Source organism: Lichenifustis flavocetrariae, from assembly GCF_026130545.1.
Lineage (GTDB): Bacteria > Pseudomonadota > Alphaproteobacteria > Rhizobiales > Beijerinckiaceae > Lichenihabitans > Lichenihabitans flavocetrariae.
The window spans coordinates 1-115,343 of record NZ_JAMOIM010000005.1; the positions used below are offsets into that span (position 1 = coordinate 1).

103 protein-coding genes, 1 tRNA gene and 2 pseudogenes (1 of these 106 running past the window's edge) are annotated in these 115,343 nt (G+C 63.6%); 54 read left to right on the forward strand and 52 right to left on the reverse strand.

Translation table 11 applies throughout. The features are described from left to right. Positions 1-575 precede the first annotated feature (575 nt). The 5 genes and pseudogenes from tnpC to M8523_RS09210 form a co-directional block, all read right to left on the reverse strand. Positions 576-1,903, reverse strand: a pseudogene (tnpC, locus tag M8523_RS09190) (IS66 family transposase). 200 nt (positions 1,904-2,103) lie between these two features. After that, positions 2,104-2,583 (reverse strand): hypothetical protein, encoded by a 480-nt coding sequence (locus M8523_RS09195; protein WP_282584565.1) that lies wholly within the window; start codon positions 2,581-2,583, stop codon positions 2,104-2,106. Further along, the gene (locus M8523_RS09200; protein ID WP_282584566.1) at positions 2,580-2,942 is read right to left on the reverse strand and encodes a hypothetical protein; all 363 of its coding nucleotides are present in this window, start codon (positions 2,940-2,942) and stop codon (positions 2,580-2,582) included. Before M8523_RS09200 ends, M8523_RS09195 begins: the two co-directional genes overlap by 4 nt. A 102-nt stretch (positions 2,943-3,044) precedes the next feature. Then, the gene (locus tag M8523_RS09205) at positions 3,045-3,362 is read right to left on the reverse strand and encodes a hypothetical protein (RefSeq protein ID WP_282584567.1); all 318 of its coding nucleotides are present in this window, start codon (positions 3,360-3,362) and stop codon (positions 3,045-3,047) included. 1 nt (position 3,363) lies between these two features. Further along, positions 3,364-4,389, reverse strand: coding sequence for a glycosyl hydrolase 108 family protein (locus M8523_RS09210; RefSeq protein ID WP_282584568.1), 1,026 nt, complete (start codon positions 4,387-4,389; stop codon positions 3,364-3,366). 106 nt (positions 4,390-4,495) lie between these two features. Between M8523_RS09210 and M8523_RS09215 the strand changes: the two genes are divergently transcribed. Further along, on the forward strand, positions 4,496-4,654 hold the full coding sequence (locus M8523_RS09215; protein WP_282584569.1) for a hypothetical protein: 159 nt from the start codon (positions 4,496-4,498) through the stop codon (positions 4,652-4,654). A 95-nt stretch (positions 4,655-4,749) separates the two neighbouring features. On the opposite strand, the gene M8523_RS09220 is transcribed toward M8523_RS09215, so the two are convergent. Then, on the reverse strand, positions 4,750-5,157 hold the full coding sequence (locus M8523_RS09220) for a hypothetical protein (RefSeq protein WP_282584570.1): 408 nt from the start codon (positions 5,155-5,157) through the stop codon (positions 4,750-4,752). A gap of 374 nt (positions 5,158-5,531) precedes the next feature. Here M8523_RS09220 and M8523_RS09225 point away from each other — a divergent pair, with 374 nt between their 5' ends. Then, complete coding sequence (locus tag M8523_RS09225; RefSeq protein ID WP_282584571.1) at positions 5,532-7,079, forward strand: right-handed parallel beta-helix repeat-containing protein; 1,548 nt, start codon at positions 5,532-5,534, stop codon at positions 7,077-7,079. A gap of 107 nt (positions 7,080-7,186) precedes the next feature. Here the strand turns inward: M8523_RS09225 and M8523_RS09230 are convergent, their stop codons facing one another. Then, positions 7,187-7,453 (reverse strand): hypothetical protein, encoded by a 267-nt coding sequence (locus tag M8523_RS09230; RefSeq protein WP_282584572.1) that lies wholly within the window; start codon positions 7,451-7,453, stop codon positions 7,187-7,189. A gap of 159 nt (positions 7,454-7,612) precedes the next feature. Here M8523_RS09230 and M8523_RS09235 point away from each other — a divergent pair, with 159 nt between their 5' ends. Next, complete coding sequence (locus tag M8523_RS09235; protein ID WP_282584573.1) at positions 7,613-8,224, forward strand: hypothetical protein; 612 nt, start codon at positions 7,613-7,615, stop codon at positions 8,222-8,224. 413 nt (positions 8,225-8,637) lie between these two features. Here the strand turns inward: M8523_RS09235 and M8523_RS09240 are convergent, their stop codons facing one another. The 9 genes from M8523_RS09240 to M8523_RS09280 form a co-directional block, all read right to left on the reverse strand. Next, complete coding sequence (locus M8523_RS09240; RefSeq protein WP_282584574.1) at positions 8,638-10,011, reverse strand: DNA methyltransferase; 1,374 nt, start codon at positions 10,009-10,011, stop codon at positions 8,638-8,640. 9 nt (positions 10,012-10,020) lie between these two features. Continuing rightward, complete coding sequence (locus M8523_RS09245) at positions 10,021-10,455, reverse strand: hypothetical protein (RefSeq protein WP_282584575.1); 435 nt, start codon at positions 10,453-10,455, stop codon at positions 10,021-10,023. 31 nt (positions 10,456-10,486) lie between these two features. After that, positions 10,487-11,146: a DEAD/DEAH box helicase family protein gene (locus M8523_RS09250; protein WP_282584576.1), complete on the reverse strand. Its 660-nt coding sequence runs from the start codon at positions 11,144-11,146 to the stop codon at positions 10,487-10,489. Beyond that, positions 11,143-11,763, reverse strand: coding sequence for a TRM11 family methyltransferase (locus M8523_RS09255; protein WP_282584577.1), 621 nt, complete (start codon positions 11,761-11,763; stop codon positions 11,143-11,145). The genes M8523_RS09250 and M8523_RS09255 overlap by 4 nt, the downstream gene beginning before the upstream one ends. Before the next feature lie 238 nt (positions 11,764-12,001). After that, a tRNA-Pro gene (locus M8523_RS09260) sits at positions 12,002-12,078 on the reverse strand. Between the two features lie 92 nt (positions 12,079-12,170). Next, positions 12,171-14,228, reverse strand: coding sequence for an FUSC family protein (locus M8523_RS09265; protein WP_282584578.1), 2,058 nt, complete (start codon positions 14,226-14,228; stop codon positions 12,171-12,173). Then, positions 14,218-14,883, reverse strand: coding sequence for a phosphatase PAP2 family protein (locus M8523_RS09270; protein WP_282584579.1), 666 nt, complete (start codon positions 14,881-14,883; stop codon positions 14,218-14,220). The genes M8523_RS09265 and M8523_RS09270 overlap by 11 nt, the downstream gene beginning before the upstream one ends. 112 nt (positions 14,884-14,995) lie before the next feature. Continuing rightward, entirely contained in the window at positions 14,996-17,167 is a 2,172-nt protein-coding gene (locus tag M8523_RS09275) for an amylo-alpha-1,6-glucosidase (RefSeq protein WP_282584580.1), read from the reverse strand. Between the two features lie 4 nt (positions 17,168-17,171). Next, the gene (locus tag M8523_RS09280; RefSeq protein WP_282584581.1) at positions 17,172-18,335 is read right to left on the reverse strand and encodes a glycosyltransferase family 4 protein; all 1,164 of its coding nucleotides are present in this window, start codon (positions 18,333-18,335) and stop codon (positions 17,172-17,174) included. Positions 18,336-18,515: 180 nt separating this feature from the next. On the opposite strand from M8523_RS09280, the gene otsB reads away from it, so the two are divergent. From otsB to M8523_RS09310, 6 genes are all read left to right on the forward strand, one after another. Beyond that, positions 18,516-19,262, forward strand: a complete 747-nt coding sequence (gene otsB, locus M8523_RS09285) for a trehalose-phosphatase (protein WP_282584582.1) — start codon at positions 18,516-18,518, stop codon at positions 19,260-19,262. Next, the gene (locus M8523_RS09290; protein ID WP_282584583.1) at positions 19,259-21,064 is read left to right on the forward strand and encodes a glycoside hydrolase family 15 protein; all 1,806 of its coding nucleotides are present in this window, start codon (positions 19,259-19,261) and stop codon (positions 21,062-21,064) included. The genes otsB and M8523_RS09290 overlap by 4 nt, the downstream gene beginning before the upstream one ends. Next, on the forward strand, positions 21,049-22,464 hold the full coding sequence (locus M8523_RS09295) for an alpha,alpha-trehalose-phosphate synthase (UDP-forming) (protein WP_282584584.1): 1,416 nt from the start codon (positions 21,049-21,051) through the stop codon (positions 22,462-22,464). The genes M8523_RS09290 and M8523_RS09295 overlap by 16 nt, the downstream gene beginning before the upstream one ends. A 603-nt stretch (positions 22,465-23,067) precedes the next feature. Next, entirely contained in the window at positions 23,068-23,502 is a 435-nt protein-coding gene (locus tag M8523_RS09300) for a rhodanese-like domain-containing protein (RefSeq protein WP_282584585.1), read from the forward strand. Between the two features lie 48 nt (positions 23,503-23,550). After that, complete coding sequence (dnaA, locus tag M8523_RS09305; RefSeq protein WP_428350184.1) at positions 23,551-25,095, forward strand: chromosomal replication initiator protein DnaA; 1,545 nt, start codon at positions 23,551-23,553, stop codon at positions 25,093-25,095. Between the two features lie 100 nt (positions 25,096-25,195). Further along, positions 25,196-25,987, forward strand: a complete 792-nt coding sequence (locus tag M8523_RS09310; protein ID WP_282584587.1) for a lytic murein transglycosylase — start codon at positions 25,196-25,198, stop codon at positions 25,985-25,987. A 70-nt stretch (positions 25,988-26,057) separates the two neighbouring features. On the opposite strand, the gene M8523_RS09315 is transcribed toward M8523_RS09310, so the two are convergent. The 7 genes from M8523_RS09315 to M8523_RS09345 form a co-directional block, all read right to left on the reverse strand. Beyond that, positions 26,058-27,260 (reverse strand): multidrug effflux MFS transporter, encoded by a 1,203-nt coding sequence (locus tag M8523_RS09315; RefSeq protein ID WP_282584588.1) that lies wholly within the window; start codon positions 27,258-27,260, stop codon positions 26,058-26,060. A 110-nt stretch (positions 27,261-27,370) separates the two neighbouring features. Then, positions 27,371-28,339, reverse strand: a complete 969-nt coding sequence (gene cbiB / locus M8523_RS09320; RefSeq protein WP_282584589.1) for an adenosylcobinamide-phosphate synthase CbiB — start codon at positions 28,337-28,339, stop codon at positions 27,371-27,373. A 45-nt stretch (positions 28,340-28,384) separates the two neighbouring features. Then, the gene (locus M8523_RS09325) at positions 28,385-28,714 is read right to left on the reverse strand and encodes an HPr family phosphocarrier protein (RefSeq protein WP_428350187.1); all 330 of its coding nucleotides are present in this window, start codon (positions 28,712-28,714) and stop codon (positions 28,385-28,387) included. Next, positions 28,711-29,112: a PTS sugar transporter subunit IIA gene (locus M8523_RS09330; protein WP_282584590.1), complete on the reverse strand. Its 402-nt coding sequence runs from the start codon at positions 29,110-29,112 to the stop codon at positions 28,711-28,713. Before M8523_RS09330 ends, M8523_RS09325 begins: the two co-directional genes overlap by 4 nt. Before the next feature lie 123 nt (positions 29,113-29,235). Further along, positions 29,236-29,691 carry an HPr kinase/phosphorylase gene (locus M8523_RS09335; protein ID WP_282584591.1) on the reverse strand — a complete coding sequence of 152 codons (456 nt, stop codon included), beginning with the start codon at positions 29,689-29,691 and terminating at the stop codon, positions 29,236-29,238. A gap of 20 nt (positions 29,692-29,711) precedes the next feature. Beyond that, positions 29,712-31,487, reverse strand: a complete 1,776-nt coding sequence (locus M8523_RS09340; protein WP_345894236.1) for a sensor histidine kinase — start codon at positions 31,485-31,487, stop codon at positions 29,712-29,714. Between the two features lie 120 nt (positions 31,488-31,607). Then, positions 31,608-32,303, reverse strand: a complete 696-nt coding sequence (locus tag M8523_RS09345; protein WP_282584592.1) for a response regulator transcription factor — start codon at positions 32,301-32,303, stop codon at positions 31,608-31,610. Positions 32,304-32,593: 290 nt separating this feature from the next. Here M8523_RS09345 and M8523_RS09350 point away from each other — a divergent pair, with 290 nt between their 5' ends. Next, the gene (locus M8523_RS09350; protein WP_282584593.1) at positions 32,594-33,373 is read left to right on the forward strand and encodes an ABC transporter ATP-binding protein; all 780 of its coding nucleotides are present in this window, start codon (positions 32,594-32,596) and stop codon (positions 33,371-33,373) included. A gap of 7 nt (positions 33,374-33,380) precedes the next feature. Then, positions 33,381-34,121 carry a HugZ family pyridoxamine 5'-phosphate oxidase gene (locus tag M8523_RS09355; RefSeq protein WP_282584594.1) on the forward strand — a complete coding sequence of 247 codons (741 nt, stop codon included), beginning with the start codon at positions 33,381-33,383 and terminating at the stop codon, positions 34,119-34,121. A 28-nt stretch (positions 34,122-34,149) separates the two neighbouring features. Here the strand turns inward: M8523_RS09355 and M8523_RS09360 are convergent, their stop codons facing one another. Then, positions 34,150-34,887 carry a GntR family transcriptional regulator gene (locus tag M8523_RS09360; protein ID WP_282584595.1) on the reverse strand — a complete coding sequence of 246 codons (738 nt, stop codon included), beginning with the start codon at positions 34,885-34,887 and terminating at the stop codon, positions 34,150-34,152. 223 nt (positions 34,888-35,110) lie between these two features. On the opposite strand from M8523_RS09360, the gene M8523_RS09365 reads away from it, so the two are divergent. From M8523_RS09365 to M8523_RS09385, 5 genes are all read left to right on the forward strand, one after another. Further along, positions 35,111-36,106: an ABC transporter ATP-binding protein gene (locus M8523_RS09365; RefSeq protein ID WP_282584596.1), complete on the forward strand. Its 996-nt coding sequence runs from the start codon at positions 35,111-35,113 to the stop codon at positions 36,104-36,106. Between the two features lie 35 nt (positions 36,107-36,141). Further along, positions 36,142-37,431, forward strand: coding sequence for an ABC transporter substrate-binding protein (locus M8523_RS09370; RefSeq protein ID WP_282584597.1), 1,290 nt, complete (start codon positions 36,142-36,144; stop codon positions 37,429-37,431). Positions 37,432-37,709: 278 nt separating this feature from the next. Further along, entirely contained in the window at positions 37,710-38,549 is an 840-nt protein-coding gene (locus M8523_RS09375) for an ABC transporter permease (RefSeq protein WP_282584824.1), read from the forward strand. A 1-nt stretch (position 38,550) separates the two neighbouring features. After that, positions 38,551-39,441 carry an ABC transporter permease gene (locus M8523_RS09380; protein ID WP_282584598.1) on the forward strand — a complete coding sequence of 297 codons (891 nt, stop codon included), beginning with the start codon at positions 38,551-38,553 and terminating at the stop codon, positions 39,439-39,441. Between the two features lie 47 nt (positions 39,442-39,488). Beyond that, positions 39,489-39,941, forward strand: a complete 453-nt coding sequence (locus M8523_RS09385; protein WP_282584599.1) for a GNAT family N-acetyltransferase — start codon at positions 39,489-39,491, stop codon at positions 39,939-39,941. On the opposite strand, the gene M8523_RS09390 is transcribed toward M8523_RS09385, so the two are convergent. Together M8523_RS09390 and M8523_RS09395 are read right to left on the reverse strand one after the other, a co-directional pair. Then, a complete protein-coding gene (locus M8523_RS09390) occupies positions 39,938-40,774 on the reverse strand; it encodes a shikimate dehydrogenase (RefSeq protein WP_282584600.1) in 837 nt (278 codons plus the stop codon). The genes M8523_RS09385 and M8523_RS09390 overlap by 4 nt on opposite strands. Then, a complete protein-coding gene (locus M8523_RS09395; RefSeq protein ID WP_282584601.1) occupies positions 40,771-41,355 on the reverse strand; it encodes a Uma2 family endonuclease in 585 nt (194 codons plus the stop codon). The genes M8523_RS09390 and M8523_RS09395 overlap by 4 nt, the downstream gene beginning before the upstream one ends. 106 nt (positions 41,356-41,461) lie before the next feature. Here M8523_RS09395 and ruvB point away from each other — a divergent pair, with 106 nt between their 5' ends. The 11 genes from ruvB to ftsH all read left to right on the forward strand — a co-directional run bounded on the left by ruvB (position 41,462) and on the right by ftsH (position 53,344). Beyond that, on the forward strand, positions 41,462-42,511 hold the full coding sequence (gene ruvB / locus M8523_RS09400; RefSeq protein WP_282584602.1) for a Holliday junction branch migration DNA helicase RuvB: 1,050 nt from the start codon (positions 41,462-41,464) through the stop codon (positions 42,509-42,511). Next, positions 42,504-42,947: a tol-pal system-associated acyl-CoA thioesterase gene (ybgC, locus tag M8523_RS09405; RefSeq protein WP_282584603.1), complete on the forward strand. Its 444-nt coding sequence runs from the start codon at positions 42,504-42,506 to the stop codon at positions 42,945-42,947. The genes ruvB and ybgC overlap by 8 nt, the downstream gene beginning before the upstream one ends. 149 nt (positions 42,948-43,096) lie before the next feature. Next, the gene (tolQ, locus tag M8523_RS09410) at positions 43,097-43,819 is read left to right on the forward strand and encodes a protein TolQ (protein WP_282584604.1); all 723 of its coding nucleotides are present in this window, start codon (positions 43,097-43,099) and stop codon (positions 43,817-43,819) included. Between the two features lie 33 nt (positions 43,820-43,852). After that, a complete protein-coding gene (tolR, locus tag M8523_RS09415; protein ID WP_282584605.1) occupies positions 43,853-44,299 on the forward strand; it encodes a protein TolR in 447 nt (148 codons plus the stop codon). A 13-nt stretch (positions 44,300-44,312) separates the two neighbouring features. Further along, positions 44,313-45,494: a cell envelope integrity protein TolA gene (gene tolA, locus M8523_RS09420; protein WP_282584606.1), complete on the forward strand. Its 1,182-nt coding sequence runs from the start codon at positions 44,313-44,315 to the stop codon at positions 45,492-45,494. Positions 45,495-45,550: 56 nt separating this feature from the next. Continuing rightward, positions 45,551-46,876, forward strand: coding sequence for a Tol-Pal system beta propeller repeat protein TolB (tolB, locus tag M8523_RS09425; RefSeq protein WP_282584607.1), 1,326 nt, complete (start codon positions 45,551-45,553; stop codon positions 46,874-46,876). Positions 46,877-46,992: 116 nt separating this feature from the next. Beyond that, the gene (locus M8523_RS09430) at positions 46,993-48,219 is read left to right on the forward strand and encodes a class I SAM-dependent methyltransferase (protein ID WP_282584608.1); all 1,227 of its coding nucleotides are present in this window, start codon (positions 46,993-46,995) and stop codon (positions 48,217-48,219) included. Between the two features lie 256 nt (positions 48,220-48,475). Then, the gene (gene pal / locus M8523_RS09435) at positions 48,476-48,994 is read left to right on the forward strand and encodes a peptidoglycan-associated lipoprotein Pal (protein WP_282584609.1); all 519 of its coding nucleotides are present in this window, start codon (positions 48,476-48,478) and stop codon (positions 48,992-48,994) included. An 84-nt stretch (positions 48,995-49,078) separates the two neighbouring features. Beyond that, positions 49,079-50,200 carry a tol-pal system protein YbgF gene (gene ybgF / locus M8523_RS09440; protein WP_282584610.1) on the forward strand — a complete coding sequence of 374 codons (1,122 nt, stop codon included), beginning with the start codon at positions 49,079-49,081 and terminating at the stop codon, positions 50,198-50,200. A 3-nt stretch (positions 50,201-50,203) separates the two neighbouring features. Next, positions 50,204-51,226, forward strand: coding sequence for a tRNA lysidine(34) synthetase TilS (gene tilS, locus M8523_RS09445; RefSeq protein ID WP_282584611.1), 1,023 nt, complete (start codon positions 50,204-50,206; stop codon positions 51,224-51,226). 204 nt (positions 51,227-51,430) lie between these two features. Continuing rightward, positions 51,431-53,344 carry an ATP-dependent zinc metalloprotease FtsH gene (ftsH, locus tag M8523_RS09450; RefSeq protein WP_282584612.1) on the forward strand — a complete coding sequence of 638 codons (1,914 nt, stop codon included), beginning with the start codon at positions 51,431-51,433 and terminating at the stop codon, positions 53,342-53,344. A gap of 69 nt (positions 53,345-53,413) precedes the next feature. Here ftsH and M8523_RS09455 read toward each other — a convergent pair whose 3' ends face one another. Beyond that, entirely contained in the window at positions 53,414-57,229 is a 3,816-nt protein-coding gene (locus M8523_RS09455) for a hypothetical protein (protein ID WP_282584613.1), read from the reverse strand. Positions 57,230-57,515: 286 nt separating this feature from the next. Here M8523_RS09455 and M8523_RS09460 point away from each other — a divergent pair, with 286 nt between their 5' ends. Continuing rightward, positions 57,516-57,947 carry a MerR family transcriptional regulator gene (locus M8523_RS09460; RefSeq protein WP_282584614.1) on the forward strand — a complete coding sequence of 144 codons (432 nt, stop codon included), beginning with the start codon at positions 57,516-57,518 and terminating at the stop codon, positions 57,945-57,947. A gap of 307 nt (positions 57,948-58,254) precedes the next feature. Here the strand turns inward: M8523_RS09460 and M8523_RS09465 are convergent, their stop codons facing one another. Continuing rightward, positions 58,255-59,085 carry a universal stress protein gene (locus M8523_RS09465; protein ID WP_282584615.1) on the reverse strand — a complete coding sequence of 277 codons (831 nt, stop codon included), beginning with the start codon at positions 59,083-59,085 and terminating at the stop codon, positions 58,255-58,257. A 127-nt stretch (positions 59,086-59,212) separates the two neighbouring features. Further along, entirely contained in the window at positions 59,213-59,356 is a 144-nt protein-coding gene (locus tag M8523_RS09470) for a hypothetical protein (RefSeq protein WP_282584616.1), read from the reverse strand. Between the two features lie 380 nt (positions 59,357-59,736). Here M8523_RS09470 and M8523_RS09475 point away from each other — a divergent pair, with 380 nt between their 5' ends. The 6 genes from M8523_RS09475 (at position 59,737) to mgtA (ending at position 68,633) form a co-directional block, all read left to right on the forward strand. Continuing rightward, a complete protein-coding gene (locus M8523_RS09475; protein WP_282584617.1) occupies positions 59,737-60,675 on the forward strand; it encodes a LysR family transcriptional regulator in 939 nt (312 codons plus the stop codon). Positions 60,676-60,969: 294 nt separating this feature from the next. Next, positions 60,970-61,203, forward strand: a complete 234-nt coding sequence (locus tag M8523_RS09480) for a hypothetical protein (RefSeq protein WP_282584618.1) — start codon at positions 60,970-60,972, stop codon at positions 61,201-61,203. 195 nt (positions 61,204-61,398) lie between these two features. After that, on the forward strand, positions 61,399-62,049 hold the full coding sequence (locus M8523_RS09485; protein WP_282584619.1) for a BON domain-containing protein: 651 nt from the start codon (positions 61,399-61,401) through the stop codon (positions 62,047-62,049). Between the two features lie 150 nt (positions 62,050-62,199). Then, positions 62,200-64,605 (forward strand): phosphoketolase family protein, encoded by a 2,406-nt coding sequence (locus tag M8523_RS09490; RefSeq protein ID WP_282584620.1) that lies wholly within the window; start codon positions 62,200-62,202, stop codon positions 64,603-64,605. A 222-nt stretch (positions 64,606-64,827) separates the two neighbouring features. Next, the gene (locus M8523_RS09495) at positions 64,828-66,021 is read left to right on the forward strand and encodes an acetate/propionate family kinase (protein ID WP_282584621.1); all 1,194 of its coding nucleotides are present in this window, start codon (positions 64,828-64,830) and stop codon (positions 66,019-66,021) included. Further along, positions 66,018-68,633 (forward strand): magnesium-translocating P-type ATPase, encoded by a 2,616-nt coding sequence (mgtA, locus tag M8523_RS09500; RefSeq protein WP_282584622.1) that lies wholly within the window; start codon positions 66,018-66,020, stop codon positions 68,631-68,633. The genes M8523_RS09495 and mgtA overlap by 4 nt, the downstream gene beginning before the upstream one ends. 88 nt (positions 68,634-68,721) lie before the next feature. Here the strand turns inward: mgtA and pobA are convergent, their stop codons facing one another. After that, positions 68,722-69,897 carry a 4-hydroxybenzoate 3-monooxygenase gene (gene pobA, locus M8523_RS09505; RefSeq protein ID WP_282584623.1) on the reverse strand — a complete coding sequence of 392 codons (1,176 nt, stop codon included), beginning with the start codon at positions 69,895-69,897 and terminating at the stop codon, positions 68,722-68,724. A gap of 503 nt (positions 69,898-70,400) precedes the next feature. Here pobA and M8523_RS09510 point away from each other — a divergent pair. The 11 genes and pseudogenes from M8523_RS09510 to M8523_RS09560 form a co-directional block, all read left to right on the forward strand. Then, a pseudogene (locus M8523_RS09510) lies at positions 70,401-70,541 on the forward strand (ester cyclase); the annotation flags it as partial. A 462-nt stretch (positions 70,542-71,003) separates the two neighbouring features. Then, positions 71,004-71,555, forward strand: coding sequence for a MarR family winged helix-turn-helix transcriptional regulator (locus M8523_RS09515; protein ID WP_282584624.1), 552 nt, complete (start codon positions 71,004-71,006; stop codon positions 71,553-71,555). Positions 71,556-71,583: 28 nt separating this feature from the next. Then, the gene (locus M8523_RS09520; protein ID WP_282584625.1) at positions 71,584-72,291 is read left to right on the forward strand and encodes an SDR family NAD(P)-dependent oxidoreductase; all 708 of its coding nucleotides are present in this window, start codon (positions 71,584-71,586) and stop codon (positions 72,289-72,291) included. Between the two features lie 33 nt (positions 72,292-72,324). Beyond that, positions 72,325-73,653, forward strand: coding sequence for an NAD(P)/FAD-dependent oxidoreductase (locus tag M8523_RS09525; RefSeq protein ID WP_282584626.1), 1,329 nt, complete (start codon positions 72,325-72,327; stop codon positions 73,651-73,653). Between the two features lie 60 nt (positions 73,654-73,713). After that, positions 73,714-75,399 (forward strand): peptide ABC transporter substrate-binding protein, encoded by a 1,686-nt coding sequence (locus tag M8523_RS09530; protein ID WP_282584627.1) that lies wholly within the window; start codon positions 73,714-73,716, stop codon positions 75,397-75,399. A gap of 107 nt (positions 75,400-75,506) precedes the next feature. Next, complete coding sequence (locus M8523_RS09535) at positions 75,507-76,454, forward strand: ABC transporter permease (RefSeq protein WP_282584628.1); 948 nt, start codon at positions 75,507-75,509, stop codon at positions 76,452-76,454. 16 nt (positions 76,455-76,470) lie between these two features. Next, complete coding sequence (locus tag M8523_RS09540; protein ID WP_282584629.1) at positions 76,471-77,370, forward strand: ABC transporter permease; 900 nt, start codon at positions 76,471-76,473, stop codon at positions 77,368-77,370. After that, a complete protein-coding gene (locus tag M8523_RS09545) occupies positions 77,370-78,404 on the forward strand; it encodes an ABC transporter ATP-binding protein (protein WP_282584630.1) in 1,035 nt (344 codons plus the stop codon). Before M8523_RS09540 ends, M8523_RS09545 begins: the two co-directional genes overlap by 1 nt. 92 nt (positions 78,405-78,496) lie before the next feature. Next, positions 78,497-79,423 (forward strand): ABC transporter ATP-binding protein, encoded by a 927-nt coding sequence (locus tag M8523_RS09550; protein WP_282584825.1) that lies wholly within the window; start codon positions 78,497-78,499, stop codon positions 79,421-79,423. A gap of 66 nt (positions 79,424-79,489) precedes the next feature. Beyond that, positions 79,490-80,812 (forward strand): NAD(P)/FAD-dependent oxidoreductase, encoded by a 1,323-nt coding sequence (locus tag M8523_RS09555; protein WP_282584631.1) that lies wholly within the window; start codon positions 79,490-79,492, stop codon positions 80,810-80,812. Positions 80,813-81,057: 245 nt separating this feature from the next. After that, the gene (locus M8523_RS09560; RefSeq protein ID WP_282584632.1) at positions 81,058-81,903 is read left to right on the forward strand and encodes an MBL fold metallo-hydrolase; all 846 of its coding nucleotides are present in this window, start codon (positions 81,058-81,060) and stop codon (positions 81,901-81,903) included. 6 nt (positions 81,904-81,909) lie between these two features. On the opposite strand, the gene M8523_RS09565 is transcribed toward M8523_RS09560, so the two are convergent. From M8523_RS09565 to M8523_RS09600, 8 genes are all read right to left on the reverse strand, one after another. Beyond that, positions 81,910-82,683 (reverse strand): glutamine amidotransferase, encoded by a 774-nt coding sequence (locus M8523_RS09565; RefSeq protein WP_282584633.1) that lies wholly within the window; start codon positions 82,681-82,683, stop codon positions 81,910-81,912. Positions 82,684-82,720: 37 nt separating this feature from the next. Further along, complete coding sequence (locus M8523_RS09570; protein ID WP_282584634.1) at positions 82,721-83,560, reverse strand: BtpA/SgcQ family protein; 840 nt, start codon at positions 83,558-83,560, stop codon at positions 82,721-82,723. Beyond that, positions 83,557-84,483, reverse strand: a complete 927-nt coding sequence (locus tag M8523_RS09575; protein ID WP_282584635.1) for a ribokinase — start codon at positions 84,481-84,483, stop codon at positions 83,557-83,559. The genes M8523_RS09570 and M8523_RS09575 overlap by 4 nt, the downstream gene beginning before the upstream one ends. Then, positions 84,480-85,547 carry a phosphotriesterase family protein gene (locus M8523_RS09580; protein ID WP_282584636.1) on the reverse strand — a complete coding sequence of 356 codons (1,068 nt, stop codon included), beginning with the start codon at positions 85,545-85,547 and terminating at the stop codon, positions 84,480-84,482. Before M8523_RS09580 ends, M8523_RS09575 begins: the two co-directional genes overlap by 4 nt. A 9-nt stretch (positions 85,548-85,556) precedes the next feature. Beyond that, positions 85,557-86,573, reverse strand: a complete 1,017-nt coding sequence (locus tag M8523_RS09585; RefSeq protein WP_282584637.1) for an ABC transporter permease — start codon at positions 86,571-86,573, stop codon at positions 85,557-85,559. Continuing rightward, positions 86,570-87,367: an ATP-binding cassette domain-containing protein gene (locus M8523_RS09590; RefSeq protein WP_282584638.1), complete on the reverse strand. Its 798-nt coding sequence runs from the start codon at positions 87,365-87,367 to the stop codon at positions 86,570-86,572. The genes M8523_RS09585 and M8523_RS09590 overlap by 4 nt, the downstream gene beginning before the upstream one ends. A 24-nt stretch (positions 87,368-87,391) precedes the next feature. Further along, entirely contained in the window at positions 87,392-88,321 is a 930-nt protein-coding gene (locus M8523_RS09595; protein ID WP_282584639.1) for an ABC transporter substrate-binding protein, read from the reverse strand. 100 nt (positions 88,322-88,421) lie between these two features. Next, positions 88,422-89,003: a helix-turn-helix domain-containing protein gene (locus tag M8523_RS09600; protein WP_282584640.1), complete on the reverse strand. Its 582-nt coding sequence runs from the start codon at positions 89,001-89,003 to the stop codon at positions 88,422-88,424. A gap of 395 nt (positions 89,004-89,398) precedes the next feature. Here M8523_RS09600 and M8523_RS09605 point away from each other — a divergent pair, with 395 nt between their 5' ends. After that, positions 89,399-90,364, forward strand: a complete 966-nt coding sequence (locus tag M8523_RS09605) for an NAD-dependent epimerase/dehydratase family protein (RefSeq protein ID WP_282584641.1) — start codon at positions 89,399-89,401, stop codon at positions 90,362-90,364. 9 nt (positions 90,365-90,373) lie between these two features. On the opposite strand, the gene M8523_RS09610 is transcribed toward M8523_RS09605, so the two are convergent. After that, the gene (locus M8523_RS09610) at positions 90,374-91,285 is read right to left on the reverse strand and encodes an AraC family transcriptional regulator (RefSeq protein WP_282584642.1); all 912 of its coding nucleotides are present in this window, start codon (positions 91,283-91,285) and stop codon (positions 90,374-90,376) included. Positions 91,286-91,386: 101 nt separating this feature from the next. Here M8523_RS09610 and M8523_RS09615 point away from each other — a divergent pair, with 101 nt between their 5' ends. From M8523_RS09615 to M8523_RS09640, 6 genes are all read left to right on the forward strand, one after another. Beyond that, positions 91,387-92,883, forward strand: coding sequence for an alpha-glucosidase/alpha-galactosidase (locus M8523_RS09615; RefSeq protein WP_282584643.1), 1,497 nt, complete (start codon positions 91,387-91,389; stop codon positions 92,881-92,883). A gap of 89 nt (positions 92,884-92,972) precedes the next feature. Then, the gene (locus tag M8523_RS09620; protein WP_282584644.1) at positions 92,973-95,051 is read left to right on the forward strand and encodes an ABC transporter substrate-binding protein; all 2,079 of its coding nucleotides are present in this window, start codon (positions 92,973-92,975) and stop codon (positions 95,049-95,051) included. 60 nt (positions 95,052-95,111) lie between these two features. Beyond that, a complete protein-coding gene (locus tag M8523_RS09625) occupies positions 95,112-96,119 on the forward strand; it encodes an ABC transporter permease (RefSeq protein ID WP_282584645.1) in 1,008 nt (335 codons plus the stop codon). Continuing rightward, the gene (locus M8523_RS09630) at positions 96,116-97,273 is read left to right on the forward strand and encodes an ABC transporter permease (protein ID WP_282584646.1); all 1,158 of its coding nucleotides are present in this window, start codon (positions 96,116-96,118) and stop codon (positions 97,271-97,273) included. Before M8523_RS09625 ends, M8523_RS09630 begins: the two co-directional genes overlap by 4 nt. A 10-nt stretch (positions 97,274-97,283) precedes the next feature. Further along, positions 97,284-98,906: an ABC transporter ATP-binding protein gene (locus M8523_RS09635; RefSeq protein ID WP_282584647.1), complete on the forward strand. Its 1,623-nt coding sequence runs from the start codon at positions 97,284-97,286 to the stop codon at positions 98,904-98,906. 140 nt (positions 98,907-99,046) lie between these two features. After that, on the forward strand, positions 99,047-100,393 hold the full coding sequence (locus tag M8523_RS09640; protein ID WP_282584648.1) for an alpha-glucosidase/alpha-galactosidase: 1,347 nt from the start codon (positions 99,047-99,049) through the stop codon (positions 100,391-100,393). A 1,005-nt stretch (positions 100,394-101,398) separates the two neighbouring features. Here the strand turns inward: M8523_RS09640 and M8523_RS09645 are convergent. The 12 genes from M8523_RS09645 to M8523_RS09700 all read right to left on the reverse strand — a co-directional run bounded on the left by M8523_RS09645 (position 101,399) and on the right by M8523_RS09700 (position 113,240). Beyond that, the gene (locus tag M8523_RS09645; RefSeq protein ID WP_282584649.1) at positions 101,399-102,580 is read right to left on the reverse strand and encodes an ABC transporter substrate-binding protein; all 1,182 of its coding nucleotides are present in this window, start codon (positions 102,578-102,580) and stop codon (positions 101,399-101,401) included. An 11-nt stretch (positions 102,581-102,591) separates the two neighbouring features. Further along, positions 102,592-103,611, reverse strand: coding sequence for a CobW family GTP-binding protein (locus tag M8523_RS09650; protein ID WP_282584650.1), 1,020 nt, complete (start codon positions 103,609-103,611; stop codon positions 102,592-102,594). After that, entirely contained in the window at positions 103,608-103,934 is a 327-nt protein-coding gene (locus M8523_RS09655) for a hypothetical protein (RefSeq protein WP_282584651.1), read from the reverse strand. The genes M8523_RS09650 and M8523_RS09655 overlap by 4 nt, the downstream gene beginning before the upstream one ends. Positions 103,935-103,937: 3 nt before the next feature. Beyond that, positions 103,938-104,819 carry a polysaccharide deacetylase family protein gene (locus M8523_RS09660; protein ID WP_282584652.1) on the reverse strand — a complete coding sequence of 294 codons (882 nt, stop codon included), beginning with the start codon at positions 104,817-104,819 and terminating at the stop codon, positions 103,938-103,940. A gap of 46 nt (positions 104,820-104,865) precedes the next feature. Next, positions 104,866-106,257 carry an amidase gene (locus M8523_RS09665; RefSeq protein ID WP_282584653.1) on the reverse strand — a complete coding sequence of 464 codons (1,392 nt, stop codon included), beginning with the start codon at positions 106,255-106,257 and terminating at the stop codon, positions 104,866-104,868. Beyond that, positions 106,254-107,348, reverse strand: a complete 1,095-nt coding sequence (locus M8523_RS09670) for an ABC transporter ATP-binding protein (protein WP_282584654.1) — start codon at positions 107,346-107,348, stop codon at positions 106,254-106,256. The genes M8523_RS09665 and M8523_RS09670 overlap by 4 nt, the downstream gene beginning before the upstream one ends. A 186-nt stretch (positions 107,349-107,534) precedes the next feature. Beyond that, on the reverse strand, positions 107,535-108,770 hold the full coding sequence (locus M8523_RS09675) for an ABC transporter substrate-binding protein (RefSeq protein ID WP_282584655.1): 1,236 nt from the start codon (positions 108,768-108,770) through the stop codon (positions 107,535-107,537). A 36-nt stretch (positions 108,771-108,806) separates the two neighbouring features. Further along, positions 108,807-109,556: an SDR family NAD(P)-dependent oxidoreductase gene (locus M8523_RS09680; RefSeq protein ID WP_282584656.1), complete on the reverse strand. Its 750-nt coding sequence runs from the start codon at positions 109,554-109,556 to the stop codon at positions 108,807-108,809. A 79-nt stretch (positions 109,557-109,635) separates the two neighbouring features. Next, entirely contained in the window at positions 109,636-110,373 is a 738-nt protein-coding gene (locus M8523_RS09685; protein WP_282584657.1) for an SDR family NAD(P)-dependent oxidoreductase, read from the reverse strand. Further along, complete coding sequence (locus M8523_RS09690; RefSeq protein WP_282584658.1) at positions 110,373-111,218, reverse strand: ABC transporter permease; 846 nt, start codon at positions 111,216-111,218, stop codon at positions 110,373-110,375. Before M8523_RS09690 ends, M8523_RS09685 begins: the two co-directional genes overlap by 1 nt. Before the next feature lie 4 nt (positions 111,219-111,222). After that, complete coding sequence (locus M8523_RS09695; protein WP_282584659.1) at positions 111,223-112,122, reverse strand: ABC transporter permease; 900 nt, start codon at positions 112,120-112,122, stop codon at positions 111,223-111,225. Next, positions 112,119-113,240 (reverse strand): ABC transporter ATP-binding protein, encoded by a 1,122-nt coding sequence (locus M8523_RS09700; RefSeq protein WP_282584660.1) that lies wholly within the window; start codon positions 113,238-113,240, stop codon positions 112,119-112,121. The genes M8523_RS09695 and M8523_RS09700 overlap by 4 nt, the downstream gene beginning before the upstream one ends. A gap of 192 nt (positions 113,241-113,432) precedes the next feature. Between M8523_RS09700 and M8523_RS09705 the strand changes: the two genes are divergently transcribed. After that, on the forward strand, positions 113,433-114,464 hold the full coding sequence (locus M8523_RS09705; protein WP_282584661.1) for a GntR family transcriptional regulator: 1,032 nt from the start codon (positions 113,433-113,435) through the stop codon (positions 114,462-114,464). A gap of 29 nt (positions 114,465-114,493) precedes the next feature. Continuing rightward, positions 114,494-115,189, forward strand: a complete 696-nt coding sequence (locus M8523_RS09710; protein ID WP_282584662.1) for a cyclase family protein — start codon at positions 114,494-114,496, stop codon at positions 115,187-115,189. 29 nt (positions 115,190-115,218) lie between these two features. On the opposite strand, the gene M8523_RS09715 is transcribed toward M8523_RS09710, so the two are convergent. Further along, positions 115,219-115,343, reverse strand: partial view of a tetratricopeptide repeat protein gene (locus M8523_RS09715; protein WP_282584663.1) — the 3' end only. The gene runs 1,810 nt beyond the window's last position; 125 of the gene's 1,935 nt are visible here — the last part of the coding sequence; the start codon falls outside the window, past its right edge — the gene reads right to left on this strand; the stop codon is at positions 115,219-115,221.

A 115,343-nucleotide genomic window follows, 5' to 3' on the forward strand; every position in this document is an offset into this window, starting at 1 on the left:
GTATGCGGCCCAGCGCCTGGGACACGCTTTCCCGGTCCTGAGCCCGGCGCGTGCTTTGCTGGCCCGCATTCCCCTTGGTCCCAGCCCTTCGCTCCACCGGCTCCGCCGCCGGTTGTCCGGCTTTGTTCGTCGGCTTCATCGCTACTATGGCGGGGTCTGACTTCTCGTGACCGTTCATCATCGGCTTCGGCTCCTCACCTTCCCGATGCGGGCCGGCAGCAACGGGCTGTCGGTCGGACGCGAGATCTCCCGGTTCCCGTACAAGGAGCGTACACACATGCCAGGGTCTTCGACCACGCCGGACCGGTGAGGCGCTCGCGCTGACGCGCCCCGCTGTATGGCCTTCCGCCTAATTAACGACGTCGGCGTCCGGGATATCTGGCTTTCGCGGCTCAATGGCTGGCCTGTGTGCACCCCTGCCGACGCTTCACCGCCATCCTCGCGAATGACGATGCACGGCTCGGGGCCGATGTGGGTCGCTACGCCTTCATCGTGTCGGACTTGCACCGATTACTCCTTGCCGGTCTCCCGGCGCACTAACTACCCACCGCCTATTTCGGCGGGCGTATGCCGTTTCAGGCCAGGGTTGCGACGATGACGTCGAAGGGGTTGGTGCCCTTGAGCCTGGCGGTGTCGATGGTCGTTTGAACTTCCGCTTCGGCCTCTGCGGCCCACATGGCGCGATAGCAATTCGTCACTTTCCGCTGGATGACGCACGGGCGGAGTTTACGCTCTGACGTATTGTTGGTGACATCCACCTCGCCGGGAAATTGCAGAAGGTGAGAAGTTGATCTTTGGCGCGCCCGATTTTGGCTTGTAACTTCTGTGCGAGATCGCACCCGGTCGTCGCGGCCAGAAGATCCGTGAGTTGCTGCTCCAGTTCCCGCTTTTTGCGCCCCAGGGTCGAGGCCGCGAAACCCGTGATGGCCCGGGCGAGATCGAAGGCTTTTCCCAGCCAGAGTTTGAAGCGCAGGGGAATCGTCCGACCCATGCTCCAGCGCGAAAGCTGTATCACGGGCGAGATGCGCCAAGCAGGTCTGATGCCGCTCACCATGCGCCTGCTGGGCCGAGTAGCGATCCGAGATCCAGACCTTGGGCACGTGGCCGGCCATCATCTCGTCCACGACGCGGGCGGCGCGGGAATAATCGGGCTGATGCACCACCGCGTCCTTGCAGTGGAACCCTCCGTGTGCCACATTACCAAGCTTTGCTTGGCGTGGCCCCTGGCACACTCCGCCCAATGATACGAGTTCGTGCCCGCGATCCTGACGCCGGTCTCGTCACTGGCGACGATCCGGGCGCTGCGCAGAATGGCCTTCGCCTTATCGGCCTCGAGCTTGAACTTCGCGTGGGAGCGGATGAACATGTTCATCAACGCGCCTTCGCTGACGCTCAGGCCGAATGCATCGCGGAACATGCCGCGAAGACGCTCATAGGACAGCGCCTGGACGCTCTTGTAATAGATCGCCAGCGCATGGATGCGCGCTCCGAACGGCGTCGATGTCGCCACCATGGGCGCCGGAGCTTTCGCATCGAGGCCGCAATGTCCGCATCGGCAGGCAAAACGCCGGTGGCGCACGACATGCGGTTTGACCACCGGAATGTCGACCTCGTCGTATTCGGCAATCAACTCCCGCTCGGCGTCTAACAAAAACGATCCGCCGCACCGCTCGCACGCGCTCGGCATGTGGTCTCGGACCTCATCGGGATTATTCGCCAGCAGGCGGTTGTGCGGCTCATGTCCGGGTTTCGCCCCGCCAGGGCGAGAGTTCTCGCGTTTCTCTTTCTTGTCCGTCGAAGGCGGCTTGGAGGACGTGCGTGACGTCTTGTCCGGCCGCTGGAGGTGGAGGACCAACTCGATCAACTGCTCTTTGCTCAGATGCTGCAAATCTTGGCGTTCCATCCCCCTAGCGATTCAGACATCCGACCCCGGTGCAAGTGGCCATCTTCCAACCGCGAAGGGGGTGGGTAACTACGCTTCCGATAAGCGTCATTCCCGGAAGAGATCCGAAACGCAAAAGGCGCCCCCGGCCGAAGCCAGGGGCGCCAAGTGTTGTTGTTGCGGTTCACAGAGGATCTCACGCGATCCTTGCGCGAGGCTAGCTACAGCCCCTTCGCCCCCACGCTCACCACATCCGGAAACGGCACGTGCAGCCGCCACAAACCCCAGAGCCCGGGATAGAACGCCGTTTGCTGAACCGTGACCGTGTCGCTCAGCCTCACATAGGGTGGCAACGGAGCGCACATTCGTAGACGATAGGGCTCCGCCCTCGCCGCGACGGCATACCGGGTCATCCCCCAAGGCCGGCCACTGTCCATATCGAATGGAGCCGCGACCCCACCGGGCTCGCCATTGATCACCAGGAAGGCATCGAGATTGTCGGAGCCGATCGCCCGGAGCTTGGTGAATGTCCATGCCCAGCAAAGACGGCCGGCGGAGCGCTCGATGACTTCCACGGTCTGAACCGACCCGCGGACGGGAGCGTAGCGGTTTTCGAGCGCGGGGCCGGCAGGAATGGCCAGCATCGCGATGATGATGACGATTGAGAGCGCCGCGTAGGCGCGCCAGAACACCCGGCTCATTCCTCACCTCTGCGCTTCTGAAGCACCTGGTTGATGCGCCGATCGAGCTTGGTGTCCATGCCGCGCACCTGGTGCTCGACGCCGCTCAGGCGTTGCGCCACGGGCTCGAACATGGCGGTCAGCAGCCGGGTCAGGCTCTGCTCAAGCCTGTCGATCGCGCCCGTCCGGACATAGTTGTTCGATGCGAAATCCTTATGGGCAGCGAGATCGGCTTCCGCCCTGGTGGCGCGGCCTTCGAGCACGTCGATCCGACGTGTGTGCCCGTTGGTAGCGGCGCGTAGCGTGAAATAGCCGCCGACCCCGCCGATCGCCGCGAGGACGACGGCGTTGACCGGCATGAGCATGGATTCCCAGTTCATGGGAGCCTTTCCCGGCCGTCGTGCGGTGGCCGTCATCGAGAGAGAAACGAATAGGCCGGTCCGCGGGGGCGCTGCGGGCAGGCCTTTGTGTTTGAGAGTGCGCTATCGTCCGGCGCAGCGCGCCAGGGCCGGGTCTTCCGGCTGGCCGCTTCGGACGAGCCCGGCGTCGCGCAGCACGATGAGGGCGCCGATCAGCTTCAGGACGTCTTCGAGGACAATGGCCGGCGGGAAGAACAGCGCGACGAGGTCGAGGGCTGCCTCGGCGCCCGTGAGGATCGCTTCCTTGGTCTTGGCGGCCTGCAGCGCGGCAAGGGCCGCATGAACATCGACCAGGCACATCGCCTTCAGCGCGCCCTCGATCCCGTCCGAGGTCAACGGCGTACTGGAGGGAGCCGCCGGTGCGTCACTGGCGCCGCTCATCTCAGGCGGCCGGCTGGGCCAGGGGCTGCGTCGCATAGATCAGGCCTTGCACCGACGGATGCGTGTCGAAGCGTGCCAGCACCTTTTCGACGATGTCGCCGGCCTGGGTCATCAGGTCCGGAGCGTGCTTGGACGCGTAATCGACCGCCATGCCGACCAGGACGTTCTTGACGTCGATCGTCAGGGCCCCGTGGCTGGTGACGAGCGCGCCGCCCTTCTGCACCGCGAAGCCGATCGCGGCGTTCAGGACCTCATTCACGCGAGCCTGGAAGGTGGCGGCGTTCTTCTCGCCGAGGAACTTCACGATTTCGGGCCACACGGCCTTGAAGAGCAGGCTTGCGACACCGGTCAGGACGATGGGCCCAAGTTGATTGATGGCCGCCAGGGCGAAGGCGGTGAGGTCGACGGTCATGCGTGTGCTCCTTTGGGAAGGGGTGAAAACAGCGCGTCGATGAGGACGCGGAGGAACTGGCCGAGCGGGCCGGCTTGCGGCTGCGAGGGGGGCTTGGGCACGAGAGGGTGAGGCGAGCGGCTCGCGGCCGGGGGTATGGTCCGGGAGGGCGACGGGCGCCGCCGCGGCGAGCAGCAGGCCGCGCTTCTCGCAGGCAGCTATCCACGCACCCCAGCCCGCGCCGAAGCTCCGCCATGTCTTCCGCGACCTGCAGAAGGCGAGGCGCTCGGCTGAGATGGCGGCGATCTGAGCGGTGAGGGTTGCCTCGCGACGGGCGTCGACGAGCCAAGCCGCAGCCCGTGCCGGCCCGCTCATCACGCCGGCGTCGAACACCTCCTGACAGAGCGGCAGCGGCAGTCGGTCGAACCCCGGCGCGCGGCAGTATTCAGCCCAGTAGATGTCGGAGGCCTGCGCGAGCGTCAGGTTGCGAATGTCGAGATAAGGATGGCTGGCGGCCGCGATCCCGTATTTGGTGCCGCGCAACTCGCCTTTGCCGACGGCGCCGCCGGACCAATTGCCCGGATCCGCTTTCACCAAGGATAGGCCGCCCTCGTAGCGCAACGTGAACGGCAGCACGGACGTGCGGAATTCGGCTTCGGTGGTCTTGACGAGCTCCGGGAAAAGAGCCGCCTCCGAAGGACGGCAGGTGCTATGGTCGGCGCGTAGCTCGAGGAGCCCGGCGATGAGTCACGAGGACGAGATCAAGGCGCTGAAGGCCGAACTCGAATGCTTGCGAGAGCAGGCCTCGAACGTTCAGGGCGCCGGCGCGCTGAGCGCGAACACCGAGCGTCAGAGGGAGATCATCCGGAAGCTGGCGGACCTCGGCGCCCAACTCGGCTGACTGATCTCACGGCCAAGTGTGGAAGTTCAGGGCGAGCATCAGCCACGTGGCGCAGGCGGCCACGGCCAGGAGAGCGGTTTTCATGGTGTGCTCCGTCAGTCCGCGCGCGTGAGCGGGTCCATCAGGACCGGCACGCCATCCGCTCGCCTCATCCAATTCGAGGGCGCCATGTCCCACCGACCTGTCGGGAAGGCCTCCGCAGCGGCACGCAGCATGGCCGCGACGCCTGGATGATTGGCCGACACCAAATCAGCGAGGCGCAGCGGCTCGCGCTTCAATCCGTGACCATCGGCGAGCCAAGGCCGCGCCAGATCGGTCGGCCACAGCCGCTCGACGATCGCCACGAAGCCCTCGTAGTGGCCCGCATGCGCGAATAGCTGGCAGGAATGGACAACCGGCACATGGAGGCCCGGATGAGCCGAGCACCACGCGGCCCAGGCCGGCCAACCGTCTTCGCCGTCAAACCCGACCTTCACCGCCCAAGGGTCATCGGGACGGGCCAAACGAGAGCTGCATCTCCGTGGCCAAGCAGCTCCTTGCCGAGCCGCGCAAGGCGTTCAGGGATCGTGCGCATAGATCGGCTCGGGGCAAAGAAAAGCCCTCGGAAGAGGGCCGGGACGGCTCAGTTCAGACGGGTCGCTCAGAGGGTATTCAGGTCTTCGTTCCGAGCCATGTTGTACCGGCGCAGCCCATCGCGCAGCAGCCGGTTGCCCGTGACGAGCGTCGGCAGAAGCGATTCGGCATCTACGGTCACAAGCGGATCATCTCAAACTGTCAAAGACGCCGGACAAGCCCCAGGCCAGTTCGCTTCGATAGGCCCTAGGACTCGTAGTTTGACCGCAGCCAACAGACACGCTGGCTCTTCGGAAGAGATTTCATGAGATTGAAAAGCCTGGTTCTTGCAGCCGCGGTCGCCCTGCTTCCGGTCACGGCGCAGGCCGTTGAGGTCTATCCCGGATGTGGCGTGCCTTCGACCAAAGTGGGCGCTCACACCTTCTACGTTGATCCATTGCGAGGATCGGATTCCGGTGATGGATCATCCGCCAACCCCTGGAAGACGCTTTCCACGATCCTCGGTGTCAGCAACAAATTCGTTTCATCGAAGGCCTGGTCGAATAAGACATCTTCCTACGCGGTCGTGAACCCGACCGGACCGATCAAGGCAGGTGACACTGTCCTGCTCAGGTCCGGCAACCACGGGAATCTGAAGATTCTCAATCTCTTCAATGATGATTTCATCACCGTGGCTGCAGCTCCCGGTGCGACCCCCGTGATCACGCAGCTTGCTATCACAAGCGCGGCCAAATGGGCCTTCCACGGCATTAAATTTCAAAGCCCCACCCAGCAGCCGATCCCATCGGATCTCTCGAAGAAGCCGTTGGACGCACTGGTCACCGTGGGAGGCGGCGACTACACTGGCGTCAGTCATGACTTCGTATTGTACGACAATTCCTTTTCCACCACCGACGACACCGCCGGCTGGAGCAAAACGGACTGGGTCGCACAGCCAACCTTTATGCTCGCATCAGCTCTCGCAACCTGCTCAAGCTTCGTCGATAACCGATTCTACAACGCCTTCAATGCTCTCGGGCTTTTTAATTCGAGGCAAATCGCCTTGCAGAACTCCATCCGGTTCTTCGTGAACGACGGCATCGATCTGACCGCAGGCGCCATTACCATCAAAGCGAATACGATCACGGACAACGTCAATTCGACATTGGATGGCTATCATGCCGATGGCATCCAAGGATGGTCGAATATCGTCAATGGTGTTCCGGCCACAAACAGCTATGTGACGATCGACGGCAATACGATCGTTAAGACGGGCGATGCTGCCGTGACCTATATGCAGGGCATTTCGTTCTTTGATGGACGGTGGGATCATTTATTCATCACAAACAATAAAATTATCACGAATACTGTTAATGGTATTGCCGTGTTTGGCGGGACAAACGTCCAGATCATTAACAATACCCTGGTCGCGTCGGGCACCGATAAAACCACTATCCTCAGGCTTCAGAATGCGAAGGACGGGACTTCGTCGGTGAATGTTACCGTGAGGAACAACATCTCTCCGTTCCTGGCGGTGGCCATCGCTGGCGTAACGGCCGACCACAACATCATCGCGGGCGGCCGGTATATCGATCTTGTGAATGGCGTCGGTACAAACGTCACGACATCGAACATGACGAAGCGGAACATTCTCGTGAGTGACGTGTCGTCCCTCTTTGTCACCGTCAATGATGCCACAGCTACCTATGATCTCCGCCTGAAGGCGGGAAGCGCGGCTGTCGGGTTCGGCTCGTGGGCTGGTGCGCCAGCGACCGACATTGTGGGAAGAACCAGGGGGCCGGCCTACGATCTCGGCGCTTATGCATATCCCAAAGCTCAGGTCGCAGGGACCGGCTCGGCATCGGGCAATTGATTGAGACACCAGCGCTCATCTGATCCGGATGGGGCACGCACTCCGCCAGCTTGACCAATGCTTGACTTGGCCGAGCGACCGACGGCAAGCGTTGATGGTCTCGCTCCTCAGATCGCCGCCTGCACGTTTGCTTCTAGCAACCCCAGAGCGACATCAAGTCCGGCCAAGATCTCCGTATTTGTGACGAGATCGCTCATAACGATCGCGCTGGCCTTCGAGGTCAGAGCGTAGCATTGCGTGCTGATCTTGCCGGCGTAGGTCAGCTGGACCTGTTTGATGGCGTGGATCTGGTCGGTGAGGGACGGCGCCGGAACGGCCGCCGATGCCGCCGTGATCGAGGATGCAGTCGTGCTGGCGGCAGTCGTGGTTGTCATCGCGTGAGCCTTCGATTTCGGGGGAAAAAAGGGGCGCAGCCGGCCGACCTGCACTGCGACAAATTGGCATAAAACTGTATGGTATATGAGAGCTCGATCGGAACCGAGCCGCAGCCTAGCCTATGAATTGCGGAGAATGTTATGTTTTTTAGGAGTTTAGTGGCGCTGCTCACAGCGTCCCTGGCTTATGTCGCGGGGACGGCAAGCGCCTCGGCACTGTTCATTCACGAAGATATATCCATCCTCGATGTGGGGCGCAGTGATGACTACCAGTCATCACTCCTGTTCGACACCAGCACAGGTCAAGGCACCTTTTCGTTCCTCGGACAAGTGTTCGGAGGACAGGATTTCCTGGGCTCCTTCACGGCGTCAGGATCAGGAGTCGTCCAAATCGTTCGCGACACGCTCTCGACCAACTACAGCTTTTCCTTGCTTCTGGATCCGGCGACCTTTTCTGGATTTGTGCTCACGCGGACAGACGTGTTGATCGACGACGAAATCGCGCCATCCTTTCCGGCCCCTCAGTTTTCGGTCACGGTTCCCGGAGATCCCACCGACTACTCGGTGTGCCGGGGATGCTACGACCACAGTGGTGACCTGTTCCCGTCGTTCTTCTCCGATCGGATCACCATCAGCTCCGTCCTCACACCGGTGCCGCTCCCGCCGTCGCTGCCCCTTTATGCGATTGGTCTCATCGCCCTCGGGGGTTTGTCTCTCTCAGGGCGAAGATTGTCTACAACGAGCGCGGACCCGATTGCTGCGACTGAATGAACTGACCGCCTTACTGGCCTAGTCGCCCGGTTCAGCGAGGGAGGGCCCGGGGCGTAGGTCCGAAGACCGTTATAGCGATGGTGTTCTCGGCTGACCCGCAATCACCTTTGATGCCGGCTTGGCTTGCACCGCAATCGGCAACCTCGCCTTCCATTCCTCTCCGCGTCGGAAGAGACCGGCGCCCGTCGATCGCTTCCGCTGCCGTCGAGATTTACGCTCGCCTGCAACTTCAGTCGGCACAATCTCCGCATCCAAATCGGCCAGGGTCTGCGCCGTCCGCTCGGTGAGCGCCGGGCGGACAGGCCGACCGATGGCTTCCGGCTCGCGCTGCTCGGGTAGAGTGGAAGCCGCCGCTTCCGGCGGACGATCCGGGACAGGCTTGCGCACCCTTGGACGGTCGATGGGGCGGCGCGTCATTCTGCGGCCTCCAACACTTGGTCGATCACATCGAACAGAGTGGGCGTGGCCAGACGCTCTTCTTCAGCCCGAAGATACCCGCACGCATCCCGCCAGTAGTCATGCGAAAGCTCGGCTCCCCATCCTTCCCGATTCAGCTTCATCGCGCGCAGAGGCACGGTACCGATGCCGGCGAATGGATCGAAGACGCGCTCGCCTGACATCGAAAACCGCGTGATGAGCCGATCAACAATGTCAAATTGCAAGGTACACATATGCTTTTCCCGGCCTGCTGAAGCCTGCGCGGTGTTGAGCGTTCGCATACGCTGCACGTCGTGCCAGGTGCCGGCGTCGGTCGCGCCGAGCGCCAGAGCCATGTATGTCGTCGGCATCTTGCCCGAGACCTCGAGCGCCTCACCGACCCGGACGTGATATTCGAAATCGTAGATCCGCCTGAGCGTCTCGGCGGTGAACACCCGGCCGCGAGTCGCATCGGGCAGAGCCGCCATCTCATCGGGTGAGAGCAGGCGATCGCCGGACGAGCGCCAGAACGCGTGCGCGTCGATCTGCCAGCGCGCAAGGCTATATTCCGCCTCGTCCTTCACCACCGGCACGTCGGCATAGCCCTTGCCGCGGTTCGTCTGCTGCTTTCGGAACAGCAGCACATATTCGGGGCAGCCCACCCCCATCTTAGTGCCGTCCTTCCGCATCTCGGTGTAGCCGAGGCGATAGGTCTGGTTGTTTTCCCGAACCACGTCCGTATTGACGTGCATCATGCCCATGAACTGCAAACCGTGCCGGCGGTAGTGGAAGATGCATTCGGCGTGGAACGGGTCGATAGTCGGCACCCCCTCTCCAGTCACCGACCCGAACAGCACACGGTCCTTCACGTGGATACAGGCGAGTCGCCCAGGCTTCAGGATCCTCAGCAGCTCCGGCGTCAGGTGGTCCGCTTGGGCGAAGAACCGCGCGTTGTCCTCGGTGTGGCCAAAGTCGTTGTAGCTGGGCGTGTATTCGTAATGGTTCGCAAAAGGGATCGAGGTCACGATCAAGTCGACCGAGGCTGTCGCCATCGTCTTGGCCTCGACCACGCAATCGTTGTTCACCATGCGCCAGCCCTGGCCTGACGCTTCCAAGCGCTCCAGGCCGATTGAGCGGGTGAGCACTTCAGCCATCGCGTCGGCGTTCAGGCCGTATTTTCGGATGATCTCGCTCATGCGCGCCGCCATTTCCTCGTGCTGGGCCCATTTGGCTTCGAGGTCGCGGCGGATCGCGCGGTCGGCCTCGGAATAGACGATGTCGATTTCGACCGGCTGCGGCTGCCCAAAGCGCTGCACGCGATGCACGGCCTGGATGAAGTCGTTGAACTTGTGACCGATGCCGACGAGCACGGCACGGTGTCAATGGCGCTGGAAGTTACAGCCCGAGCCGCACAAGATCGGCTTCTTCGACAGGAGCTCAAACGCTCCATCCGAGAATCCCATGATGAGGTCATCGCGTTTGTCGAGGTCCTGCGTGCCAAAGACGCTACGAGCAGTCGGAAGTGCTTGCTCGATTGCTGAGCGTTCGGCCTCTAAGTCATGCCAGAGGATGAAATGATCGGACGGCGCCGCTGTCACGATCGCCGCCGCCTTGGCCACGCGCGCTGGCAGGGTCGCGCGGCGCTCACGGGATTCATCGGCCAGCCCGGTCGCGCCTGTGCGCAGAAGAATCCCCTGCCCGTCCCGGTCAACAGCTTGAGGAATGGTGCTTTGCACCTCGTGCCACCGGACCACGAGTGGCGGCAGATCATAGCCCTCATCCGAAAAGCCGAGGTCGCTTGGTCGCTGCAGCATCACGGCCCAGCTCGCAACCCAGAGCCAAAACTCACCTTCCTTGTGGGGGGTACAAGGTGAGGTCCCCCGCCTTCTCGGCGTTGCGCTGGAAGAAGCGCGTAAGGGCTTGGCCCGTATCCATTACGCCGAGAAACCCAGCATAATGGATAAGCTCCTTGAATCGGTTCGGCGAAGGTGTTGCGGTCGCCACGAAGCGGTAGCGCACGTTTTGGAACAGTGTGAGAAAGGTCTGGTAAGTCTTCGAGCCGAACGATCGCAGTACGCTGGCCTCATCCAGGCTCGCGGCCTCAAAGAGGTTCGGTTCAAGCTTGCCGTCCCGCACCGTCTTATATTTGGTTAAGTGGATTCCGGTCTCGCTCACTTCGGCAGCCGACCGGACGAAGCGGATGCTAATGCCCATCACGGCCGCGTCTCGCAAAAACTCTTGCCGAACGCCGAGTGGCGCGATGATCAACTGCCGGCCGCCGGCATGAATGCCGATCTGGTGCATGATCTCGATCTGCATCCGCGTTTTGTGCAGACCGAATTTCGTGAAGATTGCCCGGCGTCCGCCCTGCAGGGCACAGCGCACGATCGCGGTGTTGAACGGCTTCAGATGCGACGACAGGCTTGCTGGATTGACATCGAACCCTGAGACGGGCGCCCGCTTGATCTTGGATTCGAGGAAGGCGCGATAGGGATCGGCGCTCATGCGGTCACCGCCCCTTCCGGGAGGATCCACCCGCCCTGATACGTTCGCGTTGCCGGAGCGGTCAGATCCCAGACGATCCAGCACCAGTCCGCAGTGCCGCCGCCGGCCTCGTTTCCTGCCGCGAGATACTCTCCGGAGGGACAGGAAGGCCGCTTGGCCAAGGTCCGAACGCGGTGAGGACAGAGCTCAGCAAAAAGGCCCGTCGCGCGGCGCTGGCTCGCCAGGAACTTTAAGTCCGTGAAAACCGCGACCTTCCCCTTCGCGATCGTCAGCGCTTTGCGGATGAAGGCTTCCGTGCCGCGGGCTTTGAAGAAGGGTGGGTTGGTGATGATGTTGGTGGTGTGCCAAGCCGGGAACGGCAGATTTGGCGGATCTATTCGCGCGGTGAGAAAATCGTGCTGGCCCGCGAACAGATGGCTCAGGTTGTCGAGAACGCGGCGGACGATGTCAGATTGCATAACCGAGCAGCCGCCCGCCGTGCAGGCACGCAGCACGTTGCCGCCACCGCAGGCCGGATCCCAGATCGGTCCGACGAAACGCTCAACGCGCAGCAGACCAGCGGTAGCCTCGGTCGGTTCGACGTGCCAATCGTAGGGGTCGCGATCAAAAAGGCGCACCGTCTTTGCCCGAGTACCCTGAATGGGGGTGCTATGAGCAAAGTCGGATGGCGTAGGAGTTTCGGTCTGGACTGAGGTGACGGCGGTCATGGCCGCGCCTCACGCGCGCAGCCTGAAAACGCCACGCGGCAGCGCGGCATCGATCCTCTGCGGACCGAAACTGTTCGCGAACCTGTTCGGGTCGGGCTTAGCCTGCTGACCCGTCGTCTGTGATGTGGCTGATTAGGTTTAGATAATGTGGTCGGAGTGATAGGATTCGAACCTACGACCCCCTCGTCCCGAACGAGGTGCGCTACCAGGCTGCGCTACACTCCGACATGCCGACGCGTGTTGCGGCCAGCGGCTGTTCCTATACGTGGGCCTCGCCCCGCCTGCAAGCACCATGATGCGGGTCTCTTATTTTCACCCTATCCGCGGGCCTCGACCATCGCGCTATCCACCATCACGACTGCACGCTGCAGCCGCGCCAGTGATCCATTCGGTGCGGCCACGGGGGGCGGAGCTGCGGCGCGGCGGTCCTCGGCCAAAGCGATGAGGGCCGCAGTGAGCCAATTGTGCCATTGAACCAGTTCGGCCTGCGCATCGGCCGACGCGTCGCTTTCATGCTGCAGGGTGATCAGCGTCGCACCGAGCCGGCGAAGCGCGGCGTCGATCGTTAGGCTGGCCTCCACCTGCCGGTTGCGACCTCGGCGAGGCTCCTGGAGCGAGCGGGACAGAGAAGCTTCGAGATTGTTGTTCGCGACACCGGCCTCCCGGCGCGCCCGCTCGGCAGCAGGCCGGGCCGCGTCAGAGAGGCGGGCCGCAAAGGTCGCGTCGGCGAAACGCGCATAGGCCATCAGGGTCTTCTTGAGTTCGCCGAGCAGGCGGTCAGGCTCCCAGCTCGGCCACAGGACCATACAGGCCGCGATCGCGAGCAAGCCACCCGCACCCGTATAGAACAGCCGCATCGCCGCGATCGTGGCGTCCGAATGGCCGGGTTCGACGACGTCGAACAAGACCACCACGAGCGGCGTCAGACACGCCACATAGGCCCCATAGCTGACCTGCCGGGCCGAGAATCCGATGATGCAGAGCGGCACCAGCAGCACGGCCTTGACCTCGATGGATTGCGGCAAGAATGCCATCGAGGCGCCGATCAGCCCGCCAAGCAGCGTCCCGCCGACACGCTCCAGCACCCGCTGCCACGTCGCCGCGAAATAGGGCTGCATCGACAGCGCCAAGGTTATAGTCATCCAGTGCCCGTAGGCGGTCGGCCAGATCACAGACCAGGCCAGAACGGGAGTGGTGACAAAGGTCGCACGCACCGCATGCCGCAAAATTGCGGATTGCCAGGTGAGATTATCGCGGATCGGATCGAGGGCCGCAGTCATCGCGGACGACCGGGTCTGGCAGGATGTCTGGGGCGCGAGATCCTCGGGATCGCGAAGCCGGATCGTGGTGCGAAGCGCATCCAGCACCCGTGCCACAATCGGCGCCAAGCCGGGATCCTGGGCAAAACCCGCCATGCGGGTCAAGACGGGATCGAGCCGCCGCGTGTCGGCGAGCAAGCCCCGATCCTCAAGCTTGAGGAGTGGATACAGAAGCCGAAGCACCCTTGCGGCTTGCAAGCGCGGTTTAGGCCCCAGCCCCTCGAGGACATCGCTCAAAGCGATCAGCGCACCGAATATAGATTCGGCGATTTCGATCCGAAGCTCCAACCGCTGCACCTCGGGCGACAGTGGCCCCCGGGCTCGCACAACGTCGGACAGCGCTGTGCGAGCCTCTTCGATCGCCAGCCGGGTGGCACGCCGATGACTGCGGGCATGGGCATCCAACCGGGTCAACGAGGGGCGGGCGAGTGTAGCGCGCAGGTCGCGGCACAAGACCGCCAGATTGATCCAGATCCGCCGCACCGCCTGGCTCGCGGGCTTGAGCGGCTGAACCCGCCAGATCACCAGAGTGAGAAACACGGACCACAAGCCGCCAACCACGAAGCTCAAGGCGACAATGCCCGCTTCTTCCAAGGTCAGCGGCTTGTCGACAGCAAGAGCCAAAGTGACGATCAGGACGTTCCCAACCGTCTGGGCCGCGAGTCCCCAGACCCGCGCCATACTGAACAGGAAAATTGCGATCCCGGCCAAAGGCACAACCACGACCGGTCCGAACCCTCTCAGCCAGCCGAAACTCATCCAGCAGAGCGCCCCGCCGATCACGAAGACCATCAAGGCACGAATGCGAGTCGGCAACGGACCTCCGACATCGCAGAAACACGTCAACATGGCCGCAAAGGCCACCATCAACAGCGAGGGGAAGTGCAGGACCAAGCCGCATAGCAACACCAGCCCCGACGCGAAGGCCGCCCGCACCCCCTCGGTGAGACTGAGAGCTGACGTGTCGATGGCGACCGGCAGGCGATCGAGATGCGGGCCCGGATTGTTGACCGTGCCACGCTCGAACCACGAGCGTCTCGTTCGATCAGTTCGCATGATCGCGCCGATCGGCGTCCGCGGGTGGTGTGTCCGGGCAAATCGAAGCGGTGGGTGCGGCGAATGTGTGGGACAGGACGACCCATCCACAAAGGACCCCAAGCCCCGTCCCCGCGATGACGTCACTCAAAAAATGATAGTCTGCTCCCAGCAGTCCGACCGCGACGGCCGCACAAGCCAGGATAAGCAGCGGGCGCAAACGCGGAAAGGAGCAGCTCAGGGTCGTGGCCGGCGCCGTGATCACCGTCATGTGACCCGACGGGAAGGAGGCCCATCCTCTGCCGCCATGCAGGGGAAAAAACCCGTAGCTGCCAGTGCCGATCCAAGACGGATTGTTCTCGACCCAGGTTTCGGGCCACAAGCGCCCGAAAAGGTATTTGCCCTGATCCTTCATCATGACGGCAACCGCGAGGGCCATTCCCGCGATGAGGATGGATCGCCATGGGCCAACCAGGTTTCGCCCAGCCAATCGCGCCGCGATCGCAGCTAAAATCGCCAGAGCGGACAGTGGCAGAAACGGATCGACGATGTGAGTGAGCGCGTCGAACCATTCGCGGTAAGCATGCAGGTGTGTCGCCGACCATGTCGAGAAGGGTCGGTCGATCCATCGGACACAAAGGCCAATGAGAATGATGACGAAGATGGCGACCGCCATCCTGTCACCTCGCCTCTGTCTCCATCCGATCGCCATCAGATACCGAGTAAGCGCTCACCTGATCCTGATTAGCCGATCCCTTCGCTGTCGGAGAGCGGAGAGATCATCTGCATCAGGAAAGAAGCATAGTGACCTGGATCGATCCCACACTTTTGACGACCCGAAGCGCGACATGTTCGCCGATCCGCCGGAGCATCACATCCACTTGAGCATCCCCGAATCCCAAGTTCCGGATCGTCACTTCGTCTAGAAACGACGGCAATTGCGGGTTGTTGAACTGGATCGATCGCGTCGACGGATCAAATTCGAGACCAAGTGTCGCTTGCAACAGAAGGAACGGTGTCCCGGCCGCCCAGGCCTGCGGCGAGCAGGCGACCGGATAAAGTGTCGGCGCGGCGCCACGCCTCCGGCGGAAGCCACAGAACAGTTCGGGCAGGCGCCGAAGGTCCATATAGCTGGCCGCCGCGAACAATCCCTCGAAGATCTTCTGCGCCTGATCGATCAGTCCGTAGCGGGCCATCCCCAGCGCGATCAGGCTGTTGTCATGCGGCCAGATCGAGCCGTTGTGGTAGGACATGGGATTGTAGCGCGGCTCGCCCTGCGCCACGGTCCGGACGCCCCATCCGGTAAAGAAGCTCGGCGACACCAAGCCGTCCGCGACGCGCTTGGCCCGATCCGCCCGCGCGATCCCGGTCCAAAGAACCTGTCCGGCATTGGATGTGCGCACGCGACACGGCCGTTTCTTGCCATCGAGCGCGACCGCGTAGGTGCCGATGTCCTCACACCAAAATTGCGCTTCGAACTTTTCTGCGAGGCTTGCTGCCTGGGCATTGAGATCTTTGGAGTCTTGATCGAACCCAAGCCGGGCCGCGCAGGCGGCCGCCATACGCTTCGCGGCATAGGCGTAGCCCTGCACTTCGACGAGCGCGATTGGCCCTTCCGCCAATTCTCCATCCGAATGAAAGACCGAGTCGAAAGAATCCTTCCACCCCTGATTCTGCAAACCGGCATCGGTCGCGCGGAAATACTCGAGGAATCCGTCCCCGTCACGATCACCCGATTCGTCCATCCACTGGAGGGCTCGTTTGAGCGAAGGCCAGAGGTCTCGGATCGTCTCCACATCGCCCGTTCGTTGAAGATATTGACCCGCGAGGACGATGAACAAAGGGGTTGCGTCGATCGTGCCGTAATAGAGCCCGAACGGCACCTCTCTCAGCGCGGCCATCTCGCCGCCGCGCATCTCGTGCAGGACTTTGCCGGGCTCGGCATCCGACGGCGCATCGAAACCAGTCGCCTGATAGTGCGCCAGGCGACGCAAGACCCCACGGGTGACGCTGGGATCGATCCACAGCATCTGAAGAGCGGTAATGATCCCGTCGCGCCCGAACGTCGTCGAATACCAGGGGGTGCCCGCATACGGGTAAGGACCCTGAGGCGTCTCGGTGATCAACATATAAAGGTCGGCCGTCGAGCGGCACATCACTTCGTTGAAGATTTCGTTCGATGTTTCGACCGTCGCGACATTCCGGGTCGCGGCCTTTTCGGCGCGATTGGCGTCGATGAACCCCTTGAAGAATGTCTCGGGCTTTGGACTATCAAGACCGTGGCACTCCGCGGAAAAAAATAGTGTTTTTGCTTGGCCACTTTCAAGCGAGAGCACAAACGTCGATGTCGCGTCAGCCGTCCGGTCAGGAACGGGGTCAAAGCACAACACCGTGCTTCTGGGCTGGTGATCCAGACCTTCATACGAGAACTTGACCCGTCCACCGTCAAACTCAGGTGCCTTGACGACGCCGCGACGCTCACGCTTCGTTCCCCGCGCCTCGAACAGATCCGAGAAGTCGCAATCGAATGAAAGCGACAGGGTGAATTCAACCGTCTCGTCGCCGTGGTTTGCCACGTGGATGCGCTGATGCGCGACATCCCCCCAAAGATACATCGTCCGCACGACGTGGATCGTATCGCGCGGCAATACGATTTGACCGTTCCGGTAAATATCCGGGTTCGTGAGATCCACCGACAGAGACACATTGTCGTCGCGGATGCTTGACCCCAACAGGAGCGGTTGCATCCCGTTGATCAACAGCTCCAGGCGGGAGAGAAACCTCGTGTCGTTGTTGAACAGCCCATCGGGTCCACCGGCAGAAGCTCCGATATCCCCGTGACTGTCACAGACCGCGAAGGTATTCCCCTGCTTGAGGGTATGACGTGGCCGCGATGACGGCCCCGTCGCCTGGATATAGAACGCACCCTGTTCCGACGACCCGGAGGCTTGATCGAGCATGAGATCAGCTTGCGCGTTGTTTCGATTCTTGGGACCGGGAATTCAAGGTGGCGGTCAGTTCCGGAACTGGAATGATCGACCCAATTGAGCGCTCGGCCTCGATACGGATCTTCTCGCCACTCCTGACGCCGTCGGCGAGCTCCACCTGTTTGCGATAGAGGTTGACGTAATCGTGCGCCATGCGGGCAGCGGTAAAACGGGCGTCGAACCTTGCCCTGACGGCACGGCGGTCAAGTTGGAGAACCTCTGGCAAGGCGACGAATGCCTCATCCATGCTCCCGACCACCCGTCCGGTTACGCCGTCGTCGATCACCTCCGGCACCGATCCGTGCCGGAAGGCCAGGACTGGCGTGCCGCAAGCCATCGCCTCGATCATCACGAGGCCAAAAGGCTCTGGCCAGTCGATGGGGAACAACAGTGCGCGCGCATTGCCCAGAAACTTGGTCTTGCTGCGCTCGTCCACCTCACCCACGAACTCCACGCCGTCACCCTCATCGATGAGAGGCTTGATCACCGACTGGTAATATTCGATATCGGCCTTGTCGACCTTGGCGGCGATCTTCAACGGGATGCCGACCGACCGCGCGAGCTGAATGGCACGGTCCGGGCGCTTCTCGGGAGAGATTCGACCCAGGAACGCGAGATACCCACCATCTTCCAGGTTGTAATTCGGCTTGTGCAAATCCGCCGGAAGGCCGTGCAGGACTGTGCCGGCGAAATTCGCATCGGGAATGGGAGCCCTTTGGGAGTCGGAGATCGACACCAACGGCATCTTCGGGAAGGCCCGGTAGAACGGGTAGAGGTCCGGCAGGTCCTGACGTCCATGCAAGGTCGTCAGTGTCCGATGTTCCATGCCTCTGAAAAGCGGGAACTGAAACATGTCGATGTGGAAATGCACGACATCGAAAGCGCGAGAAAGCCTGGCCACCCGGTCCACCATCATGGTGTAGTAGGGCATATATTCCTTCATGGTCTCGGACAGCCGGATCGCCTCCGTGGTGCAGGGCACCAATGTCGCGCTCGTGATGCTGTCGCCGCTGGCAAACAGTGTAACGTCATGTCCCTGCGCGACCAGTTCCTCCGTCAACCAGGAGACGATCCGCTCTGTCCCACCATAGAGGCGGGGCGGAACACTTTCCATCAACGGGGCGATCTGCGCGATCTTCATCCTGGCACTCCACGTTGCGCAACTTGCGAACCTAACGGGACTGGAACGCTCGCGTTTGGGAGATGTTCCGCGCTGCAGCAACAAAACTGAACCTGAGCCGTCCGCCGGCTTGATATGCCGACCCTAATGCCCGATGTGGCAAGATGACCTCAGGCCCTCCTACAGGAGTAGCGAGCCTTCATGACGCCAGAGTTGCCCAATGGCCCGATCAGCCTGTTTCTGGATGTCGACGGAACCCTGATCGACATTGCGCCACGGCCCGACGCCGTCGTCGTGGCACCTCACCTGATCGAAACACTGAACATTCTCGATCGGCGTCTTGACGGTGCGTTGGCACTCGTGAGCGGGCGCACGATCGCAGATCTCGATCATCTGTTTCATCCGCTCCGGTTGCGGGCCAGCGGCGTGCATGGTGCAGAGATGCGGTTCGATGCAAATCATGAAACCGAATCGGTCGCGGGGGATGCCGTATCGGAGGATATTGTCGCAAGGCTGCGCGACATTGCCGGGTCTCATGTCGGAACGCTCGTCGAAAACAAGCGCTACTCCGTCGCCATTCACTACCGCGCCGCGCCCGCCGCGCGTGAAGAGCTTGCGCGGGAATTGCAGCTGCTGATCCAGTCAGAAGCCGGGCAGGATCTCCGAATCTTGCCGGGCCATATGGTTTTTGAGTTAAAACGGGCAACCTTTGACAAAGGCGTGGCCATCGGCAACTTCCTGACGCGAGCGCCATTCCAAGGCCGCCGGCCGATCTTCTGCGGGGACGATGTGACGGACACACCTGGATTTGACGCTGTACTGGCCGCGGGAGGCCTCGCCTTCTCGGTAGGATTCAGCCGGCCTGGCTTGTCCGGCTCCTTCGCGGACCCCGCCGCTGTTCGCGACTGGCTCGCCCATATGGCGCAAATGGAGGCCAGTGGCGGATGAGCCGCAAGCCGCCGGGCAACCTCGACTACGCGCTGATCGGCAACTGCCGTATCGCCGCCATGGTCGACCCACAGGCCCGCATCGTCTGGTGGTGCATGCCACGTTTCGACTCCGATCCCGTATTCTCAAGGCTGTTGGCCGGAGATGAGGAGAAGGGGTTCTGTGACGTGGTCCTCAAGGATCAGGTCGCCTCCCAGTCGGCCTATGTGCGGAACACGGCGATCGTGGAAACGATCCTGACCGACAGCGCCGGAGCGAGGGTCAGGATCACCGACTTCGTGCCGCGCTTCCGCCAGTTCGACCGGCTGTTCCGGCCGGCGCAGATCTTTCGGCGCATCGAGCCGCTATCGGGCATCCCACGGATCACGATCCGGGTTCGGCCGACCTATGATTACGGGCGCGAGGTCACCGAGAAGAACAGCGGGTCGAGTCATGTCCGATACATTCGCGGCGGCGGGGTCGTGGTCCGCCTCAGCACCGACGCCCCCCTCTCCTATATCGAACATGAAACGGCTTTTGCGCTCACCCATCCGGTCACGATGGTCTTTGGGCAGGACGAGCCGTTCCTCAGCGCCTTCGAAAGCACCGGTCGCGAGTTTCTGGAAAAGACGCGCGACTACTGGCTGAACTGGGTGCGCTACCTCGCCCTGCCCTACGAGTGGCAGACGGCAGTCACGCGCGCCGCCATCACGCTCAAGCTCTGCCAGTTCGAGGAGACCGGGGCCATCATCGCGGCCCACACGACATCGATTCCCGAGGCGCCGGGCTCGATCCGGAACTGGGACTACCGCTATTGCTGGCTGCGCGACGCGTTTTTCGTGGTCCACGCCCTCAATCGGCTGGGTGCCACGCAGACCATGGAAGACTACATCACCTACCTGACCAACATCGCGGTCGAGAACCAGGACCCGCTGAGCCCCCTGCACGGCATCGTTCCGGGCACGCCGCTGAACGAGTGGATCGCCCCGCATCTGGATGGGTTCCAGAACAACAAACCGGTTCGCGTGGGCAATGCGGCCGCCACGCAGGCGCAGCACGATGTCTACGGCAGCGTCGTGTTGGCCGTGACCCAGATGTATGTCGACGAACGCCTCCCCAAGATGGGTGACGAAGCCCTGTTCCGGCAGTTGGAACCGCTCGGCAGGCTCGCCTCCAAATATGCCCTTCAGCCCGATGCGGGGATCTGGGAGTTCCGTGGTTTCCAGAAAATCCACACCTATTCCGCAACGCTGTGCTGGGTGGCCTGCGACCGGCTCGCCCGAATCGCCAAACGCCTCGGTTTGCGGCCCGAAGCCGAAAGCTGGGCCAAGCAGGCGGCCAATATCAAGAGCGCGATCCTGGCCCAGGGATGGAACGAGGAGCGTCAGGCGCTCACGGGGGCATTCGGGTCACCGGATCTCGACGCCAGCGTCCTGCTCGTGACTGAGCTGGGCTTGATCTCTCCGAACGATCATCGCTACGTAAAGACCGTGGAGGCGATCGGCCGTGAACTGACAGAGGGAGGCCGGATCATGCGCTACACGGCGGAGGATGATTTCGGCAAACCGGAAACAAATTTCCTTGTTTGCAATTTCTGGTATGTGGATGCACTTGCACAGATCGGTCGGATGGATGAGGCGCGTGAGCGGTTTCTCGATATCCTCTCTCATCGCAATGCCTATGGCATTCTGTCGGAAGACCTCCATCCGGTGACGGGAGAGCTCTGGGGGAATTTTCCGCAAACCTACTCGATGGCCGGTATCATCAATTCGGCGATGCGACTGTCACGAAGTTGGGAGGACGCCTGGTGTCTCGACTTGTGATCGTTTCGAATCGCGTGACCGTTCCGGAGCCCGGCAAGCCGCCGCCGCCTGGAGGGTTGGCCATTGCGGTGAAGGCTGCCTTCAAGAACCGGCCAGGGATCTGGTTCGGCTGGAGCGGCAAGATCGACGACAACCCGAATACGGAGCCCACGGTCGCCGAGCGGGATAACATCACCTATGTGGTGACGGATCTCGCGACCGCGGATTACCAGGAATATTACAACGGCTTCGCCAATCGCGTGCTGTGGCCGATCCTTCATTACCGGGTCGATCTGGCGGAGTTCAGCCGGTCCGATCTCTCGGGCTATCTTCGCGTCAACGGCCTGTTCGCGGACAAGCTGTCCCAGTTCCTGCAGCCCGACGACACTATCTGGGTGCACGATTATCACCTGATCCCATTGGCCCGGGAGTTGCGGTCGCGCGGACACCAGAACCCGCTGGGCTTCTTCCTGCACATTCCCTGCCCGCCTCCCGACCTCTTGTTCACGATTCCGCGGCAGGAACAGAGCCTCGGTGTGATGAGCCATTATGACCTCATCGGCTTCCAGACCGATAATGACCGCGACAATTACGCGCGCTATCTGCAGATCTCGGGCGCGCACATGGGCCGCGACGGCCAGTCCTATCAGCACGAAGGGCGGGTGACGCGGATCGGCACCTTCCCGGTTGGGATCGAGACGGCCGAATATGCGCGGGATGCGGAACACGCCGCGCATTCCGATTTTCTCCGCGAACTTCGCGAATCCCTCTCCGGGCGGCAATTGTTCGTTGGTGTCGACAGGCTCGACTATTCTAAGGGAATCGTCCATCGCATCGAGGCGTTCGACCATTTCCTGGAGACGGAACCCAATTGGCGTAACCGGGTGGTGTTCCTCCAAATCACACCTAAAAGCCGCGCCGAGATCCCGGAATATGGCGATATGGGCCGTGCCGTGAACGAGCTGGTCGGGGACGTCAACGGCCGCTATGGCGAAGCGTCTTGGACCCCCATCCGGTACATCAATCGACCTTATGGCCGCGAGGATCTCGCCGGCATATTTCGGCTTGCCGCTGCTGCCTTGGTCACCCCATTGCGGGATGGCATGAACCTGGTCGCCAAGGAATATGTGGCCGCGCAAGACGCTGAGGATCCGGGTGTCCTGATCCTCTCGCAATTCGCAGGGGCAGCCGCGGAACTCGAGGGAGCCTTGATCGTCAATCCCCATGAAACCGAGGGGATGGCGGCCGCGATGAAGACGGCGCTGCTGATGCCACGCGACGAGCGCAAGAGCCGGCACGCCGTGATGTACGAGGCGATCGCGAAGAACGACATCGAGCACTGGGTGGAGACGTTTCTCAACAGTCTCACCGAGTCCAAAAAGCCGCCATTCATGGCGCAGATCCGCTCACTCTTCAGCTGACCGCCCCTGCTGCGGCCGGTTGGAGACGTCAGCCGAATCGTCATGTGATCGTCATTCCGGCGCAACACGAAATTTATATCGTGGCGGATTGCGGGTGCTCAAAAAAACCAGAAAAGATTCATGCGCTTATGAGCAAAGCGCCGAAAACGGAAAAAAATCAGCATCTTGACTCGGACGAATCCGGCCCTTGCCCCCGGGTCAGACATCGAGTCGCATCGGCCGCGCAGTGGCAAGCTTCAGGCCAGGATTCCGGCCGGTTTTCACGCACTTACGCTAGCTGCTTGCGACAGTGCCGGAGCACGAGGCCTCCGGCTGGACGCAGGCTTGTTGCGAATCATTGCGGAGTCGGTTGCGGACTCCCAGAGCCGTGTGTAACGTGAATTCGTCGACTGTCAGTCGCAAGCAGGTCGATATTAAGCCCTATCTTGAAGATGGACGAAACATGTTTCGAGTAATTCTCGATGCAGGGTGCCTCTTCTTTATTGGAGATGGTGCGGTGTACTTTGGTGCCTAGACGAACAACGATAGCGTGAGGCGGCCCATACCGGTCGGAGGCAAAATGACGACTGGAATGGACTACGGGACACTGGTGAGGCTTGGGCGATGACGATGGATTATGCAGGGGATCTGTCTCCTGAAGAGGCCATGACGATGCTGGCATCGGACAAGAATGCTATCTTGGTGGATGTCCGAACCCGTCCCGAGTGGCAGTTCGTCGGCATCCCGGATCTTTCAGCCTTGGATAAGGAGCCGGTGCTGTTGGAGTGGCAGTCCTACCCGTCGATGAGCCTGAACCAGAATTTCGTCGCATCTCTGATGTCGGACCTCAACGAACGGGGTCTTCCGCCCGATGCACCCGTGCTGTTCCTGTGCCGATCTGGCGCACGAAGCAGCGCTGCCGCGTCGGCAATTGCGGCACATGGGCGAAGCCGGTGCTACAATATCGCCGGCGGGTTCGAGGGGTCGCACGACGCGTCACGCCATAGAGGACACACCGAGGGCTGGAAGGCCCGGGGCTTGCCCTGGGCTCAAAATTAGCCTCGCCAGACCGTCCGCCTTTCTTTTTCTCCTTTGGTCGCTGTGTCCATGAATGCTCGGTCAACCGTGCTTTCGGCTGCGTCGGATTCCCATGCAGACGTTTTCGCATCTTCATCTCGCCCAACCTCACAATCCGTGACGCGCGGCCTTACCAACGAGGGATGGACAAATGCGTGCAGGCGATTGCGCGCGAATGTCGGCGACGCCGTGTTCAACGCGTGGTTCGCTCGGCTGGAACTTGTCAGCATCGAGAGCGGCGTCGCGTCATTGTCGGTTCCGACGACATTTCTGAAAACCTGGATCCAGTCGCACTACATGGATCGGCTTCTTTCGGTTGTCTCAGCCGAATTGCCGGAGGTGTCCCGGCTGGCCATCACGCTCCGCTCTTCCACCCGTGCTCCGGTGCTCCCGATTGCTGCCGTTGAAGGCACAACTGACTACCGAGCGACGGCCTTCGATGCGGCGACGCCATCAGGCGAGACATTTGTACAGGACAATCGGCGGCCGGCACGTCATAGGGAGAAAGATGCCGGCACGACCGCAGACGGCCTGGGCGGCTCGCCGCTTGATCGACGTCTGACATTCGGCACCTTTCTGGTGGGCCGGTCGAACCAGCTTGCACAGGTGGCGGCCGAGCGGGTGGCCAATGCGCGCAACGGCGACATGCTTTTGTATTCGCCCCTCTATATCCACGCGGCGGTCGGCCTGGGTAAAACCCATCTGCTTCAGGCCACCGCACATGCGGTCGCGGAAAGCGGGCGCCGGGTGATCTATCTCACGGCGGAAAAGTTCATGTATGGGTTTGTGGCCTCCCTGAAGGCTCAGACCGCCATTGCGTTCAAGGAAAAGTTGCGAGCCATCGATGTCTTGATCATCGACGACGTGCAATTCCTGCAAGGCAAGTCGATCCAGACCGAGTTCTGCCATACGCTCAATGCGCTGATCGACGACGGCCGCCAAGTGGTGATCGCGGCGGACCGACCTCCGTCCGAACTGGATACGTTGGAAGAGCGGGTCAGGTCCCGCCTCGCCGGTGGACTCTGCGTCGAGATCGAGCCTCTCGATGAGACGCTCCGGCAACGGATCGTCGAGGCGAGGGTCGCGATCGCCCAGATGGTGCAACCTGGATTCGAGATCAGCCCGGCCGTGGTCGCCTATGTGGCGCGGGCGATCACCACCAACGGGCGCGACCTCGATGGCGCGGTCAATCGCTTGATGGCTCATGCCACGTTGAACGCCAAACCGCACACGGTCGAAAGCGCCGAGGCGGCCATCCGGGACCTGATCCGGACCCGGGAACCCAAACGGGTCAAGATTGAGGATATTCAGAAACTCGTGGCCTCGCATTATAACGTGAGCCGCGCCGATATCCTCTCCTCGCGACGAACCGCGACCGTGGTGCGCCCCCGCCAGATCGCCATGTACCTGTCCAAGGCGCTCACACCGCGCTCCCTGCCGGAGATCGGCCGTCGGTTCGGTGGCCGCGATCACACGACCGTCTTGCACGCCGTGCGCAAGATCGAGAACCTCTGTTCAGCCGAAGCAGCGCTTGCTGAAGAACTCGAATTGTTCAAGCGCCTCCTGCAGGACTGACAACCACCCTTTTGCCTCCGCGTCGGGAACGCGCTAGTCTCTCGACATCGGATGGAGTTGCAGAAGCGTCATGCATTTGGTTGTTCGCGTTTGCGTCGGAATGGTTGCGGTTTTCGGCCTATCGACATTGGCCCAGGCGCAAAGCTGCAGTAGCGATCCGAGTGGCTTCCCGGCTTGGCTGGAGCAGTTCAAGCAAGAGGCCGTTTCACAGGGGATTTCGCAACAGGCGGTCGCATCGGCACTCGATGATGTCACCTATGACCGCAACACGATTTCCCATGATCGTGGTCAGAAGGTCTTCAAGCAATCCTTCGAGCAGTTTTCGACCCGGATGGCGAACAACTTCCGTGTCACGAAAGGCAAGGGTCTGATTCGCCGTTACGCGGACCTGTTCGCCCGTATCGAGCATGATTATGGTGTCCAGGCTCCCGTGCTCGTCGCCATCTGGGGCCTGGAAACCGATTTCGGTGCCTATATCGGAAATTTCCAGACGCTTCGGTCACTGGCCACGCTGGCCTATGATTGCCGTCGTTCGGCGCAGTTTCGAGCCGAATTGATGGATGCGCTGCGGATCGTCGATCGGGGCGATATGGCGCCATCCGCCATGCGTGGTGCTTGGGCGGGCGAGATCGGCCAAACCCAGTTCATGCCCTCGTCCTATGTGAAATTCGCGGTCGACTATGACGGCACCGGTCGCCGCGACCTGGTGCACAGCGTGCCGGACGTCCTCGCCTCGACGGCTAAATTCCTGCGGAGCTACGGCTGGCAGGCCGGACAAGGCTGGGATCCGGGCGAGGCAAATTTCGGGGTCATTCAGCAGTGGAACAAGAGCGACATCTACAGTCGGACGATCGCTCTCCTGGCTGACAAGATCGCCGGTCAGAGCAACTAAGCAGCCACCGTGTTCGGCAGAGACCAAATTCGAAGCGCGGCCCGCTCGCAAAATCGAGGCGACGCCGGCCTCACTCGGCCCCGTGCGAGATCGGCACGGGACAGCGCAGTGTGGCGAGGCTGAGCGCGAGGGCGCCGAGCGCGCAAAGCGCGATAATCGCGACCATCGGCATTGCCGTCCCGTTGAAGATGACGCTCGTGACGGCGATCATGAGACCGCCTGTGATCATCTGAAGCGTACCGCCGAGCGCGGAGGCCATGCCGGCGATCGGCCCATGCGCTTCGAGGGACAGCACCATGGCGGAGGGGATCACCAGTCCGAGAGCCGCGAAGGTGCAGAACAGCAAGACGATGAGAATCACCAGACTGTCGCTGCCGGCGATCGTGACGGCCAGCAGAAGGACCGCGAAGGCGGCATAGACCCAGACGGCCCCCAGAATGGTTCGCCCGGTGCCGAACCGCGTGCCCAGGAAAGCCGCGAATTGCGAGGCACCGATGAAGCCGATCGCATTGAGGGCGAAACACACACTGTATTGGATTGGGGTCAGTCCGAAATGCCCGATATAGACGAAGGACGAGCTCGCCAGAAACGCGAAGAAGCTTGCCATTCCGAGCCCGCCGATAAAGGTCAGGCCCATGAAGTGCGGATCGCGGAGGAGCAGCCCGAAGCTGGTCAGGACCTGTCCGGGCGTGACCCTGATCCGATCCTCCGGGGGCCGCGTTTCAGGCAACCATCCGGCAATGAGAACGAGGCCGGCGAGTGCCGCGACGGTGACGGCCGCGAAAACTGCGCGCCATCCGAAGACCACGATCAGGCCGCTGCCCGTGAGGGGGGCCAGGATGGGCGAGACGCTGAAGACCAGCATGACAAGCGCCATCAATCGTGTTGCCTCAGTGCCGGTGTGAAGGTCACGAATGATGGCCCGGGGGATCACCATCACAGATGACGCACCGGCACCTTGCACGAACCGAAAGGCGATGAGCCAAAAGATGTTCTGCGCAAAGCCACAGCCCACCGAACCGATGATGAACAGAACCAGCCCGAAATAAAGCGGGGGCTTGCGTCCCTGCATGTCGGACACCGGCCCATAGACAATCTGGCAGATCCCGAAGGCGAGAAAGAACGCCATCAACGTCATTTGGGTCGCGACCGTCGACGCCTGCAGATCGGCCGCGATGGTCGGCAGAGCGGGCAGGTACATATCGATGGCGAAGGGGCCTATGGCGGACAGCAGGCCGAGCACGATGGCATTGCGGGCATAACGAGAGGCCATGGGATCCAATCTTGCTTCGAGTGTTCGGGCGCTTAGGAAGGGCAAGCCATGCAGGCTTTCCTGTGCGCTCATGGAAGACGACGCGCGCGCCTGCGTCCCGACAAGGTCCTTCAGATGAAGCGCATCACGATTGCCAGGAGGGCGAGGCTCCCGCATTGGAGCGCACAAGCCACCCGATACAATGTCAGGGCATGTCGGATATCGAGGCTCGTGGCGACAAGGCGGTCGCCGCCGATGAAACGATCGTCCACCCTCGCGTCGCCATAGACGCGCGGACCCGCAAGTGCAATCCCAAGCCCCCCGGCCATCGCGGCCTCCGGCCACCCGGCGTTGGGAGACCTATGATGCCGGGCGTCGCGGAGGGCAGCGCGCAACGCCGCCATGCCGTCCCGGCGAACCAATGCCGCGGCGGTCACAAGCCAGAGAACCGATAAGCGGGACGCCGGAAGATTGACAAGATCGTCGAGGCGGGCCGAGGCCCATCCGAAGGCCGCATAGCGCTCCGATCGATGGCCGATCATCGAATCCGCCGTGTTGATCGCCTTGTAGAGGGCCCCGCCGGGGAGTCCCCCGACGGCAAGCCAAAAAGCCGGAGCGACAATCCCGTCCGAGAAATTCTCGGCCAGGCTTTCGATCGCGGCGCGGGCGACCCCAGCCTCGTCGAGGTGCATCGGATTGCGGCCGACGATCATCGATACGGCCTGGCGGCCCGCCACAAGGCCGCCGGCATCGAGAGCATCCGCAACGGCCGCCACATGGGCGTCGAGACTTCGTTGGGCGGGCAGGCTCGCGGCCAGCATTGCCGTCAACAGCCAGCCAGCCGGGTTTCCGACGAGGACCACGAACGGACTCGTCACAGCGGCCGTGCCGACCAGCAGCAGGCCGAGCGCCACAACCCCGGAGACGCGGCGTCCCGCAAAGGACCAGGCCGGATTGTTCAATCGGCGGTCGAGTCCGCTCAGAAGCGCGCCCATCCAGACCACAGGATGGCGGATACGGCTGAACAGTGGCGCAGGATAGCCAACGACCGCCTCGATCATGAGGGCTGCGGCAGTCAGCGCAAACGTGTTCGCCGGCATCAAAACGCTCAAGACCGACAGGCCCACGGAACGTCCTCGCCTCGGCTATTCGTCCTCGCCGAAGCGATTGGCGATCAGGGCCGCCAGGGCTTCGACGACGTCCCGAGCCTGTGGGCCGGTGGCACTGATCGTCACAGTCGTGCCCTGGCCGGCCCCCAGCGTGAGAATACCCATGATGGAAAGCCCGCCAACCGTCTCTCCGCATCGGGAGACTTGAACGTCGGCCTCGTAGGCCTCGACACAATGCACGAACTTGGCGGTCGCTCGGGCATGCAACCCTTTGCGGTTGACGATCATGCAGGTTTGCGAGGTACGCCCGCCGACTGTAGCCGCGGAGGCCGACACCGGAACATCGTCGCAGTCGTCGTCGCTCATTTGCCTGTCAGGACCCTACTGGCGATATTGATATATTTGCGCCCTGCATCCTGGGCCTGCGTCACGGCCTGATTCAAGGTGGAGATATCGCGCACGGAAGCCAGTTTGATGAGCATCGGGAGATTGATCCCGGCGACGACCTCAACCAAGCCTCCGTTCATGACCGAGATCGCCAGATTCGACGGGGTCCCGCCGAACATGTCGGTGAGAAGCACGACGCCTTGTCCCGTATCGACCGCAGAAACGGCACGCAAGATATCCTGCCGGCGCTCCTCCATGTCGTCTTCCGGCCCGATCGTAATCGTCTCGATCTGCTTTTGAGGACCGACAACATGCTCGAGAGCGGCACGAAACTCAGTCGCAAGATGGCCGTGGGTTACGAGCACCATGCCGATCATTGCGCCGCTCTACCCATACCAAGCACGATCCTGGCCATTCCTTGCCCATATCGTCTTGGCGCCGCATCTTGCGGAAGGCTGCCAAATTGGCAAGCGAAATAGCTCAAATGGTTCCAATGTGAGTTAACCCGTGCCAAGTTTGTGGAAGATGAACCGACAGGCCAGCGGGCCTGGAGAGGCTTCGACACGCAGTCGTGCAAGTTCGATGTCGTGAATTCGGACCATCTCACTTGCGGTGTCGGCCGGCAAACGCGGTAGGCACTCGCCAACCGCGCTGAGATCCACCACCAGTCTGATGACGCAGCTCTTCTCGAAGGCGAGCCGCGCCAAAGGTTGGGTGCGAAGCTCTATCAGGCCTCCGATTGCCGGATGGGGGCTCGCGATCAATCTGCTCCCGGCCCTCACCATGAGGACGCGATCATCTGCGACGAGCCGGGCAAAGCGACCGCGAAGGGCTGCCTCGGCCAGAAGTAAGAGTGCAAGGCTGCTTTTGCCGGCCCCCGAAGGGCCGCGGATCAGGACACCAGCCTCCCCGATCACCACCGCCGTCGCATGGACGGCTCCGAGGCGATGCGCCACAAGCGGATCACCTGGGTGGCTCACTTCACGGGTGCCGCCGGAAGCCAGAGCGTGAAGCGGGCCCCGGAGACCTCAATCGAACGCTCCTCTTCGGCATCGCTTTCGTCGCGATCCTCAGCCGTCGGCAAGGTCCGATTTTCGGCCCAGATGACGCCCCCATGGGCCTCCATGATCTGCCGCGAAATCGAAAGACCGAGTCCGGAATTCTGCCCGAATCCATGGTTCGGACGATCCGTGTAGAAGCGCTCGAAGATGCGTTCTAGTGCGTCGGCGGGGATGCCCGGGCCATCATCATCCACCACGATCTCGACCCCGGGCTCCTCGTCATCGTCGCGCAGCGGATTGGCCGCGTGGCGAAGGGCCACCCGGACCACGCCCTCCTCCGGCGAAAACGATCGCGCGTTGTCGATCAGGTTGTTCAGCACCTGGCCGAGCCGCGAATCGTGGCCCTCGACGACATATCCGACCTGCTCGGACTCGCTGTCCCGATCATCGGGCACGATGTCCAGCGTCACCGTCACGTCGCCACGCCGCGATACGCCGTTCGCGACCTCGACCACAGCGGTCGCGAGCGCCGCCAGATCGACCAGCTTTTGGCCTCCCCGCGCCAGTTCGGCATCGAGCCGGGAAGCGTCGGAAATGTCGCTGATCAGCCGATCGAGGCGGCGGACGTCGTGGTTGATAATGGTGAACAGCCGCGCGCGGGACTCGTCGTTTTTGATCCTGGGCAGCGTTTCCACAGCGCTCCGCAGGGAGGTCAGCGGGTTCTTCAACTCGTGCGCCACATCGGCGGCAAAGCTCTCGATGGCCTCCATGCGGGTGTAGAGTGCATGGGTCATGTCCCGCAACGCACCGGACAAATGGCCGATCTCGTCGGAACGGCTCGTGAAATCGGGAATTTCCTGCCGGGAATTCACGCCCCGACGCACCCTCTCGGCTGCCTCGGCAAGGCGGCGCATCGGCCCCGCGATCGTGCCGGCGAGGAACAGAGACAGGAGGAAGGTGACGCTCGCCGCCACCAGGAACACCCGCACCATGGCCCAACGTTCGGAGGCAATCAGAAGATCGATGTCACCGCCCTGGGTCGACAACAGCAGAGCGCCCCGAACGCTATGCGACCGCGTGATCGGGACCGCAACCGAGATGATCGTCTCGCCGCGCGGGTTGATACGCACGATCGACTGCGACCCTCCGCCGAGTGCCGTGGCGACTTCGGGGAAGACCCTGGCGCCGAAGAGAGGACGATCGTCGGAAACCGTCGTGTCGGGCGCGGCAAACCGAGGTTTCAGGGCGGTCCAGAACCGCTCCAACGCATTGCCCGCGTCGGCGGGCTCACTGTGCGGACTACGGTTTAAGCCGGCCGTGGGCAACGACATCGCCCGCGTATCGAGCAACAGATCAGCGTCGAGGTCATACACCCGAGCCCTCGTTCGCGTCGGCGAAACGAGGCGGCGCAGCACCGGACCGATCCGGTCAGGGTTGATGGAGAATTCAAGGGCCGAATTCTCGTCGTCGTTCGGAACGGCGGACTGGCCCGGCGCGAGTTGCAGCAGCTTTTCGGGATCGACCGTCAACGCATCGGTCTGGACCGTCGCCGAGGCCGCGATCGCAGCCGCGATGATCTCGCCCTGCGCCTGCAGGCTCTGCACCCTGGCATCGATCAGGCCCTCACGGAACTGATTCACATAGAGGAACAGCAGCAGTAGGACGAGCAAGCCGCCGAGATTGAGAACGACGATCCGGCGCGTCAGCGACGACGACAAGCGCAGGCCAAGGATTCGAATTGACCGCTTCAAGCGAACGGACCAGCTGCGTCGACGCGTCCGGTGACGAGTCGACGGAGAGCGGGCCAAACCGCGTTTGACGATGCGCGTGCTCACAGGGGTCACCCAGCCCTCAGGCCAGGGTCATGGCGCTCATTCCTTGAAGCGATATCCCACGCCATACAGGGTCTCGATCATCTCAAATTCATCGTCCACGACCTTGAACTTCTTACGCAATCTCTTGATGTGACTGTCGATCGTTCGATCATCGACATAGACCTGGTCGTCATAGGCGGCATCCATCAAGGCATTTCGGCTCTTGACCACGCCGGGGCGGGTCGCGAGTGCCTGAAGGATCAGAAATTCGGTGACGGTCAACGTCACGGCCTCGTTCTTCCAGGTGCAGGTGTGGCGTTCGGGGTCCATCTTCAGGTTGCCACGCTCAAGGAGCTTGGCTTCGGATTCCTTCTGGGCCGCCGCCTCCTTCGGATTGGCGCGGCGGAGGATCGCCTTGACGCGCTCGACGAGCAGTCGCTGGGAAAAAGGCTTTCGAATGAAATCGTCGGCGCCCATCTTGAGCCCGAACAATTCGTCGATCTCGTCGTCCTTCGAGGTCAGAAAGATCACCGGGAGATCCGATTTCTGCCGAAGGCGGCGCAGCAGCTCCATGCCGTCCATCCGGGGCATCTTGATATCGAATATCGCGAGATCTGGCGGGCTCGCCTTGAGACCCTCGAGCGCCGCCGCCCCGTCGGTATAGACCTGGACCCGATAGCCTTCGGCTTCGAGGGAGAGCGAGACGGAAGTGAGGATATTGCGGTCGTCGTCGACGAGAGCGATGGCAGGCATTACGCGCCCCTTCTCAAGGTGTCCGACAGATCCTTGCCGGCTCCGAAATGCAGCAGATGTTATCGGCTCAGCGCATCCCGAAGGCCGTGACCTGTCGTTTCCAACTTCCGAGGCGAACCGCCGGACATCGGAAGGTGGGGCTTATATAAGGGCAAGTGTGGCGAAATACGAGCAGACGCACCGGGACAGGTTCATTCTTCGTCGAGGAACCTCATCTTCAGGCTTGCCGGACCGGCCGCATCGGGGGATGTTGAGAGCAGGGCGTCCCTACCGCGCCGCCGGAGAGTGCCGTGAGCGAGCAACCCATCGCGCTGAGCGTGAAAGGCATCGAGAAGCGCTTCGGCGCCTTGGAGGTTCTGAAAGGGATCTCGCTCGACGCCCGCAAGGGCGACGTGATCTCCATTCTCGGCGCCAGCGGATCGGGCAAAAGCACGTTTCTGCGGTGTATCAACCTGCTCGAAACACCCGATGCGGGCGAGGTCAGCCTCGGCGGTGAAACAATCCGCATGCGTAAAAAGCGGGACGGAACCGCGGCCCCGGCCGACACCGCTCAGGTCGACCGGCTCAGAAGCCGCCTCGGCATGGTGTTTCAGAGCTTCAATCTCTGGTCGCATATGACGGTTCTCGAGAACGTCATCGAAGCACCCGTTCACGTCCAGAGACGGCCCAAGAGCGAGTGCGTCGCCGAGGCCGAGGCATTGCTGGCCAAGGTCGGTATCGCTGAAAAGCGTCATTTCTACCCGTCGCATCTCTCCGGCGGCCAACAGCAACGCGCCGCGATCGCGCGGGCGCTCGCCATGCGACCGGAGGTGATGCTGTTTGACGAGCCGACCTCGGCGCTCGACCCGGAACTCGTCGGCGAGGTGCTGCGTGTCATGCGCGCCTTGGCCGAGGAAGGCCGCACCATGTTGGTCGTCACGCACGAGATGGGCTTTGCCCGCAATGTGTCGAACCGCGTCATCTTCGTCGAAGCCGGACGCATCGAAGCGGATGGGCCGCCGAGCGAACTCTTCGGCTCCTCCACATCGGAACGCTTTCGCGCATTCATCGGATCGACCCAACATCACTGAACCCACCATGGACGAAGCCGAATCACAGGAAGCCGCCCTCCTGGCCGAGGCGAAACGGTTGATCCGCACGATCCGGGCCGCAACTCTGGCGACGCTCACGCCGGAAGGCACTCCGTTCGCCAGTCTGACGGCGGTCGCGACGATGCCCGATGGGAGCATGATCCTGCTCCTGTCCCAACTTGCGGCGCATACGCGGCAGCTCGATGCCGACGGGCGCTGCTCCATCCTTCTCGCCCAGGCGGGCCGCGGCGACCCCCTTGCTCACCCTCGCTTGACCCTTGTGGGCGAAGCGGCGCGTTTCGACCCCTCGCAGAGGCCGGAAGCACGTCGCCGCTTTCTCAGTCGGAACCCCAAGTCAGAGCTTTATGCCGATTTCCCGGATTTCGCGTTTTGGCACTGCGTCCCTCAAGCAGCGCATCTGAACGGCGGCTTCGGGCGGGCCGCCATCTACGCGGGCGACGCGGTCCTGACCCGGACAGAGGGATGCGAGGCCCTGATCATGCATGAAGAGGGCGCGGTCGCGCATATGAATGCGGACCATCGCGATGCCCTGAAGCTTTACGCGACGCGACTGTTGCGGCTCCCGGATCGTGATTGGCGTTTGAGCGGCCTCGATCCCGAGGGGATGGATCTCGTCTCGGGCGATCTTACAGGCCGCCTCGTTTTTCCGCAGCCCGTGACTTCGGGAGGCGAGTTGCGGCAGTTGCTCGTGACGCTCGCCGCAGAGGCCCGCGCGGCGGCGGACTGACGTTCGCTTGGGCGTCGTCCTGGCGGCCTCAGTCCGCTCCGGATGAGGCACGCAGAATATCGGAGAGCGGTCGCGCTTCGGGCGGCTGCTGGACCAAGTCGAGATCCGCCTCGATGTGATCGAGGTGGCGGATCATGGTCGCGGTCGCCAGCGCGGGATCGCGGTTTCGGAGGATGTCGATCAGCCCGGCATGCTCGGCATCGCCACATTCGGAATGGGCGGAGTGGCCGTAGAGGGCAATCACGAGCGACGAGCGCGCCACGAGTTCACTCAGGAACTCATGGAGCACCGGCTGCTTCGCCATGCGGGCGATCGCGAGATGGAACTCGCCGGACATGCGGATCGCCCGACCGCGGTCCTGCGTGTCGAGCGCGTCGCGACCCCGTTTTACCAAGGCTTCAAGCGTCGCGATGTCGGCCGCCGTCACACGAAGCGCGGCCCGAGACACTGTGGCGGCTTCAATGATGCGGCGCGCCTCGAAGAGCGCGCGGGCATCCTCGACGGTGGGGCGGGCAACGGCCGCTCCCTTGTTCCGCGTCAGCACGACCACGCCGTCCCGGGCGAGGGATTGCAATGCGGCCCGCACCAGTGTGCGGCTCGCGCCGAAGATTCCGCCGAGTTGGTCCTCGGAGAGGCGGGTCCCCGGCATCAGCCTTTGCTCGGCGATCGCGGTCTGGATCGCGCGGCAGATCGTGGTCACACGGTTGGAGGGCCGCTTACCGCGATCGGGTGAGCGCTCGGGCGCCAGCGACTCCAGAACATCCATCCCGACCTTGCTCACTCACCCCGGCGTTTGTCGTGACTCCCCAGCAAAGCCCGTGCCCATCTTCCCGCGACGATGATCGTATACAATCCAGCCCTCTAATTGGGCACAGTTGCCGCTCTTTCGGGCTGCGGGCCGCGTGATTGGGCCTCACGGACCGAGATGAACGAGGCATCAATTTGGCACGGGCGTTGCTTCGCTGCTTCCATTCACCGGAGGCAGCCTCGTGCGGCAAGCGGATCTCGAACTCGTTCACCTGACCAAGCGCTACGGCAACACAACGGCTGTCGACGCGATCGACCTGAAGATTCCGGCGAATTCCTATTGCTGCCTGCTCGGTCCGTCGGGTTGCGGCAAGACCTCGACACTCCGGATGATCGCCGGGCATGAATCGGCAACCGTGGGCGACATCGTATTCGGCTCGGCCAATGTCACCAACCTGCCGCCAGCGAAGCGCGGCACCGCGATGATGTTCCAGAGCTATGCTTTGTTTCCCCATCTCAGCTGCGTCGACAACGTGTCGTTCTCTCTCAAGATGCGTGGGGTCGACAAGGCAACGCGGCAGGCGCGAGCCCGTCAGCTGTTGAAGCTCGTGGCGATGGATCAATATGGCGACCGACTGCCGGCACAGCTCTCCGGCGGCCAGCAGCAGCGCATCGCCCTCGCTCGCGCCCTCATCACCGAACCGCAGATCGTCCTGCTCGACGAGCCGCTGTCGGCCCTCGACCCGTTCCTGCGCATCAAGATGCGCATGGAGCTGCGTCGCCTGCAGCAGCAGCTCGGTATCATCTTCGTCCATGTCACGCACAGCCAGGACGAAGCGATGGCGCTCGCCGACCTGATCGTGATCATGAACAACGGCAAGATCGAACAGGCCGGGGCACCGCGCGACGTTTTCAACCATCCGAACACAGCCTTCGTGGCGCGCTTCATCGGCGGCCACAATGTGATCCCGACCGTCAACGGGCCGATCGCGGTGCGGGCCGACCGCCTCCTCCTCCGACGGCCGCAGCCGGGCACCAATGGGCTGATCGATGGCGTTGTCCGGTCGGTCGAGTATCAGGGCACCTATGTGCAGCTGGCCATCGAAGACGGGGATGGGCGCGAGATCACCGCGACGACCGACGAGACCACGTTTGACCAGACTCCGTTCAACCCGGGCGACCCGATCGCGATCTCCTGGGGCGAGCGCGATGTACACCACCTCAGTCAGGCAGCCTGATTGATCGCTGCTCAACATTGTTAAAGAGGAACACCATGAAGAAGATTGATGAAACCTCGGGACTGTCCCGCCGCTCGTTGCTGAAAACCGCCGGCGCCGCAGCCGGTGCCCTGGCGGGCGCCGGAACCATCACGGGCTTCCCGGCCGTCCATTCGCAGGAAAACAAGACCCTGCGCTATCTCGGCACGGCCGTGAACCAGTCGGCCGACATCGCCAAGAAGGTCAAGGAAGACACTGGCATCACGATCGAATACGTGGCCGTCACGACCGACGACGTGACGAAGCGGGTCATCACGCAACCGAATTCCTATGACCTTGTCGACACCGAATATTTCTCGCTCAAAAAGCTCGTGCCGTCGGGCAACCTGCTGGCGATGGACGCCAAGAAGATCAAGCTTTTCGACCAGATCACGCCCATTTTCACCAAGGGCGAGTTGCCGAACGGCAAGAAGATCGGCGACCAGGGCACGGCACCCAAGAAGGTGATGTTCCTCGAGGGACAGCACTCGACCAAATTCTCGAAGACGCCGACCGAATGGGCGACGCTGATCCCGACGGTCTACAATGCCGACACACTCGGCATCCGGCCGGACCTCATCAAGCGCCCGATCACCTCCTGGGCCGAACTCCTCAATCCGGAGTTCAAGGGTAAGGCCGCGCTGCTCAACATCCCGTCGATCGGCATCATGGATTGCGCCATGGTCGTCGAGGCCACCGGCAAGCACAAATACGCCGACAAAGGCAACATGACGAAGGCCGAGATCGACCTGACCATGAAGGTCATGACCGAAGCGAAGCAGGCCGGCCAATTTCGCGCTTTCTGGAAGGATTTCAACGAGAGCGTGAATCTCATGTCCTCCGGCGAAACCGTCATCCAGTCCATGTGGTCGCCCGCCGTCACGGCGGTTCGATCCAAGGGCATCGCCTGCACGTTCCAGCCCCTCAAGGAAGGCTATCGTTCCTGGGCGTCGGGTTTTGCCGTGTCGAAGGGCGTCAGCGGACCGAAGCAGGAACTCGCCTACGAGTTCGTGAACTGGTTCCTGTCCGGCTGGGCCGGCGCCTACCTCAATCGCCAAGGCTATTACTCGGCCGTGCTGTCGACCGCCAAGGCCAATATGGAGCCCTACGAATGGGCCTATTGGATGGAAGGCAAGCCTGCCGAAAAGGACATCAAGGCGCCGGACGGCACCTTGCTGGAAAAGGCCGGCGCCAGCCGCGACGGCGGATCCTATGAAGACCGCATGGGCGGCGTCGCCTGTTGGAACTCGATCATGGACGAGAACGACTACATGGTCCGCAAATGGAACGAGTTCATCGCGGCCTGATGCATGAACTTCCTTCTCCCGCCCCGGCGGGAGAAGACGACCCTTGCGTCAGCAAGGGTCGGATGAGGGGCGGCACGGCGCTGAGGTGACCCTCATCCGCCCTGCCGGGCACCTTTTCCCGTCCCAGGGGAAAGGAAACCTGAGGGCTCTCCGTGACCACGACCGACTCGATACCGACACCCAGGAACCCGGCCGCCGCCGCGATCGCATCCGACCCGACGCTCAGTCGGGAGGATGCCTCGCCACTCGGACGCGTTCTGCCGGGTTGGGTCCAGGCCATGCCGTTCGGATTGGTGTTCCTCGCGTTCTTCGTCGTTCCGCTCATCCTCGTCGTCGTGGTCAGCTTCTTCGACTACAACGACTACGAGACCATCCCGAGCTTCACGACGCGCTCCTATGTCGAAAATTTCGAGGGCTGCGTCAGCCAGCTTCCCGATGTCTGCACCATCCTGAAGACCTATGGCTCGACCCTGAAATTCTGTTTTCTGGTCTGGGCCTTGACCCTCGTAATCGGCTTCACGATCGCGTATTTCCTGGCGTTCCACGTGCGGTCCGTCACCGTCCAGATGACCCTGGCCCTCGTCTGCACCATTCCGTTCTGGACCTCGAACGTGATCCGCATGATCTCGTGGATCCCGCTGCTCGGGCGCAATGGGCTGATCAATCAGATGCTGGTCGGCGGCCACGTCGTCAGCCAGCCCGTCGAGTGGCTGCTCTACTCGCAATTCTCCGTGGTTTTGGCGTTCGTGCACCTGTTCACCTTCTTCATGGTGATTCCGATCTTCAATTCGATGGCCCGGATCGACAAACGGCTGATCGAAGCCGCCTATGACGCCGGAGCGAACGGATGGCAGACGCTGTGGAACGTCATCATCCCGCTGGCGAAACCCGGCATCGTGATCGGGTCGATTTTCGTCGTGACCATCGTGATGGGTGACTTCATCACCGTGGGGGTCATGGGTGGCGAGCAAGTGGCCTCCGCCGGCAAGGTGATCGAGACGCGCCTCAACGCGCTGCAATTCCCGCCGGCCGCCGCCAACGCGGTGCTGCTCCTCGTCGTGACGCTCGGCATCATCACGCTGCTGACCCGTGTGGTCGACATCCGAAAGGAACTTTAGGATGCGGGAAGGTCGCTCTCTCGGCTTCTATCTGCTGGCGGCTTTTTTCGCCGCCTATGTGTTGTTCCTCTATGGGCCGATGATCGTCATCTTCCTGCTGTCGTTTCAGGGGCCGACGGGCGGGTTGACCTTTCCGATGGCGGGGTTCTCGCTCCACTGGTTCGGCAAGCTGTGGGAAGGTGGCGGCATCGTCGACATCGGCGCGGCTTTCCGGCGCTCGCTCGCGCTCGGCCTCACCGTGATGGTCGTCACAGTGGTGTTCTCGGTTCTGGCGGGGCTTGGCTTCCGCAAGAAGTTCCGTGGCCAGGGGCTATTGTTCTATACCGCGATCGCCAGCCTCATCGTCCCATCGATCATCACCTCGCTCGGCATCGCGCTGATGTTTCGGGAACTCGACGATTTCGTCAAAGCCTACGGGCCCGCGTGGCTGACGGATGGCTATACGACCTCGATGGGCCTGTTCACCTCGGGTCTCGGCGCCCATCTGACCTGGACGCTACCGTTCGGACTGTTGATCATGTTCGCCATTTTCAACCGGTTCGACGCGCGATTGGAGGAAGCGGCGCGCGATCTCGGGGCGTCGCCCTGGCAGACGTTCCGCTACGTCGTCGCGCCCATCATCCTGCCTTCGCTCATCGGGGTCGCGCTGTTCGGCTTCACCCTGTCCTGGGACGAGATCGCCCGTTCAAGCCAGGCCATCGGCTCCTACAACACGCTTCCCATGGAACTCCAGGCACTGACCACAACCGTCACGACGCCGCAGATCTACGCCCTCGGCACCACCACGACGGCCGTCTCGTTCATGGTCATCTCGGTGGCGCTGCTCGGCATCATGTATTCGCGCGCCCGACAGGCGCGAAAGGGATCCGATGCCGGCAAGGGACTGGTGTAACGGCGCCCTCTCCGGCATGGTACGTGGCCATGCCGTCGACAGAATCCATGCCTGCTCCCGCCCTCACCATTCGGCCGCCCGGCCAGAACGATCGCGACGCATGGGAAAAGCTCTGGAAAGGCTATCAAACCTTCTACGAGGTTGACCTTCCTCCGGCCGTGACCGCCGAGACTTGGCGACGCATCCACGATCCCACGGAACCCGTCTGGGCGGCGCTCGCCTGGTCAGGCGATCTTGCGGTTGGCCTCGTGCACTGGCTGTTCCATCGCTCGACCTGGATGATCGAGGACTATTGCTACCTGCAGGACCTTTTCGTCGCGCCAGAGATCCGGGGCGGTGGGGTCGGGAGGCGCCTCATCGCGCATGTGCACGACGCGGCGCTGGGTGGCGGTGCCGGCCGCCTCTACTGGCTGACCCATGAGACCAACACGCAGGCCATGACGCTCTACGACGCGATCGGCAGCAAGAGCGGCTTCCTTCAATACCGCATGCCGCTTTAGCGCCTGGCGAGATCGGCTTCGAGCGTGGCGCGCAGGGCCGGCGTCACTTCGGGGACGCGTCCGAACCAGCGCGCGAACCCCGGTACGGCCTGGTGCATCAGCATGCCGAGACCGCCGACCGCCGGGTGGCAGCCCGCACGCGCCTGACGCAGCAGGTCGGTTTCAAGCGGCGCATAGACGATGTCGCAGACCGTGGAGCCCGGCTTCAGGCCCGCGAGGTCGAGCACCAGGGGCGGCTTGCCGGTCATGCCCAAAGCCGTCGTGTTCACGAGGAGGTCCGTATCGGACAACAAGCCCGGCAATGCGTCGAGGTCGTGCACCGAGGGTAACCGGGCGAAGCTTTGCGACAGCGCTTCGGCGGTTCCGCGCGACCGGTTGACGAGCCAAACGTCCAGGCCGCGCTGCAGCAATCCGTACACGATGGCCCGCGCGGCGCCCCCTGCCCCTATCACAGTGGCAACCCTAGCCTCCTCATCCCAGCCAGGCGCCTCCTGGTCGAGTGCGGATAAGAACCCGATGGCATCCGTGTTGCCGCCCCAGAGTCGATCCCCCTCGAACCAGAGCGTATTGACAGCCCCGATCGTCCGCGCGGCATCATCCAACTCGTCGACGAGCGCCAGCACCCCCGTCTTGTGCGGCACCGTGACGTTCCCGCCGACGAACCCTGCCTGCCGCAGGCCGGAGACGAACTCCGCAAGGCGCTCCGGTGCCACCTCCACCCGCTCATATGAGCCAGGCAGACCAAGAGTTTCCAGCCAGTGGCCATGCAGCAGGGGCGAACGGGAATGGGTGATCGGCTGACCGATCACGAAAGCGCGGGGCGTGGCGGTCACGTGGTGAGGACGTCCTGATAGATTTCGCTGAGGGGCAGGGAAACATCGAGCGCCGGCAGGTCAAGCACGGCCTCAAGTCCTTCGAGCGTTCGCAGGCTGGCCCAGGCTTCGCCCGCTCGATCAAAGACGTCTATGGCCGAGCGATCACGTTCCACGAGAACGTAATGCTGCAGAGAGCCCAGCCGCTGGTAGACGCCCCATTTTTCAACACGGTCGCGCGCCGCACTCCCTCGGGACACAACTTCGATCAGTACCACCGGGTTATCAACTGATGTAGCGCCAGCTGGAAGTGCCCCACAATGCACCATGATATCTGGCAATGTGGCACTCTCGACCGTTTTGTTCTTCATGCAGAATGTCTCGAGGAACACACGGCAGGGACTATTCTGAGCGCGGAGCCTCTGGCGAAGACCGAATGCAAGGTTCTGGGCGATGATGTTGTGCTCCCACCGAGCCCCGACCATCATCTTCACGACCCGGCCGCCGATCAGTTCCCAGCGCTCGTCGCGCGGTCTGTCGGCCAAGAGTTCCTCGAAGTCGTCGAGATCCATCACGTCGAACTGATCCGTCAGATGGGACATGGTTCCTCTCTATCGTGGCTCCCGCTGCACGAACCGGGGACGTCGCGCTCTTGCATTCATGCAAAAACAATAGCACAGGCGCAAAGGCCCCGCGAAGGATCCCCGATTGTCGAAGCCACCCCGCCGCCTGACCACGCCCGAGAAACGCGACGACGATCACGACTTGTCGCTGCGTCCCCTCGTGCTCGGCGATTTCGTGGGCCAGGAGGCCGCGCGCAAGAATCTGAAGACCTTCGTCGAAGCCGCCAAAACGCGCGGCGAGGCGCTCGATCACGTGCTGTTCGTCGGCCCCCCAGGGTTGGGCAAGACCACCCTGGCCCAGATCGTGGCCCGCGAACTCGGCGTGAATTTCCGCTCGACCTCCGGCCCCGTGATCGCCAAAGCGGGCGACCTCGCGGCGCAATTGACGGCTCTCGAAGAGCGGGACGTGCTCTTCATCGACGAGATCCACCGATTGAACCCGGCGGTCGAGGAAATCCTCTATCCGGCCATGGAGGATTTCCAGCTCGACCTCATCATCGGTCAAGGGCCGGCTGCGCGTTCGGTCAAGATCGATCTCGCCAAATTCACTCTCGTGGGCGCCACCACGCGCGCAGGCCTGCTGACAACGCCCCTGCGCGACCGCTTCGGGATCCCGATCCGTCTTAATTTCTACACGGTGCCGGAGCTCCAGCACATCGTGTCGCGCGGCGCGCGCGTGCTCGGCGTCGGAATGTCGGACGATGGCGCCAACGAGATCGCCAAGCGGGCCCGCGGCACCCCGCGCATCGCCGGCCGCCTGCTGCGCCGGGTGCGCGATTTCGCCATCGTCGACGAGGAGCCCACCATCACGCGCGCAATCGCGGATCGCGCCCTCAAATTGCTCGAAGTGGACAGCATCGGCCTCGACCAGATGGACCGTCGCTACCTCGACGCGATCGCCCTGTCGTTTGGCGGCGGTCCGGTCGGGATCGAGACGATGGCGGCCGCGCTGTCCGAGCCGCGCGACGCGATCGAGGATATCATCGAGCCCTATCTGATCCAGATTGGCTTCCTGCAGCGTACCCCGCGAGGTCGCCTGCTGACACCGCACGCGTTTCGGCATCTCGGCCTGGCGCTCCCGTCGAGGCCCGATGCCGGTCAACTCGGCATGTTCGAGAACTCGGCCGATGACTGAGGCGCCACATCGACTCCCGGTGCGGATCTACTATGAGGACACGGATTTTTCCGGCGTCGTCTACCACGCGAACTATCTCCGCTTCATGGAGCGGGGCCGGACGGAGTTCCTGCGCACCCTCGGGGTCGATCAGGCGCAACTTACGGACGAGTCCGGGCAACCTCTCGCCTTCGTGGTGCGCCAGATGACGGTGGATTTCCTGAGACCGGCCCGCATGGACGACCAAGTGATCGTCGAAACGCTGCTAGGCGCTCAGGCCGGCGCGTCGCTCGTGCTCGATCAACGGATTCTCCGTGCCGATGAGATCCTGATCACCGCGGCCGTCAAGGTCGCTCTGGTGGGCGGAGGTCGCGCTCGGCGGTTTCCGCCAGCCCTTGCAGCAAAAATCTCTGCCCGGACCGCATCACCAAGCATGGCCGAAATCGCGTTAAAATGAGGCGTTAACGCGATCTTAAGGTTGACACTTGCTTAATGGCCACAGATGGGAGAACGATCGCGCCTGCTGCCAGCCCAACAATCGTCGGATTTGGGCGACAGGACACGCGACGCTGAACCCCGCGTCCGGCTTGCAAGGACCCTGACCGCATGAATCCCGCTGATGCCGCAGGCGCGGTGACCGAAGTCTCGATCATGAGCATGTTCTGGAATGCTCATCTCGTGGTGAAGATCGTGATGATCGGCCTGCTCAGTTCATCCGTCTGGTGCTGGGCGATCATCATCAACAAGACCATGCTGTTTGCCAAGACCCGGAAGGCGATGGACCGCTTCGAGCAGGTCTTCTGGTCCGGCCAGTCGCTGGAGGAACTCTACCAGACGTCGTCGCAGAAGCCGACGATCGGCATGGCGTCCTGCTTCGTCGCCGCGATGCGCGAATGGAAACGATCCTTCCAGAATGTCGGCGCCTCCTTCATGGGGCTCCATGCCCGGCTCGAAAAGGTTCTCGACGTGTCGATCGCGCGCGAGGTCGAAAAGCTTGAATCCGGCCTTCTCGTGCTGGCCACCGTCGCCTCCACGGCGCCCTTCGTCGGCCTGTTCGGCACGGTTTGGGGCATCATGTCGTCCTTCCGTTCCATCGCGGCATCGAAGAATACCTCCCTCGCGGTCATCGCACCCGGATTGGCCGAAGCCTTGTTCGCCACGGCCATCGGCCTCTTCGCGGCTATCCCGGCGCTTGTCTTCTTCAACAATCTTCAGGGCATGGTGGCACGCTTCCAGGCTCGCATGGAAAGCTTCGCCGACGAATTCTCATCCATCCTGTCCCGCCAGATCGACCAGCATGTCGGCGGCGAACGGGATCGCGCGGCCTGAGGGGCTGCCGCAGACGCGCCGGGAGACGTTCACATGGGTATGTCGGCCGGAGTAGGCGGCAAGGGCGGGCGGCGCAAGCGCGGCGTTCCGCGTTACGGGGCGATGGCCGATATCAACATGACGCCGTTCATCGACGTGATGCTGGTTCTTCTCATCATCTTCATGGTCGCCGCACCACTGCTCGCGAGCGGCGTGCAGATCGACCTGCCGAAAACCTCGGCGGCGGCCCTCAACGTCGACCAGAAGCCGCTGAGCGTTGCCATCGACGAGAAGGGCGACGTGTTCGTGAACGATCAGGCGGCACCCACCGACGGGCTGGCCAATCAACTGTCGAGCCTTTCCAAGGAAGGTTTCGATGAGCGCATCTACGTCCGCGCGGCCAAGACAGTGAATTACGGGCGGGTCGCCGAGGTCATGTCGATCATCACGTCAGCCGGCTTCAAGAAAGTCGCTCTCGTGACCGAAAACGACAAGCAGTGAAAACGAGGCCGCTTTGAAGCTGAAGCTTTCGGAGCCGGGCTACGTCGTTTCAGGCGGCGTGCATCTTCTTGCCCTGCTGATGCTGATCGTCACCTTCACGAAGCCGGAACAGTTCGACCCGATGCAGGAGACCGTGCCGATCGAGACGATCAGCGACTCGGATTTCAACAAGGTGATGCAGGGCGACAAGAGCGCTTCGGCGGTACGGCCGGAAGCCCTGCCGAAAGTCGACAAGGTCGATCCGAGTCCCGAAGCGACACCGACGCCGCCGACACCTGACGCGCAGAAAACCGTGCCGACGCCACCACCACCGCCCGCACCGGAACCCGTCACGCAAGAGCAGCCACCGACGCCCCCCACACCACCTCCACCTCCGGTCGCTGAGACACAGCCGACGCCACCGGCGCCGACGCCCCCCACCCCGCCGTCGCGCCCTGCGCCGGCGCCCGCCCCCGTTGTGCCGACGCCGCCGGAACGGGTCGATGCGGATGCGGAACCCGTTCAGGCAAAGCCGCTTCCCCCCGAACCGCCACGCCCGCCAGAGCGCGTGGCCGAGGCGAAACCGACCCCACCGGTAAAGCCGCACCCGACCCCAAAGCCTCCGAAGGTGGTGCCGAAGCCTGATCAACTGGCCAAGCTGCTCGATCAGGAACCGGCCGACCAACCCGCCGAGAAGCCGGTGCCCAAAGCGCCGACCAAGATGGCTCGCACGCCTGCGCCCCCGACTGCGGCACAAACCGACGAGCAGTCCCATACATTCGACCTCACGGACATCTCGCGCTTGCTCAGTCATGATGCCCCGGCCCAGAAGGCCGCGACCGGCCGCGAACAGAGCAAACTCGCCTCGCTGGGCTCGGCGACCGCCCATGCCGACAGGATGGCTCCCTCGCTCTGGGGCCAACTCGACGGCCTGATGGAAGAGCAATACCGGCAGTGTTGGAGCTATCTCGGCCTGAGCCCGGGCCAGAAATACGTGCCGCAGATTCGGGTGACCTATGATGAGAGCGGCGGCCTCGCCAGCGATCCCGTGCTGGTGAATCCGCCGAGCGATCCCACCCTGCGCAACCTCGCCGAAAGCGCGCTGCGTGCGGTCCGGCGCTGCAATCCGCTGCGGATCCCGTCCCAATATGCCCCCTACTACGACGAGTGGAAGGGACGCGTCTTGCGGTTCGATCCGCAAGAAATGGCGGGTTGACCGCTCACGCCCTCCGCACCTTCCGTTCCCGACCTCCGCCCGTTCCAGGACTGATCATGCAGCCCCTTCTTTCCCGACGCGCCGCTCTCGCGACCGTGCCCGCCCTGGCCTTGGGATGGGGCATCTCCAGGGCCCTGCCGGCCGGCGCGCAGGAGCGCTACCTGGACATTCGCCCCGGCAGTGCCTTCCGGCCAATCACCATCGCGGTCACGAATTTCGGCGGCGACGCCGAACAGGGCGCCAAGCTGTCGGGAGTCATCGGCAACGACTTCAAACGCTCGACCTTCCTCCAGCCGACCGATCCGTCCACCTTCCCGGAGCAGAATGTGGACCCGGATGCGCCGAACCTCGCCGCCTGGAAAGCCACGAACGCGCAATTCGTTCTGACCGGCAAAAGTACGCGAGCGGGCGATGGCAAGTTGAACACCGAGTTTCGCTTGTGGGACCTTGCGGCCGGCGCTCAAATTGCCGGACAGCAATATGCGACGGAGGCCTCCAATGCGCGCCGAGTCGCACACATCGTGGCCGACGCCGTATTTACCAGAGTCACGGGCGAGAAGGGCTTTTTCGATTCGCGCGTGGTCTTCGTCGACGAGACTGGCAGCGCCGAGAAGCGCAAGAAGCGCCTCGCCATCATGGACCAGGACGGGTTCAACACAAAATATCTGACGCGCGGCGAGGATCTGGTTGTCACGCCCCGCTTTGCGCCCTCTGGGCAGGAAGTCGCCTACATGTCGTTCGGCCAGGACGAGCCGAAGGTCTTCATCCTCAATTTCGAGACGGGTCAGCGCGAGTCTGTCGGCAACTTTCCCGGCATGACCTTCGCGCCTCGCTTCTCGCCGGACGGACAACGCCTGGCCATGTCGCTGGCGCAAGGCGCCGCCTCAAACATCTACGCTCTCAATCTTGGTAGCAAAGGACAGACGCAACTCACGAATTCGAACGCGATCGACACCTCTCCCTGCTACTCGCCCGACGGCTCACAGATGGTCTTCGAAAGTGACCGCGGCGGGACGCAGCAGATCTATGTTATGAGTGCTTCGGGTGGTGAGGCGCGCCGGATCTCGTTTGCGGAAGGGCGCTATTCAACGCCGGTCTGGTCTCCCAAAGGCGATCTCATCGCCTTCACGCGCCAGAAATCTTCGAGCTTCGCGATCGGCGTCATGAAACCGGACGGTTCAGGCGAACGCGTGCTGACGGAAGGCTTCCATAACGAGGGCCCGACATGGGCTCCGAACGGCCTCTATGTCATGTTCTTCCGCGATCCCGGCGGCAACGCGGGTTCGAAGATCTATATGGTCGACATTTTCGGACGTGGCGAATTCCTGGTTCCGACGCCGTCCTTTGCATCCGACCCAAACTGGGGGCCGCTGCAGGGGTAAATGAAGGTACGATGATTTTCTGACGTCAAGGGGGTAAAATAGGTCCGCGCCTCTTGACGACCCCGTCACACGGGCGTCAGAATTTGGCAAAAGCGTAGCTGCGTGCGGCCTTTGTCATGTGGAAAAAAAGACTTCGAGACCTGATCAAGATCGGTCGTCTCCGCCTCATTGCCCCCAATGGGGATTTGGTGGAGTTGGGCGGGACCCCCTATCTCTCCCATCATCGCCAGCTCGAGGTGACTGTTCGGCTGCATGGCTCTCTGACCCCCTTCAAACTCATGTTGGATCCCCACCGCTACCTCGGGGAATCCTACATGAACGGGGATCTGACGATCGAGCGGGGCGATCTCTGGGACTTTATCGAGCTGATCGGCTACAATTTCGAGGAGCCTCGCCCGGATATCACGAATGGCTTCGCGGCCCTTGCGAACAGCGTCCTCCGGCGAATACAGCAGCACAACGACTTAACGGCTTCACGCCGCAACGTGGCGCACCACTACGATCTTTCGGAAGATTTCTATCGGCTCTTTCTCGACGCCGACATGCAATATTCCTGCGCTTACTTCAGATCGCCGAACGCCTCCATCGAGGAAGCCCAAACTGCCAAGAAGGAACATATCGCGGCGAAGCTACTGCTGGCGCCGGGCATGCGGGTTCTCGACATCGGCTGCGGCTGGGGCGGCATGGCGTTGTTCCTTGCCCGCACCCATCAGGTACGTGTCGTGGGCATCACGCTCTCGACAGAACAGCTGGCAGTGGCGAGGGCACGGGCTATGGGCCTGGAGGACCGGGTCAGCTTCGAGCTCATGGATTATCGCAAGGTCGAAGGCTCGTTCGATCGCATCGTCTCAGTCGGCATGTTCGAACATGTTGGGATCCCCCAATACGCCCAATACTTTCAAACGATGACAGAGCGTCTCGCGCCTGATGGTGTTGCTCTCGTGCACTCGATCGGCCGTATGCGGGGACCGTCGCGCACGTCAGGATTCATCCGCAAATTTATTTTCCCTGGTGGCTACGTTCCGGCTTTGTCTGAAGTTCTTCCGACGATTGAACGCAGCGGCTTGTGGCTCACGGACCTCGAAGTGCTCCGGATCCACTATGCGGAGACACTCCGGCTCTGGCGAGAACGGTTCATGGCCAATCGCCATCGCCTGCCGCCGCAATACGACGAGAAGTTCTGCCGGATGTGGGAGTTCTATCTCGCGTCGAGCGAAATGAGCTTTCGCTTCAACGGGTTCATGGTCTTTCAACTGCAATTGTCCCGCTCCGTGAACGCGGTGCCGCTGACGCGTGATTATATGACGACCCAGGAGCATCTTATGGCGACGGCCGCTGAATAAGGCCGGGGCTCAAGTCGATCGCTTATGAACGCGACGCACCATAGTAGCGCGCGGCGAAAGAGGAATCCGGCGATATGTTGTGTTTTTACAACACATCTGCCGCACTCAGGCCATCAACAAACACTTAACCATATGGCGGCGTCAGGTGGCGCCGACGTGTCTGTCACGCCTGCAACAAGGTTGACAGAACCTTCGCTTAACCATCGGCAGTCTAATGAGAAGGCCTGATCGGTCGCGGTTGGATGGGATTTTTGCGATGCAGCCTTTCACCTCTTTGCGCCTGTTGAAGTTCGCCGCTCTTCTCTCGGCCGGGCTGGCGCTCACGGCTTGCGCCAAAAACGGCATCGAAGACGCGGCGCTGGGTGGCGGCGGTCTCGGCACCGGTTCTGGTGCCGGAATGGCGACGCCCGGAAGCGTGCAGGATTTCGCCGTCAACGTCGGCGATCGCGTGTTCTTCGAATCGGACCAGACCACGCTCAGCCAGACCGCCCAGGCAACGCTGGACAAGCAGGCCGTGTGGCTGGCGCGTTACGGCAATTATGCCTTCACGATCGAGGGGCATGCCGACGAGCGCGGCACACGCGAGTATAACTTCGCGCTCGGCTCACGCCGCGCGGATGCCGTCAAGGAATACCTCGTCGCCAAGGGGATTCCGGCTGCGCGCATGCACACGATCTCGTACGGCAAGGAACGGCCCGTCGCGACCTGCAACGATATCTCATGCTGGTCGCAGAACCGTCGCGCCGTCACCGTATTGAACGGCGGTCAGTCCTAAGAGCACGATCTCCGCGAGACATCACAATTTGGCCGAAAACGGTCGGTCTTTCGGGCGGCTCCTCTATCGCTGAGATAAAACGGTATGCGCGTCCCGGTCACCTTGATGTTCAGCGCTGTTCTGTGTGTCTCAGCGCTTGTTTCGGGTGCGCAGGCAGGCGAACAGGTCCGAGCCACCCACCCGATCGTCCTGGCGCAAGCTGACGACGATCAGGGTATGGCGCCGGACCCGCAATCGAGCGCCGCCGGCTTGACGGTCCGCATGGACCGGCTGGAAGGGACGATTCGCTCGCTGACCGGTCAAATCGAGGAATTGCAGTTCCAGAACCGGAAACTGACGGACGATCTGCGCAAGATGCAGCAGGATGTCGACTTCAGGTTCCAGGACCTTAGCCGTCCTGGCGGAGCAGGATCTGCCGCGCCCCGACCTGTCAAGAAGACGGAAGCCGACCCGGCCCTCGATGGCGCCGCAGGAATGCCCCTGGACGCCAGCGGAGTCACTCCGACCACGCCCGCGTCCGGCCCAAGTGTCACGGGCCCGAAGCTGGCTCGCCGCACCGGCGATGCGTTCGATCCGTCGTCCGACCCGACCGCGCCCGGCGCTCCGCGCCCACTCGGTTCGACCGCACCGAGTTCACCCCTGAACGGTTCTGAGACCGGGACGCCCCCGGCACGCATCGTCGATGCGACCCCGAACGCACCGCTCGACCTCATGCGGCGGACGCCCGGCGACACCGTCTCGCCGGCCTTGCCCACCACGGACAGCGTCGTGGTTCCGCGTCCGGCCGTACCGAGTCCTGGACAGGTCGCGAGCCTCGTCCCGGGCGGCACGCGCGACGAGTACAACAGCGATCTGGATCTCTATAAGCAAGGTCAATACGATAGCGCGGCGACGGGCCTAAAAGGCTTCATCGACAAATATCCGCGCGACCGGCTGGTGCCCGATGCCGTGTACCTGCTCGGCGAAACCTATTCACGGCTCGGACGGCATCGCGAAGCCGCGGAGCAATATCTTCGGCTCTCGACCGACTTCAGCAAGGCTCCCCGCGCGCCGGACGCGCTTTTGCGATTGGGCATGTCGCTGAACGCCATGGGGGTGAAGGAGCAGGCCTGCGCAACCTATGAAGAGGTCACACGCCGCTACCCGGCCGCTTCGGCCGACGTGCGCGCGAGCGTCGACCGTGAGATGAAACGAGCCCGCTGCTGAGTCGTGCCGGACAGCCTCGGGCCGGTCACAACCCAAAGCTTCGACTTGCCACGGCTGTTTCGCCATCTCGCTCAGGCCAATGGCGTCGTGCTCGCTGTCTCAGGAGGTCCGGATTCGACGGCCCTCATGCATCTTGCAGCCGCGTGGCACCTCACCTCTCGCGTCCCCCTCTATGTGGCCACGGTCGATCACGGCCTACGCGCAGAAGCGGCGGCAGAGACTGAGGCCGTCCAGGCTGCGGCAGGAGGGCTTGGGCTTCCCTTCCATCTGTTGCGCTGGCACGGCGACAAGCCTCGCCGCGCGATCCAGGAAAAAGCCCGGGACGCACGCCACGATCTGCTCTTCGGACTGGCGGCCGACGTGGGTGCCTCGCATGTCGCGACCGCGCATACGCTGGACGATCAGGCCGAAACACTGCTGTTCCGGCTCGCGCGCGGATCCGGTCTGCGCGGCCTTTGCGGGATCCGACCGGTGTCGTCCCGCAATGGACTCATGCTGGTCCGCCCGTTGCTCAACCTGCGTAAAGAGACGCTCGTCTCGCTCTGCATAGGCAACAACTGGCCTTTCCTTCAGGATCCCTCCAACGTGGATCCACGCTTCGCGCGAGCACGCTGGCGACGATTGACCCCGCAGCTTGCGGCGGAGGGGCTGACGCCGGAACGCCTGGGTGCGCTCGCGGAGCGGCTCGCGCGGGCGGAGGCCGCGCTCGAGAGTGCGGCCGATCATCTCGCCCGACGCTGCGCCGCAGAGGCTTCGCCGGACCAACGCAGGTTTCAGGCGGCCGACCTGTTCGCCGAACCCGACGAACTCGTGCTTCGCGTGATCGAGGACGCTCTGACCACTTTGGTCGCATCAACCCCAGTGCGGCTCGATCGCCTTGAAGCTCTGGTTCTCGTGCTTCGCGACAGCGCGGCTCGGGGAATGCCGCTGCGCCGCACCTTGCATCATTGCACTGTCGTCCTCGACCGCCACTTGGTGCTGACGATCCAGCCAGAAGGTTTGCGCAAACGCGGCGCAACAGCATAGGCCGCTGAATCGCGTCCTTTCACGGCTCTGAATTACATTGTCGTTAAATGCGACCGGATGATCCTCGGCCGTTCCCTTGGCAACGCCGCCCGCGCGGCATACATTGCAGTTTGACATCGGTGCGGCCCGTCGGGCGGATGCAGTCGACGTACACCTCTTCCCGGTGCGCAAGTGTCGGGGCATCAGTTGAGACACGGGTCAGAGATGAATCCGAATTTCCGGAACTTCGCCCTTTGGGTGATCATATTCCTGCTGGTCGTGGCCCTTGTTCTGCTGTTCCAGAATCCAGGCCAACGCTCGCAGTCGCAAGATATCAGCTTCAGCCAGCTTCTGAGCGAGGTCGATCAAGGCCATGTTCGTGAGGTGACGATCGCCGGAGCCGAGATCACAGGCCACTTCAACGACAGCCGGGCCTTCTCGACCTATGCGCCGAACGACCCTTCCCTTGTCCAGACGCTGTACAAGAAGAATGTGTCGATCACGGCCAAGCCCCCATCGGATGGCAATTCCTGGCTGGTGACTCTGCTGGTCAACGGCCTTCCGCTGATCGCTTTCATCGGCGTGTGGATCTTCATGTCCCGGCAGATGCAGGGGGCTGGCGGTAAAGCCATGGGATTCGGCAAGTCGAAGGCGAAGCTTCTCACTGAAGCACATGGGCGTGTGACATTTGAAGATGTCGCTGGCGTCGATGAGGCCAAGGAAGATCTTGAAGAGATTGTCGAGTTTCTTCGTGATCCGCAGAAGTTTCAGCGACTTGGTGGTCGTATTCCGCGTGGCGTCCTGCTTGTTGGACCGCCCGGCACTGGTAAGACCTTGCTGGCGCGCGCCATCGCGGGTGAAGCCAACGTGCCATTCTTCACGATCTCGGGTTCGGATTTCGTGGAAATGTTTGTCGGCGTCGGCGCGAGCCGGGTCCGTGACATGTTCGAGCAGGCGAAGAAGAATGCGCCCTGCATTATCTTCATCGACGAAATCGACGCTGTCGGGCGTCATCGCGGGGCGGGCCTCGGCGGCGGCAACGACGAGCGTGAGCAGACCCTGAACCAGCTTCTTGTCGAGATGGACGGGTTCGAGGCGAATGAAGGTATCATCCTGATCGCAGCCACCAACAGGCCGGACGTTCTCGACCCCGCCCTTCTGCGTCCGGGCCGCTTCGATCGTCAGATCGTGGTTCCGAATCCAGACGTGATCGGTCGCGAGCGGATCCTCAAGGTGCATGTGCGCAAGGTTCCGCTGTCGCCCGACGTCGATCTCAAGACGGTGGCACGTGGGACACCGGGGTTCTCGGGTGCCGATCTGATGAACCTCGTCAACGAATCGGCATTGATGGCGGCGCGACGCGGCAAGCGGATCGTCACAATGGTCGAATTCGAAGATGCGAAAGACAAGATCATGATGGGCGCTGAACGGCGAACCCTCGTGATGACCGAACAGGAGAAGATGCTCACCGCCTATCACGAGGGTGGACACGCGATCGTGGCGCTGACGGTTCCGGCGACGGATCCGGTCCACAAAGCCACGATCATCCCGCGTGGACGCGCACTCGGCATGGTGATGCAGCTGCCTGAGCGCGATAAACTCTCGATGAGCTTCGAGCAGATGACATCCCGTCTTGCGGTGCTGATGGGCGGCCGGGTCGCTGAGGAGCTTGTATTCGGCAAGGAGAAGGTGACCTCGGGAGCCCAATCCGACATCGAGCAGGCCACCAAGCTGGCGCGCGCTATGGTGACGCGCTGGGGCTTTTCCGACGAGCTCGGCACGGTGATGTACGGCGAGAACCAGGAAGAGGTCTTTCTCGGCTACTCCATGGGTCGCCAGCAAAACATCTCCGAGTCCACGTCACAGAAGATCGATTCGGAGGTGCGTCGTCTGGTCGAGACGGGGCTTTCTCAAGCAACGGAAATCCTCACGACGCGCCGCAACGATCTCGAATCCCTCGCGAAGGGGCTGCTCGAATACGAGACCCTGACGGGCGACGAAATCCTTGGACTTCTCAAGGGGCGCCCGCCCGTGCGTGAGTCTGGCGACGAGCCCCCGCCGCGTCCCTCGGCTGTACCGAATGTGGGCAAGGGCCGTCCGAAGCCGGGCCCGGAATTGGAACCGCAACCTTCGGCGTGATCGTTTCGATTATCTGAAACAAAAAAGCCCCGGGCTTCGGCCCGGGGCTTTTTTGTAGGGCACCGAACCTCACATGCTGCTGATGCGTGCCTCGCCCTTGCGGTTCGCTGTCTTGGCCGGCGCGACAGCATCCCATCCGCCAGGAGGCACCGGCACGTCATTGGCGGCGGCATCCGGAACCAGCGCATGGAAGGATGCGACTGAAGCCTTGGCGTTGGCCAATCCTTTGGCGTCGAGCTTTGCCGCGATCGTGTCGCGTTTAGCGACAGCGTCGGCGTCACCCTGGTCGGCTGCGAGCGCGAACCATGCGTAGGATTGCTCGAGGTTCTGAGGGACACCCAAGCCGCGCGCGAACAGGACGGCAAGATTGAACTGGCTGTCCCGCACCCCGTAGCTGGCCGCTTTCGTGAACCACGTGACGGCCTTGCCGTAGTCAGGCTTCGATCCGGCGCCCTCCGCCGACATGACCGCCAGATTGTGCATCGCTCGAACATTGCCTTGTCCGGCCGCCTTCTGATACCAGGCCACCGCCAGGGCCGGATCGGCTGCGACACCGACCCCCTTTTCGTAGATCGACCCCAGCCGGTACTGAGCGGAGGCCAGGCCCTGTTGCGCGGCACGCTGGAACCAGGCTGCCGCCTGCTTGGCGTCTCGCGTCACGCCACGTCCCTCGGACAGGCGGACAGCAACCTCGAACTGGGCCGCGGCATTGCCGCTCGAGGCGAGATCGCGCAAACCCGGGCTGATCCCGCTCATTCCAGTATCGGGCGGCGCCGCAACCTGCGGTGAGGCACTGGCTTGGGGATCCGTCGGGATGGCGGCCCCACCCATGAAGCGCGAGGCAACAACGTCCCTCTGTTCCGGAGGCGTCAGCAGCGACGTGCCACTTGGCGGCGCCTTAGGTGCAGGATCGACGTGCGTTGAGGGTGTTGGATCAGCCGGGGCTTCACTTCCCTTTCGGGCGCGAGCGTCGGCATCCTGACTTGCCTGTTCGCCGCCGATTGGAGCTGCGTCGCCCGTCACCTTGCGAGGCGGAAGGTCGACCGTCCTGTCGCCGGTGGTGGAAAGCCGGACGATCTGCAAGGTTCCGAGGAGCAACACCAGTCCCGCCAATCCGAGCAAAAGCGGGCGGCGCTTCCTTGCGAAGAACGAATGAGCTTTCTGTTCGGTGTCGGTAGAGACCGGATCGCTCTTCGCAGCGCCGGCGGTCAGCGAGGCCTCCATGGCTGAGGCTTGGGCGGCTTGCGCGGCGCGGCGCGCGGCGGCGATGAGCGGCGCGACGCTGCTTGCCGACGACGATCTCGCGTTCGGGCCGATGTCCGGTGTTGGCGCGAAGGGCGGCGCGGCCCCATCGTGGCCGGACGCAGCCGAGAGCATTCCAAGCGCCACGTCAGGCTCGATCAGAAATTGTTCGGGATCGAACTTATGCCGCGCATCTTGCCTTTCGGGGAGGACGGTTTCCGATGGGGACCGATTGCGACGGCGGGCCGGCTTTGGGGCCGTGTCCGCGTCCGCGATCGACATACGCGCTTCAGGCGCGGTGCGCTCCGTCACGAGGCGATCGACCAGGCGTTCCAGCGTCGTGTTAAGGGCCGTGAGAGTCGTATTGACGCGACGTTCCGAGGCTTCCTGGATGCGGCGGAGTTCCGCCAGCCCCTGGCTCACGTGATCGACGTCGAGCCCGGTCTGGACTGTGAGCTCTCCGCCGTTCAGCTTGGGATTGTCGAGGGCGGCTCGCAATGTGTCCTGAGCCGCGGTGCGGGCCGCATTCTCGGCCGCATCGATGGCGACGTTCCGGGATTGTTCGATCTGAAGGAACAGGTCGCCGATCAGGCGCTCGATCCCGGCGAGGGCCGCACTGCCCGTGTCCGAGCGGTCGAGACGTTCCATCAATTGGCCGATCTGCGCCTGGAGGGCGTTCATCGCCTCGGCGTCGGCCTGTGGATTTCGCGCATCGTCGATGCGGTCGGCCAAGCCGCCCACAAGGCCGTAGAGCGCATTCACGTCCTGCGAGGCCCGGCTGAACGTATCGATCTTGGCCGATAGAGTTCCGATACGTTCTTCGAGCCCCGCCAAGCTGACCGGCGGAGACACACGCGCCGAAAGGCGGGCCGCCAGCGTTTCGTGCGCCTGATCGATCTGTCGCGTGAGATCCTCGAACAGCGTCTGTGGCTGCTGGTTCGCCTCCGCGATCTTGTCGATCCGCGCTGACAAGGCTTCGATCCTGCGATCGATGGTCCCTAAGATCCCGTTCGATCCCAAGTCCTTCAGCAAGCCACGGATGTCGCCGATCGCGTTGCCGAGATCGCGTGACACAGCCGGCGAGGTCCGCTGGGCCAGATCACTGACTTGGTTGCCTAGGGCCAGAATCTCATCATGGAGCCGTTCCGAGGTTTGGAGCCGGCCCGAGAAGGTGTCGATCACCTCGTGCATCGCACGGATTTCGTTTCTGATCTCCGCGACAGCCTTGTGATCGCTCGCCTGCTGCAGACTTTGGACTTTGTCCGCCAGACCCCGCATGTCGCGACGCACAGATTCCATGGCCTTGGAAGGGTCTGCCGCGCGGATCGCTTCGCGCATCTCGAGGCTAAGCCGCTCGACAGGCGCGAGAACGGAGGCCTGCACCCCGTCGAGCTTCGAGAGATCGACCCGCCCGATCAGTTCCCGCACTGCCGTTTCCAACGAAGTCACGGATTGCTGCGGTGCCAGCTGCGAGAGGCTCTCGGACAGTAGCGCCACCTCGCGGCGCAGCGCGTCGATTGACCGATCCGTCGATCGATCGCCCGGGCGGGACACAGGCTGCGTCGAGCCTGGTTGTCGCGGAGAATCGGGCGTCCCGGCCTCGCTGGAGAGTGGGCCACCTCGGGGAGAGGACATCGTCTGGGCGTCCAACCGTTCAGCCAGGGATTTGAAATCAGCGTGCAGGTCGGCAAAGGGCGCGGGACCGCCCGCTTTTTCCGCACGTCGCGCCAATGGCTGGGCTTCTCTCTCCCGCCGCGCCACGCGGGCCGGCTCTACCATGCGGGTTCCGACTTCGTCACGCCGCCCCCCATTCGACGCTAGCGGCTGTAGGCTGGCGTTTTTTATCGAGGCAGGAGCTTCATCGGAACGATCCGCGACAGCCTCCCCGAAAAGATCAGCATCTTCGAAGGACCGGTTGAGCTTCTTCAGGATGGATGTGAGCCGCGCATCGAGCCGCTCCACGTCCATGTCCGGGGTGCGAGCGGCAGCACGTACGTTTTTCCTCGACCCAAGGGGTTCATGGGCTTGGGCAAGCTCGCCATTCTCAGGCTGCATGTAAGCGCGTGAGCTCCCATTCGTCCCGGTTTCCCCCATCTCCATGTCGGTATCGAGAGTCGGAGCGAGCCCGAAGCTCTGTTCCCCGAGACGCCCGCCCGCGATGCCCTTCAACTGAGACGCAAGCCCGCTCCGCGCCGTCCATGACGCCGTACTCGATGGCCCCGACGCCCGCATGCCGTCACGACGCCCCCTCGACGGCGCTGCAGAACTTGCACGCGGTGGCAAAGTCGTGGCTCGCTCGGTTAGCAACCCGGCTCCGCCCGACACATCAGCCGTGGCATCCACGAGGGCGGCACCGGAGGCGCGCATCTGTGTCTCGCCCTGGTGCCCATCATCTGTCGCGTCCAACGAGGCCGGCTCGTCACCGTGCTGCTCATCGAGCCTCGTCAGGCGGGTCGCGATGGCTTCGAGACGATCCCTTTGGTTGACCTCGTCGGTGTTCACGCCGAGCTCTGCCGCACGCGCCGAAATGACATTATTCAACCAGTCGCCGACAGAGAGACCAGCCCGCTTTGCCGCAATCCGTGCGGCTTCACGGGCATCGAATCCGACGCCTTTGACGTTCCAAGGAACTGGCTTGTTCATAACGCGCCCAGCAGGCCGGAGATCAGATCATAGGTCCGCTTCGAACAATCGGACGATGCGTTAACGACAGACGCATGTATGCCGATCAGCTTGCGAAGCGGGCCAGCTGACTTTCGTTCGGCACGGTAAACAAGCCGTTAACACGTGCCTGTAGCTCCTCCGTCTCACATTGGGTGATATGCTCCTGTGACAATGCAACTTTTGGTTGCACTCCGCTTCGTGTCGCCTACTATGACGTGGCTGCGCGCCAGTGCGTATACCCCACGCTGAACACACGGTACCAATGATGAACGTCCCCCAACGTTCCGAGTCGTCAGCACCCTCATCTAAGGCCAAGGCTCGTCCCGAGCCACGTGAGCAACTCTTTACCATCGGCGACCTTGCAAAGGAGTTCAGCGTCAGTCTGCGGACGCTTCGATTCTACGAGGATCGCGGTTTGCTGTCTCCCTATCGCGACGGGACGGCTCGGTTTTATCGAGAGGAGGACAAATCGCGCCTCATCCTGATTCTCAAGGGAAAGCAACTTGGCTTCACCTTGGGTGAAATCAGGGACATGCTGGCGACAAAACGCGGGTCGCTTCAACCCCCGACAGCGCTTTCTCTCAATCCAGAGCAGATCGCCACACAGATCAGCCATCTCGAACGGCAGCGCGCTGAGATCGAGGAAGCGATCGAAGAATTGCGGGCCGCCCACAAGCGCCTGATAACGCCAGCTTAGCAGGCGTGAATCTGTGCCTTCGGTCTTCCGATCCGCCAATTGCAGCGTTGCCCCAAAGATCGACCAGATATGGGTTCCAACGGACACAGGTCGGCTGACCATGTGTCATCCGCTGCAGGCCGTGACCCGAGTTCGATGCTCCAGTGACCTTGCCGCCTGGCGGTCCGCATAGGTAGGGCGGTTTGCCGGAAACCGATGGCGGCTAAATCAAGCCGCCATCGGTTGCGATGCAATTGCGGGTAGATCGGCTGACGCCGTGCATCGTGATGGCTGAGGCGATCTGGCATAAGGATCCCGCGCGGCACCTTCAATGCGAAACGAGGGTGCAGCGGCTCGGGTGAGACAGGAGGTTGCGCGTCACGCCGCCGAGCACCCATTCCCGAAGCCTCCCGTGCCCATAGGCCCCGGCGACCATCAGGTCGGCGCTTTGGGCTTCCGCCAACCCGTTCAGTTGCGCGGCGTCGTCACCAATGGACGCCACAACATCGTAGGTCGAGGCAACGCCATGGCGATGAAGCCACGCCGTGATGTCATCGAGGCGGCCAGGGGCGTCCTTCGTGTCATCTTCAACTGTGATTTCGAGGACGATGACCTGTCCGGCCATTTTGAGCATTGGCAAGGCATCAACGATGGCGCGGCGCGCCTCGCGCGTATCCTTCCAGGCAATGACGACGCGCTCCAGTCGCAGGTCCTCCGCTCCTGGCGGCACAATGAGAACCGGTCGCCCGGCTTGCAGAACCACATCGCTGATGACCACGCGCCGCGACGCATCGAACGCGGACCATCCAAGGTCGGGACCGGTGATGATGAGGTCGGCGGCGCGCGCCTCACGCACCACGAAGTCGGACAATTGCACACTGGCATTCACCGAACGCCATTGCAGAGGCGCGGCTTTGCCCGTCAAGGCGGATCGGAAACGCGCTTCCGCTTCCTTCATTTCCAGCGCGATCTCGGCAAGATTCTCTTGGATCATGTCTCCCGCGACATACCCGTCGCCATAGACCATCTGGATCGGCTGGCAGGCCGCGATGCCGATGACGCCAGCGCCAAACCGCTTGGCCAGGGCCGTTGTCACCCGCAGCACCCCGCTGTTCTCGGAGCCCACGTCCATATGCGTCATCACGGTCGAATAGGTCATCGGTCAATCCCTGGGAGTTGTGCGTCGTGCAGCCATGGGCAATGGACGAGATCCCGGTGGCAACGGACGAGGGCGAAGGACCGACCTGACATGCTTTGCGTCTCCCTGGACCACAAAGACCCGGGCTTCACCGGTCGAATTGATGTGCCATCTGCTGCGCCGACAGCATCGCGGCGCGCTGGTTGTCTGCGGTGCCGGAGCCGAGAAGTTCTTGCGGCACCCCGCATTCGGCGGTGCGTCGGAACACCATGAAGCGGAGGAACCCGTTCACTTTTTTCACCACCAAACGGAACGTTCCAGACTCGCAGGTGAGTGTGTCATCTCGCTGGATTTAGCGCTCCCCCGCCATCAGAGTTCCTTCGAAAGGTCGTTGCTTCTGCTCGAGGATCGCAGCGTATCTCCTGCAGTTCGAAATATTTAGAGTACGGTTATACTTATGGATCCGCCCGGTAGTCGGTGGAACAGTCTATTTTTCGTTACCGGCTATCCAAATATGCAGGCGCCGATGGCCCAGCTTGGCCGACGGGTCGAGGCGAGGCAGGTATCTCCAGAATCCATCATATGTTAAGATCGTCTGCTGAGCCTTTGCGACCTTACGCGTGAAGACGATCCGCAGGGCCCCTAGACGAAGAGGATCGCTGGAGGTCGCTCATGCTTGATTGGGACGATCTCCGGTTCTTCTTGGCCGTCGCGCGGAATTCAAGCCTCTCGTCGGCCGCGAAGAGCCTTCATGTCGCGCAGTCCACGGTGGGGCGCCGGCTCGCCTCGCTCGAAACCAGTCTCGGGGTGCGCCTGCTCAACCGGACCCCGGAGGGATATGTCCCCACCTTGGCGGGCGACGAGGTGCGCAAGCAGGCCGAGCGGGTCGAGGCGGAAGCGCTCGCATTGGAACGCCAGGTCATCGGTCGCGACACGCGTTTGGCCGGCCTCGTGCGTGTCACCTGTTCCGAGACGATCGCCAGCAACCTGATCGCCCCGTGTCTCGGCACGCTGCATGTGCCGCATCCCGACATCATGATCGAACTGATTCCCAACGCGCGCGAGCTCAGCCTGTCGATGCGCGAGGCGGACATCTCGGTGCGTCTGCGACAGCCCGAGCAGCATGATCTCGTGGTCCGCAGGATCGGCGTCGCGGCCTTCGGGCTCTACGCGAGCGGCGACTATCTCGCGCGCCACGGGGATCTCGATGTCCGCGATGGCTGCCCCGGCCATCACCTGATCACGCAGTTGGACGGCATCCAGGACGCGACCCAGACCGATTGGCTCGCCGAGCTCGCGCCGCGCGCCCGCATCGCGATGCAGACAAGCAGCCATTCCGCGGCGCTCGCGGCAGCGGTCCAAGGCGGTGGCCTCGCGAGCCTGCTCCGCTTTCGCGCCGATCGCGAGCCCGGATTGATCCGCCTGACGGTGCCGCCCCTGCCCTCGCTGATCCCGAGCGCCGGCATCTGGCTGGTGGTGCACAAGGACAATCGCGAGACACCCCGGATCCGGGTGACCCTCGATCACATCACCAAATGGGTCCGCGGGCTGGCCGACCGACTGGACCCGGCCGTGCCTGCCGACATCGCAATAGCGACCGGAGCCAAATAGAAGCCGCTCAGGGCTGCAGGCGAGCGACTTCGTGGAAGCTTGCGGGGCCCAAACCGAAGCAGGTGGCCCTTTAGGGACTTTCACGCCATGCGGAATTGCATAGTGGGTTCGCGAAGACGGGTCCCGCCGCGCGCCGACTTCTGGCGTAAACCGTGCCTATGAAGCGGACCGTCCCGCCGAAGGTCGCCTATCGCGCCGGGCCGTGATGACGGCGCACTCTCGTGAGGGCTTGGTCATCGAACCGGTCGAGACTCACAACCAGCGCCCTTTTGAACAGGGCGAGCGGGGCATCCCATGTCGATCAAATCGAAGGCCGCCGAGAACCATACGGCGGCGGCGGCTCATCTTGAGACGGCGGCGCAGCATCATGCCAAAGCGGCCAGGCAACTCGAAGCCGGCGACCACGAGCGCGCCGCTCATCATGCCCAGATCGCCCACGGCCAGATGGCCTTCGCGGCGCGTCATATCGCCTTGGCCAGCGAACACTATGCGCAGCAATACAGCGGAGACGTCGACAAGGCAGCCTGAGGCGTCGGGATCGCTCGACCCAACTGCTCTCCTGCAGTTGATCTAGCAAGGTTCAGACAGGCGGAGGACTGGCAGTAGCCACCTTCCTTGCAAGACCGGCAAGTCATCAGCATCCGCACGTGTCCGAATACGACGTCATTTGCAGAGAAACATTCGAATACAGCTAGTCCGCTCTCCAACTTAAAAAGACGTTCCATGAGCCCCGATCATGATCTGCAGAAAGCCGTACTCGAGGAATTGGGGTGGGAGCCGAGCGTGACCGCGGCCCACATCGGCGTCACTGCCGAAGGCGGCGTGGTGTGCCTTTCCGGCCATGTCACTAGTTTCGTCCAAAAACACGCCGCCGAACTGGCGACACGCCGCATCAGGGGCGTAAAGGCGGTGGTGGAAGACATCAGAGTGCGGTTGCCCGATGGCGACCAGCGCAACGACGACGATATTGCCCGGGCGGCTCTGGATCGGCTCGCATGGCACGAGACCGACCGCGACTATCATGTGACCGTCAAGGTGGAGAAGGGCTGGCTCACCCTCAGCGGGCAGGTGCCCTGGAATTTCCAACGGGAAGACGCCGAGTCGGACCTTCGCGGGCTGCCGGGGGTGGTGGGATTGGACAACCAGATCACGCTCACGCCGAAAGTCAGTGTGGGCAATCTGAGCGACGACATCACGCATGCCCTGCATCGCTCCTGGTTCTTCGATCCCAAGACGATCGATGTGAGTGCTGCCGGAGGAGTCGTTCGGCTGGCCGGTACAGTTCAGTCGCTGCACGAAAAGCAGGTGGCAGCCAGGACCGCATGGGCCGCCCCGGGTGTCACGATGGTCGAGAACGACCTGGCGGTCGTCTGATCCGAAGCCCGGCAGTCTGGCTCATGCGGTGACGCAACGGTGCGACCGTCACCAAACCATCACGGACCGGTCGCGACGTTGCGGCATCATGGTCTCCATCGCGGCGCCGCTTCTGGCGAAGCCTGCCACCCGGTCGCAAGGATCGCCCCCATGAACGTTCACACTCCCGCCACGTTCGCCGCAGAGCCGCTCGCGCCGGACGAGCTTCGGCTCATGCAGGCCTGGTGGCGCGCCGCGAACTACCTGTCGGTCGGCCAGGTCTACCTTCTCGCCAACCCCATGCTGCGCGAGCCGCTCACGATGGCGCATGTGAAGCCGCGCCTGCTCGGCCATTTCGGGACGACGCCGGGCTTGAATTTCATCTACGTGCACCTGAACCGGCTGATCAAGGCGCGGGACCTCAGCATGCTCTTCATTGCGGGGCCGGGCCATGGTGCGCCGGGCGTGGTCGCCAGCACCTATATGGAAGGCACCTACAGCGAGCTTTATCCAGAGGTCGCGCAGGATGAGAACGGCATGTGCAAGCTGTTCCGTCAGTTCTCGTTTCCGGGCGGCATCCCGAGTCACGCCGCACCGCAGACGCCTGGCTCCATCCACGAAGGAGGCGAGCTCGGCTATTCCCTCGCGCACGCCTATGGCGCCGTGCTCGACAATCCGGGCTTGATCGCCGCCTGCGTCGTGGGCGACGGCGAGGCCGAGACCGGACCGCTCGCGGCGGCCTGGCACTCCAACAAGTTCATCAACCCGGCGACGGACGGCGCCGTGCTGCCGATCCTGCACCTGAACGGCTTCAAGATCGCCAATCCCACCGTGCTGGCCCGTATCTCACACAGCGAACTCGAAAGCCTGCTGGTCGGCTACGGCCATACCCCGATCTTCGTCGAGGGCGACGACCCGGCGCTCATGCACCAGGCCATGGCGGCAGCCCTCGATACGGCGATCGCGGCGATCCACGAACTGCAGGACGCCGCACGGCTCGGTCGCGCGCATGGTCGGCCGCGCTGGCCGATGATCGTGCTGCGCAGCCCGAAAGGCTGGAGCGGACCCAAAACCGTCGACGGTTTGAAGACGGAAGGCTCCTGGCGCTCCCATCAGGTGCCGATCAGCGACATGGGCAAGCCGGGCCATCTCCAAGCCCTCGAAGACTGGATGCGAAGCTACAAGCCCGACGAGTTGTTCGACGAAACCGGACGATTACATGCGGAGATCGCCGCTCTTGCGCCCGTCGGCGACCGGCGCATGAGCGCCAACCCCCATGCCAATGGCGGCGCGCTGATGCGCGCCCTGCATATGCCCGACTTCACGACCCATGCGGTGGCCGTGGTTCATCCCGGCGGAACGGATGGCGAAGCGACGGCGGTGATGGGTGGGTTCCTCCGCGACGTCATGCGTCTCAACGCCGAGACCCGGAACTTCCGCGTCCTCGGCCCGGATGAGACCGCATCGAACCGGCTGCAGGCGCTGTTCGAGGCGACCGGGCGCGATTGGGACGCCGCGACGGTCGCGGACGATGACGAGCACCTGAGCCCCGATGGCCGCGTCATGGAGATCCTTTCCGAGCACACCTGTCAGGGCTGGCTCGAAGGCTACCTGCTCACGGGCCGCCACGGTCTGTTCTCGTGCTACGAGGCCTTCATCCACATCGTGGATTCCATGGTCAACCAGCACGCCAAGTGGCTGAAGACCAGCCGCGAGGTCGAATGGCGCCGACCGATCGCCTCGCTCAACTACCTTCTCACCTCCCATGTCTGGCGGCAGGACCACAACGGCTCCAGCCACCAGGATCCGGGGTTCATGGATCACGTGGCCACCAAAAAGGCCGACATCGTGCGGATCTACCTGCCTCCGGACGCCAACACGCTGCTGTGGGTGACCGACCACTGCCTACGCAGCTGGGACCGCATCAACGTGATCGTCGCGGGCAAGCAGCCCGAGCCACAATGGCTCGATATGGATGCGGCGATCAAACATTGCGAGCGCGGATTGGGCATCTGGGAATGGGCCAGCAACGACCGCGGCGGCGCGCCCGACCTCGTGATGGCCTGCGCCGGAGATGTTCCGACACTCGAATGCCTCGCCGCCGTCGACCTGCTGCGCCAATACGCGCCTGACCTGAAGGTCCGTGTCATCAACGTCGTCGACCTTATGACGCTGCAATCGAAATCGCAGCACCCCCACGGGCTGCCGGAGGCCGATTTCGACGCTTTGTTCACGATTGACGCACCCGTGATCTTCGCGTTCCACGGCTATCCGGCTCTGATCCACCGGCTCATCTACAACCGCGCGAACAGCCACAACTTTCACGTCCACGGTTTTCAGGACGAAGGCACCACGACGACGCCTTTCGACATGGTCGTTCTCAACAAGCTGGATCGATTCCATCTCGTGATCGACGCGATCGACCGGGTGCCCCATCTCAGTGCGGACCGCGCCTACGCCAAGCAGGCGATCCGCGACAAACTGGTGGAGCACTGGCGCTACATCGGCCAGCACGGAATCGACATGCCGGAAGTTCTCAACTGGCGGTGGCCAGCCGCCCACGAGATCCGGTCCTGAATCATGCGTCTGGCCCACAGGTCATAGCCCCGGCGTCATGCGTAAGGGGTGATCGTCTGGCACGTCGTGCCCGAAGGCCTGCATCCGTGAAGCAAAAGCGAGATCGATCTTCAGGTCTCGGTCGTGTGGATCGAGACCCTGCCTACGCCGTTTGGTTCTACTGGGCGTTACGCGGCAAGGTGCGGGCCGACATGTTTCATCACTGCACGCCGGGTTCGCAGCATGAGTGACCGCATCCTCCTAACCCTGAATCCAGGCTCGTCGTCGATCAAGCTCGGCCTCTTCGCCACCGATGAAGACGGGCCGAAGTCCTTTGGCAAGGGCGCGATCGATCTTCGTCAAGCGCCTCTCACCCTCCATCTCACCGAGCACGAGCGCACGACCGAGATCCCGTTGAAAGCAGATGTCACCGACGATCTTCACGATGTCATCGAAGAGACCTTCGGCTGGATCGCGCAGCATTTCGCTCGCGCCGATCTCGCGGCCGTGGGCCATCGCGTGGTCCATGGCGGCGACCGTTTCGCGGGGCCGGCCCGGATCACGGAGGATACGCTCGCCGCGATCGAAGGCCTGATCCCCCTGGCACCGCTGCATCAGCCGCAGAGCGTCCGTCTGATCCGGGCGGTCCGGCACTTGCGGCCCACCCTTCCCCAGGTCGCCTCCTTCGACACAGCGTTCCACCGCACACAAAGTGATCTCGTGCGCCGCTTCGCCATCCCGCGCGCGCTCTTCGATGAAGGCGTCAAGCGCTACGGCTTTCACGGCCTCTCGTTCACCTTCATCGCGGGAGAGCTCAAGCGGATCGCCCCGGACGTCGCCGCTGGCCGCGTGGTGATTGCGCATCTCGGCAGCGGGGCGAGCCTCTGTGGGCTTGAGGGCGGTCAAAGCCGCGACACAAGCATGAGCTTTTCGACGCTCGACGGCATCCCCATGGCCACACGCCCCGGGGCACTCGACCCCGGTGTGCTCATTCATCTCGTCAAGACACGCGGCATGAGCATCGAGGCCGTCGAGGACATGCTCTACCACAAGGCAGGCCTTCTCGGGGTCTCGGGCCTCAGTGCCGACACGCGCGAGCTTCTCGCCAGCCCGGAGCCTGCCGCCCGAGAAGCTCTGGATCTCTTTGCGTTCCGCATCGCACGCGAAATCGCCGCGACCGCCAATACACTCGGCGGCCTTGACGCGCTCGTCTTCACCGCGGGAATCGGGGAGCATCAGCCGCAGGTCCGCGCCGCGATCTGCGACCATCTCGCCTGGCTCGGTGTCGCGCTCGATCCTTCCGCCAATGCCATGAGCGCGACGCACATCGCAGCGGCATCGGCAAAGATCGCCGTCTTCGTCATTCCGACCGACGAGGAACAGGTCATCGCCGACGAGACCCATGCGACCCTGCGCGACCAGGAAACACCGCCATGACCACCGCTGCTCCCCGCGCCGCAGTTGGGCTCGCCACCTTCTGGACGGAGACGCCCGAGGCGCTGTGCGCCACGCTCCACTGCGGCACCGCGGGGCTAACGGCTGGCGATGCCGCGGTCCGGCTCGAGACCTATGGCCCGAACAGCGATGCCGAGGTCAAGCACACAAGCCTGCTCCGCGCCGTGGCCCACAGGCTCCTGGAGCCACTGTCGCTGATCCTTCTCGCGGCTGGCGTCGTGTCGATTGCCACTGGAGATGCGATCGGTGGATTGATCATCGTGACGATCCTGGCGCTCTCGATCGGCCTCGACACGGTGCAGGAGGGGCAGGCCGTCAAGGCCGCCGACCTGCTGCGCCGCTCGGTCGCCCTCAAAGCCGAGGTCAAACGCGACGGCGTCTTCAGCGACATCGATGTCGACAAGGTCGTGCCCGGCGATATCCTGCGCATCCGCTCGGGCGATATCATTCCGGCGGACGCGCTGATCCTCGACAGCACCGCCTTCGTGACCGGCGAGGCGGCGCTCACGGGGGAACCCTATCCAGTCGAGAAGCATGCTGGTCGCGTCACGGCCAAGACGGCCGGCGAAGCCTCGAACGCCGTTTTCCGCGGGGCGGTGGCGCAAGGCGGCGAGGCGACCGCGCTCGTCGTCAATACCGGCAAGGCGACCGTGTTCGGCGCCGCGGCCGCGGCGCTTGCCGAGGTGCAAACCCCATCTCCCTTCCAGCGCGATCTGCGCGAATATGGGCTCGTCACCGCGCGGCTCACGATGGCACTGGTCGTGATCGTCCTGGCGACACGGGTCTTCCTCGGACGCCCGGTCCTCGATTCGCTACTTTTCGCGGTCGCGCTCGCGGTCGGCCTGACCCCCGAGCTTCTGCCGATGATCACCACTGTGACATTGTCACGGGGAGCGATGCGGATGGCCAAGCGCAAGGTCATCGTCAAGCGCCTCGCCTCGATCCACGATCTCGGCGCCATGACGGTACTGTGCACCGACAAGACAGGCACGCTCACTTCGGCTGCCATCACCCTGGCCCATAGTTTCGATCCGACCGGATCCGACGATCCGCGCGCGGCGAAACTGGGGGCAATCACGGCCGCCCTCAGCGGGGATCGCGGCGCACTCGACGCGGCGCTCATGCAGGGGTCCACGACGGCCGCCTCGGGGTGGACGCTCGCCGGCCGCCGGGCCTTCGACTTTTCCCGCCGGCTGGGGTCGGTTCTGGTCACCGGGCCGGAAGGTGTGCTGCTGATCGTCAAGGGCGCGCCCGAAGCGGTCCTGGCACATTGTACCGCCACGCGGAACGGCACGGCCATTGTGCCGATGGGGGCTAGTGAACGGCAAGGCGCCTCCGACAGGGTCGGCACGCTGGCGCAAGACGGCCTGCGATCCGTTGCCGTGGCGTCCCGTGTCTGGTCGGGGCCGACCCGTGAGATCGAGATGAGCGACGAATCGGCCCTGGTCTTCGAGGGCCTTTGCGCCTTTGCCGACCCGCCCAAACCGACCGCCAAAGCCGCCATCGCCCGGCTCGCGGCGGCGGGGATCAGGGTCAAGATCCTGTCCGGCGACGATCCGATCGTCGTCAAGCGCCTCGCAGGTTTGGTCGGCCTGAATGCCGGGGCCGTGCTGTCGGGCGCCGATATCGCGGCGATGAGCGACGAGGCGCTGGCCGTGCAGGTCCGCACCGTCGACGCCTATGGACGTCTCGCGCCCGACCAGAAATCCCGCATCGTGAAGGCGCTCCAGGCCGGCCGCGAGATCGTCGGCTTTCTCGGCGACGGCATCAACGATGCGCCCGCTTTGAAGCTCGCCGACATCGGGCTTTCGGTCGATGGCGCGACCGGCGTGGCGCAGGCTGCCGCCGACATGATCCTGCTCGACTCGGATCTCGCCGTCGTGGCGGATGGCGTCGAGGAAGGCCGGCGGACCTTCGCCAATATCCTCAAATACGTCCGCATGGGCGCGAGCTCGAATTTCGGCAATATGCTGTCCATGGCGGTCGCCTCGGTCGCGCTGCCGTTCCTGCCCATGCTGCCGACCCAGATCCTGCTCAACAACCTGATCTACGATTTCTCCGAGATCGGCATCCCGTTCGACGGCGTGCGGCCCGAGGCAACCGCGAAGCCGCAGGTCTGGGACATGAAGGGCATCATCCGCTTCGCGGCCGTGATGGGCCCCCTCTCGTCGCTGTTCGATTTCGCAACATTCGGGCTCCTGATCGCTGTGTTCCACGTTGCGCCCGAGGAATCCCGGACCACTTGGTTCCTCGAGAGCATGATCACGCAGATCCTCGTCATCTTTATCATCCGGACCAACGGCCGCCCCTGGCGCAGCCTTCCGAGCCCCGCGCTCGCGGCATCTTCGCTTCTGGCCCTGCTGGGCGCGATGCTGCTGCCCTTCACGCCCGCCGGCGCCTGGTTCGGATTCCAGCTGCCGCCTGCCTCGGTGCTGGCGGCGACCGGCGTGATCGTCGTGGCCTATCTGGTTGCCGCCGAGCTGCTGAAACCGATGGCGATCGGCGAAGTCGGCCGCCGACTGCATTCTACCAGTCTGCGAAACCAGACTCCGACCGTCACCCCAAAGACTTCCTCGGCGTCGACGGCCGCTTAAAGAAAATCTGGAGCGCACCGGCATCCGCGGGCCGCTCGACTTGCCGTTCGACAGTTCAAGGCCCGAGGCTATTATGACGGTCGAAAAATCAGCTGAGCGGCAGTCCGACATAATTCTCGGCGAGCACGGTCTGGGCGGCACGGGAGCCACGCATATAGGCCAGTTCGGCAAGCTGCATCTTGCGCGCAAAGGCATCCATCTCGGGAAAGCGGTGAGTCAAGCCGGTGAACCACCAGCTGAAGCGCTCGGCCTTCCAGACCCGGGCGAGTGCGCGTTCGGAATAATGGTCGATGCCTGAACGATCGCCTTCGGCGAAATAAGACATCAGCGCCTCGGCCAGGATGATCACGTCGGAGACGGCGAGGTTCATGCCTTTGGCGCCGGTCGGAGGCACGATATGGGCCGCATCGCCCGCAAGGAACAGCTGCCCGTAGCGCATGGGTTCGGTCACGAAGCTGCGCAGCGGTGCGATGCTCTTCTCGAAGGACGGGCCGCGTACAAGCGCAGCCGCCGCCTCCGGCCCGAGCCGCAAAGCCAGCTCGTCCCAAAAGCGATCGTCGGGCCAGTCCTCGATGCGTTCGTCGAGCCCGCACTGGATGTAATACCGGCTGCGCCGCGCCGACCGCATGCTGGCGAGGGCGAAGCCGTGAGCGTGGTTGGCATAGATCAACTCGTGATCGACCGGGGGGACGTCGGCGAGGATGCCGAGCCAGCCGAAGGGATAGACCCGCTCGAAGGTGGCGAGACGATCCGGCGGGATCGCGGCCCGACTGACCCCGTGGAAACCGTCGCAACCGGCGATGAACGTGCAGTCGACCCGATGCGCCACACCGTCCGTGCGATAGTGCACGGTCGGGCCGTCACTCTCGATACCCTCGATCACGACATCCTCCGCCTCGAACACGATGGGGAGCTCACGCATCGCGGCGGCCTCGAAGAGGTCACGCATCACCTCCTGCTGACCATAGACCATGACGCTGGCGCCGCCCGTCAGATCCGCAAGGTCGATGCGAAAGATATCACCGTCATAGGCGAGCTTCGTGCCCGCATGGACGAGCCCCTCCCGCGTCATGCGCTCGTCGAGGCCGAGCCGCCGCATCAGCGCGACGGTGCCCCGTTCGAGCACACCGGCCCGCACCCGTCCCTCGACATAGGCCCGTGTGCGCCGCTCCAGGATGACGACATCGATTCCGACGCGATGCAGGAGATGGCCGAGGAACAGGCCGGCCGGCCCGGCACCGATGATCGCTACTTGGGTCCGCATGGACGATCCTTCCTGTTCAATGTCATGCTTCCCGCTCGCGCCGCGGCCGAGACACGCGATGTAACGTTTACCTACGAGCACGTGCCGCAGGCTTTTACTCGGCCTCGCATAGCCGCGATGGCATATGGAGCGCGACACGTTTGCGGGCATCGTCCGCTGCCGCGCGCGGGTTGCCCATGTCCCCCGGCCTTCTCCAATGCCGAATGGCCAGGGATCGGCAACTTGATCATCGTCGCATCGCCTTCAGGCCTTGACGCTACGCGCCCGGACTCGTGGCCGCAACGAGCTCCGCGGCGCCGCAACCGCGCCGGCAATGCACAAAGCCTCACGAAATCGGGCGGTCGCTCCCGACATGATCCCAGCAGCGCATACGTGCGCCCGCTGTGAGCGGGTGACGGATCATCAGGCGGCGCCCAGCGGATGTGGCTCTTGTTGATCCGCGCCAGATATAGAGGGAGCGTGTTCCGGTGACGGCCACCGTCGCATTCAAACCGAGACAGGACCCGAAAGGGACATTCCTGGGTCTCGCCATCAACGGCAAGAGACTGCGTTTCACTGAGAACGTCTTCTTTGAATTCCAGGACGCCAAGATCGTGCAAGTCTGGTTGGTGATCGACAAAGCCGCCATCGAAGCACAATTTTAGCCAGGTCAGCCTTTGGAATCACCGATTTGCTTGCCGACTCGGTCGAATGCTCTCGATGATGCGACCCACCCAGCCTAGACGGTGAAGACAGAGGCAAAAACGCATCCAATATTTCTGCAGCATGCACAGAAAGCACGCTTGACGCGCCTAATAGTGGATATGTACCATCATCAGAATACATACCCGTGTTGTCGTTTCTCGCAGTTCGGAGAGACTTTCGTGTTGGCGTCATTTTCTTCCGCATTTCGAAACCGGCAAAATGCGAGGTGCCAACTTTGGAAGCTTTGCTGACGAAAGATAGACCAGCTCCTGTACGGGTAAGTGAGGAGAGCTGCGGCGCGGGTCTTCGACCCCGAAATCGTCATCGCATCTTCTTTGATGATAGCGAGACCGTGAAGTCTCCTCTTGCTATTTCTGCCTTCCAAGTCCGCGTAGCGGGCTTGATGTATAGGGAAGGAAGCCGTGGCTCCGGTTGTCCCCGACGCGCTGAAACGCCGAAGAGCGATGCGGCAGCGCAATGCGGCTCAGGCCCCCAAAACGATCGATTACCAGAACATCGACTTCGACATTTTTGGAACGTTGCTGAGTTTCTATGTTCGCACCGTCAATCTTCTGGTCAGTCGGGATTTGGACGAGCAGACGGTGCCGCTCGGCTTATCCGGTGGCACGGGGAAGATCTCGACCATTCTGTTGATCGGCGCCAATCCCGGCATTCGGCCCTCCGTGATCGCGCATTTCATCCGCAAGGACCGCTCGGCCATGGGCAAGCTCCTGGACCAGATGGAGCGCAGCGGCCTCATCCAGCAGAAGGTGTCGCGGGTCGAACGCCGGGCGCGGGAACTCTATCTCACGCCCGAGGGTCAAGCCCTCGTGAGTCGGACCAGGGATCTGGTGCGGCGGCAGGACGACGAGTTCTTCGCGGCGCTCGATACGGCCGAACGCGCGCAGTTGCTCGGGCTTCTGCGCAAGGTTTACGAGACCTACCTGGACATGAATCCACACGCGGAGGAGTGAGCCCCCCTCCAGGAAGGAGCCGAGACCGATGAGTGCCGAGGGGACCGGTCGGGTCGTCATGATCTCGGGCGCGAACCGCGGCATCGGCGCCGCCATCGCGCGTCACCTTGATGCGAACGACTGGCAGCTCAGCCTGGGCGTAAGATCGCCGACAGCCATGGACGTGCCGCCCGGCGGCAGCGATACGCTGGTGCAGGCTTACGATGCCCGTGATCGCGGCAGCCAGACGGCGTGGGTCGAGGCAACCGTGGCGCGGTTCGGTCGGATCGATGCCGTGGTGGCCAATGCCGGCATCCTGATTCCGAAAAGCGTGATCGAGGCCGAAGACCATGAGATCGACGACGTCTACGAGGTGAACGTGAAAGCGCCGATGCGTCTTGTGCGCGCCGCGTGGCCCTGGCTCAGCGCGACGGGGTGCGGGCGGGTCATCAATGTGGTGTCGCTGTCGGGAAAACGGGTCGCCTCCGCGCAATCCGGGCTTTATGCGACAAGCAAATTCGCGACCCTTGCCTTGACCCACGCCATCCGCCAGGCGGGCTGGGACAAGGGAATTCGGGCGACCGCCATTTGCCCCGGCTTCGTCGCGACCGATATGGCGGCCGCCGCACCGGGCCGCCCGGATCAACTGACACAGCCCGACGATATCGGCCGCATCGTCGCATTCGTGCTCGATCTGCCCAATACCGCGAGCGTTGCCGAAATCCCGATCAACTGGGCGCTTGAACCCGCTCTTTGAGCGCCCTCTGAAACCAAGTGGACCGCAGACACGATGGGACCCCAAGTCGAATCCGTCATTCCCAATCCGGAGATGCCGACAGAAGCCGATGTCGTCATCATCGGCGGCGGCATCATCGGCACGAGCGCGGCGCTGTTCCTGGCCAAGCGGGGCGTCAAAGTCGTGCTTTGCGAGAAAGGTCACATCGCCGGCGAGCAATCGAGCCGCAATTGGGGGTGGGTCCGCAAGGCGCGGCGCGACCCCCGCGAGATCCCGCTCATCGTCGAAAGCCTGCGCCTTTGGGAGCGAATGAACGAGACGGTCGGCGACGAGACCGGCTTCCGTACCACCGGAACCGCCTTTGCGGTCGAGAACGACGCCGATGTGGCCCGCTATGAGACATGGCTCGAACACGCCCGTCCCTATCAGATCGACGCCCGCATCATCTCCGGTAGCGAGTTCGACAAGCATGTGCCGGGGGGTGGCGGCCGCTGGAAAGCGGCTCTGTTTTGCGCCACGGACGGGCGCGCCGAGCCCCAGAAGGCGGCGCCGGCCATCGCCCGCGCGGCACAGCGGGCCGGGGCCGTGATCCTCACCGACTGCGCCGTGCGGGGGCTCGACCGCGCTGGCGGCCGGGTTGCGGCGGTCGTGACAGAGCGCGGGCGCATCCGCACCACGACGGCGGTGCTGGCCGGCGGGGCCTGGTCGCGCCGCTTCCTCAAGGATCTCGACGTCACCCTGCCGCAGCTGAAGGTGCGGGCGAGCGTCATGCGCACAGCCCCACTCGAAGGCGGCCCGACCGCGGCCTTCTGGTTCGAGGGCGCGGCCTATCGCAAGCGCCTCGATGGCGGCTACTCGATCGCCAACGGCTATGTGAATGTCGTGCCGATCGTGCCGGACAGCTTTCGCTTCGCCAAAGCCTTCTGGCCCGCCTTCATGAGTGAAAAGAAGGCGCTGAAGCTCCGGGTCGACCATCGCTTCGTGCAAGAGATGACGGAAGCCGCCCCCGTGCCGCTCGATCAGGTCTCGCCCTACGAGAAGGTCCGGGTTCTTGATCCGCCACCGGATCGCCAATTCAACCGCGAGGCCCTAGCCAAGCTCACGGCAGCCTTTCCGATCTTTGCCAAGGCCCAGGTCGTCCAGGAATGGGCCGGGATGATCGACGTGACCCCCGACGCCGTGCCGGTCATCTCGCCGGTCGACACCGTTCCTGGCTTGATCGTTGCAACGGGGTTTTCAGGCCACGGTTTCGGCATCGGGCCGGGTGCGGGCCGGCTCGTGGCGGATCTCGCCACCGGCGAGACGCCGATCGTCAACCCGCATGATTTCCGACTGTCGCGTTACAGCGACGGGTCCAATCCCCGGCCCATTGCCGGGATCTGATCGCCAGCATGCCCGAACGCGGGCGGGGATCCCGCGTGATCTGAAACAGGGGACGCCAGGATGAACGACGATCGTCACACCACCTGCACCGCTTCGGCGGGAGGACCAAGCCGGCGCCGGCTTCTGGCGCTCGGAGCCTCGGCCGGCGCGCTCGCCTGGCTCGGTCCTCAGGCTGGCTGGATGGCACAAGCGCTGGCGGCGACGCCGCCCGCGAAGCCCACGGGCCAGGTCGTCATCGGGCTGTCGCAGGAGCCCACCGTGTTCCATCCCCTGCTCGTTCACATCGAGGTCGACGAGGCGGTCTATTTCAATCTGTTCAGTGCGCTCTGGCGCGTCGACCCCAAGGGCAATTTCGTGCCCGATCTCGTATCCGAGATCCCGACCGTGGAGAATGGCGGCTTTTCGGCCGACGGCCTCCACTGGCGCATCAAACTCAAGCCCGGCGTCAAATGGCACGACGGGACGCCCTTCACGGCCGAGGACGTCAAATACAATATCGAGCTGATCCAGAACCCGAAATTCCTGGCGGGGCGCAAGGCCGGACACGAACTCGTGCGCGACATCACGGTGGTCAGTCCGACGGAACTGACATGGCGCATGGACAAGCCTTACGCGCCCTATCCGGCCATCCTGTCCTGGACCTTCTTCGTACCGAAGCACATTTTCGAGAAGGAGGCCGACCCGAACAAGCCCGCCTTCGTCAACAAGCCGGTCGGCACCGGGCCGTTCACCTGGGTCGAGCGTATTCCCGGAGATCACATCACGCTTGCGGCCTATCCGGCCTATCATGGCGGCGGACCCTACCTCGAACGCCTCGTCATCAAATACGTCCCCGATCTGACGGTGCTCTACACGCAGTTCCAGACCGGCGACATCGACTATATCGGGCTGCAGGGCATCACGCCCGACCATTATGAGGAAGCCAAGGCCCTCGCGGACAGGGTGGTGACTCCGGTGCCGCAGGCCTTCATTGAGAATATCGGCCTCAACCTCGGCAAGCCTGTGTTCAAGGACCTGGCGGTTCGCGAGGCGCTCTACTGGGCCATGGACAAGAAGAGCATCATCGAACAGATCTATTACGGCCTGCCGACGCCGACCGAATCCTACCTGCCCATGCAATCCTGGGCCTACAATCCGGATCTGCCCAAGCAGAGCTACGATCCCGAGAAAGCCAAGAAGATACTCGACGACGCTGGATGGAAGCCCGGATCAGACGGCATCCGCGAGAAGAACGGCGTGCGGCTGGAATTCACCAATTCCACCACGGCCGGCAACCATGTGCGCGAACAGGCCCAGCAATTGCTGCAGCAGAACTGGGCCGAGATCGGCGCCAAGATGACGATCAGCAACCTGCCGCCCGCGGTGATGTGGGGCGACTATTGGATGATGTCGAAATTCGACTCCGCCATGGTCGGCATCGACTTCATGGTCGGCCCCGACCCCGACGCGACCGACTTCTTCGCCAGCAAGTCGATCGGTGCCAAAGGCGGCGGCGGCCAGAACACCTGCCAGTACGAGAGCCCCGAAGTCGACGCCTGCCTGGCCGAGGGCGCCTCGACGGTCGACCAGGCAAAGCGTAAGGCCGCCTATCTGAAGATGCAGCAGCTGACCCGCCAGGACCTTCCCTACCTGCCGATCTTCCAATACGCGATGGTTCAAGGTGTGAAGAGCAAGCTCCAGGGCTTCGCGCCAGACGTCAGCGTGCAGGAAAATTGCTACAATGCCAATACTTGGTATTGGGCGTGACGCGCGACGTCTGCTGACGTGTTCATGGTGGCGCCCAGGCTTTCTTCGCCCTCGCGGGCGGAGAGAACTGTCTGTGGCGCTCCCGGGCATCGCAACAGGAGGACCCTGTGGCTTCCTTTCTCCTGAATCGCCTGATCCAGAGCGTCATACTGCTCGCGCTCGTCTCGGTGATCGGCTTCGCGGTACTGCATCTCGCACCCGGCGGTCCCCTGTCGCAATTCGCCCTGATCCCCGGCATGACCCAGGAGCAGCTGGCGCATATCGCCCATGAGATGGGGCTCGATCGGCCCCTGCCGCTGCAATATTGGGAATGGGTCAGCCGCCTCGTCACGGGGGACTGGGGCCATTCCTACCGGGACAACCAGCCGGTATTGGCCATCATCTCGGGTCGCCTGCCGGCGACGTTCGAGCTGATGCTGACCGCCATCGCGCTCGCCGTGCTGCTCGGTGTCACGGTGGGCGTGCTGGGTGCGGTCCGGCGCGGGTCTATCTTCGACAGCCTCGCCACCGTGGGCGCCATGGTGGCGCTTTCCATCCCGACCTTCTGGTTCGGGCTGATCGTCATCTACATCTTCGCCGTCAAGCTCGGCTGGCTGCCGGCCGGCAGCCGTTCCACGGTCGGGGACGGCTCGTTCAGCGATTATTTTCGCCATCTGATCGCCCCCGCGGTCGTGCTGGCACTCGTCGAGGTGGCGATCTGGAGCCGTTACATGCGCGGCGCCATGCTGGACGTGATCAGCCAGGACTTCATCCGCACCGCGCGAGCGAAAGGGTTGTCGGAAAAATCCGTGATGCTGCGCCATGCCTTCCGCAACGCCCTGCTGCCGATGATCGAGCTGGCCGGCCTGGAACTGCCGACCCTGCTCGGCGGCGCCCTCGTGACTGAGACCGTCTTCACTTGGCCCGGCATGGGCCGGCTGTTTCTCGATTCGCTCGGCTATCGCGACTACCCGGTCGTCATGGGCATCCTGATGGTGTCGGCCGTGCTGGTGCTGATCGGGAGCCTGTTCGCGGATATTCTCAGTGCCGCGGCCGACCCCCGCATCCGCCTCTAGCCGGTAAGGAGACCGCATGTCCTCCGCCACGGTCGCCGCCGCAGTCCTGCCGAACCGGAGATTGGCTGGTACCAGTCCGCGCAGCCGCGCCTGGGGCCGCTTCAAGCGGCACAGGTTGGCCATGTTCGGATCGGGCGTCATCCTGGTCCTCGTCTTCGCCGTGATCTTCGGACCGATGATCCTTCCCTTCGATCCGCTGCACATCGATCTGAGGCACCGCTTCGCGCCGCCTCCGGGCAATGGTCATCTATTCGGCACCGACCAGCTCGGTCGCGACCTTCTGGTGCGGTTGCTCATGGCAGGGCGCATCTCGCTGACCATCGGCTTCATGGCCATGGTGGTGAGCACGCTGATCGGCACAAGCGTGGGCGTCACAGCAGGCTATTATGGCGGATTGGTCGGCACCGTCCTGATGCGGATCGTCGATGCCGTGCTGTGCTTCCCGTCGGTCTTCCTGCTCCTGGCGCTCGCGGCCTTCATCAAGCCCAGCATCCTCACCATCACGCTGATCATCGCGGCGACGGGTTGGATGGAGGTCGCGCGCGTCGTGCAGGCACAGATCAAGGCCCTGCGGCATCGGGATTTCATCCTGGCCGCCGAGATGCTGGGGGCCTCGGGACGCTATGTCATGACGCGCGAATTGCTGCCCAATGCCGCCGGGCCGATCATCGTGGCCGCGACCCTGACGGTCGCCCGTGCCATCCTGGCCGAGGCCTATGTCTCCTTCCTCGGCTACGGCATCCAGGCGCCGACCGCGAGCTGGGGCAACATGCTGAACAATGCCCAACAATATCTGAACTCGGCCCCGTGGCTCGCGATCTTTCCCGGTCTGATGATCACGCTCGCGGTGACGAGCTTCAACTTCATCGGGGATGGGTTGCGCGACGCCCTCGACGCCCGCATGGATCTGACCTGATGGGCGCGCCCGAGATCGCGACAGCGGTCCTCGATGTCCGCAACCTGTCGGTCGCCTTCGCGACCCATACAGGGCCTGTCGCGGCGGTCCACGACGTTTCGTTCACGGTCGCGCCGGGCGAAACCTTGGCGCTGGTCGGCGAATCAGGGTCGGGCAAGAGCGTCACGAGCCTGGCCGTGATGCGGCTCACGCCGCCAGCGCCCCGCACACGTCTCGACGGTCAGGCGCTGTTCCGCAGCCGTGACGGCACGGTCCGCGACCTTCTGGCGGTGCCGGAACGCGCGATGCGGGCGCTGCGCGGCAACGAGATCGCCATGATCTTCCAGGAGCCGATGACCTCGCTCAATCCCGTGCAGCGTGTCGGCGACCAGATCGCCGAGGCGGTCATGACCCATCGTCCCGTTGGGCGCCGTGAAGCGCTCGACCGGGCCGAACACCTGCTGGCCCGCGTCGGCATCTCCGATGCCCGCCGCCGGCTGGCCGCCTTTCCGCATCACCTGTCAGGAGGCATGCGACAGCGCGTGATGATCGCCATGGCGCTCGCCTGCGACCCCGCTCTGCTGATCGCCGACGAACCCACCACCGCCCTCGACGTCACGGTGCAAGCCCAGATCCTTGAATTGCTGCAGGATCTGCAACGCGAGACCGGCATGGCCATCGTCTTCATCACCCACAATCTCGGTGTGGTGGCCGAGATCGCCGACCGCGTGATGGTGATGTATGCGGGTCGGATCGTCGAACAGGGCGAGGTCGGGCCGGTGATGCGCGCGCCCCTCATGCCCTACACACAAGGCTTGCTCCGCGCGGTCCCGACCCTCACGGTCTCCGATGGTTTCGTCCCGCTCACCAGTATTCCCGGCACGGTGCCGAGCCCCACCGCCCTGCCCCCAGGGTGCGCGTTCGAGCCACGCTGCCCCTACGCGTTGCCGGGACTCTGCGACGCCACCACGCCGCCGCTCGATGATGCGTTCGACGGCCAGCAGGTACGATGTCTCCGCTGGGACGCCGTGGCGGCTTTGGAGGCGCGTCCATGAGCATCATGGCCCTGACACCACCCCCCATCCCGCGCGATGGTCCGCTGTTGCGGGTGGACCGGCTTCGGCAGTGGTTTTCCAGCGGCGGCTTCATGTCTCCACGGCTGACCGTCCGGGCCGTCGAGGATGTGACGTTCGAGATCGGGCGTGGCGAGATCCTTGGTCTCGTCGGCGAGTCTGGATCCGGCAAGAGCACGCTCGGCCGCGCGGTGCTGCGGGTCACCGACCTCACCGACGGCCGCGTCGTGTTCGACGGCCAGGATGTGTCGACGCTGAGCAAGCGCCAATTGCGTCCGTTGCGCGCCCGCATGCAGATGATCTTCCAGGATCCGTTCGCCTCGCTCAACCCGCGTATGACGGTCGGCCAGATCGTCGGGGCACCGTTACGGATCCAGAACCCCGGCATCTCGCGCAGCGAAGTGGAGGCGCGCGTGGGCGACGCGTTGCGGACCGTCGGACTGGCCGACAGCCACGCCGAGCGCTACCCTCACGAGTTTTCAGGTGGCCAGCGCCAGCGGATCGGCATCGCCCGTGCCTTCGTGCTGGCGCCCGACTTTCTCGTGGCCGATGAGCCGGTCTCGGCGCTCGACGTGTCGATCCAGGCGCAGGTCGTCAACCTGCTGATGGAGATCAAGCGCAAGCTCGATCTCACCATCCTGTTCATCAGCCACGATCTCGCGGTGGTGGGTCACGTTTGCGACCGCGTCGCGGTCATGTATCTCGGCCGCATCGTCGAGATCGCCGACACCCGGACGCTGTTTCGCAATCCCCGGCATCCCTACACCGAAGCGCTGTTCTCGGCCGTGCCAGTGGCCGACCCGAGCCGCCGCCGCCAGCGCATCCTGCTCAAGGGTGACCTGCCGAGCCCGCTCGCGCCCCCATCCGGTTGCGCGTTCCGCACGCGCTGCCGCTACGCGATCCCGGCTTGCGCCGAGGCCGTCCCACCCCTCGCTCATATCGGCGGCGGCCACCAGAAGGCCTGCATCCGCGATGATCTCGCGCTGCAGCCAGCCTGCTGAGAAGGGCGGGCACCTCGTCACGTCTGTCGCGTCAGCCGCGTTCGCGGTCGAACCTGGAGAAGAGCCATGCCGCGGTTTTCGCCTTTCGAGGATTCGCTTTGGTTCGCCACGGCTGCCCCTGCCCCCACGACCAGCGCCCTTGAGGGTCGCGTCGAGGCGGACGTCTGCATCGTGGGTGCCGGCTACACGGGCCTGACAACGGCACTGGAACTCGCCCGCCAGGGTGTCCGCGTGGTGGTGCTGGAGGCCCAGCAGGCCGGTTTCGGCGGGTCCGGTCGCAACGCGGGCCATTGTACGCCGACCTTCACGCATTACAGCCTACCGTCGCTTCGCAAGATGCTGGGGCAGCCCTGGGCGGAACGCCTCATCGCCCGGCAGACCCAGGCCAATACCAAAGTCTCGGCGATGATCAGGCGCTACCAGATCCAGTGCGAATGGCAGCAGAACGGATACGTCCAGGCGGCCTCGCGCCCGAGCGCCATCAAGGCGATCGAACAGAAGGTGCGGGACTACAATGCCGTCGGGGCCAAGACCCGCTTCGTCGACCGGGCGGAGGTCGAGGCCATCACGGGCAGCCCGCGCTTTTTCGGCGGCTGGTTCCATACCGAAGGCGGACACGTCAATCCGCTCGGCTACGCACGGGGCCTCGCCCGGGCCGTCATTCAGGAAGGCGGCAGCGTCTACACAAGTTCGAAGGTGACCGGGGTCGTGCCCGAGAGCGGACGCTGGTCAGTGCAGACGGGGACAGGGGCGGTTCTGGCCGACAAGGTCATCTTCTCGACCGGCGCCTATACGGTCGACGGATGGCCCAAGCTCGACCAGAGCTTCAAGATCATGCGCGTCTTCGTGGCCGCGACACAGCCGCTGAGCGATGAAGAACGAACATCCGTCCTCCCAGAGAACACGACCATTCACGACGGTCGCGGCGACATCTACGTCTACAAATACAATGCGGAGGGCCGCATCGTCGCGTCCATGTTCCCGATGGGCGCACGCGGCCGCGACATGACCTACACCCACAAAGTCATGAGCGACCGGCTGAAATGGCTGCACCCGCAGATCAGGCAGGAGATCCGCTGGGAGTATTTCTGGTTCGGCGAGCTCGACATGCAGCACCGCACGATTCCGCGCCTCTACGGTCTCGCGCCAGGGGTCATTGCCTTGACCGGTTTGTCAGGTCGCGGGGTGCCAACGGGCAGCATGCTCGGAGGCATTCTCTCGGAATGGGCCATGGGGGTGCCGGACAAGGACCTGTCGCTCAAGATCGAGCCGCTGCACAAAGCGCCGCTCTACATGAGCTACGGCCCGCAATTGACGCTCCGCTATTACCGCGCGATGGATTGGATGAAATCCAAGCGGGATGGAGCCCCGTTACCGCCCCACGCATGATCTTGGCGGCTTACTTTCGTCGAGAAACCGACCGTCAGCCACAAGACCTTGGCAGCGAGCCGGGCTCTTAAAGCCGTACGATCCTCTGCCCAAATGACCGCATCCTGGCGACCCACTATTCTTAGATGACGAGAGAAAGTGGAAACCGCTCCCGATTTCTTAGACTGGCTATTTCTCCCCCACGCTTCCTCGCCTTAGATGAAGGGCCGCGTCAGTATCGCGCGGCGCGAAGGAAGCGACGATCGATGGCCGTTTTTCTGTGCACCGCATGCGGCACGTCTTTTCCTGAAGCGCCAGTACAGCCGGAGCGATGCCCGATCTGCGAGGACGAGCGCCAGTATGTGCCGGCAGCGGGCCAGGGCTGGACCACCCACCCAGCCTTGGAAGCTGACCACCGCAATGCGTGGCGCCTTCACGAACCCGGTCTCATGAGCGTGCAGACCGTTCCGACCTTTGCAATCGGCCAGCGTGCCTTCCTGCTGCGCACCCCGAGCGGCAACATCCTATGGGACTGCATCTCTCTCCTCGATCCGGCCACCGAGGAACTTGTCAGGGGGCTTGGCGGCCTCGCCGCCATCGCAATATCCCACCCGCATTATTACACGACGGCGATGGATTGGGCCGCCACCTTCGATGCGTCACTGCACCTCCATGCCGCCGACCGCGCCTGGGTTGTTCGGCCCGACCCAAGGATCCGGTTCTGGTCGGGCGAGACGCTCGACCTTCTTCCCGGCGTCACGCTGATCCGCGCCGGTGGACATTTCGCCGGCGGCACCGCGTTGCATTGGGCCGACACGGCGGATGGTGCGGGCACATTGCTCCCCGGCGACATCGTGCAGGTTGCACCTGGCGGCCGGCGAGTCTCCTTCATGCGGAGCTACCCGAACATGCTGCCCCTGCCGGCCACGGAGGTCCGGAGGATCGCCGCGCTGCTGGCACCCTGGCGCTACGCACGTATCTATGGCGTCTTTGCAGGTCTCGACGTGGTCCACGACGGACCCGCGATCGTCGCCCGATCGGCTGCGCGCTACGCGGAGATCCTGGAACATGGGTTGGATGCGGAAGCTGGTAGAGGTCTCGCACAGACCTAGGTGTGTCTAACGCGCCGTGAGCCATCCCAAGAGATTGCGCCAGAGGGTCGCGTAGCCCGGCCAATCCACGAAGGTCTGTGGCAGCCAGTGCGGACCGATGTCGGACGTCCAGACCGCCGTACGGCCTTGCCCGAAGGTTCCGGTGACGAGAAGCGGATGGCCGCCCTGGTCCTCCGGTAGCGTCGCAAGCACGTCGACACCGGTGCCTGTCTTCAGCACGACCTCATTGGCCCCCAGCAGCACCGGCCAGTCTGTGCCGAGGCCCTGGAGCACGGGATGGTCGGCCGGGCCGACCACTTTGGCTTTGAAGCCCTCGGGAATTTCCAGGCGATCGTCATAGGGCAGACAGGTCACCGGCAACGCCTCCTCGACGGCCGTGCGGCTCCAGCGAGCCTTCCCGTCAATGCCCTGAAAGGAAAAATAGCCACCGATCATGGCGAGGCCACCGCCCTGAGCGGTCCAGTCGCGCAGGAGCTTCAGGCGATTCGGATAGGTCTTGCCATGCAACCAGACATCCGGGTGCAGCAGGATCGAGTTGGCGCCGATGTCCGAGAGCAGGATGGCATCATAGGCCTTGAGGCCTTCGAGCGTGCTCGGCACGCCATTCACGGCCTCGTGCGCGGGCATGTAGGTGAGTTCGAAGGGGCTGTCCTTAAGGGCCGCGACGAGCGGTTCGGCGCCCAGGTGAAAAGTCACGCTGCCGAACTGGTCGAAGCCCTTGTAATGGGTCGCCGAACTCACCCAGCTTTCGCCGACCAGCAAGACTTTCTTCTTGTCCATCACACCTGTCCTTGAAGGTTCGGTTGCCCACGCATCATCACCGTCCGGCGGCTGCCGCAAAGGCGCGCACGCGGGCGGGATCGGCCGGGTTCCACCAGACGCCGCCGTGCTTGAGCGACGAGGCAACGATGACGCCATCGACGATGTCCAGGATGGCGGCGACGTTGTCGGCCGTCACCCCGCTCCCGACGAGCGTCGGCAGATGCGATGCCTGCTTGATCTGTCGGATGTAGCCGAGATCGGCCGCGTGGCCGGTCCGCTGTCCCGTGGCGATGATGGCGTCGGCGTCGAAGAACACGAGGTCGCGCACCAGTTCCTCGACCGCCCGGTCGCCCGTGATCGCATGCGCGCCATGTTTCACGTGAGCATCGGCAAAAATGCGGATTCCCTTGGCGCGCAGCCGGGCGCGGTAGCGCATCGCCTTTGCGGCCTCGCCGTCGAGCAGCCCCTCGTTGGCCACATAGGCGTTCGCCCATTGGTTGACCCGGATGAAACCCGCGCCGCTCGCCGACGCGATGGCGAGGGCCGGGATCGGCGCATTGGCCAGAACATTGATGCCGACCGGCTTGCCAAGCGTCAGACGGATGCGATCAGCCGCCACCGCCATATGGGCCGCCACTTCGGGGCCGATGTCGTCCGGCTTGCTGAATGGCACGTCGCCATGGTTCTCGACGATGACGCCGTCGCAGCCGTTGTCCAGATAGGCGCGCGCATCGTCGAGAGCGCGGGTGTAGATGGCATCGACCCCCTCGTCGGCATAGCGCGGCGCGCCCGGGAGCGGCGCCAGATGGATGACGCCGATCAGCGCCTTGGGAGCGCCGAACAGGGCCATGATCGCATCGCCGGCAATGCCGGACACCGGCTTATCGTCGCTCATGAGGCCTGCTTTCCAATGGGAGACCGCGCCAGGACCGCGAGTTCGGCCTCCGTCGGGCAAGACGCGAGAGCGCCCGAGCGGGTAACGGACCGGGATGCTGCCGCAACGGCCTGAGGCAAGGCCTCCGGCAGGTCGAGGCCTCGCAGCAGGGCCGCGACCAGCACCCCGCAGAAGACATCCCCGGCCCCTGACGTGTCGCACACCTCGACGCACGGGGCCTCAACGGCGATTGCCCCGCCGGACCACCAAGCCCGCGCACCCTGCCCGCCCAGAGTCACGACCAGATTCCCGACGCGGCGCTTGAGCATCGCTTTCGCTCCGTCCTCGACATCGGTCCGGGAACTCAGCGTGGCCAACTCGCTACGGTTCAGAACAAGAAGGTCGACGCAGTCCCACCCGATGTCTTCCACGGGAAAAAGCGGACTTGGGTTGAGGACCGTCATGGCCGAGCGAGCCTTGGCGGCGGCCAGGCAGGCCCGCGTCGTGGCGGCGGTCAGATTGCCTTGCAGAAGCACGATGTCGCCTGCTTGCAGGTGATCGGCGAACCCGTCCTGCAACGGATCGAAGGCCTGGGCACAGGCGATGGCGCTGACGATGGCGTTTTCACCGTCCTGCTGCACCAGGATCGTCGAACTGTCAGTGGGAAAAGCCAGGCCCGTGAGCATCGGCATGACGCGCGGATCCCGCGACAACACGATGAGGACCTTTTCGACGTCGTCGACCCCGACGGCCGCATAGAAAAGGACGTCGGCTCCCGCTCGGGCACTCGCCACAGCTTGGTTGAGGCCCTTGCCGCCCAGCCCCACGCGGCTCTCGAAAGCCACCGACGTCTCGCCGGGCCGGGGAAAATGCGGCACCACCAGGGTTGTGTCGAAACACAGGTTCCCGACGACGTGGACCCGGGCGGGGCGGTCCAAGCTCATGTCGCGGCCGAGAACACCCGGACGGGGTTCTCCTTCATCATGAGATCGATCGCGGCCCGGTCGAGACCGTGCCGTTTCAAGCGGGGCACGAAATGCTTGAGGATGTAGCCATAGCCAAAGCCACCGTAGCGGGTCAGCATGATCTTCAGGAACACGTCCTGGCTCATCAGCACGCGATGCCCGAAGCCTTTGTCGATCAATCCGCGAATAGCGCGGGCGTTCTCCTCGTCGGAAGGCGACTGCGCGTTCTGTGCGGCGTAGTAATAATCCATGCCAATCATGTCATATTCCAGGAAGGCGCCGCGTTTCGCGAGCGCCACCTGATAACCGGCGTCATGCCCACTCGGGTTCATGTGGCACAGCACCGTGTGATTGAGGTCGGCGCCCTCGCATTCGACGATGTCCAACACGTCATGCGCCAAGCGCTCCCAACCGGGCAGATGGATCGACAAGGGCACGCCGGTGATCCGCGAGGCTCGCGCGGCGGCGCGCAGCGACTTGCGCTCGGCGGTCGTGAAATCCTTACTGACGCCGACTTCGCCGATGATGCCCGCCATCACGTCGGGTTGCGTCGGCCCTCCGCCGACATCGTTGACGATGAAGGCAGTCGCCTCGTCGAGATCCATGCGGGTGAACCAGTCCGGATGCGACGCTTCGAGATAGAAGCCCGAGCCCATTACGACATTCAATCGGCTGCGCCGTGCAATGCGTTGCAGGGCCGCCGGATCACGCCCGATGCCGAGATTGGTCGGGTCGACCACCGTATCGCCGCCCAGTTCGTAATATTTTCCGAGTTCGCCCACAGCGACGTCGACGTCGAGCAGCAGGCAATTGTCGCGGCTGAGGAAAGGATTCATCCGCAATTCGCCGATGTCTTCCATGCTGACGGGCTTGTCGGACATCGCGAGTTCCGAGGCCGCGCAGGGGCAGTTCCACAGTTTCGAGGCATCGAGCAGGATATGCTCGTGCATCAGCGTCATCCCCATGCGCTCCACCGGAATCGGCCCATGCACCGTCATTACGGTGCCACTCCTCACGCCGACGGGGACCAAGCTGGTGTCCATGTGGAATCCTCAGCGCTTGCGGGCGGCGCCGCGGAAGATACGGAAGTTCATCCAGATCGCCACAAGGATGATGGTGCCGGTGACGATCGGCGTAAGAAACGGCGACAGGTGGGCCAGGATCAAGCCATTGCCGATGACTGCCACCGTCAGCGCGCCGAGCACGGTGCCGACCATCGTGCCGCGCCCGCCGAACAGGCTCGTGCCACCGAGCACCACGGCCGCGATCACATCGAGCTCGAAGCCTTGGCCGGCGTTCGACGAGCCGCTGCCGAGCCGTGCCGCGAGCACGACACCCGCCAGGGCCGCCATGGTGCCGGACAGCACGTAGACGAAGAGCGTCACGGCTTTGGTGTTGACGCCCGCGCGGCGCACCGCTTCGGCATTGGCGCCGATGCCGGTGACATAGCGGCCGAACGGCGTCTGGGTGAAAAGCACGAAGGCGAGAGCCACAATGCCGGTTGCGATGATGGCCGGCACGGGCACACCAAGGAACCAGCCGCGCCCGAGTTCCACAAAGGAGAGCGTCGCTGGAATCGGGATGGAATACCCTCCCGTCGTCAGCAACGCGACGCCACGGATGACGCTTAGGCCCGCCAAGGTGACGATGAAGGCCGGGATGCCCTCATAGGCGACGAAAAAGCCCTGCAGCGCACCGATCAGCCCCCCACAGGCAAGCATCAGCAGAACCACCAGAGCCCAGGGAATGCCGGCCTGGATCAGGATCGCACAGAGGGCGCTCACAAGCGCCAAGATAGAACCGACCGACAGGTCGATGCCGCCCGTGGTGATCACCAGCGTCATGGCGGCCGCCACCATCAGCAACGGTGACGACTGCCGCAGGATGTTCAGGATGTTCGGAACGGACAGGAAGTCCTCGGTCGCGACCGAGAACAGCACGACGACGAAAACGAAGAAAACAGCGATCGAGCCGACCCCGCCATTGGCGAAGAAACGGTCCTTCAGGCCACGCGGCCGCAGGCGCGTCGCGGGGGTCGGGACGCTCGAGATCTGCGCCGGGGTACTCATGAGATCGCCACCCCTTCGGCCTGGGTGTTACGGGCCGAGCGTGCGCTGAACTTGCGTCCGACGATCAGGTCGACGACCTCCTCGACATTGGTGTCGGCAATCTGGCGCTCGGCAATGGCGCGGCCCTCATACATCACCTGGATGCGGTCGCAGACCAGGAACAGGTCCTGCAGCCGGTGGGTGATCAGGATGACGCTCACGCCCCGCGCGCTCACGGTACGGATTAGTTCAAGCACCGCCTCCACCTCGGCGACCGCGAGCGCAGCAGTCGGCTCGTCCATGATCAGGACCTTGGGGTCGAACGAGGCCGCGCGGCCGATCGCGATCGACTGACGCTGTCCCCCCGACAGGTTTTCGACGTGGACCGTGATGTCCGGCACCGAAATGCCCAGGCGCTGCAGCATCGCGACCGCATCGGCCCGCATCCGCCGCTTGTCGAGAAACGAGACGCCGAGGATACGCCGGCGCGGCTCGCGGCCAAGGAACAGATTGCCGGCGACATCCACCGTGTCGCAGAGCGACAGGTCCTGGTAGACCATCTCGACGTGGGCGGCGCGCGCATCGGCCGGGGAGGCGAAGCGGACTTCCCTGCCATCGATCTCGATGGTGCCATCTTCGGGCACCACGGCACCCGACAGGACCTTGCTGAGCGTCGACTTACCCGCCCCATTGTCCCCGACGAGGCCGAGGACCTCCCCAGGGGCGAGGTCGAGCGCGACATCGTTCAGCGTCTGGATCGTGCCATAACGCTTGGAGATCCCGCGCATGCGGACCCTGGGTATGGGGGCGGCCATGCTACCTCCGTGTTCGGCTTGCTCTTACTTGAACATGTCCCGGAACTTGTCGACATTGGCCTTGGTGACGATCGTCACCGGCACCTGGATGACAGGCTCGACCTTGCCGCCCTTCTTCAGGCTCTGCAGCGACTCGATCGCCACTTTTCCCTCAGTATAGGGGTCCTGCTGCACCACCGCCGTGACCCAGCCCTCGTCAATCCCCTTGATGGCCTGGGCGGTCAAATCCCAGCCGAACACCTTGACCTTGTCCTTGCGGCCCGCCGTGTCGACGGCCGAGACGGCACCAATCAATTGCGGCTCGCCGGTCGCGTAGATGGCGTTCATGCTCGGATTGGCGGTCATCAGGTTCTCGGAGGCCGTGAGCGCCACGTCCTGCACGTTCTGCCCGTCGACCGTATCGGCGAATGTCACGCCGCTGACCGACGCGGTCTTCTTGAAGCCATCGAGTCGCTGGTTCTGGATGAAGGAGTTGAGTGCGCCGACGATGCCGACCTTGGCCTTGCCGCCCATGTCTTTTTTCACGTAATCGGCGAAGAAGGTGCCGATATCTTCACCGGCCTTGGTGTTGTCCACCCCGACGAAGGCGACGTTGTCTCCTCCGGGGATCTGCGCGTCGACCGCGATCACCGGGATGCCAGCCTTTTTGGCATCGACAATGGCAGGCTTGACGCCGTTCACGTCGATCGCGACGAGCACGATGCCATCCACCTTCTGGGTGATGTAGGTCGCGACCGCGTCGTTTTGGGCGCTCGGCACATTGTTGGCGTTGAAGATCACGAGCTTGTCGCCGGCCGCATCGGTGGCTTTCTTCGCCCCATCGTTGATCTGGTTGAAGAACAGGGCCTGCTGATTGATCGTCACCAACGCGTAGGTGGCGGCCTGGGCCGCGGATGCGCCCGAGGCCAAGAGGGCTGAGAGCGCAGCGCCGCGCAACATCATCGTCCGGTTCATCGCGTGAAATCCCTCTCTACGACGGACCGCATCCCCCCGGAGCTACTCCGTCAGCCAACATTCAAGTCTCTTGAAAAATTGTCAAGAACCTTGAACCTCATCAGAAGGTTGGAGGTGTGTTCACCCAGAAGATGCTGGCAGGTTCATCCCCTGCGTTCCGGTACGCGTGCGGAAGTTCCGAAGAGAATACAAAGGAGTCACCCTGATCCAGCCAGAACGTACGGTCGTCCACTATCAGCTCGATGCGACCTCGCAGGACATAGCCCACCTCCTCGCCGGCATGCTGGATCGGCCCCGCGCTTTCCCCCCCGACCTCGATATGATGGATGTTGCACTGAAGCAGATGCCCGCTCGCATAGGGGATGATGCGCTCAAGACTGATACCTTCGCCCCGCCGCAGCGGATCGAGTGCGATCAGCGGCCGCGACCCGTGCCGGAAGATGATGCCCTCCTCGCCGTGGCTCTCTTCGAACATCCAACCGATATTGATGCCGAGCGCCTGCACCAGGCGATGCAGGGTCGGCAGTGACGGCACGGCCTTTCCGTTCTCGTATTTCGACACGAGACTTTCAGAACAACCGGCGGCTTCGGCCAAGGCTTTCAGGGTCAGGCCCCGCGTTTGCCGCGCCAGACGCAGCCGCAAACTCACGCCCGAGAAGGTCGGGGCGTCTTCGATGGACATATTGATGGATTCACTTCCCACACGGCGATCCGCCGTCCGTCAGCACGGGTTCTAGCGCAACTGGCGGGCAGACCCAACCGGTTCGCAGGATCATAGCTGTTTCATCGTTTGCCCTGATCAATCTCATTTAGCGGAGTGGGGAGATGTTGCGGAGCCTTCTTCGATCCCCTTCTATTTAACTCGGTGGCGTCGCCCTCGCTCTTCCCTGCCATTGGCACTCGCCACTTGTGCCCTATACATTTCCACATGCAGTTTGAAGTTCCGATGCGACGGCCAAGATCGGCGTGCTTCGACCCGAGTATCGGGTCACTCATCTCCTCCGTGCATCGCGCTCTCGACTGCGGTGTCACCCTGATCGCCCGCGCCGAAACCCTCCTGCCGAAAGTCATCTGAGCATGGCCCGCATCGTTCTGATCGGAGGCAGTGGCCATATCGGCACCTATCTGGTGCCTCGGCTGGTCGAGGCTGGGCATGACGTCATCAACGTCACCCGAGGCCAGCGGGCACCCTACCTGCCTCATGCGGCATGGCAGGCGGTCGAAACCGTCACGGCCGACCGCGAGGCCGAGGATCGGGACGGCCACTTCGCAACGCGTATCGCGGCACTCAAGCCCGATATCGTGGTCGATCTCGTCTGCTTCACCGTCCCGAGCGCCCAGGCTCTGGCCGAGGCTCTGCACGGAAGCATCCAGCATTTCGTCCATATTGGTACGATCTGGGTGCACGGGCCGGCCAGCGTCGTACCCACGCCCGAGGAGGCGCCACGTCGGCCGTTCGGAACGTATGGGGTGCAGAAGGCGGCCATCGAGGCCTATCTGCTCGACCGCGCGCGTCGCGACGGCTTTCCGGCGACGATTCTCCACCCCGGTCATATCGTTGGCCGTGGCTGGGCGCCGCTCAATCCAGCCGGGCACTTCAACCCGCAGGTCTTCGCGGCAATCGCCCGGGGCGACACCCTGACGTTGCCGAACTTCGGCCTCGAAACGGTCCATCACGTCCATGCTGACGACGTCGCCCAGATGGTCATGAGAGCGGTTGGCAACTGGCGTGCCTCGACCGGGGAGGCTTTCCATGCGGTCTCGTCCGGGGCCTTGACGTTGCGCGGTTATGCCGAGGCGATGTTCCGTTGGTTCGGTCACGAACCGAACCTCGCCTATCTGCCGTGGGACGCCTGGGCGGCTGGGCAGGATTCCGAGGAAGCGCAGACGACCTACGAGCACATTGCCCGGAGCCCCAACTGCGCGATCGCCAAGGCGGAACGTATTCTGGGCTACGCTCCACGCTTCACATCTCTGGAGGCGGTGCAGGACGCCGTCCTGGCCCTGGACCTCCCTGGCTCCACGCCCGCGCTGCGGAACTGAGAGACGATCTCACCGCATTGCGTTTCCCGAGCCGGACCGCAGCGCGGATGAATACATGCCCGTCGTTCGGAATTCAGTCGGGCTGATCCCGAAGGTGCGGCGGAAAACTTTCGCGAAATAATTCGGATCGTCGAAGCCGCAGGCTTTCGCGACCTCGCCGATGCGTGTTTCGGCGCGGCCAAGCAGGCGGGCCGCCTGGGTCATACGTTCGCGCAGGATGAACTCGGCCGGCGGAAGTCCTTCCTGGGCGGTGAAGACCCGGGTAAATTGTGTGCGGCTCAGGCCTGCGAGTGCCGCGAGACCGGGAATGTCGAGCGGCTGCGCCAAGTGGGCGCGGATGTGGCGCACGATCTTCGCCACGCGACCGTCTCCGCCTGGCTCGGCCTCGTGACTGCGGAACAGCACATCGTCGTAGAGCGCCATCAAAGCCTCGTAGGCCATGGCGGAAATCATGCCCGGCGCCTCAGCCCGGCTTTCGATCAATCGCCGGCAGCAGCCGGCGAGATGTTCGATCGTGCGCTCCTGCAGGCGGAACACGGGACCCGCCACGGCCAGGATGTCGCGCTGGATCGCCACGGCCTCCTGGCCGGTCGTCGAGAGCCAGAAATACTCCCACGATCCGCCCGCCTCCAGCCAGTAGCGATGGTTGTGCGGAACGATGACCAGCATGGTGTCCCCGGCCTCGAGCCGATAACGGCGGCGGCCGTAGAGAAGGTTACCAGCCCCCGCGACCGTGTGTTGGAGCACCGTGAAGGGGGTCTGTCCGCGTCGCAGTCCGTTCCAGTGATAGGGCTCGTCATGGCGGATTTCATAGCCGCAACTCGTCGGCATCGTGTGCAGCCGTCTCCGCCCGCGCGGCACCGAAACGGTGCTCATGACCGGTGCCAAGGCCTTGAGGAGAAGCAGTTCAGGATTACCCATGGAAGTACAAATCACCTCTTGGGCCGGGTCTGTCCAGCGAGGTAAAGTTCTCGCAACAAGACAGCCGGAAAGGCCGCTTCGTCGAACAGAGGGAGAAGCCCATGGCTGCGCGGCTGAAGATCGCGTTCATTGGCGCCGGAAGCGTCGGATTTACCCGCACGTTGGTGAAGGACATTCTCTGCGTGCCAGAGCTGCAGGAGGTCGAATTCGCGCTGACCGATATCAGCGCCCACAACCTCGAGATGATCCGGACCATCCTGGAGCGGATCGTCGAAAGCAACGGCCTTCCGGCTCGCATCACCGCGACGACCGATCGTCGGGAAGCGCTCGACGGCGCGAACTACGTGATCAATTGTACCCGCATCGGGGGTCTCGAAGCCTTCGCGGACGACATCCGGATCCCGTTGAAATATGGCGTCGACCAATGTGTGGGCGACACGATCTGTGCCGGTGGCATCTTCTACGGCCAGCGCTCGATGATGGCACTGCTCGACTTCTGCCGCGACATCCGCGAGGTGGCACAGCCGGGCGCCAAGCTCCTGAACTACGCCAATCCGATGGCGATGAACACCTGGGCGGCGATTGACTCGGGCGGGGTCGACACGATCGGCCTGTGCCACGGGATCCAGCATGGCTGGGAGCAGATCGCCGAAGTGCTCGGCGCCAAGGACCCGAGGGAAGTCGAATACATCTGCTCGGGCATCAACCACCAGACATGGTACACCGATATCCGCTACCAGGGGCGGAGGATCGAACGCGACGAACTCGTCGCGGCCTTCGAGCGCCACCCGGTCTATTCGCGCCAGGAGAAGGTGCGGATCGACGTGCTGAAACGGTTCGGCGTCTACTCGACCGAAAGCAACGGACACCTTTCTGAATACCTGCCCTGGTATCGCAAGCGTCCCGACGAGATCGGCCGCTGGATCGATATGTCCCACTGGATCCACGGCGAGACGGGCGGCTATCTCCGGGTCTGCACCGAGGGGCGGAACTGGTTCGAAGAAGAATATCCGCGCTATCTCGAAGAAGCCGGTGAGCGCATCGATCCCGCCAAACGATCGCTCGAACACGGCAGCTACATCATCGAATCCCTGGAGACGGGCCGGGTGTACCGCGGCCACTTCAATGTGAAGAACAATGGCGTGATCACCAATCTGCCGGATGATTGCATCATCGAATCGACCGGCTTCGTCGACACGTTCGGGCTCAACATGCGGGCCGGCATCACCTTGCCGGAGGCCTGTGCGGCGACATGCCAAGCCTCGGTCAACGTACAGCGCATGTCCGTGAATGCGGCTCTCAAGGGCGACGTCGACCTCCTGAAGCAGGCGGTCCTGCACGATCCGCTCGTCGGCGCCATCTGTTCGCCCGACGAAGTCTGGCAGATGGTCGACGAGATGCTGGTCGCCCAGGCGCACTGGCTGCCGCAATATGCCCACGCGATCGACGGCGCCAAGGCGCGCCTCGCCAAGGGCACGGTCAAGACGCGGGATTGGGCCGGCGCGGCACGCCAGCAGGTGCGCAGCGTCGCGGAAATGCGCGCCGCGCGCATCAAGACCGACGGCCGGCGGCAGCCCGACCAGGAAGTGGTGGCGTAAACCCGCCGCCTGGACGCATGATGACAGCCGTACGGGCCCGAAGAGGCCGACGGTCAGCCGAATAATCGGCGACAAGGGAGAGAAAACCAATGACGATCGTGGCTCCGCCGCTGCGTCCAGCGCGGCACCGTGTCCTGGCCGCCTCGACGGCGCTCGCGCTCATCTCGGGCACGGCCTCGGCCGACGGCCTGAAGGGCGCCGTGCCGCTTCAGGCCGCCCCGCCCATGCAGAGCGGCAAGACCACCAGCATCGACTACAAGGACCTGATGCAGGTGAGGACTCTGCCTGCCTACGCGGAGCCCGCCTGGGTCAGCGACCTCGTCAAGGCCGGCAAGCTGCCTGCCGTGAAGGATCGCCTGCCGCCGGAGCCGGTCGTGGTGGACGTCACCAAATCGGCACCTGACGGCGTCGGCCAATATGGTGGGGTCATCCGCCACGTCTCCGGCTCAAGGCCGCAGGGCTGGAACTGGATGGCCGGCAACATCATGGCTTGGGGCGGCGTCGAGGAGATCATCGACCAGTGCCTCGTCCGCAATGCGCCGGTGTGGATGCTCAGCAAGGAACATGTCGAGCCGCTGCCGCAGCTCGCTACCTCCTGGGACTGGAGCCCCGACGGGCATCAACTGACCATGCATCTCCTCAAGGGTGCCAAATGGTCGGACGGCCAAGCCTTCGGGGCCGACGACGTCATGTTCATGTGGGACGACAACATCTCCGATCCGAAGGTGCCGGCTTGGGCACGCCCCGGCGTTTTCGGCGAGGGCACGACGTTGAAGAAGGTCGATGACGCGACCGTGCTCTGGACCTTCAAGGAAGCCTTTCCGGTCGCCACGATCTACCAGATGGGCTTCCAGAAGCTCTGCCCGGGGCCGGCCCACATCCTGAAGCCGCTGCATCCGAAGTACAATCCGCAGGCCACCTACGACAGCTACATCAATGCCTTGAAGCCCGACCATACGCCCTGGGTCAGCATGGGGCCCTGGACGGTGACGCAGTACAAGCCCGACCAGGTGATGGTCATGCGGCGCAACCCCTATTTCTGGGAGGTCGACACCAAGGGCAACCAGCTGCCCTACCTCGACGAGGTGCAATACAAGCTCTCGACCTGGGAAGACCGCACGGTGCAGACCGTCGCGGGTTCGGCCGACTACGCCAACATGGAAGACCCTTCGATCTTCCTCGAATCGCTGCGGCGCGCCAAGGACCCGGGCTTCCCGGTGCAGATCATCTGGGGCCCGCGGGCCTACGACCATTCGCTCTATCTGAACATGTCGGACGTCTGCGGCGCCGATGATCCCCGTGACAAGGCGGTCCGGACGCTGTTCCGCAATCTCGAGTTCCGCCGCGCCGTGACTCAGGGCATCGACCGGCAGGCGATCGGCCAATCGCTCGTCAAGGGCCCGTTCATCGCGCCCTATCCGGGCGGCATCCATCCGGAAAGCCAGTTCGCCGATCCGAAGACCATCGTCTATTACCCTTACGACCTGAGCGGCGCCAAGGCGGCACTGGACATGCTCGGCTTCAAAGCAGGCGGGGACGGCATCCGCACCTGGCCGGCAGGCTCGGCCATGGCGGGCAAGCCGCTCGACCTCTACCTGACGCATCGCACGAGCTATACGACCGACATCAACATCGCCCAGACGCTCGTCACCATGTTCCGTGAGATGGGCATCAACCTCGTCCTGCGGCCAACGACGGAAGACCTCACCCAGGTACTGCCGCAGTGCCAGTGGGATATCGCGCTGAACCGCGGTGACCGTGAATGGACGGCGCCGGTCATGCAGCTCAACTATATCGCGCCGCTCGACTGGAGCGGGCCCTATTGGCACCTCGGCACGGCCACGCAGGCCCAGAACCTGATGCCGCCGGAAAAGGAGATGCTGGGGCTTATCGACAAGATCCGAACCGAGCGGGATTCCGACAAGCGCAACGACCTGTTTCACCAATTCGACCACGTCTTCACGCAGAACGTCGAGACCGTGGGGCTCATCCAATATCCAGGCGCCATCCTGATCAACAAGCGCTTCAAGAACGTGCCGCCGGGCTCGCCGATCTACGGCTACGGCTGGGGTGAGGACGGCATCATGCGGGAACGCCTTTGGGTTGCGGCGGAGGATCAAGGCAAGGTGCCGGAACTGGGCGCCAAGACGCTACCAGGGGTGCAATAGCCGTCGCAGGAACTCCCCTTCTGCCGCGCGAGCGGGAGAAGGGGATACCGGAGCAACCGCATGGTTTTCTTCCTCATCAAACGGATCCTCTCGGCGTTGGTCCTCGTGCTCGTGGTCAGCCTCGTGTCCTTCCTGCTCATCAAGGCGCCGCCCGGCGACTATGCCTCCACGGTCAAGGCTTCGGCGATCAGCCGCGGCGGCATGAGCGAGGCCGATGCCGAGCAATTGGCTCAGGCCACACGCGTCCGTCTCGGCCTCGACCGGCCCGTGATCGTGCAATATGCCCGCTGGATCGGCGGGATCGTCCTGCACGGCGATTTCGGCCCTTCGTTCCAGCAGAACGCCTCGGCCGGCGAAGTCATCGGCCGGCGGCTCTGGTACACGCTCGGCATCGCGCTCTGCTGCCATATCCTGGCAACGGTCATCGGCGTCAGCCTCGGCATCTTCGCGGCCGTCAACCAGCACCGCATCGGCGACACGGCCGCGACCGTCTTCGCCTTCCTGGGCATGACCATCCCGCGCTTCTTCCTGGCGCTGGTGATCCTTTATGTGCTCGCCTTCGTGGTGCGCTCGCCCGCCATCGGCTCGCTCTTCTCGGCCGAGTACGTCCTGGCGCCCTGGAGTTTCGGGCGTTTCCTCGACCTCGTGCATCACGTCTGGCCGGTGATCTTCATCGCGGCCTTCGGCGGCCTCGCCTACAACCTCAGGGTGATGCGGTCGAACCTGCTCGACGTGCTGCGCCAGCCCTTCATCGAGGCGGCCCGCGCCAAGGGGCTGCCCGAGCGAACCGTCATCCTGAAACACGCGGTGCCGAACGCCATCCATCCGCTCGTCATGTATCAGGGCGTGATCCTCCCCTACATGCTGTCCGGCGAACTCGAAGCGGCGATTATCCTGTCGATCCCGACGATCGGGCCGCTGATGTATTCTTCGCTCATCAGCCACGACACCTATGTCACGGCCACCATCTTCCTGATCCTCTCGGTGCTGCTCGTCGTCGGCAACCTCATGGCCGACATCGTGCTCGGCCTGATCGATCCGCGTGTCCGCGAAGGAGCCCACGCATGACGATGGTGCCTCTCGTCGAGCCCCATCTCGAAGACCCGACCGACACGAGCCTCGCCCTTACCAAGTCGTTGCCTGCGGGTGCCCGGTCGCAAAGCTATGGCGCCATGGTGTGGCGGCGCTTCCGCAGCAATCGCACCGGCATGATCGGCGGCGTCCTCGTGCTGCTGCTGGTCAGTGCCGTGATCTTCGCGGATTTCCTCAGCCCCTACGATCCCGCTGCCCGTGACGGAAGCCAGATCTACATGCCGCCGCAGGCCGTTCACTTCGTCGGCGCGAGCGGCTTCGGGTTGCTGCCCTTCACCCACCCCATCAAGGCCGACGTCGATCCCGTCACCTTCGAACCCACGCTGTCGGAAGACGCCGTGACGGAATGCCGGCCCGCCCTGTTCGGTGCCGGCTGGTCCTATGATCTGTTCGGCCTGACGCTCGACCGCCATCTTCTGACGGCGCCGGAGGGTTGCCCCTTTCACCTCCTTGGGACGGATCGCGATGGGCGCGACATGCTGGCACGGCTGCTGCAGGGCAGCCGCCTGACGCTCTTCATGGCCGCCTTCGTGGTCGGTGTCGCCACCCTGGTCGGCACGGTCGTAGGCGTTGTCTCGGGCTATGCGCGCGGCGCGGTCGATCATTGGATTCAGCGCGTCGTCGAATTCGTGCTGGCGCTGCCGGAGCTGCCCTTCTATTTCGCCCTCGTCGCCATCATTCCCCGCGACACCTCGCCCCTCAACGTGTTCCTGATGCTGGCCGCGATCCTGGCCTGCCTGAAATGGGCGCAGCTCGCCCGCGAGGTGCGGGGCAAGACACTGGCGGTCGGTGGCCTCGATTACGTGAAGGCGGCGGAAGCCGTGGGCGCGCGACCGAGCCGCATCGTGTTCCGTCACGTGCTGCCGAACGTCATGAGCCAGGTGGTCGTCGCCACGACGTTGATGATCCCGTCGATCGTGTTGCTCGAAAGCTTTCTGTCGTTTCTCGGTCTCGGGGTTCAGCCGCCGCTCATCTCCTGGGGCCTGCTGCTCAACGCGGGGCAGGATCTGCAGACGCTCGGCTCCTACCCTTGGGTGCTCTCGCCCATCGGCGCGATCCTGATCACCGTCCTCGGCTTCAACATGCTGGGTGACGGGCTGCGGGATGCGATGGACCCCTACCATAGTTGAGGACGACGCGATGACCACGCCATCCAAGCTCCTCACCGTCGACAATCTGTCCGTGCACTTCAAGCGCGACGAGCACATCGTGCAGGCCGTCGACGGCCTGTCCTTCGCGGTCGAGCGCGGCGAGATGCTGGCGGTGGTGGGCGAGTCCGGTTCGGGCAAATCTGTCACGGCACGCGCCATCATGCGGCTGCTGCCCCGCACGGCGACGCTCGGCCCCGACAGCCGCATCAGCTTCGCCGGCACCCGGATCGATAGCGCGACCGAAGGCCAGATGCTCGGCATCCGGGGCAAGCACATCGCCATGATCTTCCAGGAGCCGATGTCCTCCCTCGATCCGATCTACCGTATCGGCGACCAGATCTGCGAAGGCATCGTTCGGCACCAGAAGCTCACAAAGAAGCAGGCCATGGCACAGGCCTTGAGCCGCCTGAAGGAGGTGCAGATCCCCGATCCCGAGGCGCGGCTTCAGCAATATCCGCATCAGCTTTCGGGCGGCCAGCGCCAGCGTGTGATGATCGCCATAGCGATCGCCAACAACCCTGAGCTGTTGATCGCCGACGAGCCCACCACGGCGCTCGATGTCACGGTGCAGGCCGAGATCCTTCGGCTGATCCGCGCATTGCAGCGCTCGCACAACATGGGGGTGATCATGATTACCCATGACCTGACCGTCGTGAAACGCGTGAGCGACGCGGTATGCGTGATGCGGCTCGGCAAATTGCGGGAATCGAACCGTACCGCCGCACTCTTCGCCTCTCCGCAGGACGGCTATACCCGAACGCTGCTCGCCGCCGAACCGAAGGGCCGACCGCGCCCGGTCCCGGCCGAGCGCCCGGTGGTGCTCGATGTGGCCGATGCCCGGCTCGACTACGTGCTCTCGACCGGCGGCTTCTTCTCGCGCCGCAAGGGCCGGACGCTCGCGGCGCTCGACGGCATCAGCGTGCAGCTCCGCAAGGGCGAGACACTCGGGGTCGTGGGAGAATCCGGTTCGGGCAAGTCGACACTCGGCAAGCTGATCCTGCGTCTCCTCGACGTGAGGGGAAGCGGCAGCGTCGTCTGGTGCGGGGAACACCTTGAAAACAAGACCCGCGAAGAGATGCGCCCGCTGCGCCCGAAGCTGCAGATCGTCTTCCAGGATCCGTTCTCGTCGATGAACCCGCGCTTGAGCGTGCGGCAGATCGTGGAGGAAGGACTGATCGTCAATGGGATTGGAACGTCGGCGCGGGACCGTGAGGCGCGCGTCTGCGAGGCGTTGAGCGATGTCGGACTCGACCCCAACGTTCTCAACCGCTTCCCGCATGAGTTCTCGGGTGGGCAACGCCAGCGCATCGCCATTGCCCGGGCCGTGGTGCTCCGTCCGGACTTCATCGTGCTGGACGAGCCGACCTCGGCGCTCGACCTGTCGGTGCAGGCGCAGGTCATCGACCTCCTGCGTGCGCTTCAGGAGCGCTACGACCTCACCTATCTGTTCATCAGCCACGACCTCAAGGTGGTGCGGGCGCTTTGCCACAATGTCGTGGTGATGAACCGCGGCCGCATCGTCGAGAGCGGCCCGACCGACACGATCATGGACCACCCGACCGAGGACTACACGAAGCGGCTCGTGCGCGCCGCCTTCGAGGTGGCGGCGTGACCTGACAAACCTCTTACCGTCGTGACCGGGCCTGTCCCGGTCATCCAGGCGAGCGCGTCGACCTCCCCGGCCGCGAGCGTGGATGCCCAGCACAGGCTCGGGCAGGACGGTCTTTTTCTTTCAGCGAAGGATCAACTCCCATGACCAAGATTGCCATGATCGGGGCCGGCTCGACAGTGTTCATGAAGAACCTCGTCGGCGACATCCTGCAGGACAAGCGCCTGAAACAGGCCGAGATCGCCTTGATGGATATCGACGAGAAGCGCCTGACGGCCTCCGAAGCCGTGGCCCGCAAGCTCGTCGAGCAGCTCGGTGCCAAGGCGACGATCAGCAAGACCACCGAGCGCCGGCGCGCGCTGGCGGGGGCCGACTACGTGGTTCTGATGATCCAGGTGGCCGGCTACAAGCCCGGCACGGTGACGGACTTCGAGGTGCCGAAAAAATACGGCCTGCGACAGACGATCGCGGATTCGCTCGGCATCGGCGGCATCATGCGCGGCCTGCGCACGGCGCCCGTGCTGATCGACATCGCGAACGACATGCGTGAGCTCTGCTCCAAGGCGCTGATGCTGCAATACGTGAACCCGATGGCGATCAACTGCCGGGCCTTGTCACGCCTGGCGCCCGACATCCGCACGGTCGGTCTCTGCCATTCGGTGCAGAACACCACTGCCGAACTCGCGGAAGACATCGGCGTGCCGGAAGACGAGATCGTCTCGCGCTGCGCCGGCATCAACCACATCGCCTTCTTCCTCGAATTCGAGCGGCTGATGCCCGACGGCACGCGGCAGGATCTTTATCCCAAAATCCGCGAGGTGCTGGCCAAGGGCACGATGCCGAAGACCAACCGGGTGCGCTACGAGCTCTTCAAGCACTTCGGATATTTCGTCACCGAATCCTCCGAGCATTTCGCCGAATACGTGCCGTGGTTCATCAAGCGCGATCGGCCGGACCTCATCAAGAAATTCCATATCCCGCTCGACGAATATATCAGCCGTTGCGAGAAGCAGATCAAGAACTGGGACAAGCAGGAGCAGACACTTCTGTCCGGGGGCAAGATCAAGGTGAAGCGAAGCCATGAATACGCGGCGCGCATCATGGCGGCCGAACTGACCAACGAGCCCACCGTCATCAACGGCAACGTGGCGAACCATGGCTATATCGAGAACCTTCCCGAGGGCGCTTGCGTCGAGGTGCCGTGCCTCGTCGACCACAACGGTATCCAGCCGACCCGCATCGGCCGCCTTCCGGTGCAGCTCGCGGCCCTGATGCAGACCAACATCAACGTTCAGGAACTGACGGTTGAAGCCATCGCGACCGGGCGTCTCGATCACCTCAAGCAGGCCGCCATGATGGACCCGCATACGGCCGCCGAACTGTCGATGCAGGAAATCGCCGATCTCGTCGACGACCTCATGAAGGCGCACGGCAGTTGGGTGCCGTCGATGCGCGAGACCGCACAGGAGTTCCTGCGCGCTGCGGAGTAAGGACCCTGGACCGCTTCACGCGATCCCCACCATCAACTGGGAGCGTGAGCGTAGCGGCACCGACCGCCATAGGGCCGTCCTGACAGCCGGCGAGGCCTGAAGGCGGCCGTCAGGGATTTGAAACCGCGCGAACTTGACCTCCGGCTTCTCATTTCCCGACAACATCCGAGCCGATGCGGATCGGAAATCCGGAGCAGCGCAAAACCGAGCGCCGACGCGTCGCGCTGATGCGATGTCGGTTCACCAATCGGGGTCTCTGGCCCGCCCGGCGAGGCGAGGCGAGCCTCTCTCGCCTGGACCAGATACGCGTCCGCCTCGCGCCGCAGTGTCGTGGAATGTCGATCGTCGTAAGCGCTACCGGCAAGGGTATTCGGAAGAGCCGCGACCGCGACACCTGCCTCCTTGAGCAATTCGATGGCGCGCGTGACTGTCGTAAGCGCGTGGGAGGAATTTTTCATGATGCAAACCTACGCGAAGCAATGCCGGATCGTGCCCCGGATGCGCATTCCGGTCCAGACGAGTATCCTGCCGGTGGATAGACAGTGGATAACCACAATGCACTCAAGTCGGCGCCGCTGCATTCGCACGCGTTTTGACGGCGTTCCCGTTATGTTTCACGCGGTACGGGAGAGCGGTCCGGCTTGGTTGAGACCATGCGACCGGCGCCGCCCAATCTGGAAAGACGGCGCCGGCTTACGCCAGCATGGCAAGTCAACATGCGGCGGAAAATGGAACAGCATTTCTCGCGGCTCGGCATCCCCCGATCGGGTGAGTGCCGTTCTTGTGTCATCGGGAGTCCGCAATGCGCTCAAGATTCGGCCTGCTCGCAAGGCAACAGCCTGCGCTTCGGTATGCCGTCCACGGCCACTGGATCCTTCACGGACTGGTCATCCCGACATCGGCCGCGAGCGAAAAGAACCGGTAGGCGTTTCGCGAGACAGCCTCGTCCTGGCTCGACAAAGCCGCCATCTCCGGCAGCTTTCGTCACGCCTCATCCGGCGTGAATCACGCAAAGGTCTCGGCGAATTGCGACCAGTGGCGGGCGAGGTAGTTGTATTCGTCCATGGTCGTGTTCCACACGTTGATGTGCTCGGCCCGCTGCCAGTAGGAGCCACCGGGACGCGATGTGCCGGCCGCCACCATCGGGCGACCGTCGATGCCCGAGATATCGACGGAGGCAGCCTTGCCGCCGTACCAATAGTCCCATTCGGCCGGCATCATGGCGTTTCGCACAGGTCCCGGGACCGACATATAGAAGCCCTGCCGCGCCAAGAGGGCCCCGGGTTGTCCATCGAGCCACCAATTGAGATAGCGATAGGCGGCATCGAGAAGCGGTCCGCTCAGGCGCGACGACAGGCACATGCCGCTGTGCCAGGCCCGATAGCCCTCGCGCGGGACGGCTTCGATCACCGCGCGCCCGGCCTGCCGCAGCCGTGCCGCACCGGGCGACCACATGCTGCCGATGCCGGCGCGGCCCGCCAGCATCGCATCGGCCGCCTGCTGGGCGGTTTGCCACAGGCCGGCGAACATTCCCTCTTTCCTGCGGGCCCACAGCAGGGCCATGAGGGCGTCGATCTCGGCTATCGTCATATTGCCGATATCCTGGAAGCCGATTTCGCCGCGCGCCTCAAAGGCGAGCGCCGCGTCAAAGACGCCGATCCCCGGCTCGTCCACAAGAAACAGCCGGCCCTTCACCTCCGGATCGAACAGCCAGGCCCAGCTGACCTCGTCGACCGCGCGGCTCGCGAACAGATCGGGCGCATACGCGAAGGCGTCGAGATTGTGCACCGTCGGCAACATGCTGATGCGGGACGTCTCGCGCTCGGCGAGCGACAGGTCGGGCTGGACATAAAGCATGCGCACCGGGTTCTCGCCACGCCCGAACGAGGCGAGCGGACTGATCCGCCCCTGCGTGGTGAGCGGGCTCATCTCCGGCCAGCGCGTGATCCGCGCGAGCTCGATCGGCTGGATCGCCCGCCAGAACCAGACGATGTCCAGGTTGTGAAAGCACTGGTCGTAGATGTCGAAACTGTCAGGCTCCAGCGCCGCCTTGCGCTGCGCCGACATGAAATCGAGCACTTCGAAGGACAGCGAGAGGCCGAGCTCCTCCTCGGCCATGCGGCGCAGGGGCTCGATCAGCGTGATCTCGGTCCCGAGCACGCGCAAATGCGGACGGGAGTCGCCCATGCCGCGTGCTCTCACGCCGCCGCCATCGGAGCACGGGCAGGCTTGAGACCGAAGGCCTGCATCGAACGTTCGATCAGAGCGGGGTCGAGGCCGCGGGTGATGAAGACGAGGCGGGAGCGGCGATCATCAGGATTGGGCCAGGCCGCCAGGTGGGTCGGCACATGCACCAGTTGCTGCACGCCGTGGATGGCCACCGGCGTCTCCGAGCCCTCGACGTTGAGCAGACCCTTGACCCGCAGGATGGCGCTGCCGTGCCGATTGAGCAGCATGGTGAGCCAGAGACCGAACAGCGTCCAGTCGATCGACGCCTCGAAGACGAGAGCGAAGGAGGCGATGGCCGCAAGATGCGCGGGCGCAGCGAGATCGGGTGCCGCGACGCAGCGGAACCCTTCGAGAGCCGTTGTCAGCGCCGGTCGATCGCTCAGCAGCGCAGTGGCATCGAGGGGATCGGTGGCGGCACGGTGGAGGGGCGCATCGGGATTGAGCGCCCGCAAAGCGTCGATCGTGGCATCCGTCGTGGCTGTGTCGGCGAGGTCCGTCTTGGTCAGGACGAGACGGTCGGCCACGGCCGCCTGGGTGACGCTTTCCGGCTGACGAGCCAGTTGATCGCGACCGTTCACGGCATCGACCGTGGTGACGACCGCGCCCATGCGGAAGTGATGCTTCAACACGGGATCGGCCGTGATCGTGGCGATCACGGGTAGCGGATCGGCAAGGCCTGTCGATTCCACCACGATGCGGCGAAAGGGCGGCACCTCGCCGCGCGCGCGCTTCGAGTGCAGCGCCTTGATGGCCTCCGCCAACTCGCCCCGGATGGTGCAGCAAAGACACCCCGAGGACAGCAGCACCATCTGGTCGTCGATACGGTCAAGCAGGTGATGATCGAGCCCGACTTCACCGAATTCATTGATCAGGACAGCGGTGTCACCGAGGGCGGGGTCCTTCAGGAGGCGGGCGAGAAGCGTCGTCTTGCCGGAGCCGAGGAAGCCGGTGAGGAGGATCACGGGGGTGAAGTCGGGATAGTCGCTCATGCGCGCCGCTCCAGCCTCGCGAGCAGACCCGGATCGAGCGGGTCGACCGGCCGGCCGAGCAGCTTTTCCGCTGCCGCCCAAAGGTGGCTCAGGTTGTCGACGAGCTCCGTCTTGCCGGTTCGGGTCGACAGCTGGAAGGCCGTGCCCTGCCAATCCGACAGCCCCAGCCCGAAATGGCCGAGGATGCGATTGGCTTCGGTGACGCGCCGGGCGCGCTCGCGGCGGCGTTCGAGCGGGCTCGTGTTGCGCGTGAAGGCGCCGGGCCGTGCATGGGCGTCGGCCCAGTGCTCCGACCCGCCGAGAACACCGCAGAGCGCACACATGGGCTATTTATGGCGCGGGGAGCGCTTGGCGAAGTCGTCGGCCATCTCGTTCATGGTGACGAATCTGACGCCCGCGTGCGAACTCATATGCTCGTAGAGGCGCTCCAGCATCATCAGAACGTGGGGTCGACCGGAGACATCCGGGTGGATGGTCATCGGAAACACGGCGTAGTCATATTCCTTGTAGACCCAGTCGAACTGGTCCCGCCACATCTGCTCGATATCGCGCGGGTTGACGAAGCCGTGGCTGTTCGGCGCCTTCTTGATGAACATCATCGGCGGCAGGTCATCGAGATACCAGCTCGCCGGAATCTCGATGAGGTCCGTCTCCTGGCCGCGCTTCAGCGGCACCATCCATTCGGACGGCTTCTTGGAATAATCGATCTTGGTCCAGCTATCGCCCACCCGGACGTAATAGGGCTGATGGTCGTGGTGCATCAGCGAATGGTCGTATTTGATGCCGCGTTCGAGCAGCAGCTCGTTGGTCACGGTCGAGAATTCCCACCAGGGCGCGACATAGCCGGTCGGTCGTTTGCCCGAGAGTTGCGTGACGAGATCGATGCACTTGTCGAGGATCTCGGTTTCCTGCTCGCGCGTCATCGCGATCGGGTTTTCATGGGTGTAGCCATGGATGCCGATCTCGTGGCCTGAATCAGCCACCGCCTTCATTTCCTTGGGAAAGGTCTCGATCGAGTGGCCGGGGATGAACCAGGTGGTCTTGATGCCGAGCCTGTCGAACATTTTCAGCAGGCGCGGGCTGCCGACTTCGCCGGCGAACAGGCCGCGCGAGATATCGTCCGGCGAGTCCTCGCCACCATATGAGCCGAGCCAGCCCGCGACCGCGTCGACGTCGACGCCGAAGCCGCATAGAATTTCCTTGGCCATTGTGGGTCCTTTCCTCTCAGCCGTGTTGTGTCCGGTCCCCTGCTCTTCAGCGCGGATCGGTTTGGTGCGTCGCGTCCCGGATCACGGGTTCGGCCGCCAGGGCCGTCGCGAGCAGATGGTCATCGCGGCCCGGGCCACCCGACAGCAGGAGAGCGGTCGGCAGGCCCGACGCGTCGAAGCCGGTCGGGATCGAGACGCCGCACCAATCGAGAAAGTTACCGATGAGCGTGTTGCGCAACGTCTTGAGGTTGGTTGCGACGAAGAGGTCGTCATCGGCTTCGAGCGCCGCGATCTTGGGCGCAACATGCGGCACCGTGGGAAAGGCGATCAGCGTGCTGCCGTCGAAAATGGGAGCCAATTCGGCGATCATCTGTGGGCGTGCCGCGCGAATCGTGGCCTCGGCCGCGGCCCCGATCGCGGCTCCCGCCCTGAGACGCGCGACGACACGGCGGTCCATGCGGTGAGGCGCCTCCGTGGCGAGGCGTTCCTTGTGAAGATCGTAAGCCTCCAAGGCCGCCAGGGCGCCGTGCTTGGCGCTCAGCGCCAGGACCGCGTCGAGTGATGGCAGGACGCGGCGGTCGACAATCGCCCCAGCCAGAACCATGCGGGCGAGCGCCGCTTCGAAATTCTGCGCAACGGCGGGCTCGATCCCGTCCCAGATCACATTGGTTGGCACGATCAGCCGCAAGCCTTTCAGGCTGCCGCGACGAAGATCGGGGGCCGCGAGGCCGCGCGCCGCCGCATCCACCAGAACCGCATCGACGACGCTGCGACACAGCACGCCCGCCGTGTCGAGCGTCCGCGACAGAGGGAAGCCGCCCGCTAGGGGCCAACGGCCGCCGGACGACTTGTAGCCGATCACGCCGTTGAAGGCGGCCGGGATGCGGACGGAGCCACCCGTGTCGGAGCCGATGGCAATCGGCACGAGACCTAGCGCCACCGCGACGGCGGAGCCCGACGAGGACCCGCCAGGCGCACGCGGCTCGTCACGGCTCCACGGATTGACCGGCGTGCCGTAGTGCGGATTGAGGCCGAGCCCCGAATAGGCGAATTCGGTCATGTTGACCTTGCCGACCGTGACCATGCCGGCCTCGGCCAGCCGGGTCACCAACGCCGCATCCGCGTCCGCCGCGCCATCGTCGAGCACGAGCGAGCCTGCACGGGTCACTTCGCCTTGCAGGTCGAACAGGTCCTTCCAAGCGACCGGCACACCGTCAAGGAGGCTCAGCGGACGTCCATCACGGTGCCGCACAGCGGAGGCTGCGGCTTCGCGCCGCGCACGCTCAAGCATGGTGGCGGTGAAGACGGCCTTGTCGGGACAATCCGCGATGCCCTTCAGCGTCGCATCAGCGACGGCCACGGCATCGACCGTGCCGGCCGCCAGGACGGCAGCGATCTGCAGGGCCGAGCGGCCGGTGAAGTCAGGCGCACCGGTCATGCGGCCACCGGGATAATCGTCGCCTTGGCGGCATCCCAGGACACGCGCACTGGCGACCCCGCCGGGAAGCCATTCGCGTAATGCTCCATGTGACCTTCAAGTGCAACGGACTGGCCGCCCTCGACCAGGAGTTGGAAGCGGATGATCGGCCCGACCACGTCGCGGCTCTCGATGCGCGCATCGAGCGTGTTGCCAACACCGGCAGAGGCCCCTCCGCCGATCGGCAGCATCGTAAAGGCTTCGGCCGGCACCACGAGAGCCGCTGCGGCGCCGGGCGCGATCTTGCCTTCGGGCACACCGCGGAAGCGGCCATGGGTGGTCTGCACCTCGCCAAAGCCGTCGTTCGCCGCCGTCAGCGTACCGGGCAGGATCGTATTGCGACCGATGAACTGGGCCACGAAGCGGCTCTTCGGCCGAGTGTAGAGGTCGCGCGGGGTCGAGATCTGCTCGATGCGGCCGTTGCTCATCACCACGATGCGATCCGACATCGTGAGCGCCTCGGACTGCGCGTGCGTGACGAAGATGAAGGTGATGCCGAGGTTGATCTGCAGGAGCTTGAGCTCGGCCTGGATCGCCTTCCGCAGGTTCGCGTCGAGGGCGCCGAGCGGCTCGTCGAGCAGCAGGATGTCGGGCTCGACCACGAGACCCCTGGCGAGCGCGATCCGCTGACGTTGCCCGCCCGAAAGACGGTCGGGCCTCTGGTCGGCGATATCGGTCAAGCCAAGGGTATCCAGGATACGCTCGACCTTGGCATCGCGTTCCCGCTTCGCCATGCCTTTCACGTCGAGCCCATAGCCGACATTGCGCCGTACGCTCATGTGCGGAAACAGGGCATAGCTCTGGAAGATCATCGAGGTGGGCCGGCGCTCCGGCGGCAGATCATTGATCCGCTTGCCCTTGATGAAGATGTCGCCGATCGTGATGTCCTCGAACCCTGCGATCATGCGCAAGGTCGTCGACTTGCCGCAGCCCGACGGGCCCAGAAAGGCGATGAACTCCCCCTTCTCGACATTCAGGTTGAAGTCGATCACGGCCGGCGCGCCATTGTCGTAGGTCTTGCCGACGCCGATCAGTTCGAGGTCATGGGGCACGTTCGTTCTCAATCACTCTCGGGCATCCCTTCTCCCCAGCGAACGGGAGAAGGGAATGGACGCGTTATACCAAGCTTCATCAGATTCGACCGGCCACCCTTCGCCCGCTTGCGGCGACGGCCTTCACACATCTCAGCTGAGCTTCCCGGCATTCCCCTCTCCCTTGTGGAGAGGGGAGAATCGGCATTAGGCGCTCAAAAACTCGTCCCACTTCTGGATGACGAGATCGTACTGGTCGGGCCACTGATGCCAGTAGGCCACGTGGGCGGCGCGCTCGGTCAGCGAGCCGCCGTCGCGCAGATCGCCTTCCTTGATGCCGCGCTCGCCCGCCCCCTTCCAGGGCTTGCCCTCGTACCAGAAGGCATATTTGTCAGGGTTCATCACCTTCTGGATATTGGTCGATGGTGAGTAATAGCCTTGCTCCGACACCGTGATGCCCGGCTCGCCCGACAGCCAGAAGTCGGCATAGCTCGCGACAGCATCCTTGTTGGGTGTGCCGGCCATCATGGCCGGGCCGATCGCCCAGGCGCGGTAGCCTTCCTTCGGCACCGCATATTTGCAGGCTTTCCCTTGCGCCTTGACGGCCATGACGGCCGGCTGCCAAGCGTCGCACACGACCATCTCACCCGACGCAAGCAGGTTCACGAGTTCGCCGAAATCACCCCACAGCGCGCGGAACTGCCCGTCCTTCTTCTTGGACACCAGGAACTTGGCCCCCTCCTCGACTTCTTCCTTGGTGGGGTTGCCGGGATTCTTCACGTCGAGCAGTTTCAGGGAGGTCATGGCCAACAGGGCCTGGCCGAAGGCGATCAACGGGTCGGTGTTGAGGCCGGACTTGCCCTTGAATTTGGGGTCGAAGATGGCTGTCCAGGTGTTGGCCTCTTCGGCGCTCAGCACATCCGGATTGTAGCCGATCGAATCGTAGTTATAGACGGCAGGCACCATCCAGAGCTTCGTCTGGGCATCGTCGGCCCAGATCTGCCCGACGATTTGCGCCGACTTGTCCCATTTCGGACTGGGCTTGGTGAAGGTCTCTCGGATATTTGCCCAGTTCTTAATTGAAGCGACTGGAACCGCCTCGATATTGTTGGTCTGTACAACGGCCGGCAAGCGCTCGCCGATGGTCTCCCAGCAGTCGTAGTCCTTCGATCCCGACAGGATCTTGGTCTGCGCATCCGGGAAGGTCGCGGCCGTCCCGGAGGTCGAGCCGACACCCGAGGCTTTCTTGAAGTCGGCCAGGATGCGGTCCTGCACGGTGACGCTGAGGCCGATCGTGCGCAACTGCTCCTTGGCGAGGTCGCCCGCCGCCGCATAGGCGCGCGTCGAGGAGAGGAACGGCGTGCCGCCCCCAAGCGCCAGTGCCATGGCGCCCGCCGTGCCTTTCAGCAGCGTGCGGCGGTCGAGATCAAGCTTGTCGATCATTGGTTCCAGCTCCCGTTCGATGATTGATGATGCGTCTCAATAGCGGCCGACCAACAGTCCCCCGTCGACCACGATGACCTGACCCGTGAGGTAGCGGGCCGCATGCGAGGCGAGGAAAAGTGCCACATCGGCGATCTCCTCGGGCTCACCGATCCGCCCCATGGGGATGAAGGCGCCGGCCGCTTCCGCACCCGCCGGCCCCAACGAATGCTCCTCCGACAGCAATTGCGCGGTGCGGATGTAGCCGGGCGCGATGCCGTTCACGCGGATGCCCGATTTCGCGAGTTCCACGGCCAAGCCCCGCACGAGACCGACAACGCCGGCTTTGGCGGCCGAATAATGAACGTGCTCGTCCCAGCCATAGGCGACCCCCATGATCGACGAGAGACAGATGATCGAGCCCTTGCCGGCCCGCTTCATGCCAGGGACGGCGGGACGGATGACGCGCAACATGCCCTTGAGGTCGATGTCGAGCGTGGTGTCCCATTTTTCGTCGGTCAATTTGTCGAGCGGCACGCGATGCGCGATACCTGCATTGGCCAGGATGCAGTCGAGCGCACCGAAGCGATCTTCGACATCGGTGACGATCCGCTCGGCCTCTTCGGTCGAGCGCACATCGAGCTTGTGGAATTCGGCCTGGCCTCCAGCCGCTAAGATCTGGTCCACCACACCCTGGCCGGCGTCGAGGATGTCGGTGACGATGACGCGGTAACTGGCTTTGGCGAAGCTCAGCGCCGCCGAGCGACCAATGCCGATCCCGGCGCCCGTAATCAGAACTGTCGGCATGGTGTTCCTCCGAGGAAGAATGCGATACGGCCGCCCCGCGGCCACCTCAGCATGAAGATCGGTGTGAAGCGATCTGGGCTCACAGCATCACGTCGCCGGAATTCGGCCCAAGCGTCTGGCCGACGTAGATCTTCGCGTCATCGGAAGCCAGGAACGAGACGGTGCCGGCAATATCGTCGGGCTCGCCGAAGCGGCCGAGCGGCAATTCGGCCGCCTTGGCGCGGCGCCAGTCTTCCGACAGGGCCCGGACCAACGGCGTGTTGATCGGGCCGGGCGCCACGGCGTTGACCCTGACGCCTTGCGCACTGACCTCGCGGGCGAGCGATTTGGTGAGGCCGATGATGGCCGCCTTGGCGGCGCTGTAGTGGACGAGCTCAATCCCGCCGATCTGGCCCAATTGCGACGCCATGTTGATGACGGCGCCCCGCCCCCGCTCCAGCATGCCGGGCAGCACGGCGCTCGTGCAGAGGAATGTGCCGCGCACATGGACCGCGAATATGCGGTCGAAATCGGCCGGGGTGAGGTCGGTGAAGCGCGCCTGATGCACGAAGCCGGCATTGTTGACCAGCACCGCGCAGGGGCCGAGTGTTTCGGCGAGCCTGGCCAGCGCCGCGACATCGGCCTCGCTCGACACGTCGCCGCCGATGGCCTTGGCGGTGCCACCCGCGCTGACGATCGACGCGGCGGCCGCGTCGGCCCGATCGGCCACAAAATCGTTCACCACGACTGCGAAACCATCGCGTGAGAGCCGTTGGGCGACCGCGAGGCCGATGCCAGAGCCTCCGCCGGTGATGATTGCCACACCCTTGTCGGCCATCAGGCTTCCTCCTGCACGAGCACGCGCTGGGCGCGGCGGACCGACAGGCTCATCAGGATCGCGTAGATCCCGAGGAGCGCGAGCGAAAACAGGGTGGTCAGCACCCCGAAGGCGAAGATGTTCGGATGGATTTCAACCGCGAAAGTCCCGTAGATCGCGAGCGGCAACGTCAGGTCGCGGCCCGAGGCGAAGAGCGTGCGGGCGAATTCGTCGTAGGAGAGCGTGAAGCAGAACAGCATCGCCGAGAGCACCCCCGGGAAGATCAGCGGAAACGTCACCTTGCGGAAGGTGCGGCCGGGCGGAACACCGAGTGACCAGGCCGCCTCCTCGATCGTTGGGTCGAAGCGGTTGAAGATCGCCAGCATCACGAGGAATGCGAACGGGAAGGTGTAGACCACGTGCAGCACGAAAGCCGTGCCCCACCAGTGCCGGTCGATCCCGAAGCTGTTGGCGAGCAGCGCCGTGCCGAGACCGACCAGAACCCCCGGCACCATCATGCCGAGCACGATGAGGTAGAAGACGAATCCAGAACCGGTGAATTTCTGCCGAAAGGCCTGGGCCGACATGACGCCCAGCACCGTCGAGACCACGGTGGTCATCAGCGCGAGCGCGAGAGAGCGGACAAGGCCGTCGCTGATCGGCAGCGGCGCGATACGCGAGGGCGGATTGAGGCCGAAAAGGTCGCGATACCAATAGGTCGACCATTCGACGATGGGGAATTGCGGGCCGCCCTCTGGTCCCGATTGGAACGACAGAATCGCGAGGACGAGCAGCGGCCCATAGAGGAAGAGAAGGAACAGGGCCGTGTAGACCGCGAGGATCGGCTTCAGGACGGGCGCATGCATCGGCTTAGAGCTCCCGCTTGAGATCGACGAGGCGCAACAGTGCCGCCACCACCACGCCCATGATCACCGTCAGCACCACACCCGCTACCGCCGCGAAGGCCCATTTGAGCGAGCCGACCTGGGTGACGATGATGTTGCCGAGCAGGTTCACCTTGCGGCCCGACAAGGCCGCCGCGGTCGCAAACTCGCCCAGCACCATCACGGAGACGAAAATCGCGCCCACCACCACACCCGGCAGGCTCAAGGGAAAGATGATGGTCCGGAAGATGCGTCCGAAACCCGCACCAAGGTCGCGTGCGGCCTCGATCAGGCTCGGGTCGATGCGGCCCAGCATGAAGGCGATCGGGCCCACCATGAAGACACAGTAGATCTGCGTCATGCCGATCACGACGGAGAGTTCCGTGAACAGCAACGCGTCGATCGGCTGCGAGACGATGTGCAGGTGCTGGAGGATGATGTTGATCGCCCCTTCCTTGCCGAGCATAGGCCGCCAGGCCAGCACGCGGATCAGGAACGAGGTCCAGAAGGGGATGACGCAGAGCACGAGAAGCGCCGTCGCGGTGGTCTTGTTGCGGACGAAGAGACCGACGAACAGCGCCGTCGGATAGCCGACCAGCAGGGTCGCGGCCAGGACGATCAGCCAGATGCGAACCGTGGTCCAGAGCGCGCCGAGATAGGTGTCGCTGGCGAAGAACGTCTGCCAGCTCTTCGTCGTGAGGATCGGCTCGATCTTGAAGGTCGTCTGCGTCCAGAACGAGACATAGACCATCATCAGGATCGGCAGCACCAAGAACAACAACATCCAGATCACGCCGGGCGCGATGAGCAGATAAGGTGTGCGGCTGCGCTTGTTCGACGACGCCTCGGCGGCGGCCGTCGCTGTGGTCGTGGGAAGGGCCGTCATGCCCGGGCTCCGGTGCCACGCGCCAGGATCAGCGCATCGTCGACCTTCCAGGTGAGATCGTAGGAGCGGCCCGGCTCGAAGACTTGCGGGTCACGGTGGCTCAGATGGTTTTCCACCGTGATGACGGCACCGCTTGGAAGCTTGAAGAACGAAGTGATGGAAGGCCCCGAATATTCGCTGGCCACGAAGGTCACGGGCAGGCGCGGTCCTTCGTTGGGTCCTTGGGCGGGGGGTGCCACCTCGATCAGATCCTGCCGCAACGCATAGATCTCAGCCCCTGCCGGGCCGATCTGGGCACAGGGGAGCAGGCGCCCCTCGGTCGCGAAGCCACGTCCCTCCACGCGGCCTTCGATGAGGTTGTAGCAGTTGAGGAAGCGCGCCACCCGGGCATCGAGCGGCCGCGTATAGACCTCATCGGGCTGGCCGATCTGGGCGATGCGACCCTGGTCGAGCACGATGACCTGGTCGCCCATGGCGAGCGCCTCCGTTTCGCTGCCTGTCACGTGCAGGAACGTCACCCCGAGCCGCTCCCGGATGCGGCGCAGTTCGCCACACATGCGGCTGCGCAGGTTGGCGTCGAGCGCGCCGAGCGGCTCATCGAGCAGCACGAGTTGCGGTTCCGTGACGAGCGTGCGCGCCAGGGCCACACGCTGGCGCTGGCCGCCGGAGATCGCGGTCACGGCGCGCCCCTCGAGTCCCGAGAGACCCACGAGCTCGATCATGGCCCGCACCTTGGTGTCGATGGCACGGGCGTCGAGCTTCACGCCCGGCGCATTCTTCAACCCGAAAGCCACGTTGTCGACCACGCTCAGATGCGGGAAGAGCGCGAAATTCTGGAACACGAAACCAATGGCGCGACGGTGAGCGGGAACCTCGTTGACCGGCTTGCCTTTGAGCGTGATCACGCCGCGATCGAGCGTCTCGAAACCGGCGATCGTCCGCAGCAGAACCGTCTTGCCGGATCCGCTCGCACCCAGGAGCGCCACATAGGCATTGTCGGGAACCGTCAGTGAGACGTCGTCGAGGGCCACCTTGGCGCCGTAGAACTTGCTGACCCGATCGAGCCGCAAAACCGAGCCGCCGACCGCTCCTTCGTTCCGCCCCGTCTGCGAAGCCATAGGCAAAGACACGTCTCCCCTGCGCCCGATCGGCGACAAGGCAGACGCTATGAGAAACGTCTTTTGTGCGCAAGTTCACTTTGTGTGCTTCTCACGCCAAAGTTTTCGGCAGTGATTAGAAGAACAGCAACATGCCAATTGCGGCCTATACAGCTCTTTTCAGCCTCCTGTCCCGCGTCTATCGTGTACAAAATGCACTTACCTGCTCCTCTCGCCTCACCGGAAAGCCCGGTTCCCCAGCCGGTCGGCCCGCAGCAGAAGCTTGCGAGGCGTTACGCCCTGGTCGAGCGTGTCCTGCGCGCCAACATCGCCCGTAAGCACCTGCCGGAGGGGCTCGTGCTGCTGGAAGCGCCGCTCGCGGCCGTGCTGCAGACGAGTCGGGCTCCCGTCCAACGCGCGCTGCTGCGGCTTGAAGAGGATGACCTCATTCATCGCTTCGAAGGCCGCGGTTTTCTCGTCGGCAACGCGGCAAGCCGTGTGCCGCCCCTTCGCACCGACGTGCGGGACATCGGCCTCGTCGTCTCGGACGAGGTGGACGAGGCACTGCAGACCCGCAACTCAGGCGAATGGATCGTCGCCGACCTCGAACAGGCGGTCTCGGCCTGTCTGGTCTTCGGCGAGTTCCGCATGGTGGAGGCCGAAGTCGCGTCCCACTACAACGTGAGCCGGACCGTCATCCGCGACGTGCTCGGCCGTCTTCAGGAGCGCGGCCTCCTGCGCAAGACGCAGAGTTCACGATGGATCGCCGGGCCGCTGACCGCCCATGCCCTCAAGGATTGCTACGACCTGCGCAGTATTCTGGAGCCGCCGGCGCTCCTGTCCGCCGCGCCGAAAGTGGATCGCGCCGCGCTCCTGCATCTGCATGGCCAGATTTCGGGCAGTCCATCGGCTCACGCGGACGCCGCGGCACTTTTTGGTGGATTCCTGGACCTCTGCGTCACCACGGCCCCAAACACGGCGCTCGGCGCCATGGTGCGGCAGAACATGAGTGTGCTCGACGCGGCCACCCGCTCGCTCGCTCGCCTCGGCCTGCCGCAGGACGATGCCGCGCTCACTGAGCTCCGCATGACCGTCGAACTTCTCCTCAACGGGTCGGCCGCAGCCGCGGCCGAATGGTGGCGCGATCACCTGAAGGCCGCCTGCCGCCGCAGCATCGCCCAGTTGAAGATCGTAGCCATCATCGCGCGGCCGAACAGCATCCCCCCTTACCTCGTCGCCGTGTGAAACGCGGCCATGTCACAAAGGAGCACCCGATGCCCGTCATCGATCTCAGCCTCACCGTCGAGGACAACATGCCGGCCCATAAGCTGTTTCAGCGGCCGGTGCTCGCCACCCATCTGACGCATGAAAGCAGCAAGGCTCTCGGGCTTGGCGTGCCCGGCGACGCCATGACGTTCCAGACGAATTTCATCGCAATGCTGGATCATGTCGGGACCCACGTGGATGCCTTCCGGCATGTCGGGCCTCAAGGCGCCTCCATCGACGAGATGCCGCTCGACCTGTTCTTCGGCAAAGCCGTCTGCTTCGACCTGCGCCACATCCCCGACCTCGGCGACATCCAAGCCGCCGATATGGATGCGGCCGAGGCCAAGGCCGGCATCAAGGTCGACGGCCATATCGTGCTGCTCTGCACGGGTTTTCACGCCCGCAACTACCCCTCGCTCGATTCCGTCTGGAAGAACCCGCTGCTGACGGTGGAAGCCACGCAATGGCTCTTCGACCGCGGCTCCAAGATGCACGGCGTCGAGGGTCCCTCGACCGACAAGCCCACCGACAACATCTTCGCCCAGCACCGGCTCTGCCGCGATCTCGGCATCAGCCATTGGGAATGGCTGGTCAATCTCGAGGCGCTTCTGGGCCAGGGAGAATTTCAGTTCTTCGGGGTGCCGATCAAGTTCAAGGGCGGCTCTGGCTCACCGGTGCGTGCCTTTGCGATCGTGGGTGAGTGAGGGTCGGCGAAGCGAGCACCGACGGCCGTCTATTTCGGCGGAAGAAAGTAGAAATCCTGGCGCGAACTCAACGAGCCGTAGCTGAAAGGCATCTGGTGGTGGTCGGTCGCGTCGAGGACGTCATCCCGCACCGTGTCAAACAAGCGCCGGACTT

Coding starts and splice junctions, on each gene's coding strand:
- M8523_RS09705 (WP_282584661.1), top strand. CDS start 113,433: ATGCACTTACCTGCTCCTCTCGCCTCACCGGAAAGCCCGGTTCCCCAG.
- M8523_RS09385 (WP_282584599.1), top strand. CDS start 39,489: ATGCCTGCTCCCGCCCTCACCATTCGGCCGCCCGGCCAGAACGATCGC.
- M8523_RS09565 (WP_282584633.1), bottom strand. CDS start 82,683: ATGGACAAGAAGAAAGTCTTGCTGGTCGGCGAAAGCTGGGTGAGTTCG.
- M8523_RS09615 (WP_282584643.1), top strand. CDS start 91,387: ATGGCTGCGCGGCTGAAGATCGCGTTCATTGGCGCCGGAAGCGTCGGA.
- M8523_RS09225 (WP_282584571.1), top strand. CDS start 5,532: ATGAGATTGAAAAGCCTGGTTCTTGCAGCCGCGGTCGCCCTGCTTCCG.
- M8523_RS09660 (WP_282584652.1), bottom strand. CDS start 104,819: ATGGCCAAGGAAATTCTATGCGGCTTCGGCGTCGACGTCGACGCGGTC.
- ybgC (WP_282584603.1), top strand. CDS start 42,504: ATGACTGAGGCGCCACATCGACTCCCGGTGCGGATCTACTATGAGGAC.
- M8523_RS09460 (WP_282584614.1), top strand. CDS start 57,516: ATGAACGTCCCCCAACGTTCCGAGTCGTCAGCACCCTCATCTAAGGCC.
- M8523_RS09595 (WP_282584639.1), bottom strand. CDS start 88,321: ATGAACCGGACGATGATGTTGCGCGGCGCTGCGCTCTCAGCCCTCTTG.
- M8523_RS09370 (WP_282584597.1), top strand. CDS start 36,142: ATGAAGAAGATTGATGAAACCTCGGGACTGTCCCGCCGCTCGTTGCTG.
- M8523_RS09530 (WP_282584627.1), top strand. CDS start 73,714: ATGAACGACGATCGTCACACCACCTGCACCGCTTCGGCGGGAGGACCA.
- dnaA (WP_428350184.1), top strand. CDS start 23,551: ATGAATGCTCGGTCAACCGTGCTTTCGGCTGCGTCGGATTCCCATGCA.
- M8523_RS09315 (WP_282584588.1), bottom strand. CDS start 27,260: ATGGCCTCTCGTTATGCCCGCAATGCCATCGTGCTCGGCCTGCTGTCC.
- M8523_RS09300 (WP_282584585.1), top strand. CDS start 23,068: ATGACGATGGATTATGCAGGGGATCTGTCTCCTGAAGAGGCCATGACG.
- M8523_RS09585 (WP_282584637.1), bottom strand. CDS start 86,573: ATGAGTACCCCGGCGCAGATCTCGAGCGTCCCGACCCCCGCGACGCGC.
- tolR (WP_282584605.1), top strand. CDS start 43,853: ATGGGTATGTCGGCCGGAGTAGGCGGCAAGGGCGGGCGGCGCAAGCGC.
- M8523_RS09230 (WP_282584572.1), bottom strand. CDS start 7,453: ATGACAACCACGACTGCCGCCAGCACGACTGCATCCTCGATCACGGCG.
- M8523_RS09430 (WP_282584608.1), top strand. CDS start 46,993: ATGTGGAAAAAAAGACTTCGAGACCTGATCAAGATCGGTCGTCTCCGC.
- M8523_RS09685 (WP_282584657.1), bottom strand. CDS start 110,373: ATGGCCGACAAGGGTGTGGCAATCATCACCGGCGGAGGCTCTGGCATC.
- M8523_RS09480 (WP_282584618.1), top strand. CDS start 60,970: ATGTCGATCAAATCGAAGGCCGCCGAGAACCATACGGCGGCGGCGGCT.
- M8523_RS09605 (WP_282584641.1), top strand. CDS start 89,399: ATGGCCCGCATCGTTCTGATCGGAGGCAGTGGCCATATCGGCACCTAT.
- M8523_RS09555 (WP_282584631.1), top strand. CDS start 79,490: ATGCCGCGGTTTTCGCCTTTCGAGGATTCGCTTTGGTTCGCCACGGCT.
- ybgF (WP_282584610.1), top strand. CDS start 49,079: ATGCGCGTCCCGGTCACCTTGATGTTCAGCGCTGTTCTGTGTGTCTCA.
- M8523_RS09330 (WP_282584590.1), bottom strand. CDS start 29,112: ATGATCGGCATGGTGCTCGTAACCCACGGCCATCTTGCGACTGAGTTT.
- M8523_RS09620 (WP_282584644.1), top strand. CDS start 92,973: ATGACGATCGTGGCTCCGCCGCTGCGTCCAGCGCGGCACCGTGTCCTG.
- M8523_RS09625 (WP_282584645.1), top strand. CDS start 95,112: ATGGTTTTCTTCCTCATCAAACGGATCCTCTCGGCGTTGGTCCTCGTG.
- M8523_RS09600 (WP_282584640.1), bottom strand. CDS start 89,003: ATGTCCATCGAAGACGCCCCGACCTTCTCGGGCGTGAGTTTGCGGCTG.
- M8523_RS09580 (WP_282584636.1), bottom strand. CDS start 85,547: ATGGACACCAGCTTGGTCCCCGTCGGCGTGAGGAGTGGCACCGTAATG.
- M8523_RS09200 (WP_282584566.1), bottom strand. CDS start 2,942: ATGAACTGGGAATCCATGCTCATGCCGGTCAACGCCGTCGTCCTCGCG.
- M8523_RS09570 (WP_282584634.1), bottom strand. CDS start 83,560: ATGAGCGACGATAAGCCGGTGTCCGGCATTGCCGGCGATGCGATCATG.
- M8523_RS09690 (WP_282584658.1), bottom strand. CDS start 111,218: ATGCATGCGCCCGTCCTGAAGCCGATCCTCGCGGTCTACACGGCCCTG.
- M8523_RS09675 (WP_282584655.1), bottom strand. CDS start 108,770: ATGATCGACAAGCTTGATCTCGACCGCCGCACGCTGCTGAAAGGCACG.
- otsB (WP_282584582.1), top strand. CDS start 18,516: ATGACGCCAGAGTTGCCCAATGGCCCGATCAGCCTGTTTCTGGATGTC.
- M8523_RS09195 (WP_282584565.1), bottom strand. CDS start 2,583: ATGAGCCGGGTGTTCTGGCGCGCCTACGCGGCGCTCTCAATCGTCATC.
- M8523_RS09680 (WP_282584656.1), bottom strand. CDS start 109,556: ATGCCGACAGTTCTGATTACGGGCGCCGGGATCGGCATTGGTCGCTCG.
- M8523_RS09250 (WP_282584576.1), bottom strand. CDS start 11,146: ATGAGCGCCGATCCCTATCGCGCCTTCCTCGAATCCAAGATCAAGCGG.
- M8523_RS09655 (WP_282584651.1), bottom strand. CDS start 103,934: ATGTGTGCGCTCTGCGGTGTTCTCGGCGGGTCGGAGCACTGGGCCGAC.
- M8523_RS09490 (WP_282584620.1), top strand. CDS start 62,200: ATGAACGTTCACACTCCCGCCACGTTCGCCGCAGAGCCGCTCGCGCCG.
- tolB (WP_282584607.1), top strand. CDS start 45,551: ATGCAGCCCCTTCTTTCCCGACGCGCCGCTCTCGCGACCGTGCCCGCC.
- M8523_RS09520 (WP_282584625.1), top strand. CDS start 71,584: ATGAGTGCCGAGGGGACCGGTCGGGTCGTCATGATCTCGGGCGCGAAC.
- M8523_RS09640 (WP_282584648.1), top strand. CDS start 99,047: ATGACCAAGATTGCCATGATCGGGGCCGGCTCGACAGTGTTCATGAAG.
- M8523_RS09355 (WP_282584594.1), top strand. CDS start 33,381: ATGGACGAAGCCGAATCACAGGAAGCCGCCCTCCTGGCCGAGGCGAAA.
- M8523_RS09665 (WP_282584653.1), bottom strand. CDS start 106,257: ATGACCGGTGCGCCTGACTTCACCGGCCGCTCGGCCCTGCAGATCGCT.
- M8523_RS09215 (WP_282584569.1), top strand. CDS start 4,496: ATGAGTCACGAGGACGAGATCAAGGCGCTGAAGGCCGAACTCGAATGC.
- M8523_RS09465 (WP_282584615.1), bottom strand. CDS start 59,085: ATGACCTATTCGACCGTGATGACGCATATGGACGTGGGCTCCGAGAAC.
- M8523_RS09290 (WP_282584583.1), top strand. CDS start 19,259: ATGAGCCGCAAGCCGCCGGGCAACCTCGACTACGCGCTGATCGGCAAC.
- M8523_RS09590 (WP_282584638.1), bottom strand. CDS start 87,367: ATGGCCGCCCCCATACCCAGGGTCCGCATGCGCGGGATCTCCAAGCGT.
- M8523_RS09645 (WP_282584649.1), bottom strand. CDS start 102,580: ATGGGCGACTCCCGTCCGCATTTGCGCGTGCTCGGGACCGAGATCACG.
- M8523_RS09540 (WP_282584629.1), top strand. CDS start 76,471: ATGTCCTCCGCCACGGTCGCCGCCGCAGTCCTGCCGAACCGGAGATTG.
- M8523_RS09495 (WP_282584621.1), top strand. CDS start 64,828: ATGAGTGACCGCATCCTCCTAACCCTGAATCCAGGCTCGTCGTCGATC.
- tolQ (WP_282584604.1), top strand. CDS start 43,097: ATGAATCCCGCTGATGCCGCAGGCGCGGTGACCGAAGTCTCGATCATG.
- M8523_RS09650 (WP_282584650.1), bottom strand. CDS start 103,611: ATGAGCGACTATCCCGACTTCACCCCCGTGATCCTCCTCACCGGCTTC.
- M8523_RS09710 (WP_282584662.1), top strand. CDS start 114,494: ATGCCCGTCATCGATCTCAGCCTCACCGTCGAGGACAACATGCCGGCC.
- M8523_RS09525 (WP_282584626.1), top strand. CDS start 72,325: ATGGGACCCCAAGTCGAATCCGTCATTCCCAATCCGGAGATGCCGACA.
- M8523_RS09475 (WP_282584617.1), top strand. CDS start 59,737: ATGCTTGATTGGGACGATCTCCGGTTCTTCTTGGCCGTCGCGCGGAAT.
- M8523_RS09545 (WP_282584630.1), top strand. CDS start 77,370: ATGGGCGCGCCCGAGATCGCGACAGCGGTCCTCGATGTCCGCAACCTG.
- M8523_RS09630 (WP_282584646.1), top strand. CDS start 96,116: ATGACGATGGTGCCTCTCGTCGAGCCCCATCTCGAAGACCCGACCGAC.
- mgtA (WP_282584622.1), top strand. CDS start 66,018: ATGACCACCGCTGCTCCCCGCGCCGCAGTTGGGCTCGCCACCTTCTGG.
- pobA (WP_282584623.1), bottom strand. CDS start 69,897: ATGCGGACCCAAGTAGCGATCATCGGTGCCGGGCCGGCCGGCCTGTTC.
- M8523_RS09265 (WP_282584578.1), bottom strand. CDS start 14,228: ATGCGAACTGATCGAACGAGACGCTCGTGGTTCGAGCGTGGCACGGTC.
- M8523_RS09380 (WP_282584598.1), top strand. CDS start 38,551: ATGCGGGAAGGTCGCTCTCTCGGCTTCTATCTGCTGGCGGCTTTTTTC.
- M8523_RS09560 (WP_282584632.1), top strand. CDS start 81,058: ATGGCCGTTTTTCTGTGCACCGCATGCGGCACGTCTTTTCCTGAAGCG.
- M8523_RS09550 (WP_282584825.1), top strand. CDS start 78,497: ATGTCTCCACGGCTGACCGTCCGGGCCGTCGAGGATGTGACGTTCGAG.
- M8523_RS09695 (WP_282584659.1), bottom strand. CDS start 112,122: ATGACGGCCCTTCCCACGACCACAGCGACGGCCGCCGCCGAGGCGTCG.
- M8523_RS09360 (WP_282584595.1), bottom strand. CDS start 34,887: ATGGATGTTCTGGAGTCGCTGGCGCCCGAGCGCTCACCCGATCGCGGT.
- M8523_RS09275 (WP_282584580.1), bottom strand. CDS start 17,167: ATGCTCGATCAAGCCTCCGGGTCGTCGGAACAGGGTGCGTTCTATATC.
- cbiB (WP_282584589.1), bottom strand. CDS start 28,339: ATGCCGGCGAACACGTTTGCGCTGACTGCCGCAGCCCTCATGATCGAG.
- M8523_RS09325 (WP_428350187.1), bottom strand. CDS start 28,714: ATGAGCGACGACGACTGCGACGATGTTCCGGTGTCGGCCTCCGCGGCT.
- M8523_RS09455 (WP_282584613.1), bottom strand. CDS start 57,229: ATGAACAAGCCAGTTCCTTGGAACGTCAAAGGCGTCGGATTCGATGCC.
- pal (WP_282584609.1), top strand. CDS start 48,476: ATGCAGCCTTTCACCTCTTTGCGCCTGTTGAAGTTCGCCGCTCTTCTC.
- M8523_RS09205 (WP_282584567.1), bottom strand. CDS start 3,362: ATGAGCGGCGCCAGTGACGCACCGGCGGCTCCCTCCAGTACGCCGTTG.
- M8523_RS09345 (WP_282584592.1), bottom strand. CDS start 32,303: ATGCCTGCCATCGCTCTCGTCGACGACGACCGCAATATCCTCACTTCC.
- M8523_RS09700 (WP_282584660.1), bottom strand. CDS start 113,240: ATGGCTTCGCAGACGGGGCGGAACGAAGGAGCGGTCGGCGGCTCGGTT.
- M8523_RS09270 (WP_282584579.1), bottom strand. CDS start 14,883: ATGGCGGTCGCCATCTTCGTCATCATTCTCATTGGCCTTTGTGTCCGA.
- M8523_RS09280 (WP_282584581.1), bottom strand. CDS start 18,335: ATGAAGATCGCGCAGATCGCCCCGTTGATGGAAAGTGTTCCGCCCCGC.
- M8523_RS09575 (WP_282584635.1), bottom strand. CDS start 84,483: ATGAGCTTGGACCGCCCCGCCCGGGTCCACGTCGTCGGGAACCTGTGT.
- M8523_RS09245 (WP_282584575.1), bottom strand. CDS start 10,455: ATGCTGCAGCGACCAAGCGACCTCGGCTTTTCGGATGAGGGCTATGAT.
- ftsH (WP_282584612.1), top strand. CDS start 51,431: ATGAATCCGAATTTCCGGAACTTCGCCCTTTGGGTGATCATATTCCTG.
- M8523_RS09610 (WP_282584642.1), bottom strand. CDS start 91,285: ATGGGTAATCCTGAACTGCTTCTCCTCAAGGCCTTGGCACCGGTCATG.
- M8523_RS09395 (WP_282584601.1), bottom strand. CDS start 41,355: ATGTCCCATCTGACGGATCAGTTCGACGTGATGGATCTCGACGACTTC.
- M8523_RS09635 (WP_282584647.1), top strand. CDS start 97,284: ATGACCACGCCATCCAAGCTCCTCACCGTCGACAATCTGTCCGTGCAC.
- M8523_RS09310 (WP_282584587.1), top strand. CDS start 25,196: ATGGTTGCGGTTTTCGGCCTATCGACATTGGCCCAGGCGCAAAGCTGC.
- M8523_RS09485 (WP_282584619.1), top strand. CDS start 61,399: ATGAGCCCCGATCATGATCTGCAGAAAGCCGTACTCGAGGAATTGGGG.
- M8523_RS09375 (WP_282584824.1), top strand. CDS start 37,710: ATGCCGTTCGGATTGGTGTTCCTCGCGTTCTTCGTCGTTCCGCTCATC.